Origin of the sequence: Kitasatospora sp. NPDC088779 (assembly GCF_040685395.1) — a bacterium.
Taxonomy (GTDB): domain Bacteria; phylum Actinomycetota; class Actinomycetes; order Streptomycetales; family Streptomycetaceae; genus Kitasatospora.
This window is the reverse complement of the sequence record NZ_JBFBHW010000018.1, coordinates 1-113,852: the sequence shown is the minus strand read 5'-3', so window position 1 is coordinate 113,852 and position 113,852 is coordinate 1. Positions and strand designations below refer to the sequence as shown.

The window sequence follows — 113,852 nt, the reverse complement described above, 5'->3', positions numbered from 1 at the left end:
TCCTCGCCGACGAGATCCGCCGCCGCATCCAGGACTTCCGCGCCCTGGTCGCCACCGAGGCCCGCCGCCGGGTCGCCGAACTGCGCGGCGCCGAGCGGATCGCCGAACGCGCCGTCGCACCCACCGCCGACCGGATCGACTTCCTCGCCGCCGGCCGGGACCAGCTCGCCGAACTGCGCCGCACCGTCCACCCGTTGGCCCGCAAGCTGGCCACCAGGCTGGCCGCCCGGCGCCGCGCCGCACGCGGACGGATCGACCTGCGCCGCACCCTGCGCCGCTCGCTGTCCACCGGCGGGGTGCCGCTGCGCCCTGCCTACCGGCTGCGCCGCCCGGCCCGGCCGGAACTCGTGCTGCTGTGCGACGTCTCCGGCTCGGTGGCCGGATTCGCCGACTTCACCATGCTGCTGGTGCGGGCGATGAGCGAACAGTTCAGCAAGGTGCGGGTGTTCGCCTTCGTGAGAGCCTGTTTTCATTCATCCGGGCGGCATCTGCCCAGGTCAGGAATCGAACAGGGATGATCTCAGGTGCCGTCGGCGACCCGGAGCGGGGTGGGGAGGAGGAACAACCGGCCTGTGGTGGCGGACTGGAAGTCGAGGACGCTGGTGAACGGGCCGGTGATCAGCGGCAGAGTGCGGTGCGCGCGGACCGTACGGCTCCACTCGCGGGTGGTGGCGATATCGCCGTCGAACCAGGTCAGGCGGCCACCGGGCCGGCGGATGGTCAGCCAGGGGGGCGGTCCGGGTACTGGTTGAAGTCTGTGATCGTGTGACCTGGGCCCTGGGCCCTGGACATCGAAGCTCGGCGAGGACGCGAAGTCGGCAGCAGCCGGCCCCAGCGGCGGCCCATCGACGGAGGGCTGGCGCTGGGGCCGATGGCCTGAGCACCCTAACCCGATTGCTCACCGGTCCAGGGGAGGCCAAGGCAGAACATGCCAGGGCGGGGCCGGGTCAGCTGTTGCCACCGCTGTTGCCACCGCCGTTGTTGCCACCGCCGTTGTTGCCACCGCCATTGTTGCCACCGCCACCACCAGTGGGGGGAGGCGAGAGCAGGCTGAGCAGGTTGCCCAGAACGCTGGGGGCGTAGACGTACGTGTTGCCGCAGTTGTTGGAGAATCCTGCGTCGTCGCCGACGACGCAGGCGATTCCGGAGTTTCCGCCGTGCCCGTGATCGCCGCCTGAGCTGGCGACAGCCCAACCCGCGTTCGTGAGCACGAGACCGGTGACAGCGGCCGCGACGACCGCCATTTTCTTGATCACAATTTCTCCTCAGTGTGAGACTTTGTGTCATAGTCCCGGGGAATACGCTTGCTATCGCTCAGCGCGGACGCCTCTTTGCGCGTTTTGCGATGATTTCACTCCTTAAGCCCAAAAAATCAACTGGCCTTGACCATCAGGAAAGTGAGGCGACGAATCACATCACCCGCCGGGTGTTTGCTTCAGCGCGGCGAATCCTCTGACAGGCCGCCCGGGGCCGTGGGAGAGTGAGGCGCCGGCCGGTGACTCGGGTTCTTCCCGGCCGCGTTCCCGACGGGGAACTTGAGAATGATCAGTGCCCGATCGGGGCGCGGGGATTGGGCTGGCCGGTCCGGCGGGACTGTCTTTGCGTGATGCGCCTGGTCATGAGGGTGATCGCGGCCCAAGTGATCAACGACTCGGAGTGCTGGATCAGCCGTTCGTAGTCCCTGGCGTGCCGGCGGGCGTGCGTGATCCAGGCGATCGACCGCTCCACCACCCAACGGCGCTTGATCACGACGAAGCCCTTCACGCCCTTCGGCCGGCCGACGGTCTTGAGGGTCAGGTTCAGGTACTTCTTCGCCCAGCCGCCCAGCTTCGGGCCCGCGTAGCCGGAGTCGGCCCAGACGATCGTGATCTCCGGATGCATCAGCCGCAGCCGGAACAGCACTTCCTTCGCCGCGTCGCGGTCGGTCATGTCGGCCGGGGTGACCATGACGAACAGCGGCAGGCCGTGGGTGTCCACGACCAGGTGGCGCTTGCGGCCGTTATCTTGAGCCAGCACCTCCGTGTTCTTCATGTGTGTGAAGTTCGCTGAATACCTGTTTCTGAGGGTGTGCGAAGCGTTCGGCTGGGCCGGGAATCGAACGGGTGGTGTCTCGGGCGTGGGTCCGCGCGCTCGCGCTGCTGACCGGGGAGGCTGGGCCGGGTGAGCGTCGAGAGCGAGTTCCCGGTGAGCGCCGAGCAGGTCTATGCGGCCCTGGTCGCGCTGGGGGACGAGCCCGTACTCGATCCTGAACTGTGGCCGCAGGGTCCGGAGGAGGGAAACCGCCGGCGGCTGCTCGGCGTGCTGCTGGCCAGGGTCGAACTGGAGGTCACCGCCGCGACGAGGCTGGGGGTCGACCAGGACCAGGCCGAGGTGCTGCTCGGGTGGATGGACCAGGCCGGCCCCGGCTCTGCGGTGTCGACCAACGCGCTGATCAACCGGTTGCAGCGCACTGGCGTGCAGCTCATGGGCCTTGACCAGGACGAGACGCCCCCGGGCCGGATGGCGTCGGCGATGGCGATCGCCGTCGCGGTGGACGCGCTCGGCGCCCACCTCCACTTCGAGGCCGGCGACGTGGACGGGGTCCGCCGGGGTCTCGGCCGGACGGAGGCGGCCCTCATCGAGATCCTGCGGAGCATCCACGACCTGCGGGCGGAGATCGGCGACGCGGAAGAGGAACCCGACTGAACCGAGACGGTCAGGTGCCGGCCGCGGGCCGGACCGGCGTGGTGAGGAGCAAAAGGCGGCCGGCCGCAGCGACGGGCCGGAAATCGAAGACGCTGGTGAACGGGCCGGAGATCAGCAGCAGCGCGCCGTGGACGTGGACGCGGTTTCGCCACTCCCGGGTGGCGGCGATCTCGCCGTCGAACCAGGTCAGGCCGCACGGGCGACGAACGGTCAGCCGGTAGCCGTCCAGGACGGTGGACCAGGCGCACTGCTGACCGGTGGTGAGGGCGGGGACGTCGTCGTGCGGGGCCCAGCCGTCTTCGGCGAGCAGGGGACGACCGGGGGCTGCGGGGACCACCAGGGCCGGACGGCGGTCGGGCATCAGCTCGGGCCAGGGCCGGCCTAAGCCGGTGCTGCTGATGATCTCCATGCGTGGCCCTTCCCCCAAGTCCGCCCGTTCACCCTGCTCGTCGGATGGATCACATCATCGGGCAGGAAGCGGCCCCGGTGTCGGCGAACCGGCTGACCGGCGCCGGGAGGTCGTGGGAGAGTAGGGGTCGGCCGGTTCTTCCGGCGGCTCCGGGTGGCGATCGGTTGGCCGACTCCGAGAACGATCAGTCCCGCTGGGCCTCGCGGGACGCCGGCTGGCCCGAGCGCCTGGACTGCCGCTTGGTGATGCGCCTGGTCATCAGGGTGATCGCGGCCCAGGTGATCAGCGACTCGGAGTGCTGGACGAGGCGTTCGTAGTCGCGGGCGTGCCGGCGGGCGTGCATCACCCAGGCGTGCGAGCGTTCGACCACCCAACGGCGCGGCAGGACCACGAACCCCTTCGCGTCCTTGGGCCGGCTCACCGTCTTGATGGTGAGGTTCAGGTACTTCTTCGCCCAGCCGACCAGCTGCCCGGCGTAGGCGGAGTCGGCCCAGACGATCGTGATCTCCGGGTGCATCAGCCGCAGCCGGAACAGCACCTCCTTCGCGGCGTCGCGGTCGGTCATGTCGGCGGGGGTGACCATCACGAACAGCGGCAGGCCCTTCGTGTCCACCACCAGGTGCCGCTTCCTGCCGTTGATCTTCTTCGCCGCGTCGTAGCCCCGGCTGTCCTTGCCGACCGTCTCGGCGGCCTTCACCGACTGCGAGTCGATGATCGTGGCGACCGCGCCCGGCGCCCGGCCCATGTCCCGGCGGACCCGGGCGCGGAGCTGGTCACGGATCTGGCCGATCACCCCGGCCGCCGCCCAGCGCGCCATGAAGCCGAAAACCGTGCGCCAGGGCGGGAAGTCCTTCGGCAGCGCGCGCCACTTGCAGCCCGTGTCCACGACGTACCGAATCGCGTCCACGATCTCCCGACGCGGGTGCTTCTCCGGCCGCCCGCCGGCCTTCGTCTCGCAGGCCGGAACCGGCAGAAGCGCCTCGATCAGCGCCCACTCGTCGTCGAAGGTGTCCGACGGGTAGCAGCGACGCCGGGCCAACCTCGTTCCCTCCCCTCAAGACGAAGGCCCTGGTCCGGCCGGCTCCGCCGGCCGGACCAGGGCGGTCAGGCATCGCTGTAGTCCGCGATCATTTCGAGCGTGGACTCCACCGAGCTGATCTGGGTGTTCAGGTGCTTCACCCACCGGCCCTTGGGCTGGAGGGCGAAGTGCGGGGCGACAACACCGGTGATGAACCGGCGGAACTCGGTGAGCTTCTCGCGGATCACCGCGGCCTCGTATGCCTGCAACTCGACCGGGTCGGAGCAGAACCGGTAGCCGTCCGCCCTCGTCCAGATCAGCGGCGGCCAGCCCCGTTCGGCGATGGTGTCGCGCAGGCAGGCCAGCCCCGCCCGGGCCTGACCCGCGCTGAGCGAGGAGGCCCGGCCGAGCTGGTCGAAGGTCAGCCCGGCGGGACGGGCCTCGAAGAGGACCTTGCGAACGGTGTCGGCGTGCCGCTCGGCCGCCGCCGACCTGCGCCGGGAGGCGCGGGGCATCGCCTACTCACCCTGGAGCAGGCGGGCCAGCTCACCGTCCATGTCGACCTTCCCGGTGTCGACCGCCGTCTCGATCCAGTCCAGCGTCGCCCTCACGCGCGCGCAGTTCTCCCGGATCACCGACTGCTCGTCGTCGCCGAGCTGCCGGTCGCGCAGGCCCGGGACGACCCGCCCGGCCGCGGCGACGAACGCGTGGCAGGCCGTCACCAGGTCCAGGAACTCCACCGACCGGTCGATCTTGCGGATCACCGGCGCGATCGGGCTGTTCTCCTCGAAGTGCTCGCGGGCCTGCCGCCCCCGCTCGACCTGGGCGTGGTTGACCTGGTGGCGGGCGGTGTCGTCGGCCATCGCCCGGGCCGCGACGTCCGGGCGCCGCAGCAGCCCGGTGGTCACCTCCGCCGCGACGTGGTCCTCGCGGGTCAGCTCCTCGACTACCCTCACCTTCTCCGCCGGGGCGACCCGGGCGACCACCGCCGGCCGGTGCAGGAACTTGGGGGCGACCGCCGCGGCGACCTCGTCGTCGCGGGTCAGCTCCTCCACCACCCGGACCTTGTCCTCCGGCTTGACCTGCGCGACCACGCCCGGACGCCGCAGCAGGTCGCCGGTCACCACCGCGGCGACCTCCTCGTCCTGGGCGAGGGTGTGGATCGCGCTGACCTTCTCCTGCGGGGTCACCGGAACATCGACCTGCCGGCCGACCCTGCGCTTGGCGTCGTCCGCCGTCCACCTTCCCCGGGGCTGCGGTGGGTTGAGGATCGCCTCGAACCGCTCCCGCTCGTCCGCGATCCCCGCCAGGACCTCGTGGACCGTGAAGGAGACGCCGGCCTGCCGGCGGTCCTTGGGCCACCGCGAAGAGGTCCACCTCGCCCGCCTGACCTGCGAGTAGGTCAGGCCGACGTCGTCGGCCACCCGGGCCAGCGACTTCTTGACGGAGAACATCTCGTCGCTGTGCTCCTGGCCGCCGACCTCGCGCATCGGCTCGATCTCCAGCGCGTAGTCGCCGATCGTGAACTGCGCGCGGGTGGTCGTCTCGACCAGCTTCCGCAGCTCGGCGACGATCTCCTGGTATCGGTCGGCGCTGACGCAGCCGACCTTCTCCGCTATCTCCTGAGCCATGTGGAATCTCACCACCAACTCGCGGACCAGGCATGGCAGTTGGCCGTGACGGGACCGGTCCGCTTCCGTGCAGCAGAGTCCGGCCCGGAATGTGGTGATCACAACAACTAGCCTGCGGATGAACGAAGTTGAGCGAATCGTGACCGTTTCGGCGTTCGCTCAACGGTCACTGTGACCGTTCGCCGAACGGTTCGTTCCGAGACCGCCAGGCCCTCATCACGCACCGCCGCGAGCAGTACCGGGCGTTCGAACGCCGATCCACCCCGGCCACCCACCACGCGTCGCACTCCGGGCACTCCACCCGGCCGGCCCCGCTCAGCTCGGCCGCCACCCGCTTCCGCAGCCGCTGGTCCACCCGCCACTGCCTGGCACGACACGCCGTCGAGCAGAAACGCGTACCGGGCCGCGACTCCGGCCTCAGCCGTACGTCGCAGCCTCGCACCACCGCTCACCAACCGGCCCGCTGTCCTCGGACACCAGCCCAGGCTAGGGCTCCAGGCTACCCGGATCGGGGGTTCAGACACAGGTACTGAACCGCACCGCCGAGGTCACCGCCCTGCTGGCGCGCGGCGACGCCGACCCGGCCCGGCTCGCCGCCCGGATCCTCACCGAGGCCAAGGTGATGGGCCACCACGGCAACAGCGACTACGGCTCCGCCCTGGGCGAGTTCGCCGAACGGCACCTGGACGCGGTCGGCCCGCGCACCAGCGTGTTGATCCTCGGCGACGCCCGCAACAACCACCGCGACCCGAACCTGGACGCGCTGCGCCGGATCGCCGGCCGGGCCCGGCGGGTCCACTGGCTCAACCCCGAGCAGCCCGCCCTCTGGCGGACCGGCGACTCCGCCGCAGCCGCCTACGCGGGCGTCGTGGAGATGCACTCCTGCCGCAACGCCCGCCGCCTCGGCGAACTGATCGCCCGCCTGCTGCCGGTGTAGGGAGCTTCCGAGTCCGCCGCCGTGGCGGCCTAAGCCTGGGCCTTGGCCTGGGCCTGGGCCTGGGCCCGAGCTTCCTCGGCCGCCACCTGGGCGGCCCTGGCTGCCAGCGGGTTGATGTCGGCCCGGCGCGCCCACTGCATGGCCGTCAGCCGCTGGACCACCACGATCGCCGCGACGGCCGCGACCAGGCGCAGCGCCGAGCCGGCGGTCTCCACCCGGATGGTCTCGCGCAGGTCCTCCAGGCTGTCGAGTACCGTCAGGTTCACGTGCTTCATCATCGAGCTGGCGATCCGGTTGACGACCAGCGCGCCGATCCAGGTGGACCACCACAGGACCAGGACCTTCTCCGACACCGTGCGGCGCCGTCCCTCCGCGTCCAGCGGAGCGCTCGCCCGCCAGCAGTCCACCATCAGCTGCCAGGGGAACCAGAGCAGGACGAACGGGGTGACCCAGGCCCCGATGGTCCAGCCGCGTCCGCGCCGGTGCCCGTGCGGCAGCAGCAGGTCGGCGTTCTGGCGGATGCGGTAGAACCAGATGATGAACACCACGGCGGTGGCCAGCGCCAACGGAAGGAAGACCCCGTTCAGCCCTTTCACCAGGGAGTCCACGGCATCGAAGTCGTCGAGGTCAGCCGACCCGTCCGCCAACTGGCCCAGCAGGACATCGGACCAGAGGCCGGCCACGACCGCCCCCGCCGCCAGCATCGCGTTCACCCCCAGCAGGACGTAGACCGCGATGGCAAGGCTGTTCGCCGGTCGGAGCGCCGCCGCCCAACCCGGCGCCGCCTCCGCGCAGCCGAAGCAGCGTCGGCTCTCGGTCCCCGCGGGACGCGCCCCACACGCCACACACACCATCAGATCGTCAACTCCTGGAATCGCCGCGTGCTCGGACTCGCACGCCGGTGCCGCCAACGCCCCGACCGGGGCGGGCGCGCCGACTCTAGGGGATCACCGACGTCCGCTGCCAGCGAGATTTCGCAGCTCAGCGGCGGTATCGCCAGATAAACGACAGATCACGCGGGAATCGAACCCCGGGGAGCCGACTCCGACTCACCACCCCTACCCCGCGCGCCCGTCCCGCTCGATCCGGGTGTGCGGTCGACGGACCTCGGGCGCAGGACTGGTGAAGGGGTGCGAGCGTCCCGGGGAGGTCGAACGCGGCGTCAGGCCGAGGGTACGGGCAGCAGCCGGTAGGCGTCCCCGTGCGTGAGCACGCGACCGGCGGTGGGCGGCGCGAAGTGGGTGCCGAGCAGGAGGGTGTCCGTGTCGGCGAGGGAGCCGAGGAGCTTGCGGCGCGAGGCCTCGGACTGCCGCGGGTCGATGTCGACGCAGGCGCCGATGGCGGGGTGGGCGAGCTGGACCGGGTGGTGGACGCAGTCACCGGTGATCAGCGCCGCCTCGCCCCGGCTGGTCAGTTCGACGGCGACGTGGCCGGGGGTGTGGCCGGGGGTGGGGATCAGGCGCAGGCCCGGGGCGATCTCGACGCCCTCGGCCGGGACGTCGACGAGGTCCAGCATCCCGGCCCGCTCGACCGGGATCACGGAGTCGAGGAACATCTGCCTCCGCGCCTCCTCCAGGTCGTACCCGGCCCAGAACTCCCGCTCGGCGCGGGAGGTGAGGTAGCGGGCGCGGGGGAAGGTGGGGACCCACTCGCCGTTCACCTCCCGGGTGTTCCAGCCGACGTGGTCGGCGTGCAGGTGGGTGAGGACCACCAGGTCGACGGAGTCCGGAGCGAAGCCGGCGGTGGCGAGGCGCTCCAGGTAGTCGGTCCGCAGGTGGTGCCAGGCCGGGTTGGCCCGCTCCTTGCCGTTGCCTATGCCGGTGTCGACGAGGACGCGCAGCCCGCCCACGGCGAACGCGAAGCTGTGGCTGTCGAGGTGCAGGACGCCCTCGTGGTCGGCGAAGTGGGGGTGCAGCCAGTCGTGGCCGGTCACCACCTCGGGGGTGGCCTCGGGCAGCAGCCACGGCCCGGTCGCGGGCGGCAGGAGGGTCTCGTCGATGCGATGGACGGTGACGCCTCCCACCGTCCAGGCGGGGATGGGGGCGGGGGCTTCGGACGTGGCGCCGGACATGGGGCTCCTCCCGTAAACGCAATCTGTTTGCGTTAAGCCATCGTAGGACCTACAGTCTGACTAACGCAAACGGTTAGCTTTTGGTGCGGGTGCCATCTCGCTCCAGCCCCGATCAGGAGAGAACGCCCATGTCCTCCGCCGAACCGCCCACCACCGAACACCCCTCCGCCGAACCTCCCGCCGAACCGCCCACCGGTCCGTCCGCCGCCGAACGGCCCGCCACCGACCTCACGCCACCCGAGGCCGCCCGCTGGGCCGCCCGGGCCGGGCTCCCCCTGCCCGCCGACCGCCACGACCCGGTCGCGGCTACCGCCAACCAGCTGCTCTCCGTCGTCGCGGTCCTGCGGGAGCTGGACTTCGGGGACACCCCGCCCGCGAGCGCCTACCGCGCGGAAAGCGCCCACTACACGGACGAGGAGACGCACGATGCAGCCGTATGAGCTCTCCCTCGCCGCCGCCGCGGAGGAGATCCGGGCCCGGCGACTGTCCCCCGTCGAACTGGTGGACTCGGTCCTCGACCGCATCGAGCTGGTCGAACCGCACCTCGGCGCCTACGTCGCGGTCACCGCGGAGCGGGCGCGCCGGGCGGCCCGCGAGGCCGAGCAGGAAGCGGCGCGCGGCCTGCACCGAGGGCCGCTGCACGGCGTGCCGATGGGGCTCAAGGACCTGATCGACGTCGCCGGGCTGGCCACCACGGCCAGCTCCCGGGTCCGCGCCGACCACCGCGCGCAGGCCGACAGCACGGTCGCCGCCCGCCTGGCCGCGGCCGGCGCGATCCTGGTCGGCAAGACGCACACCCACGAGTTCGCCTACGGCCTGACCACCCCGCAGACCGGCAACGCCTGGGACCGCGGCCGGGTCGCCGGCGGCTCCAGCGGCGGATCCGCCGTCGCCGTCGCCGCGGGCGCCGCGACCTTCGCGCTGGGCACCGACACCGGCGGCTCGATCCGGGTGCCCGCCGCGCTCAACGGGGTCGTCGGCCTCAAGCCGACCTACGGCCTCGTCCCCCGCCACGGCGTCGCGTCCCTGTCCTGGTCGCTGGACCACGTCGGCCCGATCGCCCGGACCGTCGAGGACACGGCCCTCGTCCTGGACGCCCTCGCCGGGCACGACCCGCGCGACCCCGCCTCGCTGGCCACCCCCGCCGTCGGCCATCAGCCGGGCGCGGACACGGACCTGACGGGGCTGCGCGTCGGCGTGCCGCGCAGCTACTACTTCGACCGCGTCGACGTGGAGGTGGAGGCCGCCGTCCGGCGCGCCATCGAGCACCTGGAGGCACTCGGCGCACGGCTCGTCGACGTCGACATCCCGATGACCCGCTACCTCCAGGCGACTCTGTGGGGGCTGGTGGCACCGGAGGCCACCGCCTACCACGAGCGCTCCCTGCGGGCGGTGCCCGAGCTGTACCAGGCGGATGTCCGCGCCCTCCTGGAGGCCGGCGAGCTGATGACCGCCGGAGACTACCTGCGCGCCCAGCGCTCCCGGACGCTCATGCGGCAGGAGTGGGCCCGGATGCTGGAGGAGGTCGACGTGATCGCCGCCCCGACCGTCCCGGTCACCGCGGTACGGACCGACCAGGAGGCCGTCACCTGGCCAGACGGCACGGTCGAGAGCGTCCCCGACGCCTATGTGCGCCTGTCCGCCCCCGCCAACATCACCGGGGTGCCCGCCCTGTCCGTCCCGGTCGGCCGGGACGCGGCGGGCCTGCCGATCGGCATGCAGTTGCTCGGCCGGCCGCTCGGAGAGCGCACGCTGCTGCGGGTCGGCCACGCCTTCGAGCGGACGCAGCCCGCCCGGGCGCTCGCGCCGGCGGTCTGAGAACAGCAGGCGGGCCGGGCCGGACGGCGCCGGCCCGCCGTCCGGCTCCGAGGCGGGCACCCCGGCACCCCGGCACCCGTAAACGCAAGGATTGTGCTTTAAGGTGTTTATCATGAGTCGCAAACAGATGGTGCGCCCCGGCGGGCGCAGCGCCCGGGTCCAGGCATCGGTGCACACCGCTGTGCGTGAACTCCTCGCCGAGGTGGGCCGCGACGCGCTGACGGTGCCGCTGGTCGCGCAGCGCGCGGGCGTCACCCCGTCGACGGTCTACCGCCGCTGGGGTGATCTCCAGGAGCTGCTGTCCGACGTCGCGGTGGAGCGCCTGCGGCCCGACACGGCGCCGGAGGACCTGGGCGACCTGCGGTCCGACCTGACGGCCTGGGCCGAACAGTTCCTCGACGAGATGGCCTCCCCCTCGGGCCGCGCCTACATCCGCGACGCCCTGCTCGGCGACCCGGACGGCGGCAACGCCGGTCAGTGCTCGGACTACGCGGCCGAACAGGTCGGCGCCGTGCTGAGCCGGGCGGGCGGCCGCGGGGAGGACACGCCCGGCGTCGAGGCGGTCATGGACGGCGTCGTCGCCCCCCTGATGTACCGCATCCTCTTCCGCCCGGCCGGCCTCGACCCCGCGTACGCGCGCCGGCTCGTGGCCGAACTCCTCGACCCGTACGGGGCCGGTCCTTCGGGCGGATGATCGTTCACCGGGCGAGGACGGGCAGCTCACGTTATCGACGGGCAGCTCAAGTTATAAGCTTCTGCGGGACGTTCACGAGCCCGGCCGCTGGTCGGGACCTCGCCTGGGAGGAAGCGTCGTGGGGAAGAAGATCCCGGTGCGGACCGGATGCCAGAACTGCTCGCGGTGCACCGGCTCGATCGGCGGCAACGCGGCCCGCAAGACGGTGCGGGGCACCGGGGTGGCGCTCGGCGCGGTGGTCACCGTCGGCCTGAGCCTCCTCTTCATCCGGAGGTGCCGCGCCTGCGACCACCCCATGGGCAGCCACCACCACCACTGATCGCGCCGCCGGACCTCCGCAACCCGGATCCGACCCGGCATCCGGGCCGGAGCCGGGCGGGCGTCAGGCGTCCAGGTGCTTGAGGAAGTCGAGCAGCGCCTCGTTGACCTCCGCCGGGCGCTCCTGCTGCGTCCAGTGCCCGGTGTCCGGCAGCCGGACGTGGCGGTGCAGCTTGGGCACCCGGCTCAGCAGGTGGGCCAGCACCTCCGGTGGGACGAGCGCGTTCACCATGTCCTGTTCGCCGGCCACGTACAGCGCCGGCACGTCGATCGTCACGCCGTCGAAGGCGGCCATCAGTTCGGCGTTGCGGTCGATGTTCCGGTACCAGTTGAGCCCGCCCGTGAAGGCGTGCTCGCCGTGCAGGGCGTAGTCGGCCGCGAGGGCGTCGATGTCCGCCTCGGTGAGCCAGGCCGGCAGCTGCGCCGGCTCCGGGATGGTGTCCAGCAGGACCTTGCCCTCGGGGACGACCCATGGCTGCGGCTTCCCCCCACCGCGCGGGCCACCGCCCAGGATGCGGCGGAAGCTGGACTTCACGTCGGCCGCCAGTTCGGCGTCGGCGCGGCCCGGCTCCTGGAAGTAGTTCTGGTAGAAGCCCTCGCCGAAGTTCTCCCGGGACTCCCGCAGCGGCCGCGGCCCGCTGGGCAGCGGCGGCACGCTCAGCCCGGCGACCCCGCGCACCAGGTCCGGCCGCAGCGCGGCGGTGGCCCAGGCGACCGGCGCGCCCCAGTCGTGCCCGACCACGACGGCCCGCTCCTCGCCGAGCGCGCGGATCAGCGCCGTGACGTCGCCGACCAGGTGCAGCAGGGAGTACGCGTCCACCCGCTCGGGCTGCTCGCTGCGGGCGTAGCCGCGCTGGTCGGGGGCGACGACCCGGTAGCCGGCCGCGGCGAGCGGGGCGAACTGGTGGCGCCAGGAGTACCAGCTCTCCGGGAAGCCGTGCAGCAGCAGGACCAGCGGGCCCTCGCCCTGTTCCGCGACGTGCAGACGGACACCGTTCACCTCGACGTGGCTGTGCTTGATCGCGTCGTTCAAGTCCCGCTCCCGGTCCGGTGGAAGGGCCGGGGCATCCGTTTCGCCCCGGTCCTTCCCGGCGCAACACCGCCGGGGCGCGGGGCATTCCCGCCGCCCCCCGGGGAAAACGGCCGAGGCCGCCCCGGAACTCCGGGACGGCCTCGGCGTGGTGATGGAAGGTCAGTTCACCGTGTAGCTGTAGGGGATCGCCGCGAGCACCGAACCGGTGGTGCCCAGGGTGTTGTTGGCGGTCGCCACCGAGCTGGGGGCGGACACCAGGTACAGCACACCGTGGACGGTGCTGCCCTTCGCACCGGTCGGGGTCACGGTGACCTGGAGCGAGCCGCTGGCGCCCGGCTGGACGGTCACCGGGTTGGCGGCCGGGGCCGAGGCGTTGACCGCCAGGGCGTACGGGTCACCGGTGCTGGAGGTCAGCGCCGGGTCGAACGCCTGGGTGTGCGCGGTCGCGGTGATGGTGGCGGTGCCGGCCGGGGCACCGGCGGTGCCGAACGGGCCGACCTGCTGCAGGAAGGTGCCCCACACGCCGGGGAGGACCGGCTGCGACGCGCTGCCGTTGTCGGTCACGACCGAGATGGTCGAACCGTCCTGGGCCTTCTTCAGGTCGCCGAAGAGGTCCGGCGAGCCGGTGGTGCCGGACAGCTCCAGGTGGGCCGGCGTCGAGGAGGCCGCCACCGCCTTCAGCTGGTCGGTGCCCGGCGGGACGAGGAAGGACGGCACCGCGGAGGTGAGGCTCAGCGGCAGGGTGACCGTCGCGGAGGCGCCCTGCGGCACCAGCGGGATGTCGGTGCGGCGGTCCAGGCGGCCGTCGGCCGAGATCTTCTGGGTGGCGACGGTGTTGTTGGTGTAGTTCACCTGGACGGTGACCGGCTTGCCGGCCGCCAGCTTGGCGTGCGGGTCGTTCGGCAGGCCGGCGGTGGCGACGTTCTGGTTGAACGCGACGGTGCCGGCGAAGTCCTGGGCGAGCTCCTGGCCGCTGACCGGGCCGAGCACGTTCAGGACGAACCGCCAGCGGCCGGCGGCCGGGTTGACGGTGGTGGCCGAGACGCCGGCGGTGGTGCCGGTCAGGTTGCCCTGCGCGTCGAGCAGGCCGTTGCCCTCGATGTCGATCGGGGTGCCGTTCGGGCTGATCAGCGCGCCCTGCATGAGCAGCTTCGGGTCCTTGGCGACGGTGACGCCGACCCGCAGGTCCTTCTGGCCCTTCGGGACGTCGAAGGCGTACGCGAAGCTCTGCGTCGGCGAGGCGTTGCGGCCGTTGCCACCGGTGATGGTGCCGGTGAAGGTGCCCTTGCCCTGGTTGACCGGGACGAGGCTGCGCAGCACGACCGGAACGCTGGTGGCGGTGCCGTTGGAGCTGGCGACGGTGATCGCCTGGCTGGAGTCGCCGCTGGTGCCCGGGGTGGTGAGCTGGACCTTGAGGGTCTTGGTCTCACCCGGCTTCAGGTCCGCGACGCTCGGGCTGACGGCGCCGGCCGGCACCGCGCGCTGGGTGGCGGTGCCCAGCTGGACCGGACCGTTGTAGCCGGCCTTGCCCGCCGGGGTGTACAGGACGGCGGTCCACTCGCCGGCCACCGGGTGCGGGACGTCCACCAGGCCGAAGTCGGCCGGGGTGGCGCCGCCCTGCGGACGGGTGTTGGTCTCGAAGCGGCCCGACGGGTCGAGCAGCGTCATGCGGACCACGGAGCCGTTGGTGACCGGGCTGGCCGCACCCTGCCAGGCGATCGACGCCGCGAGGCGGTCGGCGCCGGCCGGGACGGTGAACTTGACCTGCTTCTGCACCCAGGTGGCGCCGTTGGTGGCGTACTTGAAGGTGTCGGTGGAGGCCGTGTCCAGCTGGACGGTCTGCTGGTTGCTCGACTGCGGCACGAAGGTGCGGGTCGCGCCGCTGACCGTCTGCGGGGCGGAGCTGGTGTTGGTGACGGTCACGTCGGCGGTGTGGGTCGAGCCGGGGTTGCCGGCGATGTCGACCTGACCGGTGGTGACGACGACGGTCTTGCTGTCCGACGCGCCGGAGCCGGCGTGGTAGCCGCGGGCGGCCTCGACGGCGGCGCGGACGTTCAGCAGGCCGGCGCCCTGCTCCTCGGCCGGGACGCCGAGGTCCTGGGCGGTGCCGGTGATGAACTTCTTCACCAGCGCCGGGGCGGGCGACTGACCGTTGTGGGTGTCGCGGTAGGCCTGGATGACCAGGGCCGCGGCGCCGGTGACGAACGGCGCGGCCTGGCTGGTGCCGCCGAACGACTGGATCGGCGAACCCTGGCCGCTGTAGCCGGTGCAGTCGGTGTACTTGCTGGTGTCGGGCGAGCAGAGCGCCCAGTCCGACTCGCCCGGCGCGACCAGGTCGACCGTGCGGCCGGCCTGGGTGAAGCCGCCCGAGGAGAGCGCGGAGATGCGGTTGTTGCTCCAGGTCTTGTTGGAGAACTGGGCGGCCGCGTAGCCGGTCTGCTGGTAGTTCTGGTTGTCCGTCGAGGCGCCGACCGCGATCACGTTCGGGTCGGTGGCCGGGGTGCCGATGGTGCCGCTGATGCCCGCGTCGCCGGTGGAGACGGAGACGGTGACACCGGCCTTGACGGCCTGGTCGTTGAAGAGCGAGATGGTGTCGTGCGCGCCGCTGTCCGGGGTGACGTTGCCGCCGAAGGACTCGTTCAGCACGTCGACCTTGGCGACCGAGACCGCGTAGTCGATGGACTGCAGGATCGACGAGTTCGACATGATCTCGCCGCCGGCCCGCAGGGCGACCAGCGAGGCGTCCGGGGCGAGGCCGCGGATGCGGATGTTGCAGCCGGCCGGCAGACCGCGGGAGGCGTTCACGAACTTCGAGACGTCGTAGACCTGGCGGCCCTGGGCGATGACCGCCGAGGCGTCGCCGAAGGCCTCCGCGCCACCGGTCGGCGCGTCCACGCCGTCGCCCGCGAAGTCCTGGTAGTCGACGACCGCGTGCGAGCCGTCGGCCCGGATGAAGTCCGGGTTGTTCGGGTCGAGGCCGTCCGCGATGTAGGCGACCTTGACGCCCTTGCCGGTGGCCAGGTCGGCCGCGCCGGGCTTGCCGTCGGCGCCGACGGCGTGCGTCGAGTAGAGGCCCTCCGGCTCCAGCAGCGGCTGGGACGGGTCGGACGGGCAGATCGTGTTGGTCGCGTTCTGCTCGGCGCCCTGGCCGTTGCTGCCCGAAACGGCCTGCGGGGCGGCGGCCTTGGCCGACTTGGCACCGGACTTGGTGTCCGCGGCGTCCTTCGCGGCCGCGGCCTTGCCGGCGGCCGGCGGCGTGACGGTGACCTGCTCGTCCGCGACGACCGAGGCGACGGCCGGGTCGGCCAGCAGCGCGGCACGCAGCGCGGGGCTCACCGTGGCCGAGAACGCGTTCCCGACCACGAAGCTCTTGATGTTGGTGCCACCGTTGGCCTTGACCTTGTCCAGCAGCGGCGCCTGGGCGTTCGCGGCCTTCTGCTTACGGGCGCCGAGGTGGCCGTTGTCGGCCGGGGCGTCCGCTATCTGGTCCTTGAGAATCACGATCACCGGCACCGGGGTCCCGTCCGCGGACGCCACGGGGGCGTTCTGCGGGTCCGGGAGCGGAGCTGCGTTGGCGCTGGACCCGAAGGTCAGGACCATGGACGCGGCGGTGACCGTGACGGCAGCTGCTAGCTGGGATTTCCGCCAGCCGATCAATGGACATCCTTTCGTCTGATGAGACGTCAGGTTGCGCGGCCCAGCGTACGCGGATCCAGGTCGGACGCGTGGTTGCTCCGGACCGCGCGTCCCGACAGCGGTCGCATTCCAGCGCATCCGACACGACCACGACAAGGGGGGAAATCCCCATTAGAAAGTAAAAAAGACCATCAGAAAGTAAAATTCACGGCAGAAATCGGGCCATGTCCGCCCCTTTTCGCTGACCAGACCCGGTCGGAACTGTCCGATCCCGGTCGGAAAAAATCGGTGGCGAACTCTGGACAGTGGCGGACCACCGCCACCTGGGACACACCGTCAGCACCGCCACACACCCTTCCCCCCGGACCCACTCTGAAACCGGACATGACAGAACGGGCGCGCGGTCACACCGACGCCCGGTGGCCGGAACCCCCCGACCGCCGAGCGATCAGCACCCGATCAGCCGGCGGCCAATCGCTCCTGGGCGTCCGCCAGATCCTCGGCGGTGGGCGCGTCGTCCTGGGTCAGCCGGTGGCGCCAGTACCCGGTGAAGTCGATCGACCGCTTCGGCACGCCGCGCTCCGCCACCAGGTGGCGGCGCAGCGCCCGCACCGCGCCCGCCTCCCCCGCGAGCCAGGCGAACGGCGCGCCGGCCGGCAGCGCGGCGGCCCGCACGGCCCCGGCCAGCACGACCCCGGGGGCCGCCCCGCCCCGGACCGACCAGTGCACGGCCAGCTCGGCACGGCTCTCCAGCGGCTGCCGCTCGGCCTCGTCCGCGACCTCGACGAACGCGAGGGCCCGCACCCCGGCGGGCAGCGCCTCGACCAGCGTCGCGATCGCCGGCAGCGCCGTCTCGTCCCCCGCCAGCAGCACCCAGTCGGCAGCGGCGGCGGCCTCGGCGAGCGGGACCGGCGGGGCGTACAGCGCCGAGGGGCCGACCATCCCGAGCCGCTGCCCCGGCTCCGCGCGCTCCGCCCAGGCGGCGGCCGGACCGGTGTCGCCGTGCAGCACGAAGTCGATCTCGACCAGGCGGGTGCCGGGCCGCCGGCGCCGGAGGGTGAAGCTGCGCAGCAGCGGGCGCCCCGCCTCGGGGATCGCCAGGTACGCCTGGTACCAGCTCATCGGGTCGTCGCTCTGCGCGGGCAGCTCGGGCACCGCCTGGCCGGGACGGGGGAAGCACAGCTTCACCTGCTGGTCGGGCGCCGTGCCCACGGAGTCCGCCAGGGCCTCGGCCTCGAAGGTGACCCGGGCGGTGCGCGGCGTGATCCGGCGGACCTCGACGACCTCGGCGAAGGTGACGGGCAGTGTCATCGCAAAACCCCTTCGGTTGATAACCTTACGACATAAAGAGTTGTCGCGGGCGAGGATACTTTACGCCATAAGGAGTTGCTGCATGGTCGTCTACGCCGGACAGGGCGACGCCCACCGGTCCCTGTCCCTGCTCTGGGGCGCACCACCGCAACCGCGCACCGGGCGCAGCGGCCCCAAACCGGGCCTCAGCGTCGACGCGATCGTCTCCGCCGGCATCGCGGTCGCCGACGCGGACGGCATGGCCGCGCTCTCGATGCGCGCCGTCGGCGAACGGCTCGGCCGCACCGCCATGGCCCTCTACACCTACGTCCCGGGCAAGGCCGAACTCCTCGACCTGATGCACGACCGGGCACTCGGCGAACTGCGGCCTTCCGTCGCGGACTTGGAGGGCTGGCGCCCCGCCGTCACCGCCTGGGCCGAGGAACTGTACGCCTGCTACCTGCGCCACCCCTGGATCCTCCAGGTATCGCAGGCCCGCCCGGTGCTCGGACCGGCCGAACTCGCCGCCATGGAAAGCCTGTTACGTGCCCTGCAATCGGCCGCCCTCGCACCCCCGCGGCTGCACGGCGTCGTCGCGGCGCTCTGGCAGTTCGTCCGCGGCACGGCCGCCGTGGCCGCCGAATCACGCGGCGCCGCCGCCGCGACCGGCATCGCCGACGAGGACTGGTGGACCGCCCGGTCCGCCCGACTCGCCGAACTGGCACCGGACTTCACCGAGCGCTTCCCCCTGCTGACCGCCCTCCAGGGCGCCTCCGACGGCACGCCGCAGGACCGCGACCGGGCGGCCTTCCGCACCGGGCTCGCCGTCCTGCTCGACGGCGTGGCGGCCTCGGGGGCGGGGGCTGATCAGAGTGCCGGTCGGGGTGCCGGTCGGGGCTCGGGTTGAGCCGCTGATCAGCCTCGGCGGGCCGCCGGGATCGCCAGCAGGATGCCGAGCACCAGCAGGGTGGCGTACCCGGCGGTCTCATGGCCGTCCGGGACCAGGAAACGGACGAAGCCGAACAGCCGGAAGCCCCCCAGCCAGTCCGCCGCCAGGCCGGACCCGCCGCCGAGGATCAGCACGAAACCGAGATAGCCGAGCAGCGTCTTCATGCCCCGAGCCTAGGCAGCTCCCGGCGCCCGGGAATCCGACTTTCGGCGCGACCCGGGGATGACCAAAGTCGTCCCGGCGGCTTCCGCCGGCCGTCCCGGAGCCGCCGGTCGCCGCCCGCCCGCCGCCCGGCCGTCCCGGTGCCGTACCGCCCGGGGTGCGGACCGCCGTACCCGCCCGGGATCCGGACGGAGCAGCAGGCGCGGCGGCCCGGCGGCGCCCCGGGTACGTTCGCCGTGTGCAGCAGATGCCACAGCATGTCAGCAGAGTGGCGGCGGCCGCCGCGGTGTCCGCCCTGATGCTCGCCGCCGGCGCCCCGACCGCCCCCGGGCAGGACGCCGCCGGTGCGATCGGCGGCGAACGGCTCGGCCGGTCCGCCGTCCAGGTCGCTCCGCTGGCCGGGGCGCCCGCGCTGCCGCCCACGTTGACCGGGCGGTCCTGGCTGGTCGCCGACGCCGGCACCGGCGAGGTCCTCGCGGCCCACAACGCCCACCTCCAGCTCCCCCCGGCCAGCACCCTGAAGATGCTCTTCGCGGACACCGTGCTGCCCAAGTTCGACCGCACGACGGAGCACAAGGTCACCACGGCCGAACTGGCCAACGTCGGCGCCGGCAGCAGCCTCGTCGGCGTCAAGGAGGACCTGCCGTACCGCGTCGAGGACCTCTGGCGGGGCGTCTTCCTCAGCTCCGGCAACGACGCCGTCCACGTCCTCGCGCACATGAACGGCGGCCTCCAGCAGACCGTCGCCGAGATGCAGGCCCGCGCCCAGGCCCTGCAAGCCCGCGACACCAAGGTGGTCTCCCCCGACGGCTACGACATGGACGGCCAGGTCTCCTCCGCCTACGACCTCACCCTGTTCGCCCGCGCCGGGCTGCGCAACGCCGACTTCCGCTCCTACTGTTCCACCCGCACCGCGCACTTCCCCGGCGGACTCGACAAGCTCACCGGGCAGCGCACCAGCTTCGACATCGCCAACACCGACCGGCTGCTCGGCAAGTACCAGGGCCTGATCGGCGTCAAGAACGGCTACACCACCAACGCGGGCGCCACTTTCACCGGCGCCGCCCAGCGCGGCGGCCGAACCCTGCTGGTGACGGTGATGCACCCGGACACCCAGACCCGGGTCTACGACGAGGCGGCCGAGCTGCTCGACTGGGGCTTCGCGGCGGCCGACAAGGTCCAGCCGGTCGGGCAACTGGTGGAGGACACCGCCGCCGCCCGCCCGGCCACCATCACCGGCCGGGCCGGCGCTGCCTCCTCCGCCGCCCCCGCCGCCATCGCCGGTCAGGCGCACCCGCAGGCCGTCCGGGGCAACGACCCCGGCCTCGCCCCGGCCGCCTGGACGGCCATCGCACTCGGCGCCGTCCTCGCCCTGTGGGCCGCCGGGCGCACCGCCGCCCGCCGCCGCGCCGCACTCGCCGCCGACCCGGCCGCGCTCCCCGACCCGGGCGCCACCGCCCTCGGCGGGCACGGCCACCGCGGGCTGGCCCGCCGGGCCCGGGCCCTGGTCAGGCACGCCCTAGACTTCCGGCCATGACCACGCCCGACCCCGTTTCCTCCGACCGGCTCGCCCGGATCGTCAGCCTCTCCTCCGGGAGCTACCTGCTCGTCACCACCTACAAGAAGGACGGCACCACCGTGCCGACCCCGGTGTGGGTGGTGCGCGACGGCGAGGCGCTCGGCGTCTGGACCGTCGCCGACTCCTGGAAGGTCAAGCGGATCCGCAACCGCGCGGACGTCCTGGTGGGCCCCTGCGACGTCAAGGGCCGGCCGACCGGCGAGCAGTACCCCGCCACCGCCGAGATCCTCAGCCCCGAACGCACCGCCGCCTACCGCACCCTGCTGCGCCAGAAGTACGGCCTGCTCGGCGTGCTCACCCTGCTCGGCAGCCGCCTGCGCCGCGGCGAGCGCGGCACCGTCGGCATCCGGATCACCCTCACCTGACGCACCACCCGGCTGGCAGGGCCCCCGGTCACTCGCCGGGCCGGCCCGGGGAAAGGCGTGACGAGGAAGGGCGTGGGAGAGGCCATGGAGGACAGGGACGCGGACGGGGCCCGGGGCGGGCTGCCGCTGCTGGTGGTGGACGCGGCCAACGTGGTCGGGTCGGTGCCCGACGGGTGGTGGCGGGATCGACGGGGCGCCGCCGAGCGGCTGCGGGACGCGCTGGTCGCCGTCGCCGGGCAGGGCCTGCCGGAGCGGCCCGGGCCGCTGGAGGTGGTGCTGGTCGTGGAGGGCGCGGCCCGAGGTGTGGACGGACTGCCCGAGGTACGGGTGGTCGCGGCGGCCGGCAGCGGTGACGACCGGATCGTCGAGCTGGTCCGGGCGGCCAGAGCCGAACAGCCGGACCGGGACTGCCTGGTCGTCACCGCCGACCGCGAACTGCGGGCCCGGGTCGGCGCGCTGGGCGCGGCGGTCACCGGGCCGCGCAGCGTGCGGCGTTAGGGCCGGTCCCGTTCAGTCCCGTTCAGTCCCGTTCGGTCCCGTTCGGTCCTGTCGCGCGCGGCAGGACCGAACGGGACCCGTTCCGGGACGCGCGGCGGGGTCAGTCCGCCTGGGTGGCGTACATGCCCCAGTGGATCGCCTGGTCGGAGGCGGTCACCGTGAACAGGAGGTCCCGGCCGGGCCGGGCGGGGATCTCCACCGAGCCGATGCCGGTCGCGCCGACCGGGCACTGGACCGTGAAGTCGGCCGGCGCCAGGCCGGCGACGTGGACCTGGACCGAGCCGCCGCCCTGGCAGCCCACCGTCACGGTGAAGGGCTGAGAGGGGTTGACGGAGGCCGTCACCGCGCCACCGTCGCCGATCCAGTCCGGGATCCAGATCAGGCCCGTCTCCCCCGGGTGCGGCAGGATCTCCCCCGTCCCCATACCGCTCTGGACCGCAGCCGGGCCCGGCTGCGCCGAGGCCGTCCCGGCGACCGCCAGTACCGCCGCCAGCGCGGCCGCGCTGGCGGCCAGCATCCGCTTCCCCGTACGTGTCATCGCTACTCCCCGCTGCGTTGACCATCCGTCCGGCCGCACGAGCGCGCGCGGCCGGGCCGGGTGCCGACCCTCGGCACACGAAGGGATCTTATGACGATCAGATTTCGCCGAGGGCGGATTCGCCCGAACCCCGGCCCTCGAACCACGCCCCCGCGCGGCGGGCTGAAGCGACCCCGGGGCTGAACGCGTATGGGCGCCTCCCGGAACCCGACCACGGGCACCGGCATCTAGTTGACGGGTAGTAGCCGGGGCCCAGCGCATCGGGAGGCGCCGTCCCGGACGCTACCTGGTCACACCGGGTGCGTCATCCGAATTAATCCGGGCCCGAGGCCCGCCGTACGGGTCTCGCCGGGCCCGCGACGCCAGGGCGCTCCCACCGGTCCCCACCGGTTCGGACCGTACGGGAACCAACCGTGCCCGTCGTCCGACTGCTGGGGGGTGAGTGCGAAGTCGCCGGGTGTCCGGCCCTTGAGTGTGCTGGCGGGGTTCGCCCTGCTGCTGGTGGTGGTGTTCGTGGTGGCGTACGCGGTGGGACGGCAGGCGGGCCCGGTGTCCCCGGGGCTGACGCCCGGGGGCGGCGCGTCGCCCGGGGCGCCCGGGATGGGCGGGCACGACATGGGCGGGATGCGATGAGCCCGGTCGCGGGGGCCGACGCCGGGGCCCTGGTGAGCACCGATCTGGCGGTCGGCGGGATGACCTGCGCGGCCTGCGTGGGCCGGGTGGAGAAGCGGCTGGCCCGGATCGACGGAGTGACGGCCGGGGTGAACCTGGCGACCGGTCGGGCCCGGGTGCTGCACCCGGCCGGGGTGCCGGTCGCAGAGCTGGTGGCGGCCGTCGAACGAGCGGGATACACCGCCGAGTTGGCGCCCGCCGGGGCGAGCGTCGGGCTGCCGGACGAGGAGCCGGCGGAGCGCTGGCGGCTGCTGGTGACGACGCTGCTGGCCGTCCCGGTGGTGGTGCTGTCGATGGTGCCGTCACTGCAGTTCCCCGCCTGGCAGTGGGTCTGCTTCGCGCTGGCCGTCCCGGTGGTGACCTGGGGGTCGGTCGGGTTCCACCGCCGGGCCTGGCAGGGGCTGCGGCACGCGGCGGCCACCATGGACACCCTGGTCAGCCTGGGGGTGGTGGCGTCCTTCGGCTGGTCCGCGTACGCGCTGGTGTTCGGCGGCGCCGGGGAGGTCGGCATGCGGATGCCGTTCTCGCTGACCGCGGACGGCAGCGGCACGGCGCACGTCTACCTGGAGGCGGCGGTCGGGGTGCCGCTGTTCGTGCTGGCCGGGCGGCTGCTGGAGGGCCGGGTGCGGCGGCGCAGCGGTTCCGCGCTGCGGGCGCTGGCCGAACTGGGCGCGAAGCAGGTGTGCGTCCGGGACGGCGGGACCGGCGAGGAGCGCCTGGTACCGATCGAACTGCTGCTGCCCGGGCAGGAGTTCGTGGTGCGGCCGGGTGAACGGGTGGCCACCGACGGGGTGGTGGTCGAAGGCGGTTCGGCGCTCGACCTGAGCCTGCTGACCGGGGAGAGCGTGCCGGTGGAGGTCGGCCCCGGGGACGCGGTGGCCGGCGCGACCGTCAACGTCGGCGGCGCGCTGGTGGTTCGGGCGACGGCCGTCGGCGCCGACACCCAACTCGCCCGGATCACCGCGCTGGTGGCGGACGCCCAGGCCGGCAAGGCCCGGGCGCAGCGCCTCGCCGACGCGGTGGCCGGGGTGTTCGTGCCGTGCGTGCTGGCGGGCGCGGTGTGCGTGCTGGGCTTCTGGCTCGGCGCGGGCGCGGCCCCGCAGGCGGCGGTGACGGCGGCGGTCGCCGTGCTGGTGGTCGCCTGCCCGTGCGCCCTGGGCCTGGCCACCCCGACGGCGCTGCTGGCGGCGACCGGGCGGGGCGCGGAACTGGGCGTGCTGGTGCGCGGCCCGGAGGTACTGGAGAGCCTGCGCCGGGTCGACACCGTGGTGCTGGACAAGACCGGGACGCTGACCACCGGGCGGATGGAACTGGCGGCGGTGACGGTCGCCCAGGGCTTCGACTCGGGGCTCGGCGAAGGTCTCGGCGAAGGTCTCGACGAGGGTGCGGTGCTGCGGCTGGCCGGCGCGGTGGAACACCGCTCGGAGCACCCGATCGGGCGGGCCGTGGCGGCGGCCGCGCGGGAGCGCTGCGGTCCGCTCCCCGCGGTGGACGGCTTCGCGGCCGCCACCGGGGTCGGGGTGTCCGGGGTGGTCGAGGGCCGGAGGATACGGGTGGTCCGCCCGGACGGCACGGCGCAGCCGCTGCCCGCCGACCTCGCGGACGCGGTCACCGCCGCCTCGGACACCGGCCGCACGGCCGTGGTGGTCGAACTGGACGGGCGGGCCGCGGCCGTGCTCGCCGTCGGCGACACGCTGCGCTCGGGCAGCTGGCGGGCGCTCCACCGGCTGCGCGGGATGGGACTGGAGACCGTCCTGCTGACCGGCGACGGCCCGGGCGCGGCCCGGGCCGTGGCGCGCGAGCTGGGCATCGAACGGGTGCACGCCGCGGCCTCGCCGGAGGGCAAGGCCGCGGTGGTGGCCGAGCTGCGGGGCGCCGGGCGGACGGTCGCGGTGGTCGGCGACGGCGTCAACGACGCGGTGGCACTGGCCTCGGCGGACCTCGGGGTGGCGCTGGCCTCGGGCAGCGACGCCGCGATCGGCGCGGCCGGACTCACCCTGGTGCGCGGCGACATCGAGGCGGTGGTGGACGCCGTCCGGCTGGCCCGGCGCACCCTCGGCACGATCCGGGCCAATCTGCTGTGGGCCTTCGGCTACAACGTGGTGCTGATCCCGCTGGCGGCCGTCGGCCTGCTCAACCCGATGCTGGCGGCGGTGGCGATGTCGCTCAGCTCGCTGCTGGTGGTCGGCAACAGCCTGCGGCTGCGCACCTGGCAGCCCGGGCGCGGCGCCTCGGCGGCCCGGAAGGGGGCGCGGCGATGAGCACGGCGACGAGCGCGATCGGACGGCTGCGGGTGGTCGGCCCGCCGGTGGGCGCGGCGGCGCTGACGCTGGTGCTGCTGACCGGGTGGACGGCGGTCGGCGGGGCCGGGCGGCCCCGGCCGGTGGAGGCCGGCCCGGGCTGGCTGCTACTGCCGACGGCGGGCGCGGCCCCGGCCACGGCGGCGTTCTTCACGATCCGCAACCCGGGCGACGTACCGGACGAACTGACCTCCGCCAGCTGGGAGTTCGGCGGCAGGATCACGATCAAGCGGCACCTCCACCAGGGCGCCGCAGGCCGCTGGGAGCCGGTGGCCGCCCTCCCGATCCCGGGCCGCGGCGAGCTGGCGATGGCCCCGGAGGACGCCGACCTGATGATCGCCGACCCGCCACCCCTACGGGCCGGCCAGTGGGTGGACTTCACCCTCGGCTTCCGCCACAGCCCGGACCTCCATCTCAAGGCCCAAGTCCTCCCCCCGGGCACCCGCCCCCGCCCGACCGAACCCCCGGCAACCTGACACTCCCCGGCCGGATCACGCCCCGCCCCCGTCGAGGCGTGATCCGGCCCGGCCGATGGCCTGTCGGGCGGAGGCAGAGAACACGAGATTGCGGTTCGAACAGGATCAGGCCCCTTTCCCGGCTCCCAGTCCTGGACCGGAACGGACCGGATTCATTTGCCGGCCTCCGGCCCGTACCACTGGAGGGCCTGTCCGGTGACGCTCGCGATGCACTCGAAGTCGCGGTCCCGGTGCAGAAGGGTCAGGCCTTGCAGTTCCGCTGTGGCCGCGACGACCAGGTCCACGGCTCCGGCGCTGCGGTGCTGACCTCGTTTGGTCAGCATGCCCTGGACGTACCAGGCGCGGTCGTAGGCGCGGTCATCGACCGGCACCCAGCCGAACAGCAGCCGCATGTCCTCGATCCCCTGAGCGCGGTCGGCCGCTGTCCGCGCGCTGTAGAAGAACTCAAGTTCGGTGATGGGGCAGGTTGCGACCAAGCCCGCCGCTGCGGCTTGGTCCCAGCCGTACTGCTCGGCGTCGCCGCGCATGAAGCGCGCGAGCGCGCTGGTGTCGATCAGGAATTGCGCCGCGTTCACCGGCGGTAGTTCCTCTTGTCCTCGAAGATCTCCAGGTCGAAGGCCCCCGCGTCCGCCGCGGCACGCAGCCGTGTGAGGGCGAGCGCTCGCCGTCTGTTCTCCAGCACCTCACGCAGAGCGGTGTTGACCGTCTCCCTCTTGGTGCTGGTGCCGAGAGCCTGAGCCACGTCGGCGAGCAGCTCGTCGTCCAGGTCGATCACGGTCCGGCTCATGTGATGCACCTCCTGATATCAACTCGCATCTGAAGTATATCTCGACATGCTCCAGGCGGAAGGGATGCGTGGACGGCGATGCCCAGCACTGCCGGAACGCCTGCGACGCCGCGCACGTTGGCGCCCCCCTGGGTTCCTCGGACGGGATACGCCGATGGCCCGGACCGCTGTGCGGTCCGGGCCATCGGCCGGCGGAGGAGGTGAGATTCGAACTCGTGAGGGGTTGCCTTGGCCCGCTTTCCGGGCGGGCGCTGCCGGTGTCGGTCAGGGGTGGGGGATGACGGCGACCGGGGACTGGGCGTGGTGCAGGGCGGCGTGGGCGACGCGGCCGAGGCGGGGGCCGAAGTCGAGGGAACGGTGGCGGCGGCCGACGACCAGGAGGGCGGCACCGGCGGAGGCTTCGACCAGGCCGCGGGCGGAGCCGAGCCGGACGTCCTCGATCACCACGGTGTCCGGGTGCCGCTCGCGCTGGCCGGCCAGGGCGAGGGTGAGCAGCTTGGCCTCCAGCGCCTCCAGTTGGGCGATCTCGGTGGGCGGCACGGCCCCGCCGGCGTAGCCGAAGACCGGCGGGAGGTCCCAGCCGTGCACGGCCCGCAGCCGGGCGCCGCGCAGGGCGGCCTCCTGGAAGGCGAAGGCGAGCACCTCCTCCTCCGGGGCGTGCGCGTCGACGCCGACCAGCACCTCGGGCCCGTCATCGCCGGCCCCGTCGGGCGCGCCCGGCTCGCGCACCACGACCACCGGCACCGTGCTGCGGGCGGCCGCGGCCATGCCGACCGAGCCGAGCAGCAGCCCGGTGAAGCCGCCGAGGCCGCGCGAGCCGAGCACCAGGAGGGCGGCGTCCGCGGCAGCGGCGACCAGGCCGTCCACCGGCGCGTCCAGGACGGCGTCGGTGTGCACCACCAGGTCGGGGTGGCGCTCGCGGATCGCGTCGGCGGCCGAGGCCAGCACCCGCTGTGCGGCGGCCGGCAGGTCGTCGGGCTCGGCGAAGGTGGCCACACCGTCGGTCAGCCACGGCCAGGCGTGCACCAGGCGCAGCGGGGCGCCCCGGAGCACCGCCTCGTCGGCGGCCCAGAGGGCGGCGGTGGTGCTCTCCGGCGAGCCGTCGACCCCGGCCAGGACGGATGGCGTCATGAGGGTTCCTCCACTGTGTCGGCGCTTGGTGGGGCGGCGCGGGGACGGTGTGCGCACTGACGGCCCGTCCGCTCCTCCCCCACCCTGGCGGTCCGCCAGGGCCTCGCGACAGAGGCCGCAGGCCCCTCGGTGACGGGACGAAAGGCCCGCCCGTGGGAGCGTACGGCGCACCCCGGCGTGCGGGGTGCCGACACCCGGGCACTACCGTGAATCCGGCAATCGCCCTGATCGGGCGGCACCTGGCGCCCTCCGGCGGCGGGTGGAGGACGGGCCGGGGCGAGTACGAGGAGGACAGCGGTGGGCGGAGCGGACGGCAGCGCGGCGGTCGGCGGCGCGCGGATGCCCCGGCTGCGCCTGGACGAGCTGCTGGAGGAGCTCCAGTGGCGGATCGACGCGGCGCGCGGCACCCAGAACCGGGTGCACAGCCTGCTGGAGGCGGTGCTCGCGGTCGGCCGGGAGCTGGACCTCGCCCAGGCTCTGCACCGGATCGTCGAGGCCGCCGCCGACCTGGTGGACGCCCGCTACGCCGCGCTCGGAGTGATCGGCCCGGACGGGCACTCGCTGTCGCAGTTCCTGACGGTGGGACTGTCCGAGGAGGAGATCGCCGAGATCGGCCCGCCGCCGTCCGGCCGGGGCATCCTCGGGGAGTTGATCCGCGACCCGCAGCCGCTGCGCTGCCCGGTGCTGTCCGAGCACCCGGCCTCGGCGGGTTTCCCGCCGAACCATCCGCCGATGCACACCTTCCTCGGGGTGCCGGTGCGGGTGCACGGCGAGGTGTTCGGGAACCTGTACCTCACCGACAAGCGCGGCGGGCTGGACTTCGACACCGACGACGAGGCGGTGATCTCCACCCTGGCGGTCGCGGCCGGGGTGGCGATCGACAACGCCCGGCTGTACGAGGAGGCGCAGCTGCGCCAGCGCTGGCTGCGGGCCAGCGCGGAGATCAGCCGCAGCCTGCTGTCGGGCGCGCCCCGGCTGGAGGTGGTGGAGCTGATCGCCCGCCGGGCCGGGGAGATCGCCGGCGCCGAGCTGGCCGACGTCTCGGTGGCGCTGGACGGTCCGCAGGAGCGGGCGGAGGAGCTGACGGTGGAGGTCGCGCTGGGCGGGGCGCCCGCCGCGCGGCTGGGGGTGACGGTGCCGGTGGACGGCACGCTGTCGGGCGCCGCGTACGCCTCCGGTTCACCGGTGACCAGCGACGACCTGGCCTGCGACGCCCGCTACCCGGCGGGCCCGGCGGGGCGCTTCGACGGGCTGGGCCCGGCGGTTGCGGTGCCGCTGGGCACCGGGGCGGGGTACGGGCGGGGCGTGCTGCTGCTGGCCCGCGCCGCCGGACAGCCGGCCTTCGGGCCGGACGAGACCGGGCCGCTGCTGGGCTTCGCGGACCAGGCGGCGCTGGCCCTGGAGCTGGCCGAGCGGCGGCGCGACGCCGAGCAGCTGACGCTGCTGGAGGACCGTGACCGGATCGCCCGGGACCTGCACGACCTGGCGATCCAGCGGCTGTTCGCGACCGGGATGACGTTGCAGAGCGCGGGCCGGCTGATCGACAGCCCGGCCGCCGCCGACCGGGTCGCCCGCGCGGTGGCGGACCTGGACGAGACCATCAAGATCATCCGGTCGACGATCTTCGGGCTGCGCGCCCACAGCGAGCCCGACCGGGGCCTGCGCGCCCGCGCCACCCGCGTCGTCGCCGAGGCGCAGGGGACGCTCGGCTTCGCGCCCCGGCTGAGCATGGAGGGCCTGCTGGACACCGACGTGCCGCAGGAACTGGCCGACCACGTGGTGGCCGTCCTCGGCGAGGCGCTCAGCAACGCCGCCCGGCACGCGCGGGCGGGCCGGGTGGAGGTGACGCTGCGAGCGCTCGCCGGGCGGGTGTCCCTGGTGGTGGCCGACGACGGGGTGGGCGTTCCCGAGGGCGGCCGGCGCAGCGGGCTGCGCAACCTCGCCGAGCGGGCCGAGCGGGTGGGCGGCGCCTTCACGGTCGGGCCCGCCGAGGGCGGCGGCACCCGGCTCTCCTGGGAGGCCCCGCTCAGCTCCTGACGTGCCGTCACCGGGCCTTCGCCCACGTCGCTCCGCCCCCTTGCGCACGCCGTCCCTACTCGAACGACCGAACGTCCTCGGGCGGGTTCACACGTCAAGCACGCCCCCTTCGAAGAACGCTCTCAACATCCATTGTCGCCACGCATGTTCGACGGTAGAGTCGCCGTTCGCCGAGCACGGATGAGCATTCGACGGCATCATTTGGGGCGGCCATGTCAATTAATCAGGACACCCTCCAGGTCGTTCCCGACCTGATCCACGCGTTCACGGAAATGGCACGCCGCAATCCCCGGCACCCCGCGATCGTCCAGCGGGGGCGCACCCTCGACTACGGCCGGCTCGCAGAGCTGGCGAACACCCTGGCCAGGCGCCTGGGACCGGACCCCGGCACGGTCTCCGTGCCGGCCGTCCACACGGCCGAAACGGTGGTCGCACTTCTCGGCGTGCTGACCGCCGGGGGCGTGTACTGCCCGATCGATCCGGCATTCCCGGCGGCCCGTCGACACGCCATGGCGACGGCCGCGAACTGCCGCACGGCGATACTCGGCGAAGCCGGCGCGGACCACCAACTCGACGCTCGATTAGTAGAGTTACCCGCCCTCTCGGAATTCCCCGGAGAACCGCCCGGAACCCCTCCGGCGGACCGTGCCGCAAGCGGCCCGGAACATCCGGCCTACATTCTCTTCACGTCGGGTTCGACCGGGCAGCCGAAACCCGTCGCCACTCCCCGCCGGGCCGTCGCGGCCACGGCCCACGCACTGCGCGACCTCTTCCACCTCACCCCCCAGGACCGGGTGCTCCAGTTCGCCTCGCTCAACTGGGACACCTGCTTCGAGGAGATCCTCCCGGCACTCACCGCGGGCGCCACCCTCGTCCTCGACCCCGACGCGCACTGCGGGTCGTTCCCGCGCTTCCTGCGGATGGTCGAGCGCGAGCGGATCACCGTCCTGGACCTGCCGACCGCCTTCTGGCACGAACTCGTCCACCACCTGGTCGACGACCGGGCCGAACTGCCGCCCTGCGTCAGGCTCCTGGTGATCGGCGGGGAGGCCGTCCAACCGGCCCGGCTGGACGACTGGGCCCGGCTGGACACCGGGCGGATCCGGCTGCTGAACACCTACGGCTGCACCGAGACCACCCAGATCACCCACGCCGTCGACCTGTCCGGACCGCTCGCCCGCGAACCGGCCCGGCCCGGCGCCGACCGCGCACCGGCCGCCCGCGCACCGATCGGCCACGCCCTGCCGCACGTCATCGAACGCCTCGGCGATCAGGGCGAGTTGCTGATCGGCGGGCCCGGCCTCGCGCTCGGCTACCCCGGCCTGCCCGAGGCGACGGCGGCCCGGTTCACCACCGTCGACGGCGAGCGGTACTTCCGCACCGGCGACCGGGTGAGCCGCAGCCCGGACGGCCTGCTCACCCACCAGGGCCGCCTGGACGGCGAATTGAAGGTGCGCGGCGTCCGGGTGGACCCGGCGGAGGTCGAGGCGCACCTCACCGGCCACCCCGAGGTGAGCGCCGCCGCCGTCACCGGCGCCGCCCTGGCAGGCCGCACCACGCTGCTCGCGTACGTCGTGGCGCGGCGGCACACCTCCCCGCCGGACCTGGCCGGCGAGTTGCTGTCCTACCTGCGGGCCCGGGTACCCGGCCACCTCGTGCCCGGGCGGATCACCGTCGTCCCCCGGCTCGTGCACACCCCCAGCGGCAAGGTCGACCGGGCCGGCTGCCACCTGCGCTACGGCGCCCACGACAGGTCGAAGGAGACCTCCGTTGAGCACTGACCTCACCACCCCCGCCACCCCGCAGGACCTGGTGGCCGTCTTCCGGCGCGTGCTGGAACGCGACGACGTGGCGCCCGACTCCGACTTCTTCGACCTCGGCGGCGACTCGCTGATCGCCACCCGGGTGCTGAGCGCCGTCGCGCGCGGCTACGCCGTCGAGCTCACCTTCGACGAGTTCCTGCTCGCGCCCACCCCCACCGCGCTCGCGCGCAGAATCACGGCCGCGAGATGAACGACCACCCGTTCAACGACCGCCCGTTCAACGGCCGGCAGTTCGACGCGCATCGGCCAGGAGGAACCGCCGTCGTGGTCGGCGCCGGACTGGCCGGGCTCACCGCCGCGACCGGGCTGGCGGCCCACGGCTTCGAGGTGACCGTCCTGGAGGCCCGGGACCGGGTCGGCGGGCGCACCCACGGCATCGAGGCCGCCCCCGGTGTCCTGGTCGACGCCGGAGCCGCCTACCTGGGCGACCGGCACACCGAACTCCTCGCCATGATGGACGAGTTGGGGCTCAAGACCACCCCCACCACGATGTCCGGTGCCAGCCGGTTCGCGCTCGGCAGCGGCAACGACAACCACAACGGCAGCAGCGCCGACGCCACGACCCGCGACGGCCGGTTCCCGCCGCTCGACGGCGTCGCGCTCGGCGACCTGTTCGACCGGCTGTCCGAACTCACCGCCGCCGTAAGGCCGGAGGCGCCCTGGCTCACCCCGGACGCCGAACGCCTGGACGCCCTGACCGCCGCCGAGTGGGCCGAGCAGCACCTCACCCACCCCGACGCCCGGCTGTTCTTCCCGTTGTTCCTGGGTGAGATGACGGCCGCCGACCCGGCCGACATCTCCGTCCTCCACCTCGCCTTCTACCTGCGCTCCGGCGGCGGCCTGCGCTACCTCAACGCCTTCGCCGGCGGCGCCCAGCAGGACCGGATCTCCGGCGGCGCCCACCAGGTGTGCGAGCGGCTGGCCGAGCGCCTGGGCCGCCGGGTACGGCTGGGCGAGCCGGTCCGGGCCGTCCACCAGGACGCCGACGCCGTCACCGTGCACACCGACCGCGGCGAACACCGCGCGGACGTCGCCGTCATGGCGCTGCCGCCGCTGCTCGCCGACGCGATCGACTACCGGCCCGGCCTGCCGGTGCGCCGGGCCGGCGAGCGCACCGCGCGCGGCTGCGCGGTCAAGATCCACCTGGTCTACCCGGCGCCGCTGTGGCGCGATCACGGCCTGTCCGGCTGGTCGGTCAACGCCCGGGGGCCACTGCTCTCCACCGTGGACGACTCCCCCGCCGAGAGCGGCATCGGCGTCCTGACCGGCTTCGTCACCGGCGCCGAGGCGCACCGCTTCGCCGCCCTCACTCCGCGGCAGCAACGCGCCGCGGCCGTCGGGCAGGCCGCACAGCTCTTCCCGATGCTCCCCGAGCCGACCGCCTGCCACGTCACCGACTGGCTCAACGACCCGTACAGCCAGGGCTGTTACGCCGCCCTGCTGGGGCCCGGCGACTGGCCGCGGCTCGGCCCGGCGCTGACCGCGCCGCACCACCGGGTGCACTGGGCCGGCACCGAGACCAGCACCGCGTACTTCGGGCTGATGGAGGGCGCGATCCGCTCCGGCCACCGGGTCGTCGCCGACATCCTCGCCCGCACCTGAGACCCGCGCCGGACGTCCGGGTCCGACGCCCGCACCTGAGACCCGCGCCCGACGTCCGGGTCCGACGCCCACTCCGGACGCCCGCGCCCCGAACCCACGCCTGACGCCCCACCCCCGTCCTTCCCCGGCCCTTCCCCCTCCCCGGCGCCGATTCCACGAGAACCCGCGCCCGGCCCCCCTTCGGGAGACCCCCATGAGCGACCGCAGTTCCATCGCACCCCTCGCCGCCAGACAGCGGCTGATGACCGAACCCGCCCTGGGCGCGGGCAACTTCCTCGACCACGCCCTCGCGGCCAACCCGCACCGCGCCGTCCCGTCCGTCTTCACCCACCGCACCGACCACCGCGGCGAGGTGGTGCTGCGCGGCCACAGCCTGCTCGACCTGGCCGCGCTGCGCGACCGCTACGCCGCCTGGTACCACGCCAACGGGGTGCGCCCCGGCGAGCCGGTGGGCGTCGTGGTCGGCGAGGGGCTGGAACCGCTACTGCACTTCCTCGCGCTGACCTCGCTGGGCGCCGTCCCCGCGCTGGTCAACGACGCGATGCGGCACGACGTGCTGGTCCGCTACCTGGACCACGTCGGCGTGGTCGGCGTGGTCGCCGACGACCCCACCCGGCTGGCCGCCGCCTACCGCGAGGACCCGGGCCGCCGCCCGCGCTTCCTCGCCCTGGCCGCCGAGGTGCAGGCCTTCGACGCCGACACCGTCGAGCTGCCCGCCGGCCACCCGTACCGGCACGCCCCGGACGACGTGGTGGCGCTGATCCACTCCTCCGGCACCACCGGCACCCCCAAGTCCACGATGCTGGCGCACCGCCAGTTCTGGGACGGCAAGCAGCCGCGGATGGAGCGCTTCCCCGCCGAGCCGTACGACCGGCTGATGTCGCTGATGCCGCACACCCACGCCGGCGGGCTCAGCTACTTCCTCACCGCGACCCTGCTCGGCCTGCCCACCGTGGTGATGTCCGACTGGCGGCGCGCCGTCGTCGAGCCGGTGATGGAGGCCTTCCAGCCGACCATGGTCGCCTCCTTCCCCCGGACCTTCGTCGAGCTGGCCACCGGCGAACTCCCGGTCCGCGGCGCGGCCCGGGTGCACTCCTGGTTCAACACCGGTGACAGCGCGCACCACGGGCACATCCGCCGCCTGGTGACGCTCGGCGAGCGGCCGGCCGGGCTGATCCGCCCCTGGCTGCTGCCGCAGGACCGGGCCGACCAACCCGCTCTTCCCGGTTCGCAGTTCGTCGACGGCCTGGGCTCCTCCGAGATGGGCATGGCGCTCTTCGGCCAGGTGACCACCCCGGAGAGCGCCCGCGACGACCGCTGCGTCGGCAGGCCGCTGGAGGTGGTCCTGAAGGCCGCCGTGCTCGACCAGGACGGCACCGAACTCCCTGACGGCACGGTCGGGTTGCTCGGCGTGGTCAGCCCCTCCCGGACCCCGGGCTACTGGCACGACCGGCGGCTGACCGAGAGCTTCGAGCTGGCCGGCTACTGGCTCACCGGCGACGTCGCCCACCGCTCGCCGGACGGCCGGTTCTACCACCTCGACCGCACGGTGGACGTCATCGACACCGCCGACGGCCCGGTCTACAGCCTGCCGATCGAGGAGGTGCTGCTCGCCGACTGCGCCGACCTGGTGCAGGACTGCTCGGTGGTCGGCGTGCCCGGGGCGCCCGGTGAGGGACAACGCCCGGTCGCCGTCGTCCGGTTGCAGGCAGGGGCCGGAGGGGCCGCCGGGGCCGGCGCCGAGGAGGTACAGGACGCGGCGAACAAGGCGCTGGCCGCGGCCGGGCTGGCCGCACTCGCCGCCGTCCGGATCGCCCGCACACCTCAGGACTTCCCGCTCGGACCGACCGGCAAGGTGCTCAAGCGCGAGCTGCGCACCCGCTTCGCGGGCCTCTTCACCGACGTCCGAGCCGACCCCCAGGCAAGCCCTCGAACAGGCCCCCTGGTCGGCCCCTCCACCGCCCCCTCCACCGGCCAGTAGCCGGCCGTGGACCACCCCGTGATCCGCCAGCCGTACACGTACGCGCGGACGGCGCTGGTCGAGCCGGACTGGCGGCGGCTGCCGGGCTGGCGCCGCGTCACCGAGGCGCAGTGGCGCGACGCCCAGTGGCAGCGGGCCCACTCGGTGAAGACCGCCCGGCAGCTGCGGGCCGTCGTCGGCGACCGGCTCACCGACCACTTCTACCGCGAACTCGCCGCCGACCAGGCCGGGTTCGCCACCATGCCGATGCTGCTGCCGCCGCAGCTGCTGAACACCATGGCCCCGGACGCCCCGGCCGACCCGCAGGCCTTCACCGAGGCGTTCCTGGCCGACCCGGTGCGCCGCTACATGCTGCCGGTGCGCACCGACCGGCACCCGCACTGGCCCAGCCATCCCCGGGCCGAGCGGGACTCGCTGCACGAGGCGGACATGTGGGCCGTCGAGGGCCTGACGCACCGTTACCCCACCAAGGTGCTGGCCGAGTTGACCGCCACCTGCCCGCAGTACTGCGGCCAGTGCACCCGGATGGACCTGGTCGGCACCTCGACGCCCCAGGTGGCCAAGACCCGGTTGCTGCTGCGCCCCGCCGACCGGCAGGAGCAGATGCTCGACTACCTCAAGCGCACCCCCGCCGTACGCGACGTGGTGCTGTCCGGCGGCGACCTCGCGAACGTCCCCTGGCCCCGGCTGGAGTCCTTCCTGCTGAGGCTGCTGGACCTCGGCACCGTCCGGGACATCCGGCTGGCCAGCAAGGCCGTGGTCGGCCTGCCCCAGCACTGGCTGCAACCGCAGTTGCTGGACGGCCTGGCCCGGGTCGCCGAACTGGCCGCCCGCCGCGCGGTCAACCTGGCCGTGCACACCCACGCCAACCACGTGCGCTCGATCACCCCGCTGGTCGCCGAGGCGGCCCGGGCCCTGCTGGACGCGGGCGTGCGGGACGTCCGCAACCAGGGCGTGCTGATGCGGGGCGTCAACGACACCGCCGAGGACCTGCTCGACCTCTGCTTCGCCCTCCAGGGCGAGGCGAACATCCTGCCGTACTACTTCTACCTCTGCGACGTGATCCCGGGCGCCGAGCACTGGCGGACGCCGCTGCACCAGGCGCAACGCCTCCAGGAGGCGATCATGGGCTACCTGCCCGGCTACGCGACCCCGCGCCTGGTCTGCGACGTCCCGCACGTCGGCAAGCGCTGGGTGCACCAGGCGGTGGCCTACGACCGCGAGCTCGGCATCTCGTACTGGACCAAGAACTACCGCACCGGCCTGGAGAGCGGCGGCGGCCAGGACGCCCCGCTCGACCGGCGCCACCCCTACTACGACCCGGTGGACACCCTCCCGGAGACCGGCCGCCGCTGGTGGTCCGAGCCGTCCACCGCACGAGGAGCGCGATGAGCACCCCCGGCCCGAGCCCCGACCCAAGCCCCGACCCGAGCCCCGACCCTCCCCGGGACGGCGAACTGCGCCGCCTGTGCTGGATCTTCCCCGACCGGGAGTCCTCCCGGATGGCCGCGATGTGGCACGGCTTCTTCTGGGACCTCTACGCCGAGAGCGCCGCCGGCCTCGGCCTGCGCTGGACCAGGCACGCGCCGGAGGCCGTCACGGTGGACGCCACCGGGCCCGGCCGCCCCCGGGTCTACGTGGACGACGAGCCGGTCACCCCCGAGGACACCCTGTTCATCACCGCGCTCTACTCGCTGCCGTACCAGTCGATGGACGTCTTCAACCAGTACGCGCTGTACGCGGTGCTCGAACAGGCCGGGTTCTACCTGCCGTTCCCGCCGCAGGTCTCGCTGATCGGCAACGACAAGCTGGCCACCCTGCTGTTCCTGGGCGGCTCCCCGGTGCCGACCATCCCGACGGTGCGGATCGGCACCGGCCGGGACATCAGCAAGCACGGCTACGAGGTGGGCCTGCGGAACATGACCTACCCCGCGATCGTCAAACCCGCCGGCTGGTGCGGCGGCGGCGGGATCAACCTGGCCCGCGGCCCCGAGGACGTCCGGGGCCTGGCCAGCCTCGCCCAGGGCGGCGACACCACGCTGGTGGTCCAGCCCTACCTGGGCGACGGCACGATCGACTACCGGGTGTACGTCGTCGACGGCGAGCCGTACGCGGTGATGAAGCGGACCCCGGAGCCCGGCTCCCCGGTCGCCAACGCCAGCCGGGGTGGCGCCATGGAGTTCCCGCCGGTGCCGCCCGAACTCGCCGCCGCCACGGCCTGGTTCGCCGAGCGGCTGCCGATCCCGTTCTTCTGCGTCGACTTCCTGTACGACGGCGAGCGGTACTGGTTCTCCGAACTGGAACCGGACGGCGTGATCGCCCCCGACCTCACCGACCCGGACCGCACCCTCCAACGGGACGTCACCCGCGCCCGCTTCGCCGCCTACCGCGACGGCCACGCCAGGTGGCTCGCGGACGGCGCCCGCCCGCTCACCCTCGACCCCGCCCGAAGCCCCGCCCTCACACCCGCCCTCACACCCACACCCACACCCACCTCCAACCGCGACCTCGACCTCGCCCCCCGGACGGACTCCCGATGACCGCCTCCTTCTCCCTGCCCCCCGAGGCCGCCGAGCCCCGCCTGCACGTGGCCCGGCGCACCCTGGAGCGGCTGCGCAGCGTCCCCGACCTGGCCCCGCGCTACGCCAGCCACGTCAACGTCCACACCCTCGACCGGCTCGCCACGCTCCCGCCCCTGGCGAAGGACGACCTCAACACCGCCCTCGCCCACCTGGAGCCCGCCGCCGACCAGGCCGCCACCTGGCTGTTCCAGAGCGGCGGCAGCACCGGCGCCCCCCAGGTCGGCTACGCCCCCACCGGCTTCTACATGGGCGGCGTGCACGCCCACTGGCAGCCGCTCGACCGGACGGACGTCTTCGTCAACGCCTGGGGCGCCGGCCGGATGTGGGGCGCGCACTTCCTCGCCGCCGCGCTCGCCGACCTCTCCGGCTGCCGGATCATCGCGCTCGGCTCGGTCGCCGCCGAGGAGTACGGCGACTGGCTGGCCTTCCTGGCCGCGCGCCGGGTGACGGCCATCGGCGGGACGCCCAGCGTGCTGCGGCTCTGGTTCGCGCACGCCCGCGCCGCCGGCATCCGACTCCCCTCCCTGCGCAAGGTGTTGTGGCTCGGTGAGGCCTGGCAGCCCCAACTCGACGAGGACCTCGCCGTGGTGGCGCCCGAGGCGCGGCGCTGGGGCATGTTCGGCAGCACCGAGACCTGGGTGGTGGCCACCAACACACCCGACTGCCCGGCCGACACCTTCCACCCGCTGCCCGACCAGCTGGTCCACGCCGACGCCGGCGGCCTGCTCGACTTCACCACCCTCAACCCCGAGATGCTCAACCCCGTGCTGCGCTACCGCACCGGCGACGCGGGCGAGTTGACCGACTGCCCGTGCGGGCGCCCGGGCCCGGCGATGCGGGTGCTGGGCCGACGCGACAACGTCGTCCAGGTCCGCGGCCTCGGACTGGACGTGGCCGAACTGATCGCCCGGGCCGAGCGCGAACCGGGCGTGGCCCGGGCCCAGGTGGTGCTGACCGAACAGCGCGGCCGGGCCACCGGGGTGGAGGTCCTGCTGCTCACCGGCGGGACGGGCGCCACGCCCGACGCCGAGCGGCTGCGCAAGGAGCTGTTCAGCGCCACCTTCACGCTCAGCACCGCCTTCCAGCACGACCCGGAGTCCTTCCGGGTACGGCCGGTCGAGGAGCTGATCAGCAACGGCCGCACCGGCAAGACCGCCGGGCTGGTCCTGCGGGAGGGTGCGTGAAGTCCGACCGGACGGGCGAGGGCGTGACGTCCGACCCGGTGGGAGGCGGGACGGCGCCCGAGCGGCCGGCGCCGCTGGGCCGGGGCTTCGACCTGTTCTGGGCCGGGCAGACCGTCAGCCTGGTCGGCGACAAGGTCACCGTGTTCGTCGTCCCGACTCTGATGATCTTCGTTCTGCACGCCTCCGCCCTCCAGGTCGGCGTGGTGGCGATGGCCCAGTACCTCGGCATCCCGCTGCTCGGGCCGGTCGCCGGGGTGCTGGTCGACCGCTGGGACAAGCGCCGCACCATGCTCGGCTGCGACCTGGTCCGGCTGGCGGCGGTGGCGGCGATCCCGCTCGCGTACTGGCTCGACGTGCTGTCCACCCCGCTGCTGTTCGGCTGCGTGGCGGTGATCAGCGGCGCGACGATCTTCTTCAATGTCGGCTACCTGGTCGCCGTCCCCGCCGTGGTGCCCGAGGACGGCATGGTCCGCGCGTACTCCCGGCTGGAGGGCAGCGGCTCGGTCGCCGAGGTCGCCGGCCCCTCCATCGCCGCCGCCCTGTACAGCGCGCTCGGGGTGGCCGCCCTGCTGGTGGACGCGGCCAGCTACCTGGTCTCGGCCGTCTGCTTCCGGTACATGAGCCCGTGGGGCGAGCGGACGGTCGAACCCGGCTCGATCCGGGACCGGCTGACCCTCGGCTTCCGGCTCAACTGGGCGGACCCGGTGCTGCGCCGGGTGGTGCTGGCGGCCGTCACGCTCAACTGCGGCGGGCCGGTCTTCGTCACCGTCCTGCCCGTCCTCGCCTACCGGGGCCTGGGCGTGACGGTCGGCGCCTTCGGCGCGGCCATGTCGGTGGCCGCGCTCGGAGCGCTGATCGGCGCCCTGGTCGCCCCGCGGCTCAGCCGGCGGTTCGGCCTGGGGCGGACGATGGCCTGGTCGCTGCTGCTGCACTGCCTGGCCGGCCTCGGCCTGCTCGCCGCGCCCGCACTGCCGCCCGGGCCGGTGATCGCGGTGACCATGGGCTGCTACGGGTTCTTCATGTCCTGCATCAACGTGTGCAGCGCGCCCACCCGGCAGGCCCGGATGACCGCCCGCAACCAGGGCGTCATGCACGCCGCCTTCCGGACCGTCACCTGGGGCGTGATCCCGCTCGCCGCGCTGGTCGGCGGCCTGGCCGTCACCCTGCTCACCGGCCCGCTGGGCATCCTGGACGCGGCCCGGGCGGTGATGGCGGGCGGCACCCTGCTGGCCGCCTGTTCCTTCCTCCCCGCCCTCGGCCTCCAGCCGCTGCTGGACGCCGCCGGGCGCGAGGCCGCCGCCCCCGGGGAGCTCGCGGAGAGCGCGTCATGAACGCCGGGAGCGCCGGGAGCGCCGGGAGCGCTGGGGGCGCCGGGAGCGCTGGGAGCGCTGGGAGCGCCGGGAGCGCCGGGAGCGGCGCGAAGGCCGGAAGCGCCGACGGGAAGGTCCTGCTGATCACCGGGACGTCCTCCGGCATCGGCCTGGCCACCGCCGTCGCGGCGGCCCGGGCCGGGTACCGCACGGTGGCCACCCTGCGCGAACCCGGCCGCGCCGGGGAGCTCCGGCGGGCCGCCGAGGCCGCCGGCGTCACCGTGGACGTCCGCCGCCTCGACGTCACCGACCCCGGCTCGATCGCCGCCTGCCTGGACGGCGTGGCCCGGACGTACGGGCGGCTGGACGCCGTGGTCAACAACGCGGGCGTCTCCAACTCCGACCCGACCCTGGAGATGTCCACCGACGCGGCGCTGCGGGCCAACCTGGAGGTCAACTTCTTCGGGGTGGCCGCGGTCAGCCGGGCCGCGCTGCCGCTGCTGCGGGCCGCCGCAGGCCGCCTGGTCGCCGTCGGCAGCGTGCACGGCGTGGTCGGCCAGCCGTTCAACGAGGCCTACTGCGCCGCCAAGTTCGCCGTCGAGGGGTTCCTGGAGGCGCTCGCCCCGGTCGCGGCGGCGCACGGCGTCCAGGTCTCGGTGGTCGTCCCCGGCTACGTCCCGGACACCCGGTTCGGGGTCTTCCCGGACATCGACCGCGGCACCGTCCAGGCCGCCTCCGGCCCGTACGCGCCCACCTTCGCCGGCTACCTGGACTGGATCGGCGGCCAGGGCTGGGAGTCGGCCGGCCAGCCCGCCCGGGAGGTCGCCGAGGTCGTCGTGCGGACCCTGCTCTCCGACCGGCCGCCCTTCCGGGTGCCCGCCAACCAGTGGGCCGCCGACTACCTGGCCGCCAAACTCGCCGACCCGGACGGCTCCACCGTCCAGTCCCTCGCCCGGACCTGGCTCGGGCAGCCCGAAGCACGCCTCCAAGCGCGAGTCGAAGCACCCCCCGCAGCACCCGCCGAAGCACCCCCCGCCGCACCCTCCTCCTGAGCAAGGGACCCGACCACCATGCCCGCCAAGCCCCTGGCCGAGCTGATCGCCTTCGCCCGCGCCAACTCGCCGTTCTACGCCGAGCTGTACCGCGACCTGCCCCCCGCCGCCGAGCGCCTCGACCAGCTCCCCGTCATCGACCAGGCCGCCTTCTGGGCCGCCAACACCTGGCCCGACAACCGCGTCCTGACCGGCCCGCTCAGCGACGCCGGCATCTACAAGACCGGCGGCACCACCGGCGTCCCCAAGTTCTCGCCCTGGACCCGCACCGAGCACGCCGACTCGGTCACCGCCTTCGGCGCCGGACTCGTCCGGGCCGGCCTGCGGCCCGGGCACCGGGTCGCCAACCTGTTCACGGCCGGCGAACTCTACGGCGGCTTCCTCTACATCGAGGGCGCCCTGCACCACGCCCCCGTGGACAACGTCCGCCTGGGCGTCGGCGGCGCCGCCCCCGACCCGTACATCGCCGACCTCATCACCGGCTTCGGCGTCCACGTGCTGGCCGGCGAGCCGATGAAGCTCAGCGCCGTCGCCGAGTGCCTGGTCCAGCGCGGGGAGACGGCCGACGGGGTCGAACTGCTGCTGTTCGGCGGCGACCTGCTCTTCGCCGACCTGCGGCCGATCCTCGCCCGGGCCTTCCCCCACGCCGCCGTCGCCTCCGTCGGCTACGCCTCCAACGACGCCGGGCTGGTCGGCTCGCCCGTCCCCGGCGACGACGTCCGGGTGCACGAGGCCTTCGCGCACCGCACGGTGGTGGAGCTCGTCGACGACGTCACCGGCAAGACGATCACCACGCCCAGGACTCCCGGCCGGGTCGTCGTCACCAACCTGTTCCGCACCCTGATGCCGATCCTGCGCTACCCGACCGGTGACCGCGCCGAGTGGACCGACGCCCGCTGCCGCCGCTTCCGCCTGCTCGGCCGCTCCACCGAGGGCGCCCGGGTCGGCACCGTCGCCATGCCCACCGAGGAGATCCGGGCCGTCCTGCTCGCCGCCGACCCGGAGCGCCACATCACCGGCATGCAGCTCGTGCAGCGCCGCTGGGCCGGGCGCGACGGCCTGATCCTGCGCCTCGGCTACACCGGGCAGCGGCCGGCCCCCGAGCTCGCCGACCGGCTCGTCGAGGCCGTGTACACGGCCCGGCCGCTCTACCCCGACGAGGTCGCGCTGGGCAGCATCCACGACCTCGCGGTCGAGTGGGTGCCGCGCTCCGAACTGGTCACCAACCCGCGCACCGGCAAGCTCCAGCAGGTGCTGGACGAGCGTCCACGGTCCTGACCGGGAGGTGACGACGGGGGCCGGGCAGCGGTGAGGGGCCGGGCGCTCAGTCGGTCTGCGGCCGGCCCCCGATCACCACGCTCTGCCCGCGGAACTCGGCGATGGCCTTCCCGTCCGCCCGCCGGACCGTCACGTCGTAGACCCCGCCGCGCCCGGCCCGCGACCGCTCCACCGCCTCCGCCACCAGTTCGTCGCCGACCGCCGCCGGGGCCAGGAAGACGACCTGCGCCGCCTGCGCGACCGTCACCGGGCCGTGGCTGTTGCAGGCGAACGCGAACGCGGCGTCGGCGAGCAGGAACAGGAAGCCGCCGTGCGCCGTCCCGTGGCCGTTCACCATCGTCGCGGCCACCGTCATCCGCGTCACCGCGCGACCGGCGGACACCTCGTCCAGCGCGATGCCCAGCAGCCGGCAGGTCTCGTCCCGCGCGTAGAGGGCGGCGGTCCCGGGGTCGAGCATGGCGTCCTGTTTCCCTCCGTCGACGGCGTCCCGGGCCAGCCTAGGGCACGGCGCCCGCCCGCCGTCCGGGGGAACTCGGCCACGCCGCCCCGCCGTTCGGCCCGCCCCGCCGCCCGCCGACCCTAAGGTCTGTCCGGCAAGATCCGCCGGACAGGCCCTGGCCTGCTCAGGTTCCCCGAGCGCAAGGACGGCTGATGGCCCAGAAGTCACCCGCGACCGCCACCCCACCGGGCCCCGCCGAGATCCCGTCGGCGCAGCCGCCCAGCGGATCCGTGACGGCCCTGCGGATCGGGGCCGCCGTGGCCGGCGCGCTGCCCTCCGTGGTGCTGCGGCTGGCCGGGGTGCACCCGGCGCCCGTGCCGGGCATGGTGGTCTTCGGCCTCGGCGTCCTGGCGGCGGCGCTCCTGCTGATGTGGGCCGCGGAGACCGCCCGGGCCGACATCTCCGGCCCGCTCGCCCTGGCCCTGCTGGCGTTCATCGCCGTCCTGCCCGAGTACGCCGTCGACCTCTACTTCGCGTACGCGGCCGGCACCCGGCCCGAGTACGCCGCCTACGCGGCCGCCAACATGACCGGCGCCAACCGGCTGCTGGTCGGCGTCGGCTGGCCACTGGTCGCCCTCGCCTCCTCCTTCGCCGCCCGGCGCCGCGGCGCCGCCCCCGGGATCACCCTGCGGGAGCACCGCCGGATCGACACCGCCTTCCTCGGCGCCGCCGCCCTGGTGGCCTTCGTGATGCCGCTGACCCGGCAGATCTCCTGGGTGCTCGCGGTCGTCCTGATCGCCTGGTACGGCTACTACCTCTTCCGGGTCAGCCGCTGTAGCGAGGACGACGAGGAGGAACTCATCGGCGTTCCGGCCCGGTTGGCCGCCCTCCCGCGGCAGCGCCGCCGGGCGACCACCGTCCTGGTGTTCGCGGTCGCGGCCGGGGTGATCTTCGCCTGCGCCGAGCCCTTCGCCACCTCGCTGGTCGACGCCGGCGCCTCGCTCGGCATCGACCGCTTCCTGCTGGTGCAGTGGCTGGCCCCGCTCGCCTCCGAGGCGCCCGAGCTGATCGTCGCGGTCGTCTTCGCCTGGCGGCTGCGCGGGGACGACGGCCTCGGCGCGCTGCTCTCCAGCAAGGTCAACCAGTGGACCCTGCTGATCGGCTGCCTCCCGCTCGCCTACCTGGCCGGCGGCGGCGCGGCCTCCCTCCCGCTGGTCGAACGCCAGGTGGACGAGGTGCTGCTGACCGCCGCGCAGACCGTCCTGGCCGTGGTGCTCCTGCTCGACCTTCGGTTCCTGCCCTGGAAGGCCGGGCTGCTGTTCGCCCTGTTCGCCGTCCAGTTCGCCCTCCCCGGCGAGTCCGCCCGGGTCGCCCTCAGCTGGGTCTACCTCGCCCTGGCCGTCCCGCTCCTCGCCGTACACCTGCGCCAACTCCCGCCGACCGTCCGCGCCTTGGCGGGCCGCATCGAGGGCGATCCGCACTAGTCGGTGCGCGGGGGCAGCCGCCGGCCGACGACGAGTTCCGGGCGGATGCGGATCCGGACGGCCCCGGGGGCGCGGCCGGCGGCGGGGCCGACCTGGGCGCGGCCGAGGACGGTCACGTACCAGCCGGAGCCGTCCACGCCGTCCACCTCGTCGGCCTCGAAGGCGATCACGGCGTCGTCCACGGCCCGGGCGAGTTCGGAGCCGGCCGGGGCCGAGAGCAGCACTCCGCCGCCGTCCGACAGGTCGAGCCGGAAGGACACCGGCAGCACCGCCGGGAGGGCGCGGATGGTGTAGACCACCCGGCCGACCGCAGCCCTGGCCAGCAGTTCCAGCGCCCGCTCCCGGTCCAGTTCGAGCAGGTCGTGATCACCGTTCATGCTCTCGATGCTCGCCCCGGCGGTGGCGGCGCCGCGAGGGCCGATGGTCCCGCCGGGGGTCCCGGGCCCGGACGTCGCGTCAGCCCCGCAGGGAGCGCAGGTGCGCCGGCTGCGCGGCGGTGGCCGCCTGGCGCAGTTCGGTGGAGATCAGCGCGGCCTGCACCCGCCGCTCCACACCCAGCTTGGCGAGCAACCGCGACACGTGGTTCTTCACCGTCTTCTCGGCGAGGTAGAGCCGTTCGCCGATCTGCCGGTTGGTCAGGCCCTCCCCGATCAGCGCCAGCACCTCCTGCTCGCGCACGGTCAGCGCGGGCCCGGTGGTGACGGGCTGCGCGGGCTCGGCGTCGCTGCGCAGGCGGTTGAGCAGCCGGGTGGCGGCGCCCGGGTCCAGCATCGAGCGGCCGGAGGCGACGGTCCGCACGGCGGCCACCAGGTCGGTGCCGCTGATCTGCTTGAGCACGTACCCGGCGGCGCCCGCCATGACGGCGTCCAGCAGCGCCTCCTCGTCGTCGAAGGAGGTCAGCATCAGGCAGGCCAGGCCGGGCATCCGGGAGCGCAGTTCACGGCAGACCGACACCCCGTCGCCGTCGCCCAGCCGGACGTCCAGCACCGCCACGTCGGGCCGCAGCGCGGGCACCCGGACGAGCGCCTGCTCGGCGGTGGCGGCCTCGCCGACCACCTCCAGATCGGGCTCGCCGTCCAGCAGGTCGTGCACCCCGCGGCGCACCACCTCGTGGTCGTCCAGCAGGAACACCCGCACCGGCGCCGGTGCCCCGGCGCCCGCCGTCTTGGTCGCCATCACGCGGCTCCACCTTCGTCACCCCCGCACACTCCCGGCAGGGCCCAGGGCATCATCGCCCACCGACCGCCGCAGGACCCAGGGCCCAACGACCCCATTCGGGCGAGCACACGGGCGGCGCGGCCCCCGGAGGAGCCGCGCCGCCCGTACCGGAGGGGCCGTCAGCGCCGCCGCGCGCTGCCGAGCCCCGCCAGCAGGAAGGCCAGCGCCACCCCGGCCCCGCTGACCGCCGCGAGCACCACCCGGGAGCCGACGGCGCCCTCGCCCGACAGCAGGATCGCCACCGCCCCCAGCGAGGCGACGGCGGCGCCGACGACCAGCCACCCCGCGAGGGTGACGGCGGCGGGGCGGCCGGAGCGCGGCGCCGGCCGGGCGCCCAGGGCCGCCCAGCGGGCGGCGGCCTCGTGCTGCTCCCCGCGCCGGTCCCACCGGGCGCGGACCCGCAGCGCCACGCCGCCGACCAGCCCGGCGAGGGCGATCTGCGCGGCGGGCCGCCAGTCGGGCACGGCGAGCAGCAGCCCGCCGGCCATGGCGAGGGCGGCCCACCACAGGACGCAGGCCGCCGCGGCCGTGCGGGTGGAGCGGGGCCGGTCGGCGCCGGCCTGGAGGTCGGCGATGGCGGGCAGGTACCAGACGCAGCCGCTCGCGGTGAGCGCGGCGGTGCCGATGGCGAGGACGGTGTGGGTCATGGGGCCGGCCTTCCAGGTCGCGAGGGGAGGGAGCCGTCCCCGCCCGTGACGGGGGCGCGGGCGGAGACGGCGGTCGGAGGGTTCGGAGCGGGTGGCCGGGGCGCGCCCGGCCTCGGGTCAGCTGTCCACGGCGGACCGCGCCCGCTCCGCCCTGGTCTGTGGCAGGTCGTACTTGGCCGGGCTCACGTCGCCCAGGTGGGTGGCGGGCTTGCCGGTGTTCTCCAGGACGTCCAGGGCCGCGATGTCGGGGTGGTGCAGGTCGAAGGCCGGGGATTCGGAGCGGATCCTCGGCAGCCGGACGAAGTTGTGCCGGGGCGGCGGGCAGGAGGTGGCCCACTCCAGCGAGCGGCCGTAGCCCCACGGGTCGTCGGCTTCGACCTTCTCGCCGTACTTGGCCGTCTTCCAGATGTTGTAGAGGAACGGCAGGATCGACAGTCCGAGCAGGAAGGAGAAGATGGTGGACAGGGTGTTGAGCGTGGTGAAGCCGTCCGAGGCCAGGTAGTCGGCGTAGCGGCGGGGCATGCCCTCGGCGCCGAGCCAGTGCTGGACCAGGAAGGTGCCATGGAAGCCGACGGTGAGCGTCCAGAAGGTGATCCGGCCGAGCCGTTCGTCGAGCTTCTTGCCGGTCATCTTGGGCCACCAGAAGTGGAAGCCGGCGAACATCGCGTAGACCACGGTGCCGAACAGCGTGTAGTGGAAGTGGGCGACGACGAAGTACGAGTCGGAGACGTGGAAGTCGATCGGCGGGGCGGCGAGCAGCACGCCGGTGAGGCCGCCGAAGAGGAAGGTGACCAGGAAGCCGACCGTCCACAGCATCGGTGTCTCGAAGCTGAGCGAGCCCTTCCACATGGTGCCGACCCAGTTGAAGAACTTGACCCCGGTCGGGACGGCGATGAGGAAGGTCATGAAGGAGAAGAACGGCAGCAGCACCTGCCCGGTGACGTACATGTGGTGCGCCCACACCGTCACCGACAGGCCGGCGATGGCGACGGTGGCGGCGATCAGCCCCGCGTAGCCGAACATCGGCTTGCGGCTGAAGACCGGGATGATCTCGGAGATGATCCCGAAGAACGGCAGCGCCAGGATGTACACCTCGGGGTGGCCGAAGAACCAGAACAGGTGTTGCCAGAGCATCGCCCCGCCGTTGGCCGGGTCGAAGACGTGCGAGCCGAACTTGCGGTCGCATTCGAGGGCGAGCAGGGCGGCGGCGAGGACGGGGAAGACCAGCAGCACCAGCACCGAGGTGAGCAGCACGTTCCAGCAGAAGATGGACATCCGGAACATGGTCAGCCCGGGTGCGCGCATGCAGATGATCGTGGTGATGAAGTTGACGGCGCCGAGGATGCTGCCGAAGCCGGAGAGCGTCACGCCCATGATCCACATGTCGGCGCCGACGCTGGGCGAGTGGACGGCGTCGGACAGCGGCGCGTAGAGGAACCAGCCGAAGTCGGCGGCGCCCTGCGGGGTCGCGAAGCCGGCGGCGGCGATCAGCGAGCCGAACATGAACAGCCAGAAGGACAGCATGTTCAGGCGCGGGAAGGCGACGTCCGGGGCGCCGATCTGCAGCGGCATGATCCAGTTGGCGAAGCCGGTGAACAGCGGCATCGCGAAGAGCAGCAGCATCACCGAGCCGTGCATGGTGAAGGCCTGGTTGAACTGTTCGTTGGAGAGGATCTGCGTTCCGGGCCGGGCGAGTTCGGCGCGCATGACCAGCGCCAGGACACCGCCGATCAGGAAGAACCCGAACGCCGACACCAGGTACATGGAGCCGATCGTCTTGTGGTCGGTGGTGGTCAGCAGTCTGACCACGGCCGAACCGGGCCGTTTCGGCCGAACCGACGGCTGCGGTACGGAGGTTGGCGGTGGCGTGGGGTCGCCCTGTGCCGGGGTGGCGCTCAAGGACGCACTCCTTAGGAACGTCGTGCGAATGGCTGGCGATCCATGATCCGAACGCACCGCCCCCGCCCCCTAGGGCCGTTCGGCCCGCGCCCCCGGGGCCGCACGGCCCGCGTTCCGGCACCCGGACCGGGACCTCCGGTGGCCGTCGGTCCCTCCCCGGCCCCTCGGGCGGCGCTCACCGCGCCGACGAGCACCGCTGGAGGAACGCCGGAACCGCCCCGGCGCCCGCGCCCCGGACCTCGCCCGCCCGTCCCCGTCCGCCCCGGGGCCCGCACCCCCGGCCCCGGCCCTCCGCCGCACCCCGCCGGCCTCTCCCACCCCACCCCACCGGCCACGACACCGCGCCCGCCGGCCGCCACCGCCCCCGGCCGCCCCCTCCCCCGGATGCCCCCTCCCCCAGGTGCCCGAAGTGTGAGGGTCGCGTGACCGAAACAGGCCGATTCCGTGCCCTACAGATCGGATCGGCCGTCAAGTAGCCTGCGCTCACGCCCGCACCGCACCGGTCACGCACCCCCGCTCGGACACGCCCTGGCCCCCACCCACGCCCCGGAGGTACGCCGATGCCCCTGGCCCAGCCCGCCGCCCCCACCCGGCCGCGCTTCTCCGTCCTCGGCCCGCTGACCGGCGAAGCGGACGGCCGCCCGCTCGCCCTCGGTCCGCTGAAGCAGCGGCTGGTGCTGGGCGTCCTGCTGAGCCGCGCCAACACGGCCGTCCCGGTCGACCTGCTCACCGACGCGGTCTGGCCCGAGGAGCCGCCGCGCACCGCCCGCAAGAACCTCCAGGTCTACATCTGCACCCTGCGCACCCTGCTCGGCCGCGACCCCGGGCCCGAACGGCTGGTCCACACCGCCGGCGGCTACCTGCTGCGGGTCGCCGAACCCGAGCTCGACGTCCTGCAGTTCCGCGCCCTCGCCCGGGCCGGCCGGGCCGCCGCCGACAGCGGCGCGCTCGCCCCCGCCGCCCGGCTGCTGCGCCAGGCCCTCGACCTGTGGCAGGGCCCGCCGCTCGCCGACCTGCGCTGCTCGCCCGCCGTCCAGGCCGAGGCCGATCGGCTGGAGGCCCACTGCCTGGGCGTCCACGAGGACTGGGCGGAGACCGAGTTGGAGCTCGGCAACGCCACCGCCGTCGCCGAGGAACTCGCCGACCCGGCCGAGCGCCACCCGCTGCGCGAACGCCTCCAGGCCGCCCGGATGAACGCCCTGCACCTGTCCGGCCGGCAGGCCGAGGCGCTCGCCGTCTACGACACCCACCGCCAGCTGCTCGCCCGCGAGTTGGGCCTCGAACCCAGCCCCGCCCTGACCGCCCGCTACCGGCAGCTGCTCGCCCACGGCCCGGCCCGCCCCGCCACCGCCCGGCCGGCGCAGCACCCCGGCCCGAGCGGCGCGCTGCTGCCCGCCGACACCACCGACTTCACCGGCCGAAGCCACGAACTGCGGGAGCTGATCGACGCGTTGGCGGAGGGCGGCGAGCGCGTCGCGGTCCTCTCCGGCCCGGCCGGCGTCGGCAAGACCGCCCTCGCCGTGCACGCCGGACACCTGCTCGCCGACCGCTTCCCCGACGGCCGGCTGCTGCTCCGGCTGCGCACCGAGGACGGCGCCCCGCGCCCGCTCGCCGACATCCTCGCCGAACTCGCCGCCCTCACCGGCCGATCCGGCCCGAGACCGGCCGACCCGGCCCAGGCCGCCGCCCTCTGGCGCGCCTCCCTGGCCGGACGCCGGATGCTGCTGATCCTCGACGACGCCCCCGGCGAGGCCGTGGTCCGCGAACTGCTGCCGGGCTTCGGCCCGAGCGCCACCCTCGTCACCTCGCGCAGCCAGCTCGCCGGACTGGCCTCGGTGCACCGGGTCACCGTGCCGCCCTTCGCCCCCGCCGAGGCGCTCGACCTGCTCGGCCGGATCGTCGGCACCGGCCGGACCGGCACCGACCGCGCGGCCGCCGCCCGGATCGTCGAGGCCTGCGGGCTGCTGCCGCTCGCCGTCCGGGTCGCCGGCACCCGGCTCGCCGTCCTGCGCCACCTGCCGCTCGCCGAGTACGCGGCCCGCCTCGCCGATCCGGCCGGCGCCCTGGACGAACTCGTCGCCGGGGACGTCACCGTCCGCGCCCGCCTCGACTCCGGCTGGCGCGACCTCACCGACCAGGGTCGCCTCGCCCTCGGCCGGCTCGCCGCCCTGCCGCTCTCCCTGCTGTTCACCCTCCCCGAGGCCGCCGCCGCCCTCGGCCGCCCCGAACGCCTCGCCCTGCGCACCCTGGAGGCCCTCACCGACACCGGCGCCGTCACCTCCCCCACCGGCGAGGTCACCGCCCACGCCGCCCTCTACGCCCTCCCCCGCCTCACCCACCTGCACGCCCGCGAGCACGCCACTGCTTTGGCCGACAACCTCAGCTGAGCCCGCCGCGCCGGCCGGCACCCCTTGGGCCGAGCGTCAGCACATCCAGCAACTCCCCGCCCTCCGAGCCCTGTTCGACGGCCCGCAGGGCCAGCAGGACGCCCGCCGCCCCGGTGTGCAGGTCCGCCGAGAACCGCCGCAGCCGCATCCCGGGGACGAGCAGGCCCTCCGGCCGCGCGACCAGGTGCCACTGGAGCTTGCGGACCTGCTCGCGGACGACGTCCCGGACCGCCGCCCCGCCCAGCCGGTCCAGCGCCAGCAGCAGCCCGGCGCGACCCCGGAACAGCCCGGGCTCGCGCACGAATCCGGGTGCGCACACCCTCCGCACGTCGGCGAGGAACTCCCCGAACCCGCCGAACTCCCCGGGCCCGTCGAATCCCCCGAACCCGCCGAACTCCCCGAACCCGCTGCCGCCGAGCGCCTGGTACTCCTGGGCGACGAGCGCGATCCCGCTGCTGCCGCGGTCGAGGTAGGCGAGCCGCCGCCCCCGGTCGAGGACCTGGACCGACCCGTCGGGCACCCGCACGCACTGCGCCACGGCCCGCCCCAGCGCCTCGCGCCCGGAGGCCAGCAGCCAGGGCTCACCGGTCCGCTGGTACAGCCGCAGCTGGACGAGGGCGATCCCGGCCAGGCCGTACAGCAGTCCGGCCGCCGTCGGCGCGCCGAGCCCCGGGACGGTCTGCCCGCGCAGCACCGCGTCGAGCGCCCGCGCGTCGGCGAGGGCGTCCGCGAGTTCGCGCCGGCTGCCGAGGGCGTCGGCGAGCCGCAGCCGGGCGAGCGCGGCGCCGGCCCGGCCGCCGTGGAGGGCGACGGTGGGCGCGGGCCGGGCCTGCCGGGCCTGGGCGGCCAGTTCGGCGGCCTCGTCGCCGCGGCCGACCCGGGCGAGCACGGCCGCCACGCCGAGCGGCCCGTCGAAGAGCCCTCCGGCGCCCGGTCTCGGGCCGCGCCGCCGCATCGCCGCGATCAGCCAGTCCGCGTACTCGTCGGGGCAGGGCGCCCCGGCGCGGTGCAGCGCGTACAGCACGCCGGCGGCGCCGTGGGCGACGCCGGTGCCGCCGTCGGCGAATCCGGCCGGGTCGCCGGGGAAGAGCCGGTCCGGCCGGTCGGGGGTGGCCCCGGCGTGGATGCCGGCGACGAGTTCGTTCCTGGCGGCGTCGAGGGTGGGCCCGGCGAGGAGTTCACGGACCCGCCGTTCGCCGACCGGTTCCACCCGCGCCACCGGTGCCACGGCGCCCGGCCGCACCGGCCCCTCCTCCGGCCCGAGGCCGAACCACTGCCGTGCCCGCCGTTCCAGCGCGGGCAGTTTGCCGGGATCGCGTTCGGCCAGCTCCATCACGGGCATCAGCAGCATCAGCCAGGTGGCCCAGAGCATGTGGCGGTCGGCGTCGGCCCCGTCGAGCCCGGGCGGGGGCTGCAGCGCGCCCGCGCCGGCGAGCGGGACACGGCGGCCGGTGAGTTCCTCCGCGTACTCGAAGTCGACGAGCACCACCGAACCGTCCGGACGGACGATCACATTGGCCGGGTGCAGGTCGCCGAACCGGACGCCCCGCTCGTGCAGGGCACCGAGCGCCTTCTCCAGTCCGGCCACGACCCCGGCCACCCAGTGCGCGTACTCGGCGCGCTGTCCGGCGGTGCAGTTCTGGTGCACCAGCGGGTAACGGCGGATCGCCTCGGCGAACAGCTGGACGCCCTCGATGTGCTCCTGGACCAGGAAGGTGTGCTCCCAGACCGTCCGGACCTCGTGCAGCCGGGGCACGCAGTCCAGGCCGGCGAGCCGTTCCAGCGCCCACTGCTCGCGCCGCAGCCGGGTGACGGCGTCGTCCCCGGCGGCGTCCAGCCCGGCGTGCGGGCGGGCCTCGCGCAGCACCACCCGCTCCCCGGTGGTCCGGTGCTCGGCGAGGTAGATCCCGCCGGCGTTGGAGAACTGCAGCACCTCGACGATCCGGTACGGCAGGTCGCCGCCGGCCACCTCCCGGGCGGCCAGGTGCGGGCGCAGCTCCTCGGGCGGTTCGACCCAGGCGGGCAGCTGGAACACCGGGTCGCGCCGGTCGGGGACCAGCTCGCCGGACGGGTCGCGCAGCGCGGGCACGGGCCGCCCGTCCTCGTCCTGGCACCACAGCTCGACGAACGCGCCGTAGCGCACGTACACGGGGGCCGTCCCGATCCGCAGGTCGGTGAGCACGTACGGCCCCCGGCGGCCCGCCAGCACCTCGGCCAACTCCGCCGCCACGGCCAGGAACTCCTCCTCCGACCCCGGGTAGACGGTGACGAACTTGCCGCTGCTGCCGCGCCCCATGTACTTGCCGTTCGCGACCCGCAGCGCCTCGTCGCTGCGCAGGAACTTGAACGTCGTGCGGCGCGCCATGCAGACCCGCGCGACGGCCCGCAGAGTCGCCTCGGCCTCCTCCGGCACGGTCGAGACGTGGATCTTCCAGCCCTGCTCCGGCAGCCGGGCGCCGTCCGGCCGCAGCGCCGTCCACAGCCCGCGCCGCTCGCGCCGCCACCCGGCGGGCGGTGCGCCGAGCCCCAGCTGGTACCGGCCGGCCCGGTCGCGGAGCCGGCCGGGGGTGTCGTAGTACGTCGGATCGGCGAGGCAGTACAGCTGGGTCTCCTGGGCGCCGGCCATGGCGCGCCTCCTCTTCCGGGTCGTCTTCCGGGTCGTCTTCCGGGCTCTTCCGGGTCGCTCGTCTCCCGGGCCGCCGAACGGTTCAGCCTGCGGGTGCGGGTAGCGGTGCGGGGGCCGGGGCAGGCGCCGGACCGCGCCGGACCGGCGGCGCCCAGGTGACGACGGCCGCGCAGAGCGAGATGGCGAGCGCCAGCAGGGCGAAGGTCCGGGTGCCGCCGAGAGCGCCGAGCAGCGCGCCGCCCACCAGCGGGCCGAACGGCTGGACCAGGGTGGACAGGAAACCGGCGGCGCTCTGCACCCGGCCGATCCGGTCGGGCGGCGCGGCGAGCAGCATGCCGGAGACGAAGCCGATGCTGGCGACCGTGGACAGGCACATGCACACCGCGCACAGCAGCCCGATCAGCAGCGGGATCCGAGTGAGCACCAGCACCCCGGCAGTGGCCGCGGCCGCCCAGCAGCTGAGCGCCACCAGCCTGCCGTCGCGCACCCCGGGGCGCGCCTCAGGGCGTGTCTGACAATTCCCGTCGGGCGCGTGAATTGTCAGACGCGCCCTGGTCTCCAGCCTCGGGGCCAGCAGCGCGCCGGCCAGGGCGCCGGCCGCGGTGCAGGAGACCACGGTGCCGCCTCCGATCCCGGAGTGGCCGCCGTCGGAGGCCACGGCCAGGGTGGTGAACATCAGCGCGCTGAACGCGAAGTTCATCCCGAGCCCGAAGATCAGCAGCAGGGTGCGCAGGTAGGGCTGGCGCCAGATGAAGCTGAGCCCGGCGGTCAGTTCGCCGCGGCTGAACGCCGCGCCGCTCCTGGCGGCGGGCACCGAGCGGGTCCGCATCAGCGCGACGCAGACGGTGGAGAGCAGCAGCCCGACGCCCTCCGCGAGGAACGGCAGCACCGGGTGCCAGGCGAACAGCGCGCCGCCGGCGATCGGCCCGACCAGCCGGGCGGCGGCGCCGCGCGCCTGCATCCGGGACGAGGCCGCGCGGACCTGCTCGCGCGGCACCACCGCGCGCAGCAGGCCGCCGGCGGCGGGCCCGTAGGCGCTGGTGATGAGCGCCCCGGCGGCGGCCACCAGCAGCACCAGCGGCAGCGGGGTGTGGCCGCGCAGGACGGCGATCACCAGCGCGGTGACGGCGAGCAGGCTGCCGACGTCGCACACCCGCATCAGCCGGCGCCGCTCGATCCGGTCGGCGATGACGCCGCCGGGCAGCATGGTGAGCAGCAGCGCGCCGATCGAGACGGTGCCGATGGCGCCCGCCTGGGCGGCCGATCCGGTCTCCCGCAGGACGAGCAACGGCAGGGCGATCGAGGCGAGTTGGGAGCCGAGCGAGGCCATCAGGCCGCCGACCCAGAGCAGCCGGAAGTCCCGGTTGCGGGAGAGCGAGGTGGGCTCCATGGCCGTCCTCCGGGGTGGGGGGTGGAATCGGGCCGGGGCGGTCCCGCACCGGCGGGACCGCCCCGGAAGCCAATCACTGCCCGGCGGCCGGGGGCGGTGGTGCGCCCGCCCCCGCGCCGGACACCGCTGACCTGCCGCCGGTCAGGCGGAGGTCTCGGCGGAGCTGACGTAGCTGATCAGGCTGAAGCAGCTGCCGTCGGAGGCCTCCTGAAGGACCTTCATCGCCTGGAGGTCCAGGACGTTGGCGGCGTGCGCCTCGACCTCGGGGGCCTCCTCGCTGTCCTCGCCGACGATCGGGTCGATGTTCTCGGCCATGGCTGAACTCCCTTCACTGGGTTGATCGGTGGGGGTTCGACGGGTGGTGGCCCGCCGTGGTGAAGACGGTAGGCAGGCGGGGCTTCGCACGGCCTGCGAACCGGTACGGCACCGGTATGGCCGCAGGTCGGGGCGCCGCCGGCGGCGTCTCCCGGCCCGCCGAGCCCGCCCGGCGGCCCTGCGCACCCGCTCCGGGCTGCGGCCATACCGCCGGCAAGGCGGCTGCGAACCGGGCCCGAAGCCGGGCCGGGGAGCCTGGCCCGGCACGCCCGCACGCCCGGCTCCGACCACGCCCACCCCGGCTCCATGCGCACCCCGGCCCCGCGCACTCTCCAGCCTCATGCACCCCCCGCCCCCACGCACTCCCCCGACTCCACGCACACCCCGATGCACTCCCCGCACCGCGAAGGACTAGCGAAGGACTGCCACCATGCCCTGCCCGCTCTGCGCCCAACTCGCCAGCACGAACGACCAGTTCTGCCCCGCCTGCGGCACCCCCCGGGCCGCCGCCCTCGACCTGGCCGCCGAGGAGCGCAAGCTGGTGACGGTGGTCTTCTGCGACCTGGTCGACTCCACCGCCCTGTCCGGCGCGCTCGACCCGGAGACGCTGCGCGAGGTGATCCTGCGCTACTTCGAACGGATGCACCGTCAGATCGAGGCTCACGGCGGCACCTTGGAGAAGTTCATCGGGGACGCGGTGATGGCGGTGTTCGGCGTCCCGGTGATCCGCGAGGACGACGCCCACCGGGCGCTGGCCGCCGCGCTCGCCATGCTGGAGGACCTGGAGGACCTCAACACCGAGCTGGACGCCACCCTCGGGGTCCGCCTGGACGTCCGGATCGGTGTCAACACCGGCCAGGTGGTGGCGGGTTCGGACGCCTCCGCGCGCCAGGCCCTGATCTCCGGCGAGACCGTGAACATCGCCGCCCGGCTCCAGACCCAGGCCGCCCCCGGCCAGGTGCTGATCGGCCCGCAGACCCTGCGCGCGGCGGGGCCGGCCGCCCAGGTGCACGAGGTCGGCCCGCTGCGGCTCAAGGGCAAGGCCGAGCCCGTCACCGCGTACCGCCTGGTCGGGCTGGACGAGGACGACCCCGAGCTGCTGCGCCGCTTCGACGTCCCGCTGGTCGGGCGGGAGCGCGAACTCGCCCAGCTGGACGCCGCGCTGGCCCGGGTGGCCGGCGGCCAGGGCGCCGAACTACTGCTGGTCGTCGGCGAGGCCGGGATCGGCAAGACCCGGCTGGTGCGCGAGTGGCAGGAGCGGACGGGCCGGCACACCGCGCGCTGCGGCACCGGCCGCTGCCGCAGCTACGGCGAGCAGGGCGTCCTGACCCCGCTCGCGGAGGCCGTCGGGGCCCTGCTCGGTGGCCCGGGGACGCCCGCGCCCGCCGAGGCGCTGGACCGGCTGGCGCAGGCCACCGCGCCCGGGGTGAGCGCCGAACAGTCCCTGGACCGGCTGGCCGCGATCCTGCGCGGGCGGACCGTCGAGCGCCCGGCCGTGCTGGTCCTGGACGACTGCCAGTGGGCCGGCCCGGTGCTGCTGGACGCCGTCGAGCGACTGGTCGCCGCCCTCGGCCAGGCCCCGGTGCTGCTGCTGTGCCTGGCCCGGCCGGAGCTGCCGGCCTCCCGCCCGGAGCTGCCGGGGCTGCCGGTCGGCGGCCTGTCCTGGGACGAATCGGCGCTGCTGGCCGCTCAGTTGACGGAGCTGAGTGCCCACCAGGACGCGGTGCCGACCCGGCTGCTGGAGCGGGCCGAGGGCAACCCGCTGCACCTGGAGGAGCTGCTGGCCGCCCTCACCGAGGCGGACGGCCCCGCGCTCGCCGACGAACTCCCGCCCACCGGCCGGGCGCTGCTCAGCGCGCGGATCGACGACCTGGAGCGCGACGAGCGCACCACCCTGGACCTGGCCGCCGTGCTCGGCCGCGCCTTCACTGCCGCCGAACTCGCCCAGCTCGCCCACGGCGGCGCCGACCAGGACGCCTTCGCCGACCCGGAGGACGACGTCTTCACCGGCCCGTTCGACGGCCTCCCCGGCCTGCCCGCGGGCGACGACACCCCGCCTCGGCTGCACGCCGCGCTGGCCCGGTTGACCGAGCGCCGCCTGGTCGAACCGGCCGGCACCAGCTTCCGGTTCAGCAGCGGCCTGGTCCAGGAGTCGGTCTACCAGTCGATGTCCAAGCGGGCCCGCGCCGAGCGCCACGAACGCGCCGCCGACCTGCCGGCCGTCCGCGCCGCCGGGGACGCCGCCGTCGGCGGCCACCTGGAGCGCGCCCACCGCTACCGGCTCGAACTCGGCCTGCTGGACGCCCGGACGGACGCCCTGCGCACCCGCGCGGCCGCCGCCCTCGGCGTGGCCGGCGCCCAGGCGCTCGCCCACGCCGACCTGCCCGCCGCCACCGACCTGCTGGAGCGCGCCGTCCGGCTGCACTACCCGAACGAGCGCACCGCCGGCCCGGCCCTGCGCCGCCTCGGCGAGGCCCGGCTGGCGCTCGGCCGGGCCGACGAGGCCCTGCCCGTCCTGGCGCAGGTCCGCGACTCGGCCGCCGATCCGCTGGACGCCGCGCACGCCCGGCTCGCGCTGGCCGCGCGCGGTCTGCCGCCCGGCCCGGAGCAGCCCGCCGCCACCGCCCGCGCCGTCCTCCCGCTCTTCATCGACCTGCGGGACGACCTCGGCCAGGCCCGGGCCGGGCTGCGCCTGGCCGAGGAGCACCTGCTGGCGGGCCGGCACACCGAGGCGGAACGGCTGCTGGACGACGCCCTCGACCACGCCGCCCGCACCGACGCCGAGCTGGACCGGGCAGCCGTGCTGGCCGCGCTGGCCGCCTCCCTGCTGGCGGGCCCCGAGCCCGTCCCGAACGCCGTCTTCCGGCTGCGGGCCCTGCTGGCCGGGCACGGCGCCGGCCACCGGACGGTGCGGGTCGCGCTCAACGGCCCGCTGGCCGTCCTGCTCGCCCTGCGCGACCGGCCCGACGAGGCCGAACTGCTGCTGGCCGAGGCCAACGGCCTGGCGGGCGAGCTGTCGCTGGCCGACGCGATGATCTCGCTGCCGGCCCTGACCGCCCAGGCCGCGGCGGCCACCGGCCAGACCGCGCAGGCGCTGGACCTGCTCGCCGACGCCGCCGAGGTCGCCCGCCGGCTGGGCAACTCCGCCCCGCTGCCCCGGCTCGCCCTCACCACCGCCCGCGCCCTGCTGGACACCGACCGCCCGGGCCCGGCCGCCCGCCACCTGGACGGCGTCGACGCCACGGCCGCGCTGCCGCCGGTGCTGGCGATCGAGCTGGACGCGCTGCGCGGCCGGCTCGCCGCCTCCCGGGGCGAGGCCGACCCGGCGCTGGAGCTGACCGCGGCCGCCGCACAGGCCGCCGAGGCCACCGAGTCGCTGCTGCTCCAGGCGCTCACCGCGCTGGACCGCGCCCACGCGCTGCTGCTGCTCGACCGGCGGGCCGAGGCCGCCGTGGCGGCCGCCACCGCCCGGGACCGGTTCGCCGCCAAGGGCCACCTGCCGGGCGTGCGCCGGGCCGAGCGGCTCGGGGGCGCCCGGTGAGCGGCCCGGCCGGCCTCACCTGGAGCCTGCGCGGCCGGACCGCCGCGGACCTGCCGGTGCTCGCCGACACCACCGCCCACGGCAGCGCCGGCCCCGACGGCGCCCTCGACGGCGGGGGCACCGGCGGCGGGGGCACCGGCAAGGGCGTGCGGGTGTGCGTCGTGGACTCCGGCATCGAGCCGGACCACCCGCTGGTCGGCCCGCTGAACGGCTCCTGGGTGGTCGTCAAGGACCCGACGACCCGGGAGCTGGTGGTCCGCCCCGACCGCACCGGCGACACCTGCGGCCACGGCACCGCCTGCGCGGGCATCATCCGCCGCACCGCCCCGGACTGCGAGCTGTACAGCGTCCGGGTGCTCGGCGAACGCTTCACCGGCACCGGCGACATGCTGATCACCGGGCTGCGCTGGGCCGTCGAGCAGGGCTTCGACGTCGTCAACCTCAGCCTCTCCACCACCCGGACCCGCTTCCTGGAGGAGCTGCACGCGATCGCCGACGACGCCTTCTTCGCCCGCACCGCGATCGTCGCCTCCGCCCACAACACCCCGGTGGAGAGCTACCCCTGGCGGTTCTCCTCGGTCATCTCGGTCGGCAGCCACCAGGAGGACGACCCGGCCCTGCACCTGTACAACCCGGCGCCGCCGGTCGAGTTCTTCGCCCCCGGCCAGAACGTCCGGGTCCCCTGGCTCGGCGGCTCCACCATCCGCACCACCGGCAACAGCTTCGCCACCCCGTACGTCGCCGGGCTGTGCGCCCGCATCCTGTCCGGCCACCCGAGGCTGACGACCTTCCAGCTGAAGAGCGCGCTCTACCTCACCGCAGCCAACGTCCAGGTCGGCCCCGGTGCCGGTCCTCACCGGCCCCCAGGCGGGAGTTCGACGACCGAGCCCACCCCGTCCACCCCCATCACGGAGGCGCCCGATGACCCTCAGCACTGATCCCGCCGTCGACCCGCTGGCCCGCGAGCTGCTGCAGTCCGTGGTGGACGTGGCCCGAGCGATCTTCGGCGCCGAGGCCGGCTCGGTCTGCCTGCTCGACGAGGCGGCCGGGGAACTGGTGTTCCAGGCCGTCTCGGGGCGCGGCGAGGAGTCCCTGGTGGGCCGCCGCTTCCCGGCGGGCAGCGGCATCGCGGGCTGGGTCGCCGCCTCGGGCGAGCCGATGGTGGTCGACGACCTGGGTGCGAACCGCACTTTCGACCGGGCCTTCGCCGAGTCCACCGCGTACGTCCCGAACGCGCTGATGGCGGCGCCGCTGACGCACGGCAGCCGGGTGCTGGGCGTCCTGGAGGTACTGGACCCGGCCCCGCAGGCCCGGTCCAGCCTGCCCGAGCTGGACCTGCTCGCCCTGTTCGCCCGCCAGGCCGCCGCCGCCCTGCGGGTCATCGCCGAGCGTTCCCCGGCCCCGGCGGCGGTACCCGACCGCGCCGCCGCCCTCGACCTGCTGGCCGACCTGGAGGAGCTGCTGCGCCGTCAGCCCTGACGCGGCGCCAACCTCGCGATCGATCCGCGCTCCAGCGCCGCGTACACCGCGCCGTCCAGGCCGACGGCGATGCCGTGCGGCTCGGCGGCCGGGCCGGGCAGCTGGTGGCCGTCGAGCAGCCCGTCCGGGCCGAGCACCCCGATCCGGCCGGCGCCCCACTCGGTGAACCAGAGCCGGCCGTCCGGGCCGCAGGTGATCGCGTGCGGCCGGGCCGCCCGGTCGGCCAGCGGGTACTCGGTGACCTCGCCGTCCACGGTGATCCGGCCGACCAGCCCGCCGCCGATGCCGACGTACCAGAGCGCGCCGTCCGCCCCGGCGGTGATCCCGACCGGGGCGGTGCCGCCGGTCGGCAGCGGGTGGACGGCCACCTCGCCCCCGACGGTGATCCGGGCGACGGCGTCCGCCTGGTTGAGCGTGCACCAGAGCGCGCCGTCCGGGCCGGCCGTGATGAGCGACGGGAAGGCCCCGGCCCGCGGCAGCGGGTACTCCGTCACCTCGCCCTCGACGGTGATCCGCCCGATCCGGTCGGCGTTCAGCTCGGTGAACCAGAGCGCCCCGTCGGGCCCCGCCGCGATCCCGTACGGCCCGGCGCCCGCCGTCGGGACGGCGAAGGAGCACGCCTTCCCGTCGGTGTCGATCCGCCCGATCCGGTGGTCGCGCATCCGGGTGAACCAGAGCGCGCCGTCCGGGCCGACGGTGAGCACCGCGGGCCCGCACTCCGGCGCCCCGAGGCCGTACCGCTCGACCGTGCCGTCCGCCGCCAGCCGTCCGATCTCCCCGGCGTGCACCAGCGTGAACCACACGCCCCCGTCCGGCCCCACGGCGACCCCGTACGGTCCGGCCCCCTCCTCGGCGACCTCGATCAGCTCCGCGATCCGTGCCATGCAAACCCCCGCCCTCGCTATTGCGACTTCCGTCGCATTAGCGATCCTCGCACGCCCTCCCCTCCCCCGGCAACCGGGTTACACCCCGTTCCCCGCGCGGCGGGCGGCCCGCGGGGCGGGGACGCCGCGCAGGACGGAGACGATGCCCACGCCGGCGGCGCACACCGGGACGGCGAGCAGGGCCCCGAGGATGCCGGCGATCCCGGAGCCGGCCACCACCGCGACCATGATGGTGGCCGGGTGCAGCTCCACCGTCCGGCTCTGGATGAGGGGTTGGAGGACGTTGCCCTCGAACAGCTGGACCGCCATCACCACGCCGAGCGCCCACAGCGCCGTCCCGATCCCGCCGTCGGCGAGCGCGACCAGCACGGACACCGCCCCGGACAGGAAGGCCCCGACGAACGGGATGTAGGCGCCCATGAACACCAGCGCGCCCAGCCCCGGCGCGCCGGGCACGCCGAGCGCCACCAGGCCGATGGTGATGAAGGTCGCGTCGATCAGCGCGATCAGCGAGGTGCCGCGCATGAAGCCGGCCATCGCGTCGAAGGCCCGCTCGGCACAGGCGATCACGGTCTCGGCGCTGCGCTCGGGCAGGTAGGAGCGGATCGTGTCGCCGGTGCGGTGGCCGTCGCGGAGGAAGAAGAACACCAGGGCGAGCGCCAGCACGCCGCCGGCGATTAGCTGGGTGGCCAGGCCCAGCCCGGACAGCACGCCGTTGGTGACGGTCGAGACCAGCGAGTTGGTCTCCCCCTTGGCGTTGTCCAGCGCGTGCCGGATCTTCTCCCCGGTCGGGCCGAGCCACGCGGCGAGCTGGTTGCCCGCCTGCTGGAGGGACTCGGCGATCTGCGGGGCGCTGTGCACCAGCGCGTTGACCAGCAGCGCGATCACCCCGCAGACGGCCGCGACCAGCAGCACGCAGGTGAGCCCGGCGGCCAGCCCCCGACTCACGCCCCGCCGGACCATCCACGGCACCGCCGGGTAGAGCAGCGAGGCCCCCAGCAGCGCCAGCACCACCGGCACGGTCGCGGCCCGCAGCTCGACCAGCGCGAAGACCAGCAGCGAGGCGAGGGCGAGCAGCAGGATCACCGCCGCCGACCAGGCGGCCGCCTGCCGGACCACCGGCGGCAGCATCAGGTACGGCCTGCGGGGGTCCGGCGCGGCCCCGCCCACGAACCGGGGTTCCACCGCCGGGCCCTCCCCGGCCGGGTGCTCCTCGGGCACGGCCACCTCCGCCTGGCTCGTCGACGAGTCCGAATCGCCCCGTCCCGGCGGACGATCCGTCAGCGTGCCCGTGCCGCCGGGCTGCCCGGCGAACCCGCCACGCCGCCGTCCGGCCGATCAAGGGTGGAGCCGATTCAATCCGCCCCCGTCCGTCGCGTACAGAGCAGCCGGTGGAGCTCACCTCATCGGACGAAGCGCCCTGGCGGACACATTCGAGTGCCGGACCTCAGTTCGCCTCGAAGCGGCCGCCCCGTCCACCCGGAGCGGTCGCCCCCGTCCAGCCGGTCGGCACGCTCAGCGGCGGCCGTCCAGGACGGCGCGCAGCACGCCGATCCGGTTGCTGGTGATGGAGGCGACCCCGCTGTCGCGCAGCCGGCGCATGGTGCGGCGCAGGTCGGCGGTCCAGGTGGAGACGGCGAGCCCGGCGTCCGCGGCGGCGGCGGTGAACTCGGGGGTGACCAGGCCGAACGGCGGGTTGAGGTAGCGCGGGCGCAGGTCGTCGAGCAGGGCGCGGACGGGCAGCCGGGGCTCCTTCCAGGTGAGGGCGATCTCGGCGCCGGGCGCCAGCGCGCGGACGGCGAGCATGGCGGTGGCGGGGCCGCAGAAGGAGACCAGCCCCTCGGCGTCGAGGTCGCTGACGACGGACCAGGTGGCGGCGACGGGGCCGGGGTCGTCGAGGTCGATGAGCAGCCGGGGGCCTCCGGCGGCAGCGACGACCTTGATCGTCTCGGCGAGGGTCGGGACGGCGAGCGGCCCCCGGCGCAGTTCGTCGAGCTGCGCGGTGGTGACCCGGCCGATCGACCGCGGGTCGCCCCAGAGGCGCTCCAGGGTGCGGTCGTGCAGCAGGACGGGCACCCGGTCGCGGGTGAGCTGGACGTCCACCTCGACGGCGTCGGCACCGGCGGCGAGCGCTGACTCGACGGAGGGCAGGGTGTTCTCGCGGTGGCGGTACGGGTCGCCGCGGTGCGCGACGGCGAGCACCCGGCGGCGGTCGGTGGCCGGTTCCCCGACCGCGCGGACGGCGCTCTGGGTGGTCGGCAGATGCGGGTGGGACATCCCGGGCGGGGCCTCTCGTTCGGAACCGGTTCGGGCGGGGCTCGACGCGCCGTCGGCGCGCGGCACCCGGTGGAGCGTGCCGTGGGGCGTGCCGTGCGGGTCAGGCCGGACCTAACGCCGCTCGATCATCACATTGGTGGACTTGATGACCGCGGTGGCGGGGGCGCCGGGGACGAGGTTCAGCTCCTCCGCCGACTCCCGGCTGATCAGCGACACCACCCGGAAGGGCCCTGCCTGGACCTCCACCTGGGCCGCGACGTCGCCGAGCACCACGTGGGTGACGATCCCGGGGAAGCGGTTGCGGGCCGAGGACGGACGGCCCTCGGCCTCGGCGTTCTCCGGGCGGGCCAGCTCACGGGCGAAGGCGGCGAGGTCGACGCCGGGGATGATCCGGTGGCCGTGCTCGTCCCGCTCGGCCGCGACCCGCCCCGCGTCCACCCAGCGCCGCATGGTGTCGGCACTGACCCCGAGCAGCGCCGCGGCTTCGCCGATGCGGTACGGGTTGACCGGCGCCTCGGACTGGCCCATGTGCGACTCCTGACACTGACTCGGGGACTGCCCCGGGGACTGACTCGGGGAACGTGGGACGGGAACGGGGACGCCGCACGCGCGGCGGGCCGTCGCCGTCATCCTGCCGTACCGGCGGCCGGGGCCGCCAAGCGAGGCGGGTCAGGACTCGCCGAAGAGGTCGCGGCGCACCGCGTCCCCGGCGGTGAGGACGGCCCCGGCCAGCACCGCGCCGCCGCCCGCCGTGCCGGGCCGGACCTCGGTGCGCAGCGGGGACAGCTCGGCCAGCCGCCGTTCGACCCGGCCGGCCAGTTCGGCGCCGCCGGCCCGGCCGAGCTCGCCGCCGAGCACCACGCAGCCCGGGTCGAGGACCACGCAGATGCTGGCGGCGCCGACCGCGATCCGCGCGGCCAGCTCGTCCAGGAACGGCCCGCCGGGCCCGTCCGGGCCGAGTGCGTCCAGCGCGGCGCGGACGGCCGCCTCGGCGGCGGGGGCGTCCCCGGCCGCGCCGGCGGGCAGTCCGTGGGCGCGGGCGAGCTCGCAGACGGCGGCGCTGCCGGCCAGGCTGTGGAAGCCGCCGTCGCAGCCGGTGGCGCTGGGCAGGCCGCCGGTGCCGGGGACGGGCAGGAAGCCGATCTCGCCGGTGCCGCCGGAGAAGCCCCGGCGCAGCCGGCCGTCCAGGACGACGGCGGCGCCGACGCCGTGGCCGAGCCAGAGCAGCACGAAGGTGTCGCGGTCGCGGGCGGCGCCGATCCGGTACTCGGCCCGGCCGGCCAGGTTGACCTCGTTCTCCAGGATCACCTCGGTGCCGGGCAGCCCGCGCAGTTCGGCGAGCAGTTCGGCGTGCCAGGCGGGGAGCTTCCCGGTGCTGTTGAGGCGCCCGGTGGCGGGGTCGACCAGCCCGGGGGCGCCGACGGCGACGGTGTGCAGCCGTTCGACGCCGACGCCGCGCGCAGTGTCCAGCAGGGTGCGCACCAGGTGCCCGGCGGTGTCGGGCGTCCCGTCGCCGTGCACCGGGACCTCGGCGCTGGCGAGGGTGCGCCCGGCGAGGTCGGCGACGACCAGGCTGACGCCGCCGGAGCGCACGTCGAAGGCGGCGAGGTGGGCGCGGGAGGCGACCAGTGCGTAGAGCCGGGCGTTGGGGCCGCGCCGCTGTTCGCCCCGTTCGCCGACGACGGCGACCAGGCCGGTGCGCTGGAGGCGGTCGAGCAGGTCGGCGACGGTCGGCCGGGAGAGGCCGGTGAGGTCGCGCAGCTCGGTCGCGGTCAGGGGGCCCTGTTCGAGGAGCAGGTTGAGGGCCAGCCGGTCGTTGATCGCCCGGGCGGTGCTCGGCGTGGCCGTGCGCGCGGTGGTCATGGCGGCTCATCCTTCCAGAGTGTTTCTATCAGGGTCCCTTCCTGATAATTTTATCGAACCATCCGCCGGACGGCCGTCGCCGCCGCGCGGACCGAACGGCCTGCACGTAGACCACCCTCAGGCACGTCAGACCACCCACCAGCACGTCAACCACCCACACAGGGCACCGTCGCGCCGCCCCACCTGCGCGACCCGGGAGGGAACGCCGGATGAGCACGACCGCACACTCACTGGAGCCGCTGGCCTCCCCACGCCGGGCCAGGGCCGGCATCGCCCTGGTCTTCGGCGTGCACGGCGCCGTCAGCGGCAGTTTCGTCACCCGCATCCCGTGGATCCAGGACCGCCTCGACCTCTCCCCCGGCCAGCTCGGCCTGGCCCTGGTGATGCCCGCCATCGGCTCCTCCCTCGCGATGCCGCTGGCCGGCCGGTTCGTCCACCGCTACGGCGGGCGGGCGGCGGTCCGCGGACTGATCTCGCTCTGGTGCCTGGCCCTCGCCCTGCCCGCGCTCGCCCCCTCGCTGCCGGTGCTGTGCGTGGCGCTGCTCGCGTACGGCGCCTCGGCCGGGATGGCGGACGTCGCGATGAACGCGCAGGGCGTGGAGATCGAACAGCGGCTCGGCCGCTCGATCATGTCCGGACTGCACGGGATGTGGAGCGCGGGCGGGCTGCTGGCCTCCGGCTTCGGCATCCTGGCCGCCCACCTCGACCTCGACGCCCGGCTCCAGCTGGCCGTCACCGCGCTCGTGCTGCTCGTCCTCGCGCAGCCCGTCTGCCGGAACCTGCCCGACCTGCGGGCGCCGGAGGGGGCGGAGGAGCCGCCGCGGTTCGCACTGCCGCCGCGCAGCTCGCTGGTGATCGGACTGGTCGGCTTCTGCGCCGTCTTCGCCGAAGGCGCCTCGATGGACTGGAGCGGCGTCTACCTGCGGGACGTCACCGGCGCCTCTGCCACCGTCGCGGCCGCCTCCTACACCGCCTTCTCGCTCACCATGGCCGTCAGCCGCCTGTGCGGGGACGCGGTGGTCCGCCGGCTCGGCGCCGTGCGCACCACCCGTCTCGGCGGCGCCGTCGCCACCGTCGGCGGCCTGCTGGTGGTGGCCGCCGACAGTCCGGCGCTCGCCATCCCGGGCTTCGCCCTGATCGGCATCGGCATCGCGGTCACCGTCCCGCTGGCCTTCGCGGCGGCCGGGCGGATCGGCAGCAACCCCAGCCAGGCCATCGCGGGCGTCGCCACCGTCACCTACACCTCCGGCCTGGTCGCGCCCGCGATCATCGGCGCCCTCGCCCAGGCGACCTCGCTGACCGTCTCCTTCGGCCTGGTCACCGCGCTCGCCTTCGCTCTGCTGCTGAGCGCCGGGGCGCTGCGCCGGGCCGAACGGAATTCCCCCGGATCCGGCGCCGAAAATGTGACCGCAACGTCACCGGAAAGCACTTCGAAAAAAGATCTCTCTGCGATATGATCTAGAGAATTCCGGGGAATTCCTCGCTAATATCGCCGACCGCCGGGCGCATTCCGCGCCCGGCGGTTTCGCGATCCGTGAGGTGAACCCCGTGTGCTACGACCCCGACGCCGCCCCGCCCGCCGTCACCCCCGCGCTCTGGCCCCTGGCCGAGGCTGCGGCGCTCACCCTGACCTCGGCGGACGGCACCGAGTTCGCCGCCTTCCTGGCCCGCCCCGAGGTGGCCACCGGCGTCGGCGTCCTCGTCCTGCCGGACAACAAGGGCCTTTCCGGCTTCTACCGGCAGACCGCCGCCCGGCTCGCCGAACAGGGCCACCCCGCGCTCGTCGTCGACTATTACGGCCGCACCGCCGGAGCCGATCCGGAAAGCCGCCCGAAGGAATTCGGCGACCTGCCCGGCCTGCTCCGCCACCTGCTCGCCCTCACCCCCGAAGGCCTGGACGCCGACCTCGCCGCCGGCCTCGCCCGGCTGCGCGCAAGCGGGCCGGCCGAGGTGGTCGCGCTCGGCTTCTGCTTCGGCGGCCGGCAGGCCTTCCGCGCCGCCGCGCCCTGGTTCGGGCTGGCCGGCGCGGTCGGCTTCTACGGATACCCCGACGCGATCAACGGCTCCCCGGGGCCCACTCAGCTCGCGGCCGACCTCAGCGCGCCGATCCTCGCCTTCTGGGGCGGCGCGGACGAGCACATCCCGCCCACCGCCGTCGACGCCTTCGACGCGGCCCTGACCGCCGCCGGCAACCCGCACGAGTTCGTCACCTACCCGGGCGCGCCGCACAACTTCTTCGAGCTCTCCGCCGTCGAATATTCGGACGCGGCCCGGGACTCCTGGCGACGTCTGCTGGGATTCCTCGCCGACCGCTCCGCATCCGCGACCCCCCGGAGGACGCTCTGATGTCCCGCCTGTCCCACCCGTCCCGCATTTCCCGGCTGGCCCGCCTGTCCCGTCGTGCGCGGCTCGCCGCCGCCACGGCCGCCCTCGCCGCCGCCGCGGTGGCGCTCACCGCCCCGCCGGCCCCCGCGGCCACCCCCACGACCACCCCCGCCGCCGACTTCGGGCCCGCCGAGATCCGCACCGGCATGTACGCGGGCCCGAACGACCTGTGCCTGGAGGTCGCCGACTGGCGCACCGACGACGGCGCCCCGGTCCGGATCTGGACCTGTACCGGCGGCGCCAACCAGCAGTGGACCCAGAGCGCCCGCGGCTGGGTGAACCTGAACAGCGGCAAGTGCCTGGACATCCCGGCCTTCAGCACCACCTGGGGCACCCAGGCCGACCAGTGGACCTGCGACGGCGGCGCCAACCAGAGCTGGAGCGACCCCCCGGCCAGCCACCCCGGAACGCCCCGCCGGATCGTGAACGGCTACAGCGGCCTCGTCCTGGACGTCTCGGGCGGCGCGCTGACCGACGGCACCCCGGTGATCCAGTGGGAGTTCCACAGCGGCGACAACCAGTTCTGGCACTACAACCCGGAAAAGCCCCCGTACAGCTGACCGCGACCGCCCTCGACGGTCGCGACCGGGCACCGGTTAGGCTCGGCCGGTGCCCGCACCCGTCTCGCCCCTGCCCGCACCCGCAACGCCCCCGCCCGCCGTCGAGCTGCCGCCGTCCGGCCCCGTGCCGCGTTCGCCGTGGTGGCGGTTCGCGCTGCTGGTGGTGCTGCTCGGCGCCGCGGCCGGGTCGCTGCTGCTGTGGAGCCCGACGGCGCTGCTGAACGGCGGCCTCGCCGACCGGATGCCCGGGTACTGGTTCGCGCCGCTGTTCGCCACCGTGTACGCGGTCGGCACGCTCGCCTTCGTCCCCCGGCCGGCACTGAACGCCGCCGCCGGGCTGCTGCTGGGCATCCAGCAGGGCGTGCTGCTGTCGGTGCTCGGCACCACGCTGGGCGCGGCCATGGCCTTCGGGCTCGGCCGGGGCCTCGGGCGCGAGGCGCTGCGGCCGTACCTGCGCGGGCGGGTGCTCGGCACGCTGGACCGGCGCTTCACCGAGCAGGGCTTCCGCAGCGTGCTGGTGCTGCGGCTGCTGCCGGGCATGCCGTTCCAGGCGGCCAACTACGGCGCGGCCTTCTCTGGGGTCCGCTTCGCGCCCTTCCTGTTCGCCACCGCGATCGGCGTGGTGCCGACCACCGCGGTGTACGTGACGGCGGCGGCCAGCGCGGGCGAGCCGGGCTCGGCGGCCTTCCTGGTGTCGGCCGGGATGATCGTGCTGCTCGTGCTGGGCAGTGTGGTCGGGCTGTGGCGGGCCGCGGTCGCCCGGCGCCGCACACCGGCCGCCTGAGCGCCTGACCGCCTGACCGCCTGACCGCCTGACCGGCCGAGATTCCGAGGCACTCGGGGGGCGCTCGACAATTCGCTCGCGCCCACCCGCCGTCGGGCGTCAGGATGACCGGCATGACCGAACCCTCCCCGCGGGTCGACCCGCCGATGGCGGCCGACGAGACCGCCATGCTCACCGCCTGGCTCGACTACCACCGCAGCACCCTCGCGCTCAAGTGCGAGGGCCTGACCGACGACCAGCTGCGGCTGCGCTCCGCCCCGCCGTCCACCCTCTCGCTGCTCGGCCTCGTCCGGCACATGGCCGAGGTGGAGCAGTACTGGTTCCAGAGCATCCTGCGCGGCGACGAGTACACCGAGAACCACTACTGGACCGAGGCCGACGAGGACGGCGACTTCAACGGCGTGGACACCGCCGACGTCGCGGCGGACTTCGCCACCTGGCGCGCCGAGGTCGAGACCGCCCGCCGCGCGAGCGCCGGCCTGTCGCTGGACACCGTCGGCAAGCGGCTGCGCCGCGGCGAGGAGGTGACGCTGCGCTGGATCCTGGTCCACATGGTCGAGGAGTACGCGCGGCACAACGGCCACGCCGATCTTCTGCGCGAACTGGTGGACGGCACTACCGGCGAGTGAAATCGTTTCCGCATTGTTGACAGAAGGTCAATTGCTCGGTGACCACGACCGATATGGTCTACGCGCGCAACCGTACGGCTCACCGCCGCGTCGCTGATGTTGCCCGGGTTCGCCCGGGTTTCCGTCGCGGCGCGACTCGTACGGGGGCCGCGAGCGGGCACGGGACCGGTGAACAGTGCGATACTCGGACAGTTCCGACGAGTGGATGACGTGTCAAAAAGGACACGCGACCCCGGGGGACCAGGACGGGACGAGGCAGGGAGGCGCGGCATGGGAGCACTTCGCGACGAGCACCACAACGGGTGGCTGATGCCCTCGGGAAACTACCCGGCCGCGGTGTACGAGGACGAGTGGGTCGATCAGGAGACGATGCCGGCCGCCCCCGCGCCCGCGAAGATCGTCTCCTTGCGGCCGACCGGTTTCGAGGCGGCCCGCACGGTGGGCGAGCACATCCGGGCGAGCATCCCGGTGGTCATGGACCTCACCGAGATGAACGAAGCCGAGGCCAAGCGGATGGTGGACTTCGCCTCCGGGCTGATCTTCGGCACCCAGGGCGGCATCGAGCGGATCGCCCGCCGGGTGTTCCTGCTCACCCCGGCCGACGTCGAGGTCATGGTGATCGACCGCCCGCTCGACGAGACCGGGTTCTACAACCAGAGCTGATCCGGGCGGCGCACGGCCCGACCGGGCTGAACCGACCGAGTTGAACCGGCCGCACGACAGCGGCACCCCGACCGGGGACGGCACCCGCCGTTCCCGGTTTTTGCTGTCCCGGCTGTGACGATCAACGCCTCATTCGAGACCCCCACCATAATTTTGAGACATCCATGTCTCACATGACCTACACTCGATTCATGGCCACCGATCGCGACACCGTCCTGGAAGCCGCCGTCGGCGTGCTCTCCCGCCGCCCGACCGCCCACCTGGACGAGATCGCGCGCGCCGCCGGGATCAGCCGCGCCACCCTGCACCGGCTCTTCCCCGGGCGCGAGGCCCTGATCCGCGAGGTCGGCCTGCTCGGCCTGCGCCGGTTCGCCGCCGCCCTGGACACCGCCGCCGTCGAGGACGGCGACGCCGAGGCCGCGCTGCGCCGCCTGGTCGACGCCGCCGTCCCGGACGCCACGCTCTGCGCCTTCCTGGCCGGCGAGAACCAGCTCTACGACGACGACAGCGTCAACGACCTCTGGGAACTCCAGATCGTTCGACTGCACGCGCTCTTCCTGCGCGGCCAGCAGCAGGGCACGTTCCGCATCGAGCTGAGCGCCGCCTGGCTGAGCGAGGCCTTCTTCGACCTGGTGGCCGGCGTCGGCTGGGCCATCCAGGACGGCCGCCTCGCCCCGCGCGACGCCGCCTTCTCGCTCGCCGAGCTGTTCCTCGGCGGCGCGCTGCGCCGACCGGACGCCGCCACTCCCCCGCCCACAGCACCTTCGGCCCGCACACCGGAAACCGATATCCCATGAGCAAGCGAAGCGAACGAATCATCAGCGGGTGCGCATTGCGCGAAGCGCCTGCCGAGCGAAGCGAGGCGGGCGCATGAGCAGTACCGTTTCTGCCAGCCCCCGTCAGCGCTGGACCGGCCTCGCCGTCCTCGTCCTGGCCGTCACCGTGGTCGCCCTCGACGCGACCGTCCTCTCCCTCGCCATCCCCTCCATCAGCGAGACGCTGGAGCCCAGCGGCACCCAGCTGCTCTGGATCGGCGACTCCTACTCGTTCGTCCTGGCCGGCCTGCTGGTCAGCATGGGCTCGCTCAGCGACCGGATCGGCCGCAAGAAGCTGCTGCTGATCGGCGCGGCCGCCTTCGGCGCGGCCTCGCTGCTCGCCGCCTACGCGCCCAGCGCCGGCTGGCTGATCCTGGCCCGCGCGCTGCTCGGCGTCGCCGGCGCGACGATCATGCCCTCGACCCTGTCGCTGATCCGCGGCCTCTTCCCGGACGACCGGGAGCGGGCCACCGCGATCGGCATCTGGGGCGCGGCCGCCACCGCCGGCGCCGCGCTCGGGCCGGTGGTCGGCGGGGTGCTGCTGGAGCACTTCTGGTGGGGTTCGGTGTTCCTGCTGAACATCCCGATCCTGCTCCTGCTGCTGGTGCTCGGCGCCTGGCTGCTGCCGGAGTCCAAGGACCCGAACCCGGGCCGCTGGGACGTGCTGAGCGTCGCCCTGTCGATGGCCGGGGTGATCGGCACGGTCTACGCGATCAAGGAGGCCGCCGCGCACGGCGTGGCGCGCTGGGACGTCCCGGTCGCCTTCGTGCTGGGCGTCACCGCGCTGACCGTCTTCGTCCGCCGCCAGCTGCGGCTGGAGACCCCGCTGCTGGACGTGCGGCTGTTCCGCGACCGGCGGTTCACCGCCGCCGTGCTGGCCTCGCTGATCGCCCTGATCGGCCTGTCCGGGGTGGTCTTCGTGACCTCGCAGTACCTCCAGCTGGTCCGCGGCTACGAGCCGCTGCGGGCCGGCCTGGCCGAGCTGCCGGCCTTCGTCGGCGCCGTCGTCGGCGGTCTGCTGACGGCCCGGCTGGTGCGGCGCACCGGCGCCCGGGCGGCGCTGACCGGCTGCCTGCTCGCCATGGGCCTCGGCGTGGGCGTGCTCGGCTGGCTCCAGCAGGACACCACCTACCTGTTGCTGGCCACCTCCTTCCTGCTGGTCGGGACGGCGGAGGGCGTGGTCTACACGCTCGGCGCCGACCTGGTGCTGAGCGCCTCACCCGCCGACAAGGCCGGCGCGGCCTCGGCGGTCTCGGAGACCGCGTACGAGCTGGGCACCGCACTCGGCATCGCGCTGGTCGGCTCGGTGGTCGGCTCGATCTACGCCGGCGGGCTCGTCGTCCCGGCCGGGACGGACCCGGCGGCCGCGGCGCGGGCCGGCGAGTCGCTGGGCGCGGCTGTCGAGACGGCGCACGGACTGCCGCAGGGCGTCGCGGAGCCGCTGCTGGCGAGCGCCCGGGAGTCCTTCACGCACGGCATGAACAGTGCCGGCCTGCTGGCCGCCGTCCTGCTGATCGGCGCGGCCGCGATGGCCTGGCGGCTGCTGCGGGGCCTGGACGCCCCGACCAGCGCGGCCACCCCGGTCACTGCGGTCGAGGCGCCCGCTCCGGAGAAGCCGGAGAAGCCGGAGAAGGTCGACGCGTAAGCACGCCCGACTCCCCTGCCACCGGCGGGAACGGCCACGGCCGTTCCCGCCGGTGGCGTATCGCGGGCCGGGCGGCTGGAACCGGGGCGGCCAGGCCCAGAAACATGCGATGTTCAAATGTCTGATGTTTGTATAGGCTGCCTCCATGAACCGCATCAGTACACCGCGCAGGACGGCAAGCCTGTCCGCGCAGCTCGTGGACAGCCTCCGCTCGCACATCGAGGCGGGCGGCTGGCCGGTGGGGACGCGGATCCCGCCGGAGCAGGTCCTCGTCGAGGAGCTCGGGGTCGGACGCAGCACGCTGCGCGAGGCGATCGGCGCGCTCGTGCACCTCGGCCTGCTGGAACCCCGGGCCGGGGACGGCACCTACGTCCGCGCGTCGAGCGAGCTCCAGTCGGTCATGGTGCGGCGGGCGAGTTCCGCCCGGCGGGACAACGTCCTCGAACTGCGCACCGTCCTCGAGGAGTACGCCTCGGGGGCCGCCGCCCTGCGGCGCAGCGAGGACCAGCTGCACCAGCTCAGGGAGCTGCTGACCGACGCCGACGCGGCCTGCGCCGGCGAGGACAGGTCCGCGGCCATGAGTGTCGACGCGCTGTTCCACCGGGCCGTCGTCCGGGCGAGCGGGAACGACCTCCTGATCGAGGTCTACGACTACCTCGGCACGGCCCTCACCTCCGCCCTGGGAGGCCTGCCCTGGGACGCCACCGCCGCCGAGGAGCACGCCGACCTGCACCGGCGACTCGTCGACGCGATCGAGGCCCAGGACGAGAACGGCGCCCGCACCGCGGCGGCGGCGATCGTCCGGCTCACCCACGACCACGGGGTCCAGGCACCAGCCGCGACGGAGGAGCGATGAGCCGTAGCTGTCCTCGGCACCGCCATGGCGGGCGCCGGATACGGTGCGGGGCAGGACCGCCACGTACGGAGTCCCCGCACGCCGACGAGCGCTCAACTCACTTCCACCGAACGGGCCTTCGGCGAAAAATGAAGACCGCCAACCCCTTGCACAGGCCTTCGAGGCCGTAGAGGAGAACACCGATGTCCGTCTTACCGCCCCCGGCCGACGACCTCGACGCACGCACCGCCCAGCGCACCGCCCACCTGTACGCGACGGATCCGCAGTTCCGTGCCGCCGCACCCCTGGACGCCGTCAGCGAGGCGATCCGGCGGCCGGGCCTCCCGCTCGCCGACCTCGTGGCCACGGTGATGGAAGGGTACGCGGACCGCCCCGCCCTGGGCGAGCGCGCCGCCGAGCCGGTGACCGACCCGGACACCGGCCGCACCACCCTGCGCCTCCTGGACCGGTTCGACACCGTCACCTACGGCGAACTGTGGGAACGCGTCGGCGCGGTGGCCTCCGAGTGGCGCCACCACCCCGACCACGCCGTGGGCCCGGGCGACTTCGTCGCCGTCCTCGGCTCCACCAGCCCCGAGTACGCCGTGCTGGATCTGGCCTGCGTCCGCTCCGGCGCGGTGAGCGTCCCCCTCCAGGCCGGCGCCTCGGCGGAACACCTGGCCCCCGTCGTCGCGCAGACCGGACCACGCCTGCTGGCGGTGGACGTGGCGCACCTGGACGTCGCGCTCCAGATCGCGGCGGACGCCCCGTCACTGGGCAGGATCGTCGTGCTCGGCCACCGCCCGGAGGTCACCGACCACCAGGAGGCGCTGGACGCCGCGCGCGGACGGCTGGCGACCCAGGGCCGGGGCGTCACCCTGGACACGCTGGCCTCGGTCATCGAGCGGGGCAGGAGCCTGCCACCGCTCCCCCGGGTCCCCGAGGGCTCGACGGCCGACACGCTCAGCGCGCTGATCTACACCTCGGGGAGCACTGGCACCCCCAAGGGCGCCGTGTACACCGAGCGTCTCGTCAAGAACTTCTGGATCGACTTCGTGCCCGGCCAGGGGACGCAGCCGTCCATCGTGCTCAACTACCTGCCCCTGAGCCACATGATGGGACGGGGCGTGCTGTTCGGCACGCTCGCCAAGGGGGGCACCGCCCACTTCGTGGCGTCGAGCGACCTGTCGACCCTCTTCGTGGACCTCTCCCTGGTCCGGCCCACCGAGTTCATCCTGGTGCCCCGCATCTGCGACATGCTCTTCCAGCGCTACCGGAGCGAGTCGGCCCGCCGGAACGAGCCGGACGAGGTCGGGGGCGACACCGCCGGGCAGGCGGACCGCGCGAAGGAGGAGCTGCGGGAGAAGACCCTGGGCGGCCGCCTCCTGTGGGCCACCTACGGCTCGGCCCCGATGAGCGCGGAGCTGGCGGCGTTCCTGGAGAGCTGCCTGCAGATCAGGGTGTTCAACGGCTACGGGTCGACGGAAGCCGGGCTGGTCTCGCTCGACGGCCGGGTGCTGCGCCCGCCGGTGACCGACCACCGGCTGGCGGACGTGCCCGAGCTGGGGTACTTCCGCACCGATTCCCCGCACCCCAGGGGCGAACTCCTGGTCAAGTCGGAACGCCTCGTTCCCGGCTACTTCCAGCAGCCGGACGCCACCGCCCAGGTCTTCGACGAGGACGGCTTCTACCGCACGGGCGACATCGTGGCCCTCACCGGCCCCGACGAGTTCGTCTACGTCGACCGCCGCTCCAACGTCCTCAAACTGTCGCAGGGCGAGTTCGTGGCCACCTCCCGGCTGGAAGCCCTCTTCACCGACAGTCCGCTCGTCCGGCAGGTCTTCGTGTACGGCAACAGCGCTCGCGCCTACCTGCTCGCGGTCATCGTGCCCACCCAGGAGGCGCTCGACCTCGCCGCCGAGGACGGTCCGCGTCTCAGGTCGCTCCTGCGCGAGTCCCTACACCGCCTCGCCACCGAGGCGGGCCTCAACTCGTACGAGATCCCACGGGACTTCCTCATCGAGACCGAGCCGTTCAGCCAGCAGAACGGGTTGCTCTCCGGCGTGCGCAAGCTGCTGCGCCCCGCGCTGGCGAAGCGCTACGGCGAGCGCCTCGAAGCCCTGTACGCCGAGCTGACCGAGCGCGAGAGCGACGAACTCCGGGCACTGCGCCAGGTCGGCCCGTCCCGGCCCGTACCGGAGACCGTGTGCCAGGCCGCCCGCGCGCTGCTCGGACACCGGCAGGACGACGTCCACCCCGGGACGCGCTTCCTCGAACTCGGCGGCGACAGCCTCTCCGCGCTGTCGTTCTCCCAACTGCTCAAGGAGGTCTATCGCGTCGACGTCCCCGTCGACGTCGTCATCAACCCGGTCAACACGCTCCAGCGGGTGGCCGACCACATCGAGAACGCCCTCGCGTCGGGCGACCGGCGCCCGACCGCCGACCAGGTCCACGGACCGGGCGCGACGCGGCTCGTGGCGGGCGACCTGACACTGGACGCGTTCCTCGACACGGGGACCCCGACGCGGACCGGCAGGCCGAGGGGCCCGCTGCCCGAGACGCGGACCGTCCTGCTGACCGGCGCCAACGGCTACCTGGGCCGCTTCCTGTGCCTCGAATGGCTGGAGCGCGTCGCGCAGCGCGGCGGCACACTGGTCTGCGTGGTCCGCGGCGCCACCGACGAGTCGGCCCGGGCGCGGCTCGACGCGGCCTTCGACAGCGGCGACCCGGAGCTCCTCCGGCGCTACCACGGCCTGGCCGCCGAGCACCTGGAGGTGGTCGCCGGCGACGTCGGGGAGAGCGACCTCGGGCTCGACCGGGAGACCTGGCAGCGGCTGGCCGACACCGTGGACCTGATCGTCCACCCGGCGGCACTCGTCAACCACGTCCTGCCCTACGACCAGTTGTTCGGCCCCAACGTGCTGGGCACGGCCGAACTGATCAGGCTCGCGGTCACCTCCAGGGCCAAACAGTTCACCTACCTGTCGACGGTCGCCGTCGTCTTCGATTCCGAGGCCGCGGCCGACGAGGACGCGGACATCCGCACGGCCTGCGGGACGCGCGACCTCGGCAGCGGCTACGCGAACGGCTACGCGGCCAGCAAGTGGGCGGGCGAGGTGCTGCTGCGCGAGGCGCACGACACGTTCGGCCTCCCGGTCGCCGTGTTCCGCTCGAACCTGATCCTCGCCCACCCGCGCTACCGGGGGCAGCTGAACGTCCCGGACGTGTTCACCCGCCTCCTGCTGAGCCTGCTGGCGACCGGCATCGCCCCCGGCAGCTTCTACGCCCGGGGCACCGGTGACGTCGACGGGCACTACGACGCGCTGCCCGTGGACTTCACCGCGCAGGCCGTCGCCGCGCTGGGCGACGACACCCGGGAGGGGTACCGGACCTTCAACATCGTGAACCCGCACGAGGACGGAATCTCCCTCGACACCTTCGTCGACTGGCTGGTGGCGGCCGGACACCCCCTGACGCGCATCGACGACTACGACGAGTGGCTCGACCGCTTCGAGAGCTCCATGCGCGCTCTGCCCGACCGCCAGCGGCAGCACTCGCTGCTCCCCCTGCTGCACGCCTTCTCCACGCCGTCGGAGCCGCTGCCCGGATCCGCCCTGCCGGCGGACCGGTTCCGCGCGGCGGTCCGGGCCGCCGCCCTCAACGAGGAGAACGACATCCCGCACCTGTCGCAGGACCTGATCACCAAGTACGTGGCAGACCTCCGGGCGCAGCACCTGCTGTAGCCGGTCCGCCCTCCTCCTCCGCACCCACCTCCGCACCCGCTGGCGGGAACGGCCACGGCCGTTCCCGCCGGTGGCTTCACCGTGCTGGTGTCCGCCCCCGCGCTGTCCGTCGTGGCGTGCACCCTGCTCGGGCTGGGCGGCGGCGCGTGCCTCGTCCTCGCGCTGACCTTCCGGAGCGAACGCGCCGGCAGCTCCGGCGAAGCCGCCGCGTCGGCCGGCAAGACGCAGTCCATCGGCTACCTCGTGGCGGCGGCCGGGCCCCTCCTCCTCGGGATCCTGCACGACACCACGGGCAACTGGACGCTTCCGCTCACGGTCCCGGCCGTCCTCGGCATCGCCATGGCGGCTGCCGGATACGGCGCGGGGCAGGACCGTCACGGGTGCCTTCCTCGGCCTCGCTGACGTCACCGTCACCGTCACCGTCACCGCACGCAGCCCCGTCCGTCACGCCTCTCGCACGTTCACCGCTCTCGCGTGTTCACCGCCCGAGGAGTTCAGCGAAGCGGTCCAGCGCACGGTCGGTGCGCCGGCGGTCGCCGGTGGTCGTGAGGTCGAACAGCAGACCCCGGATGACGGCCATGACCAACGTGGGCGTGACGGTGTCGTCAGGGCCGGTGGAGACGTCCCGGAAGGTGGCGCCGAGAGTGTCGAACCAGTCCGTGATCGCCTCGGCCTGGCCGGGGTAGTTCTCGGGGTGGACCAGGCCATCGGCGTGCACCTCGAAGAACAGCCGGACGAACGGCGCGCGTTCGTCCGCGCTCATCCACACCCAGATGCCCCGCAGCCGCTCCTGCACGGAGCCCTTCATCGGCGCGGGGTGCCCGGCCAGACGTACCGCGCCCCGGCGACGGGCCTCGGCGAGGACCGCCGCGACCAACTCCTGCTTGCTGCCGAAGTCGTAGAGCAGCATCCGTGGACTGGTGTCGAGGGCTGCGGCCAGTGGTCGCAGGCTCAGTCCGGCCAGGCCGTGCGCCAGCACGTAGTCGGTCGCCCGAGCCAGCGTGCGCTCGCGACGGGCGGGGTCGGCGGGTCGCCCCACGGTGGATCTCCCTTCGGCGCATCGGAGTTGAAACGGCATTGGCGATTATATGGTACGACTGTTTCAATAACGAGGGGAGACCACATGCACACCGTCGACCGAGCGCTCGTCCTGGGCCCCGGAAGTCACGTCGGCACGGCCTGGACAGCCGGACTGGCCTACGGATTGCGCCGCAACGGCGTGGATCTGGGCGAGGCCGACCTGATCGTCGGCACGTCAGCCGGCTCGATCGTCGGAACGCTGCTCGCCACCGGACAGGACCCGGGGCGGCTCGCTTCCTCCGCTCGCCAGGCCGCTCACCGGGTCAAGCCTGACCCCGAGCGGATGGGCGCGGTGTTCGCCGTACTCGGCGACCGCGGCTTGGAACCCGGCGAGGCGAGGCGTCGCGTCGGCCGCCTCGCGCTCGACGGCACCGACCCCCGAGCCGAGGAGGCGCTGATCGCGGGGCGCGCCGCCCTGATCGGTGCGGACGCGTGGCCGGAGCGACGACTGCTGATCGCCGCCGTCTGTGCCACCACCGGTGAGCCCGTGGTGTGGGACCGCGACAGCGGCGTGCCGCTGGTGCACGCGGTGGCGGCGAGCAGCGCCTTCCCCGGAGCCGCACCGCCCGTCGCCATCGACGGCCGGCGGTACATGGACGGTGCGCTGCGCGCAGGCCCCAACGCCGATCTCGCCGCTGGAGCCCGCACGCTGGTCGTGGTCGAGCCGATGGCCCACCTGTTCCCCCGGGAACCGCTCAACCAGCAGCTGGCGGCAGTGGGGGCGGACGCCGTGGTGACCATCGGCCCCGATCCGGCCTCGGTGCGCGCTTTCGGCTCGGACACGGGCGACCTGGCGGCCTGGGAACCGGCCTACCAGGCGGGCCTCCGCCAGGCCGGCGACGTCGAGGCGCAACTCCGCACCATGTGGAGGGCGGAAGTCGACGCGGGCTGAGCGCCGATCAGGTCGGCGCGATCACCAGCATCTGCCTGCCTGACTTCCGGGGTAGCCCTATGACACCTGACAGTTCATCATCGGGCCCGAAGGGAATTCCAGTCATGACCGACCGCGTAGACCTGTCCGGCGCTTCCTGGATCACATCCTCGTACTCCAACAACGGTGGCAACTGCGTGGAGGTCGCCACCGACGTCCCCAACCTCGCTCCCGTCCGCGACTCCAAGGACCCCGAGGGTCCTGCCCTCGTCTTCCCCGCCGACACCTGGTCATCGTTCATCGCCACGATCCGGACCGGCGAGTTCGGCGAGGTCTGACGCGCACCTTGTCCGAGCCCCACTGCCCACGGCGGGCAGTGGCGATCGCGCATCGCCGCCGATGACACCGTTCCAGGCAGGGCCCCGCCCTGGAGAAGCCGGACGGGGCCGTCCGGTTACGGTCAGCCGATGGTGGCCGACCACCGGCCCCGGGACAGGTGGATCGCGCCGTCCGGGGTGACGACGGCGCGGCAGCCGTAGAGCGGCAGGCCGCCTTCGACCTCCCGCCAGTTCCGGATGGATTCGAGTTCCGACCACAGGCGACGGGGGCCGCTCTGGTGGACGGTCGGCGGCTCGAACTTCGTTGCCTCGGCCCGTGCCCACGACCCGTCCGGATGGGCGAGCCAGGCCGTACGGCCCTCGGGGGTCTCCTCGAAGTCGACTTCGATGCCCGGGATGCTGATCGTGAGCATCGACCAGACTTCCCAGTTGTTGCGGATGTCGGTGACCGGGTACCGGAAGAGCTTGACGTTCTCCCCGTCGGCTTCGCGGGCGGTCTCGAACAGCTCGTCCAGGCCGGGCGGGTAGGCGGAGCCGTGGCGCGTGGTCATGAAGCCCGCCCAGTCGCGCTCGATCACTCCGGTCGCTCCGCCGTCCGGGGTCTTCCAGGCCGTCAGGATCAGCGCCGTGTCCGCGATGGTGGTGACGAGCCGTCCTCCGCGCCGAAGCGCCTGGAGCCACGAGACCGGAACGGGGCGGGCGGACACGGTGGCCACGATCCGGTCGTAGTCACCCGGGAGGGCGTCGGTGGCGTCCTGAGTGACGAAGTGGGGGCTCAGCCCCATGCCTGCGAGGCGGTCCCGCGCGGCGTCGACCAGGTACCCGTCGATGTCCACGCTCGTCACGCGGTCCGAACCGAGCCGCGTGGCGGCAATGGCGGTCAACCCGCCCGCGCCGGTGCCGATGTCCAGCAGGTCGTGCTCGGCGGCGATCCGGCCGTGCCGCAGCATCTTGACCACGAGCGGCGTGAGCGTGGCCGACGACGTGGGCAGCCCGGTCGGGCGGTCATCCGGCTTCGCATGGTCCGCGTGCAACCCGCCCACGCTGGTCACCAGGGACTCGTTCCCGTAGGCCTGCTGGAGCCACAAGTCCGGGTTCGCTTCCCCTACCTGAAGCTGCCAAGTGCCGTCCTCGACAGGCTCCCACCACCTGGGGACCAGTTCGTGCCGGGGGATGCCAGCCACCGGGTTCCGCCATCGGGAGTCCGGATCGGTCGCCCGAGCGGCCAGATCGGCGGCCCGTCCTTGCCATGGGATGTTTGTCATGCCTCGGGAGCCTTTCAGAACTTCGGCGCGCACGCCTCGGTGTTGGCGGGGTTGCAGTCGTTGCTGTCGTTCGGCGGACAGCCACCGAGCGACACGGGGACGAGCTCGTACTTCGGCGCGCACGCCTCCGTGTTGGCCGGGTTGCAGTCGTTGGAGTCATTCGGCGGACAACCCATGGCGGCCTTGCGCGGGATGCTCGCGGTGATCTCCGCCCACCGGGGGCCGGTGAGGACGCTCCGGAGCCCGCCCGGATCCTGCACGTTGCCGGTCGGCAGAAACCTTCCGAGCACACACGGGACAACGGCGCCGTCGGGGAGAACGGCCAGCCGCCCCAGCGCGCACCTACCGCACAGGGCATCCATGGTCGGCGCAGTACCGCCGCTGCCTCGTCCAACCGCGCGTGCGTTGTCCAGGGTGACGGTTTCGACGCCCAGCGCCCGCAGCTCGTCCACGGCCAGCTTCTCCAGCTGCCCGTCGTGACAGCGGACGACGCCGGCCCGGATCGGAATACCGAGGCGGACGGCCTTGACGATGTTGGTCCGAGTCTTCTCGTGGGAGCCCGGCTTGTTCGTCACCTTGTCGTGCTCCCCGGAGTTGACGGAGTAGTACGAGGTGGCCAGCCGGACGCCCGGCTTCGAGAAGACCGCCCAACCCTTGTCCGTGACGTGAAAGAGGTTGGAGAAGACCTCGACGCCGAGTCCGTGACTCAGCGCGTGGTCGACGAGGTCCGCCCAGCCCGGAAAGGTCGTGGGCTCTCCGCCGATCAGCTGGACGACCTTGACGCCAAGTTCGGCGCACTCACCGATCACCGCCTTCCAGTCGTCCAGGGTCATCGCGCCGTGCGGCACGGTCGGGCCGGAGTCACTGAGACAGTGCCCGCACGACATCTGACACTTGTCGGTCAGCTCCAGCTCTACGGTGCCGGGCACGTCCAGCGCCAACGTCATGATGGTGTTCACGTTGTGCTCCCTTCCAGTTCGGTGGTGCGGATGGGCTGGTTCAAACTGGCTGCCCGCCCCGGGCAGCCGGCTGACTGGGCAACGGTTCACTGTCCCTGGGGCAGGGGTTCCGACCAGGGGAGATCTGGGCTCCACTGACCGGTGATTGAGGCGGCCGCTCCCCGTCGGCGGAGTGGCCGACGGGGAGCGGTGTGGCTCGGCGAGGGTCTGGCGCCAACGTGCCCTCGGAGCCGGCCGGCAGGGGAGGTAGGCCTGCCGGCGCCCGTCCGTGATTGCCTGTCACGGACGGGCGTTGAACCCCGCCACCGCGCGGGATGAGCACTCGCGGCGCGGTGGCGGGAGCTTGTCGGTCCGGTTCGCGGTTCGGCCGACAGCGGCGCGGCAGCCGTTGACCACAGCGGTGAAGCCGCCGGCCGCCAACGAGCTGACGTGCAGCCCGGCGAGCAGCATCTCCCCCGAGGTCACGCCGGCTCCGGGAACATCGGCCGACGCTGCGGGCTGCTCCCCGTACCCGGCGCGATCTCCCTGGGGTCGCACCGTCGCAGCTGATCGGGCCTGGTCGTCCACTCGCACCCCCCGCCGAGCGGCCTCAGGAAGGCCGCCCCGCAGAGGATCTCCATGAAGACCCCCTCCTTCGGCTTGCCGTCGTCGTCTCGGTGCTTCAGGTCCCGCACCACCTCGTTGCGGACGAAGTCGGGCAGCGCGGATTTCGGGTTTTCGGGCATGGGGTCTCCGTAGCGCTTCGCTCTTGGCGTGTCACTTGGTGTAGCCATGGTGGCGCGACAGCCTCTACGATCGGAAGGGTTCTCCACTTGACGAAATCCCCTGTGGGATAAGGAATGCAACGGAGGTCTGATCATGCGCGAGACCGAGCTGGACCCGTCCGCATCACCCCTCAAGGCCTTCGGCGCACAACTCCGCAGGCTGCGCAAGGCGGCGGGGCTCACACAGACCGACCTCGGGGCGATGACGAACTTGAGTGACAGTCAGATCTCCAACCTCGAACGAGGGACACGCAGTCCCACACTCGACTGGGTCGTACAAGCCGACCGGGCCCTTGGTGCCGGTGGAACACTAGAACTGACGTACTGGAGTCTCAGCGGCTCATCGTTGCTGGAAGGGTTTCCCGAGTACGCCCAGCAAGAAGCGAAGGCCCTGAGCATCAACCACTTCGAACTGGGCATCGTGCCTGGCCTGGCGCAGACAATGGAGTACGCCGCAGCCTTCGCCTCGGCCGCCGTGCGGCGCGGCAGCGTCACCGAGGAGCAGGCTGCGGATCGGCTCGACTTCCTTGCCACGCGCCAGAAGCTACTTGCCCGGCAGCCTGCGCCCCGGCTCCACTTCGTCCTGGACGAGGGCGCCCTTCTACGACCGGTGGGCGGGCGCAAGGTCATGGCTCGGCAGCTTGCGCACCTTGAAGACCTCGCCACTCGTCCGAACATCACGATCCAAGTGGCGCCGCTTTCTCTTGCAGAAGAGCTGCCGTTCACCATGATGGTCACGCTGCTGACCCTGGCGGATCGAAAACTCCTGGCATACTCGGAGTGCCAGTTGCGCGGCTTCCTCTCGCGGGACGCCGAGACTGCTCAAGCCTGGGAGCGGGACTGCCACCAGCTCCAGGTTGAAGCGCTCTCGAAGGCTGCGTCACTGGAGCTGATCCGAAAGTGCAAGGCGTGAGAGGAACGTCATGATCACTCCTGTAGACCTATCCGACGCCGCGTGGGTCAAGGCCAGTTACAGCAACAATGGCGGGTCTTGCGTTGAGGTGGCCCCCGGCTTCCCGGGTGTACTGCCCGTCCGTGACTCCAAGGACCCCGAGGGTCCTGCCCTCGTCTTCCCCGCCGAGGCCTGGTCGTCGTTCGTCGCCGCCGTCCAAGCCGGCGAGTTCGGCGAGGTCTGACGCGCACAACTCTCGCGAGCCCCACCACCCTCAGCGGGTGGTGGGGTTCGCGCGTTCTTGGCGGTGACAGTGTTTCAACTGCGTTCACCGAATGCTCTTGCGCGGTCTTGTGCACCGTGCGGGCGGCGACGTTGGATGTACACCATCCGCTGACCGTCGCGTTCACGTCATACCCTCACGGAGCCCCAATGCCGCTGTCGTCCCTCCGCAAGGCCGCCGCCGCCTGCGCTGCCGCCGCCTGCGCTGCCGCCGCCGTGCTCGGCGCGCTCGCCACCGCCCCCGCCACGGCCGCCACCGGCGCCACGACCGAGAGCGCCCCGGTCACCGCGCCCGCGCTGGACGTCCTCACGTACAACACGTTCCTGATGAGCACGACCCTCTACCCCAACTGGGGCCAGGAGCACCGGGCGCAGGCGATCGCCTCGGCGGACTTCTTCCAGGGCCACGACGTGGTCGTCCTGGAGGAGGCCTTCGACAACGCGGCCTCCGACGCCCTGACCGCCAAGGCCTCGGCCGCCTACCCGTACCACACCCCGGTCGTCGGCCGCTCCACCAGCGGCTGGGACGCGACCTCCGGCAGCTACAGCTCCACCACCCCCGAGGACGGCGGCGTGACGCTGCTCAGCAAGTGGCCGATCCTGCGCAAGGAGCAGTACGTCTACAAGGACGCCTGCGGCTCGGACTACTTCTCGAACAAGGGCTTCGTCTACGCCGTCCTGAACGTGAACGGCCAGCGCACCCACGTGGTCGGCACCCACCTGCAGTCCACCGACTCGGGCTGCTCCAACGGCCAGCCGGCCGCCATCCGGGCCAAGCAGCTCACGGCCATGCGCGGCTTCCTGGACGCCAAGCAGATCCCGGCGAACGAGCCGATCCTGCTCGCCGGTGACCTCAACATCGACTCGCACGGCTCCGAGTACCAGTCCCTGCTGGACAACGCCAACCTGGCGCCGGCCTCCGCCCGCACGGGCTGGCCGTACTCCTTCGACACCGCCGACAACTCCATCGCCGCCTACCGCTACCCGGGCGAGCCCAAGGAGGACCTGGACTACGTGCTCTACCGGGCCGACCACGCCCGCCCGCAGCAGTACACCAACCAGGTCCTGCGCACGCACAGCGCGCCGTGGACGGTGAGCAGTTGGGGCAAGAGCTACACCTACACCGACCTCTCCGACCACTACCCGCTCGCCGCGCACTGACCGGGGAAGCGCACTGACCAGGGACTGACCCGCGGGGAACTAAGCAGCCCCGAACGGCAGTTCCAGCTCGGCCCAGACCACCTTGCCGTCCCTGGTCAGCCGGCTGCCCCAGCGCTGGGCCAGCTCGCTGACCAGGAACATGCCGCGCCCGCCCTCGTCCTGCTCGGCGAAGGGGCGCAGCTGCGGGGCCGCCCCGCCGGCGTCGGAGACCTCCAGGGTGAGCACCCGGTCGCGGAACAGCCGCAGCCGCCGCGGGGCGTCGGCGTGCAGCAGGGCGTTCGTGACCAGCTCGCTGACCAGCAGCTCGGCGTAGTCGGAGAGGGCGGTCAGGCCCCAGGCGTCCAGGGTGGCGCGGGTGAAGCGGCGGGCCTTGCCGGGCAGCCGGCCGCCGCCGGTGAGCGGGAGGGTGGCGATCCGGTCGGCGGGCAGCGGCAGCACCCGCGCCATGATCATCGCGATGTCGTCCTCGGTGCCGTCGGTGACCAGTGCGCCGAGGACGGCGTCGCAGTTCTCCTCCAGGGTCCGGCCGGGCCCGGCGAGGGTGTCGGCCAGCAGGTCGATGCCGTCGTCGAGGTCCTGGCCGCGCCGCTCGACCAGGCCGTCGGTGTAGAGGGTGACCATGCCGCCCTCGGGCAGGGTGAACTCGATCGACTCGAAGGCCACCCCGCCGACGCCCAGCGGCACGCCGGGCGGCACCTCGACCCTGCTGGCGGTGCCGTCGGGGGCGACCCAGATCGGCGGCAGGTGGCCGGCCGAGGCGACCTGGACGGTGCGCTCCAGCGGGTCGTATACCGCGCAGATGCAGGTGGCGAACTGGCCCTCGCCGATGCCCGAGGCGGTCTCGTCCAGGCGTGTGAGGACCTGCTCGGGCGGCATGTCGAGGGTGGCGAGCGTGCGGGCGACGGTGCGCAGCTGGCCCATGGTGGCGGCGGCCCGGATGCCGTGGCCCATCACGTCGCCGACCACCAGGGCGACCCGGCCGCAGGACAGCGGCACGACGTCGAACCAGTCGCCGCCGACCTCGCTGACCACACTGCTGGGCAGGTAGCGGTAGGCGATCTCCAGGCCCAGGGTGCGGTGGATCTCCTGTGGCAGCAGGCTGCGCTGGAGGGTGAGCGCCGTCTCCCGCTCGCGCCGGTAGAGCCGGGCGTTGTCGATGGCCAGCGCGGTGCGGGCGACCAGTTCCTCGGCGAGCGCCACGTCGGCGTCGCTGAACGGCTCGGAGTTGCGCATCCGGATGAACTCGGAGCCGCCGAGCACCATGCCCCGGGCGGTGAGCGGCACCATCAGGTACGAGTGGATGCCCGCCGCGATGCCGGGCTCGACCCGGTCCTCGCTGGCGACCAGGCCGCGCAGCACCTCGGCGTCCACGTGGGCGCGCAGCAGGGGGCGTCCGCTGCGCAGGCACTGGGTGTAGCTGCGGTCGGGGGCGTACTCGGAGGTCTCGCCGACGGTGTCCACGGCGTGCGCGAGGCCCGACTCGTAGGACTCGCCGACGGCGACGGCACGCAGGGTGACCGTCCGGTCGGAGGGGATGGGGGTGGGTTCGGCGCCGCGCAGCACCGGTTCCAGCAGGTCGACGGTGGCGAAGTCGGCGAACCGGGGGACGACGGCCTCGATCAGCTCCTCCGCGGTGCGCTGGAGGTCGAGGGTGGTGCCGATCCGGGCCGTCGCCTCCGCGATGGTGGCGAGCCGCTCCTGGGCGCGGGCGGCGCGGGCCTCGGCCTGGAAGCGCTCGGTGACGTCGATGATCGAGGAACAGACGCCGAAGACCCGGCCGGTGGAGTCCTCCAGCCGGAAGTAGGAGGCGGACCAGGCGCGGTCGCGCTTGGGGTCCCCGGGCACCCGGCCGTGGGAGCGGGCGTCCACCACGGGCTTGCCGCTCCTGAGCACCTGCCTCATGGTCTGCTCGATCTCGACGCTGTTGATGCCGGGCAGCACCGCGGGTATCCGGCGGCCGAGGTGGGCGGCGACGGGGACGCCGTTCATCCGGGCGAGCGCCTCGTTGAGCCGGACGTAGCGCAGCTCGGTGTCGTACACGGCCATGCCGATCGGTGAGCGGTCGAAGACGCCGTCGAGGACGGCGAGGTCGGCCTCGACCGCCTGGAGGGCGCGGATGTCGGAGGCGGTGGCGAGCAGCAGCAGGGTGCCGGCCGGGCCGGCGATCGGGTAGGTGCGGAACTCCAGGTCGACCTTGTGGCCGTCGCGGTGGCGGACGGGGAAGACGCCGGACCAGCCGGTGGAGCCGCCCATGATGTGGGAGAACAGGGACAGCACCTCGGGGCGGTCGGTGCCGTCGGTGAGCAGCTGGGCGGCGTAGCTGCCGACGGCCTCCTCGGCGGAGTAGCCGAGCAGCGCCTCGGCGTCCTCGCTCCAGTGCAGGATCAGGCCGTCGCCCTGGAGCAGGGCCGTCGCGAGCGGGACGAGTCGGTGGCCTTCGGGGCGTACGGGGGTGCCGCCCGGTGCGGGGCCGGCGGCGGAGGTCACGTCCCACTCGTTTCCGTGCATGATCAGGCAGCACCCCGGTTCGGCTCGTGCCCGGCCGGGGGCCTCACGGTCCGTGTCGGCCGGGATTCTTCTCCAGACTGCACGGACATCGGCCGCCCGGCGACCCCTTGGTCAGGGGTCGTCCGGTCGCTCCGGTAGTACGGGAGTCATGGGCGTACCGGCCGCAGCGTACTCTCCAGAACGCCGGTCCACTGCCGGATCACCCCGGATCGTCGGACGCTGTCGTCGGTGAGCAGGTTGGCCAGGCCCAGCCCGCGGGCGAGGTCGAGGGTGGCCTGCACGGACTCGCGCACGCCGGGGCGGGTCTCGTCGGCGTCCAGGAACTCGACGGCGGCCCGGTGGGCCTCCCGGCCGACGTGCCCCTCCAGGGCGATGATCCGCTCGCGCAGCGGCTCCTCGGTGGCGGCGGCCGTCCACAGGTGCAGGGCGGCGCGGAACAGGGGACCGGTGTAGAGGCGCACGATCATGTCGACGACGGCCCGGGTGCGGTCGGGGCCGGCGGCCGGCAGCTCGTCCGTGTGGGCGCGGACGGCGGCCAGCCGCTCGGCGGTGACGTGTTCGACGGCCGCGGTGAACAGGTCCTCGCGGGTCGGGAAGTGGTGCTGGGCGGCACCCCGGGACACTCCGGCGCGCTCGGCGACCACCGTGACGGTGGAGCCGTGCCAGCCGAGCTCGGCCAGGCAGTTCACGGCCGCCGCGAGCAGCCGGGCCCGGGTGGCGCGGCTGCGGTCCTGCTGGGGGGTGCGGACGGCGGGGTGGCTGGTCATGGCTGGCGGCGGTTCCTGTTCCGGTGGGGGCTCGGCGGGCCGGTCGTGCCCGACGGGCCCGTCGCGGTCGGCGGGCCCGCCGTGCTCGGCGGGTCGATCCTCACAGACGGGCGCCGGTCTTCGGCCGCCGGGGGCCCGGCCGTTCAGCGGGAGGCCTCGGGGGCGGTGGGCGCGGCGGCTGCGGTCGCGGACGCCGCACGGCGCTCGGCCTCGCGGGCCCGCAGCTCGCGGCGGAGGATCTTGCCGGCCGCGGACTTGGGGACGGCCTCGACGAACTCCACCGCGCGGACCTTCTTGTACGGGGCCACCAGCCCGGCCACGAAGCCGGTGACGTCCTCCGCGCTCAGGCCGCTGCCCGGAGCACGGACCACGAAGGCCTTGGGGCACTCGGTGCCGTCGGCGTCCGGGACGCCGATCACGGCGGCGTCGACGATCTGCGGGTGGCCGAGCAGCACGGCCTCCAGTTCGGCCGGGGCCACCTGGTGGCCCTTGTACTTGATCAGCTCCTTCACCCGGTCGACGATGTACAGGTACCCCCGGTCGTCGACGAAGCCGACGTCGCCGGTGTGCAGCCAGCCCTCGGAGTCGACCACCGCGGCGGTGTCGGAGGGCCGGCCGAAGTACCCCTTCATCACCTGCGGGCCCCGGATCAGCAGCTCGCCCGGCTCGCCGGGCCCGAGGTCCTCGCCGGCCCCGTCCAGGGCGGCGACCCGCAGCTCGGTGGAGGGAATCAGCCGCCCCACCGAGCCGGGCGAGGGGTCGCGCTCCAGCGGGGAGACCACATGGGTGACCGGGGACAGCTCGGTCATGCCGTAGCCCTGGAGCAGGTGCGGCAGGCCCAGGCGGCGGGCGCAGGCGGCGGCGAGCTCCGGATCCAGCGGAGCGGCCGCGCACAGCAGGTACTCGACGGAGGAGAGGTCGAAGCGGTCCACGACCGGGTGCCTGGCCAGGGCGAGCGCGATCGGCGGGGCGACCACCAGCGCCTGCACCCGCTGCTCCTCGATGGTGCGGCAGAACTGCTCCAGGTCGAAGCGGGGCAGCACCACCACGGTGGCGCCGCAGCGCAGCGGCTGGTTGAGCAGCGCGGTCAGGCCGTAGATGTGGAAGAAGGGCAGCACGGCTAGCACCCGCTCGCCCACGGCGGGCCGGTAGAGGGCGTCGCACTGGGCGAGGTTGGTGGCGATCGAGCGGTGGGTGAGCATCACCCCCTTGGGCAGTCCGGTGGTGCCGCTGGAGTAGGGCAGTACGGCGACGTCCCGGCCCGGGTCGATGGCGATCCCGGGGGCGGGGCCGGTGGTGGTCAGCAGGTCGGCGAGCGAGCGGTGGCCCTCCGCGCCGTCCAGGACGAGGATCTCGGCCAGTGGGCCGCCCTGCTCGGCGAGCAGGGCGGCGGCCTTGCTGGCGGTCGGCAGGAGCGGGGAGACGGTCACCAGCCAGCGGGCGCCGCTGTCGCCGAGCTGCCCGGCCAGGTCGGCGGGCGTGGCCATCGAGGACACCGTGGTCACGGTGGCGCCGGCCCGGGTGGCACCGTAGAAGGCCGTCGGGTAGCCAAGCGTGTTGGGGCTGAACAGGGCCACCACGTCGCCCTGGCGCACCCCGGCCGCGGCCAGTCCGGCGGCCACCCGCTCGACGCCGGCGGCGAGCCGCGCGTAGCTCACGCGCTCCCCGGTGACGCCGTCGATCAGGGCCGGCCGGTCACCGTACGCCGCCGCGCCGCCGAGCACCGCCTCATGGATCGGCAGGTCCACCGTCGGCACGTCCGGGAATTCGCTGCGGAACACCAAAGTAAGCCTCCAGAAAGGTAGTTGACGCATCGGCTGGCGCGGCGAAAGGTCGACCGAGGGTACGAACAGGAGCATACGGACCATGACGTCCGCCACTGCAAAGTTCGCCGAGATGTCCCTCTGGTGACCCACCGGGGGCACGCCGGGCGGGTGCGTCCGGTGGGTGCGTCCGGTGGGTCCGGTAGGTGCTTCCGGTGCGCCCTGGAAGGAGGCGGACTAATAGGACTTCGGGAGGCCGAGGGTGTGCTGGGCGACGTAGTTGAGCACCATCTCGCGGCTGACCGGGGCGACCCGGCCGACCCGGGTGGCGGCCAGCAGCGCGCCCAGCCCGTACTCCTGGGTGAGGCCGTTGCCGCCCAGCGTCTGCACCGCCTGATCGACGGTACGGGCGGCGGCCTCGCCGGCCGCGTACTTGGCCATGTTGGCGGCCTCCCCGGCGGCCAGGTCCTCCCCCGCGTCGTAGAGCAGCCCGGCCTTCTGGGTCATCAGCCGGGCCAGCTCGATCTCCACCGCGCACTGGGCCAGCGGGTGAGCCAGGCCCTGGTGGGCGCCGATCGGGGTGGACCAGACGGTGCGGGTCTTCGCGTACTCGACGGCCTTGCCGAGGGCCTGGCGGGCCAGGCCGAGGGAGAACGCGGCGGTCAGCACGCGCTCGGGGTTGAGGCCCGCGAACAGTTGCAACAGGCCGGCGTCCTCGTCGCCGACCAGGGCGTCGGCGGGCAGCCGGACGTCGTCCAGGAAGACCTGGAACTGCTTCTCGGGGGCGACGAGTTCCATCGGTATCGCCCGGTACTCGAAGCCGGCGGCGTCGCGCGGGACGATGAACAGACAGGGCTTGAGCCTGCGGCCCCCGCCGGTGTCCGCGGTCTCGGTGCGGGCGACGAACAGCACGGCGTCGCAGTGGTCGATGCCGGAGACGAACACCTTGCGGCCGGTCAGCAGCCAGTCCCCGCCGTCCCGGCGGGCGACGGTGGAGATCCGGTGCGCGTTGGAGCCGGCGTCCGGCTCGGTGATGCCGAAGGCCATCTTGCGGCTGCCGTCGGCGAGTCCGGGCAGCCAGCGCTGCTTCTGCTCCTCGGTGCCGAAGCGGGCGATCACGGTGCCGCAGATCGCCGGGGAGACGATGAGCAGCAGCAGCGGGCAGCCGGCCGAGCCCAACTCCTCCAGCACGATGGCCAGATCGGTGATGCCGCCGCCCCCGCCGCCGTACTCGGCAGGCAGGTTCACGCCGAGGTAGCCGGCCTTGCCCGCGTCCGCCCACAGCTCGTCGGCGGGCTCGCCGGCCCGGGCCTTGGCCATGTAGTAGGCGGAGCCGTAGCGGCGGCCGAGGTCGCCGACGGCCTGGCGCAGGGCCCGGCGTTCTGTGGTCTCGATGAGCTGACTGCCGATGGTGGACATGCGGGGTCCTTCCTCAGGCTTCTGCGGCGGGCTGGACGGCGGCTGGTGCGGTCGGCTCGGCGGCGGGCTGGACGGCGGCTGTTGCAGTGGGCTCGGCGGCGGGACCGGCCTCGGGCTGCACGACGGCGAGCAGGGTGCCGAGTTCGACCTGCCGGCCGGGGGCGGCGTGGAGTTCGACCAGGACGCCGTCGGCGGGGGCGGTGACGCGGTGCTCCATCTTCATCGCCTCCAGGACGAGCAGCGGCTGACCGGCGGTGACGGTGTCGCCGACGGCGGCGGTGGTGCGCACGACGGTGCCGGGCATCGGGGCGAGCAGCGCGCCCGGGTCCGCCCGGGCGGCGGGGTCGGGGAAGCGCGGCAGGGCGGTGAGCGCGATGCCGCCGTTCGGGGTGTCGACGTACACCCGGTCGCCGTAGCGCGCGACGCGGTGGCCGCGCCGGACGGCGCCCTCGCGCAGCGTGACCTGCTCGGGCGAGGCGTCCAGGAGCTCCGTCCGCGGGTGGTCGTCGGCCCGCAGGCCGTCCCGGGTGAGGCGGTATCGGACCTCCAACTCTGCGCCGTCGTCGGTGCGGTAGCGCTTGGACTGCGACTGCGAGGGCAGGTTGCGCCAGCCCGACGGCAGTGCGCCGTGCGGCCCGGTGCGCCGGGCGGCGGCGTCGGCGAGGGCGGCGGCCAGGGCGGCGCGCGCGGTCTCCCTGCCGTCCGGGGCGGTGAGTTCGGCCGCGTGCTCGGCCAGGAAGCCGGTGTGCAGGCGTGCGGCCAGGAAGGCCGGGTGCCGCAGCGCGCGGACCAGCAACTCCCGGTTGGTTGCGGGCCCGTGGACCTCTGCGCGGGCGAGCGCGTCGGCCAGCCGGCGGGCGGCGGCGGCGCGGGTCGGCGCCCAGGCGATCACCTTGGCGAGCATCGCGTCGTAGTGCGGGGTGATCTCGTCGCCGGCCGCCACGCCGGAGTCCAGCCGGACACCCCGGCCGCCGAACTCCTGGTGCGGCACGGTGAGTTCGAGGCGGTGCAGGGTGCCGGTGGCGGGCTGCCAGTCCTTCGCCGGGTCCTCCGCGTACAGCCGGGCCTCGATCGCGCAGCCGGTGGCGGGCGGCGGGACCGGCCCTGGCAGCCGCTCCCCCTCGGCGACGGCGAGTTGGAGCGCCACCAGGTCCAGTCCGGTGACCGCCTCGGTGACCGGGTGCTCGACCTGGAGGCGGGTGTTCATCTCCAGGAAGTGGAACCGGCCGTCCTCGCCGAGCATGAACTCGGCCGTACCGGCACCGGTGTAGCCGATCGCCCGGGCGGCGCTGACGGCCGCCGCGTGCAGCCCGGCGCGCACCGCCTCGGGCAGGCCGGGGGCCGGGGCCTCCTCGATCACCTTCTGGTGCCGCCGCTGGAGCGAGCAGTCGCGGTCGCCGACCGCCCAGACCGTGCCGTGCGCGTCGGCCAGCAGCTGGACCTCGACGTGCCGCCCGGCGGGCAGGTAGCGCTCGCAGAACACCTCGTCCGAGCCGAAGGCCTTCGCCGCCTCGGCGCGGGCGGCGGCCAGTTCGCCGGGGAGCTCCGCGAGCGTGCGCACCACCCGCATGCCGCGTCCGCCGCCACCCGCCGCCGCCTTGACCAGGAGCGGCAGGTCGGCCTCGGTGGGGTCGGTCAGGGCGTCCAGCACGGGCACCCCGGCCTCGGCCATCAGCCGCTTGGCGGCCGTCTTGGAGCCCATCGCGGCGATCGCGGCCGGCGGCGGGCCGACCCAGACCAGCCCGGCGTCCAGCACGGCCTGCGCGAACCCGGCGTCCTCCGACAGGAATCCGTACCCGGGGTGGACGGCGTCCGCGCCCGCCGCCAGCGCGGCGCGGACGATCAGGTCGGCGCGCAGGTAGGTGTCGGCGGGCGCGGCGCCGGGCAGCCGCACGGCCGCGTCGGCCTCACGGACGTGCGCGGCCCCGGCGTCCGGGTCGGAGTGGACGGCGGTGGTCGCGACGCCCAGGGCCCGGCAGGTGCGGAAGACCCGGCGGGCGATCTCGCCACGGTTGGCGACCAGCAGGTTGGTGATCATGTCTCGGGTGCCCCTCACAGCTCCGTCTCGCAGCTCGGTCTCGCAGCTCGGTCGAACAGTTCGGTCTCACATCCGGAAGACGCCGTAGCCGCGCGCGCCCTCGACCGGCGCGTTGTGGATCGCGGACAGGCACAGGCCGAGCACCGTACGGGTGTCGCGCGGGTCGATCACGCCGTCGTCGTACAGCCGCCCGGACAGGAAGACCGGCAGCGACTCGGCCTCGATCTGCTGCTCGACCATGGCGCGGATCGCCGCGTCCGCGTCCTCGTCGTACGGCTGCCCCTTCGCGGCGGCCGACTGCCGGGCGACGATCGACAGCACCCCGGCGAGCTGCTGCGGGCCCATCACCGCGGACTTGGCGCTCGGCCAGGCGAACAGGAAGCGCGGCTCGTACGCCCGCCCGCACATGCCGTAGTGGCCGGCGCCGTAGGACGCGCCGATCAGCACCGACAGGTGCGGCACCCGGGAGTTGGCGACGGCGTTGATCATCATCGCGCCGTGCTTGATGATGCCGCCCTGCTCGTACGCCCGGCCGACCATGTAGCCGGTGGTGTTGTGCAGGAACAGCAGCGGGATGTCCCGCTGGTTCGCCAACTGGATGAACTGGGCGGCCTTCTGGGACTCCGGGCTGAACAGCACGCCCTGCGCGTTGGCCAGCACGCCGACCGGGTAGCCGTGCAGCCGGGCCCAGCCGGTGGCCAGGCTGGTGCCGTAGAGCGGCTTGAACTCGTCGAAGTCGGAGCCGTCGACGATCCGGGCGATCACCTCGCGCGGGTCGAAGGGCACCTTGAGGTCGCCCGGGACGATGCCCAGCAGCTCCTCCTCGTCGTACTTCGGCGGCTCGGCGAGCCGGTCCGGCGACGGGCCCGGCTTGCGGTGGTCCAGCCGGGCGACGATCCGGCGGGCCAGCCGCAGCGCGTCCGCCTCGTCCGCCGCGAAGTGGTCGGCCAGGCCGGAGGTGCGGGCGTGCATCTCGGCGCCGCCGAGCGACTCGTCGTCGGCCTCCTCACCGGTGGCCATCCTGACCAGCGGCGGGCCGCCGAGGAACACCTTGGCGCGCTCCCTGACCAGCACGGTGTGGTCCGACATGCCGGGGACGTAGGCGCCGCCGGCCGTCGAATTGCCGAACACCACGGCCACGGTGGGGATTCCGGCGGCGGAGAGCCGGGTGAGGTCGCGGAACAACGCGCCGCCGGGGATGAAGATCTCCTTCTGGCTGGGCAGGTCGGCCCCGCCGGACTCGACCAGGTTCACCACCGGGAGGCGGTTGTCGAACGCGATCTCGTTGGCGCGCAGGGCCTTGCGCAGGGTCCACGGGTTGCTGGCGCCGCCGCGCACGGTCGGGTCGTTGGCGGTGATCAGGCACTCCACGCCCTCGATCACGCCGATGCCGGTGACCAGCGCCGCGCCCACCGGGTAGTCGCTGCCCCAGGCGGCCAGCGGCGAGAGCTCCAGGAACGGCGAGTCCGGGTCGACCAGCAGCTCGATCCGCTCGCGCGGCAGCAGCTTGCCGCGGGCGCGGTGGCGGTCCACGTACTTGGGGCCGCCGCAGGCCAGCGCCTTGGCGTGCTCGGCGTCCAGCCCGGCGAGCTTGGCGAGCATCGCGGCGCGGTACTCGGCGTACTCGGGCCCGGCCGGGTCGACGCGGGTGGGCAGCACGGTCACAGCAGGGCCTCCGGGATGTCGAGGTGGCGGGAGCGCAGCCACTCCCCGAGGGCCTTGGCCTGCGGGTCGAAGCGGTGCTGGGCGGCGACGCCTTCGCCGAGCAGGCCGGTGAGGGTGAAGTTGACCGCGCGCAGGTTCGGGAGCAGGTGCCGGGTGACGGGCAAGTCGGCGGTCTCGGGCAGGAGTTCGCGCAGCTTGTCGACGGTGAGGGTGTGGGCGAGCCAGCGCCATCCCGCCTCGGAGCGGGCCCAGACGCCGAGGTTGGCGTCGCCGCCCTTGTCGCCGCTGCGGGCGCCGGCCACCAGGCCGAGCGGGGCGCGGCGACGCGGGCCGGCGGGGGGTTCTGCGGGGAGTGCAGTTGGGAGTACTGCTGGGAGTACTGCTGGGAGTGCTGCGGGGAGCGTCGGCTCTTCGGAGGTCTCAGCAGGTCGGCTCGTCACCGGGGCCGGCGGGACGGCGAGCCGGCGGCCGTCCGGTAGCACGGCGGTGTGCTCGACGGCCTCGGCGTCGACGTACGCGGCGGCGAACACCCCGTACGGCGCGCCGGGGCCTGGCGGCGCGGTGAGGTGGAAGCCCGGGTAACCGGCCAACCCCAACTCCACGGCGGCCTTGCCCAGTTCGCGCCCGACCTTGGCCTGGTCCGGGTCGCGGGCGGTGAGCCGGAGCAGGGCGGAGGCGGCCTCCTCGGTGCCGGCGTCCGGGTGGTCGGTCCGGGCGAGCGTCCAGCGCAGTTCGGCGGGCCGGGCGGCGGGCGGCAGGGCGTCCAGGAACTGCCGCCGCACCAGGTCGGCCTTGGCTTCGATGTCGAGGCCGGTGAGGACGAACACCACCTCGTTGCGGTGGCCGCCGAGCCGGTTCAGGCCCACCTTCAGCGTGGGCGGCGGCGCCTCGCCGCGTACCCCGTCGATCCGGACCCGGTCCGGCCCCTCCTCGGCGAGCCGCACGGTGTCCAGCCGGGCGGTGACGTCCGGGCCCAGGTAGCGCGCACCGCCCGTCTCGTACAGGAGTTGGGCGGTGACGGTGCCCGCGGTGACGGCGCCGCCGGTGCCCGGGTGCTTGGTGATCACGCTGGAGCCGTCGGCGTGCAGTTCGGCGATCGGGAAGCCCGGGCGGGTGACGTCGTGCTCGCGGAAGAACGCGTAGTTCCCGCCCGTCGCCTGGGCGCCGCACTCCAGCACGTGCCCGGCGACCACCGCCCCGGCGAGGGCGTCGAAGTCCGCCGCCGTCCAGCCGAAGTGGGCGATCGCGGGCCCGGCGACCAGCGCCGCGTCGGTGACCCGCCCGGTGACCACCACCTCGGCGCCCGCGGCCAGGCAGGCCGCCACCCCGAAGCCGCCGAGGTAGGCGTTCGCGGCCAACAGGCCGTCAGGCAAGCCGAGTTCGCTCCTGCGCGGCATCAGGTCGTCCCCCTCGACGTGGGCGACGGCCACCGCGAGGCCCTGGCGCTGTGCCAGGTTCCGCAGTTCGGCGGCGAGCCGGGCCGGATTCAGCCCACCCGCGTTCACCACGATCCTCACCCCGCGCTCCTGCGCCAGGCCGAGGCACTCCTCCATCTGCCGCAGGAACGTCCGGGCGTAGCCGAGGGACGGGTCCTTCAGGCGGTCCCGGGCCAGGATGAGCATGGTCAGCTCCGCCAGGTAGTCCCCGGTGAGCACGTCCAGCGGCCCGCCGGTGAGCATCTCCCGCACCGCCGCGAAGCGGTCCCCGTAGAACCCCGAGGCGTTGCCGACCCGCAGTACCGAGCGTTCGCGCGCCAAAGCGCCTCCCCTGCCGACGGGTTGGCGACGCCCCCACACGAGCGCCGCCGGGCAGCAGCGTGGCACCGGGCGCGAAAAAAAGCAATCACGCCTGCTTGTTTCGAGCCGGTGGCCGCACTCGACAGGGCCGCGTACGGCCCGATTCTCCGAAACCCGACTGACACCGGCCCGTCGGTGCGACACGATGTCCGTCCGTCGTACTGGCGAGTGAAAGGCAGTCCGCATGCCGCATCCCGCACCGCGACCGACTCCCGACTCGACCCGCCTGCTCACCGCGGAACTGGTGGTGGACATGGCCGCCCCCGTGGCGCCGGCCATCTCGCCGGACGGTCGCCTGGTCGCCTACGGCGTGGTCGCGAACAGTGGAAGGGACGGACGCCCGCACAGCTCGGTCTGGGTCGCCGCCGCCGATGGCAGCGCCGCCCCGCGCGGGCTGACCGACGGCACGGCCTGCGCCGCCGCCCCGAAGTGGGCGCCGGACTCGGCTTCTCTGTTTCTCACCTCCGACCGCGAGGAGCGGGGCACCGCTCAACTCCGGCGGATCCTTCTGGACGGCAGCGGGGACATCGCCCGGGCGGAGCCCCTGACCAGGTGGCGCGGGGGCATCTGCGACCACTACCCGCTCGCCGACGGCCGCACCGTGGCGCTGCTCGCCGAGGACGAGCCCACCCCGGAGGACGAACGCCGGGAGGCCGAGGGTGACGACGCGAAGGTCTGGGGCCGGCACCTCCCCGCCACCCGGCTGCGCCTGCTCGACCTGGCGACCGGCGTGGTCCGCACCGTGGACGGCCTCGGAGACCGCCATGTCGTGGAGGTGGCCCAGCGTCCGGACGGCGGCCCGCTGGCCGTGCTGAGCTGGGCCACCCCCGAGCTCGACCCCGGCGTCACGACGGCAGGACTGCACCTGGTCGCCCCGGAGACGGGAGCCGTCCAGGACCTGGGCCCGGTCGGATTCGAGGCCCGGTCCCCGGTCTGGTGGCACCACGACGGTGAATGGCATCTGGCCCACCTGGCGGTGACCCCCGGGCACTTGGTCGGCGCGCTCGCCGTGATCGACACCGTGCCGCCGACGACCGGCCCGACCGTCGAACAGCGCGATCTCACGGTCGGCATGCCCGCCTGCCCCACCGAGCTGGTGCAGGTCGCCGACGGGCCGCCGCTGGCGCTGTTCGCCGACGGGCTGGACACCGCGCTATACCGGCTCGATCCGCAGTCGCTGCGGTTCCACCGGTTGTCCTGCGCGCCCGGCACGCCAGGCACGTTCGGCACGCCCGGCACGCTCGCCGGGCTCACTGCGAGTCGCTCCGGAGCGACCCTCGCCGTGCTGCTGAGCACCGCGCGCGAACCCAGGAACGTCCACGCGGGCCCCACGGGCGGGCCACTGCTCCGGCTCAGCGACACCAGCCCCGAACTGCGCGGGATCCGCTGGGGTGCCCAGGAACGGCTCGGCTACCAGGCGTCCGACGGACTCCAGTTGGACGGCCTGCTGATCCTGCCGGCCGGCCGGACTCGGGGCCAGGGCCCGTTCCCGCTCGTCACCATGGTCCACGGCGGCCCCTACTTCCGCCATGCCGACGAGTTCACGCTCACCGCGGTCGACTGCGGCCAGTGGCTGGCGACCGCCGGATACGCGGTCTTCCTGCCCAATCCCCGGGGCGGGTCGGGCCACGGCCATGAATTCGCCGCCGTGGTGGCGGGAGCGGTGGGCGGCGACGAGTGGACCGACATCCTCGCCGGGATCGACCTGCTGGTCGCCGAGGGAGTCGCCGATCCCGAACGCCTGGGCATCTCCGGCTGGAGCCACGGCGGTTTCATGGCGGCCTGGGCCATCGGCCAGACCGGGCGGTTCAAGGCCGCCATGATGGGCGCGGGCATCACCGACTGGGGCATGCAGGCCGGGACCGGCGAGTGGGGAGCCATGGACGCGGCGCTCGGCGGCAGCACCGGCTGGAGCGGGCCGGGACCGCACCTCCACGACCGGAACAGCCCGATCTCCTACGCGTCCCGGATCCGCACCCCGGTCCTGATCCTGCACGGCGAGCAGGACACCAACGTCCCCCTCGGCCAGGCCGTCCACTTCCATCGCGCACTGCGCCACTTCGGCGTCGAGCACGAGTTCGTCGTCTACCCCCGAGAGGGCCACGGGCTCCACGAGCGCGCCCATCAACTCGACGCCCTCCGGCGCATCCGCGCCTGGTACGACCGCTGGCTGTGAGCCCGTACCCGGGAGGGCATCGAGTCGCGATCGACGAGTGGCGGAACCCGGGCAGGATCAGCGGTGCTTGAACTCCTCGATGGCCTCCCGGACGGTGTTCTTCATCTCCTCGCTGCCGATGTGCCCCGAGTCCTCGGAGATGTGCAGCCGCGCGCCCGGCCACGCCTTCGCCAGCTCCCAGGCCGTCTGCACCGGGCAGCCCATGTCGTGCCGGCCGTGCACCAGCACCGCCGGGATCCCGGCCAGCCTGTGGGCGTTGCGCAGCAGTTGGTCCTCCTCCAGCCAGGCGCCGTTGCTGAAGAAGTGGGCGCAGATCCGGACGAACGCGATCTGCTCGTCGACCTCCCGGGCGCTGTACATGCCGGGCGAGCCGTTGGGCTCGTTCGAGATGACCGCGTCCTCCCAGGCGAGCCAGCCGGCGGCGGCCTTCGCCCGGACCGCCCGGTCGGGGTTCTCCATCAGCCGCGCGTAGGCGGCGAGCAGGTCGCCGTCCCGCTCGTCCTCGGGCACGCCCTCGCGGAACCGGTCCCACGCCTCGGGGTAGAAGGACCCGGCGCCCCGGTAGAGCCAGTCGGTCTCGGCCCGGCGGGTCGTCGTCACCGCCTGGATGATGATCTCGCTGACCCGCTCGGGGTGCTGCTGCGCGTAGGCCAGCAGGAGGGTCGAACCCCAGGAGGCACCGTTCAGCAACCACCGCTCGATGCCGAGGTGTTCGCGCAGCCGCTCCATGTCGTCGATCAGGTGCTGCGTGGTGTTCAGGCTCATGTCCGCCGCCGGGTCGCCGGCGTGCGGGGTGCTGCGGCCGCAGTTGCGCTGGTCGTAGCGGATCACGCGGTAGCACTCCGGATCCCACGCCCGGGTGGGCCGGTCCGGCGTCCCCGCGCCGGGGCCGCCGTGGACGTAGAGGACGGGCTTGCCCTCGGGGTTGCCGAGCTGCTCGTAGTAGACCCGGTTGCCGTCTCCGGTGTCGAGGAAACCGTGGCCGTAGGGACTCGTCGGAGGATAGAGATCAACCATGACCGTCGATCCTAGGGCGCGGGCGCGCTCGGGGCCCGCGCTTTTCCGCCCAACCCGCTTCGTGGGAACGGCCGTTCGGCCGGCCTCAGGGCGTTTCAGTCCAGCGGGAGGGCCATCTCCAGGATGCGGGCCCGCGGGTCGAGCCCGTACGGGGTCTCCCCGCCGGTGTAGGTGAAGCCCCGGCGCAGGTAGAAGGCGGCGGCGCGGGCGTTCGCCTCGTGCACGCCGAGCAGCATCCGCTTGGCGCCGCCCTCGGTGCGGGCCCAGTCGGTGGCGGCGTCCAACAGGGCGTCCGTCACGCCGCGTTCGCGGCCGCGGTGTTCCGGGGCCACCCAGACGCCGATCAGGACGGCGGTCGCGGCCTGGTCCCGGTCGGGGACGGAGAGCATCGTGCCGACCCATTCGCCGTCCGGGTCGACGGCCACCAGGCCGACGCTGCCCGGCTCGTTCACCCGCGCCGTCCGGGCCCGCCAGTCGGCCTCGCCCAGGGCCTGCGCCGCGGCGTGGGTCTCGCCGAAGGCCATCGGGAAGTCGAGGAGCTGGGCCAGCCGCACCTTCCGCAGGCGCTGCCAGTCCTCGGCCCCCATCCGCTCGATCCGGTACCGCATGCTCTCCGACCCCCACTGCCGCAGCCGCCTTCGCCGGCGGTGGTCACCTCCGGCGAAGGCAGCATAGCCGCAGGTCAGGGCCTGATGCAGACCGGTCACGGCTTGACGCTCAGGGCTTGATGCGGACCACCTGCGGGTCGTGGTCGCTGGCCTGCTGGGCGAACTCGGCGTTGATGTGCACCACGTCGTACTTGGCGTAGCCGACCTCGGGGCTGACCAGGATGTGGTCCAGCACCTGCGAGTTGCCCTGGTAGACGTACGAGTACTGCTCGGTCTCCGGCAGTTCATTCACCAGGTCGCGCAGCACCCCGTCCTTGGTGAGCGCGGCCAGCGCGGGCGAGAACTGGTAGTCGTTGAAGTCGCCGAGCGAGACGACGCGCGCCTCCTTGTCGGCGGCCAGCAGCTTGGCGACGAAGGCCTGCTCGATGGTGGCCTGCTTGACCCGCTGCACCTCGGAGCTGCGGGTGGGGGCCTGGAAGCGGCTGTCGATGCCCTGGTCGCCGCCCTTGCTGTTGAAGTGGTTGGCGATGACGAAGACCTTCTTGCCGCGGAAGGAGAACTGTCCGACCAGCGGCTTGCGGCTGTTGGTCCACGCGTCGTCGGTCGGGGCGATCCGGCCGGGCGAGGCGGTCAGCGCGGTGGTGGCGCCGCTGCCGGCGACGTCCACGGCACTGGCGGCGCCGCCGGGGATGTCGGTGAAGGAGACCCGCTGCGGGTTGAACAGGAACACCTGCCGGATGTTGCCGCCCGGCTCGCCGCCGTCCTTGCCGTCCTGCGGGTCGATCGAGCGCCAGTCGTACGCCGGGCCGCCGGCCGCCTTGATCGCGGCGATGAACTTGGCGACGGTCTGGCTCGCGTCGACCGTGCCGTCGTTCTTGGCGCCATTGTTGTCCTGGATCTCCTCCAGGGCGACGATGTCGGGCGAGCGCAGGTTGGTGACGATGCCCTGGGCCAGCTCGGCGAACTTGGCGTCCGGGTTGCCGGGGGCCAGGTTCTCCACGTTGTACGTGGCGATGGCGAGTTCACGGTCGGCCGCCTTGGCGGTGACCTCGCGCTGGAGGTGGTTGTCCTGGAGCGTGCCCAGGGTGCCGGCGACGAGGGTGTAGCCGCCGAACTGGTTGTAGTCCAGCGGGCCGGTGGTGGTGCCGGTCAGCACGTCGCCCACGTTGGCCACCGGGAACGGCTGCTGCGGGGTGACCGCCGCCTGCTGCTGCACCATCAGGCGGCCCACGTTGGGCTCCGCGTACGACTCGTACAGCACGCCGCCGCGCTTGCTGCGCTGGTCCTGCCGGTCGGCGGCGACCCACAGCTCGTTGTACTTGTCCGTCGCCTGTATCACCCGGACGTCCTTGACCTGGACGAGCATGCCCTCCAGCGACTCGTAGAAGTCCAGGGCGTACTTCTCCGGGTCGAGCGGCAGCGCGTCGATGCTGCCGCCCTCGGGCGCCGGCGGGACGTAGGTGCCGGGGATGTTGCGGGTGTCGACGACCACCGGGGCCGGCAGCGGGTTGCCGGAGGACAGCACGGTGACGGCGGGGCCGGTGAGCTCGGTGACGGACTGCGAGCCGCCCGCGAAGTTCGGGTAGTACTCGGTGACCTTGCCGCTGACCAGGACCGAGTCGCCGGCCTTCACGGTCGGGTTGCCGCCGGTGTAGACGAAGATGCCCTCGCTGGTGGCCGGGTCGGCGTCGGGGTTCGGGTCCTGCATCCAGAAGCCCTTGGCGCTGCCGTAGGCGCGCACGCCGGTGACGACGCCGGGCACGCCGGTGACGGGCTTCCCGGCCTGCGGGGAGATCCGGGTGGTGCCCTGGATGTCGTGGATGCGCAGCGGTCCGGCCTCGGTCGGCCCGGCCGGGGCGGCGGCGTTCGCCGCGTTCGTGGCGGCGTTCGCGGCGGTGGGCGCGGCGTTCGCGGCCGGCAGCGGGACGAGCACCAGCGAGGCGGCCAGTCCGGCCGGGAGGATCGCGGCGCGCAGCAGGGCCCGGCGGGGGCGGGGAGCGGGGGCGGTGGTCACCGGGGCATGACTCCTAGCTCCGTCGTGCGGCACGGTCGTGGCACGGCGGTCGAGGGTGGAGCGGGGCACAGGGCGCGTCGTCCACCCGGCGGGTCTGCGGCCGCCGGGCCGTGACGCATGGTCAGGCGGCGTGCCCATGGCACGCGCTACCCGCGTAGATGAAGCGGAAGCCGGTCACCCGTCCCCCGCGGCGACCCCAAGATACGCGCGTAGAAAATGACGCGACAAGACCCCGTCAGTGAACTTCTGGTTCCGCTTCGGCGTCCGCCCCTGCCCCTGCTCCTACCCCCGCCCCTATCCCCATCCCTTCAGCCCGGCCCTTCAGCCCGCTCCTTCAACCTGCCTCGACGTCCCCTCAGCCCGCCTCGATCCGCTCCACGATCAGCTCGCACAGCTCGTGGCTGCGCAGCGCGTCGTGCGCGTCCAGGGTCTTGCCGGCCCGGACGGCGTCCAGGAAGGACAGCACGCACTGCTCGATGCCGCGCTGGCGGGCGACGGACACCCAGTCACCACGCCGGCGGACGGTGGGCTGGCCGCGGTGGTCGATCACCTCGGCGAGGTTGTGCACCGCCCGCTTGGAGTCGGCGCCGGAGACCTCCAGGATCTCCTCCGTCGAGCCGGAGAGCCGGTTCATGATGCCGAGCGCCGTGAAGCCGTCCCCGCCGAGGGTCAGGACGACGTGCTCGACCAGCCCGTCCCGGACGCGGGCGCGGACGTCGACGTGCTCGATCTCGCCGGGGGCCAGGAAGCGCAGGGTGTCGACGACGTGGATGAAGTCGTCGAACACCAGGGAGCGGGCGGCCTCGGCGAGGCCCTCGCGGTTCTTCTGCAGGACGATCAGGTCGCGGGGGCGCTCCTTGGCCTGGGCGTAGCCGGGCGCGTGCCGGCGGTTGAAGCCGACCATCAGCGAGCGGCCCGTCCGGTCGGCGAGGTCGACGAGCCGGCGGGCACCGTCGACGGTGTAGTCGAGCGGCTTGTCGACGTAGACGTCGACACCGGCCGTCAGCAGCTGCTCCACGATCGGAACGTGCTGGCTGGTCGCGGCGTGCACGAACGCCGCCCGGATCCCGCTCCCGATCAACTCCCCGAGATCGGTGAAGCGATTCTCCGGCGCAATCCGGTGCGCGTCACCGATCCGGTCCAGCTTCGCCCCGTCCCTGGTCATCAACCGCAGGTCCAGCGCCGGCAACCCGCCCAGGACCGGCAGATACGCCTTCTGCGCAATGTCACCGAGACCGATCACCCCGACCGGGAGCAGGCCGTCAGGAACAGAGGTCGAGCTCATACGAATCTCCATACTCATGCGCCGAAAACCATCCGCCCCACCCTATTCGCCCGCTCCCGCGCAACGGCGCCGGGCCGGCGAGCGACCGGCCCGGCGGCTCAGGGGATGAGGGCGGCGACCCCTTCGACCACCAGCATCCAGGTGGGCTGCCCGCCCGTGCCGAAGGCGGAGGCGAGGACGTACCCGATCGCGGCGTCGGCGGGGCGGGCGGGGGCGCCGTCCCGCCACTCCACGATGACGATCTGGTCGCCGTCGCAGGAGAAGTCGCCGAGGCGCTTGCCGTCGCGCATGAGCCGACTGCTGGGGATGGAGTCCGGGACGAGGACGTGGACGGCGCCGTCGTACGTGGTCTCGACCCGGTAGGACTTCCGGCGGAGCTTGCCCCGGCCCGGCCGCAGCGGCACCGGCGAGCCGTCGACGGTCAGCGTCAGGTGGGCGGTGTCGCGGGTGCCGATGGCGATCTGCGGGTCCGGCTCGCTGCCCGGGTCGCGCTCCAGGACGGCGGTGGGGATCCGATCCCCGGAGACGGTCACCCGGTGCTGGCCTTCGATGCGGACGGTGATCTCGCCGAACAGGGTGTCCTCGGTGGTGAAGGGAGCGGGCGCCGGCAGGTCGGTCATCTGCGATTCCTTTGGTGGGTCGTAACTCCGGCCGCATGGAATGGAATTCGCGGGCCGGAATTCGCGGGCCGGGGTGATTCTCTCATTCGACGGAGACGGACTCACCCGGTGGTGGGCGCCAGTTGACCTCCCGCCGGCTCGCGGTGGAAGCACGGCGGTCGAACGGTTTCCGGTGGGCACGACGGTCCCGGCAGGCCGGCGCCGCACACCCCACCAGCCACTGCCGGATCTTCCAACCCTCCTTCACCACTTAATAGTTGTCCCATTCGATGGCAATGGAATCACCTAGGCTTCGATCCATCCGGTGCCCGGCGCGGCGCACCGGCCGACAAGGGGAGGACATGATGAGGACTCCGGCAAGCGCGCTACGGCGCGGATCCCGCTGGGCCGTCTCGGCGGCGACGGCGGTGGCGCTGCTGCTCGGTGGGGCGGGCGTCTCGGGGGCCTCGGGGGCGGCCCCCTCCGGCGTTCCCGACGGCCCCGTCGCCGGCGTGCCGTGGGCCGTCCGGATCGCGGAATTCACCTGGGAGAAGGTCACCGAGGCGGTCAGTCCGGACGGCCGAACGGTCTACCTCGTGCTGACGGACGTGGTCGGCGGGCGCCAGGGCGTGTACCTGTCCACCGTCGACACGCAGACCGGCACGGTGACGGCCCGCCTCCCGCTCGGCGACCCGGCACCCTACGGGCGGCCTGCCCTCAGCCCGGACGGCCACCGGCTGTACGTCGGAGTCGGCTCCGCCGTCTACGTCATCGACACCGCGACCAACACGGTCAAGGCCCGCGTCGCCGCGCCGGAGCAGCAGCTCCCGGCGGGCTGGACCCCGGGCGCGGCGACCAGTCTGGCCACCGACCCGGACGGCGAGACCCTCTACGTCGGGCAGTCCGGTCCCTCAGGCCCCGCCGGGCAGGAGGAGCCGGGCCGGATCCTGGAATTCTCCACCGGCGACCAGGAGTTCATCGACCAGACGGCGGTCACCGGCCACACGGTCAACGATCTCGCCGTCCTGCCCGACGGCAACTACCTCTACGCGGGCACCAACCTCGACCTGCTGCGCCTCGACATCGGGACCGGACTCGGCACCACCACGGTCGTCGACCCCGGGGCCAAGGACGAGCTGGCGCTCTCCCCGGACGGCTCCTTCCTGCTCGCGCTCGGGTCGGTCCGCACCTACTCCGTGGGCATCGGGCTCGACACGGGCACGGACACGGTGCGCTACCTCATGAAGTACGGCTCCGGCTACTTCGAGTACCACCACCCGGCGATGAACGCCGAGGGCAGTCGCGTCTACCTGCTCGGCGGCCCCGAGTACAGGCTCCCCACCCCGCTGTACACGTTCGTGCCGGGCGAGAACCGGTTCGACCAGAGCGTGTCCCTCTCCGTCCCCGAGTGGCGCGTGCACGCCCTCTCCGTCGGGCCGGACGGCCACTCGCTCTACGTCACCGGCTGCGACTCGGCCACGGGCTGCTTCCTGCGGACCCTGCGCATCTGACGCCGCGCGCCGGGGCGCCGGTCGCCGAGTGTTCGGCGGCCGGCATTGACAGCCCCGCGCGCGACGCGCTGGGATGAGGCGAGGGTTCGTCACGGGGGGTCCGGTCGACGGGACCGGCTGCTGCGCGGTGGCCCACCGGGGGTGTCGTGGAGGCGTTACGAGCCACTGACCCGACGACGGTCGGCGGCCGGTACCGGCTGCTCGGGCGCCTGGGCAGCGGCGGGATGGGCGTGGTGTACCTCGGGCGTTCGCCGGGCGGTCGGCTGGTCGCCGTCAAGTGCGTGCACCGGGAGCTCGCCGCCGACCCGGAGTTCCGGCGACGCTTCGCCCACGAGCTGGAGGCCGTACGGCGGGTCGGCGGGTTCCACACCGCCCAGGTCGTCGACGCCGACCCGGGCGGTGACCCGCCGTGGCTGGTCACCGCCTACGTTCCGGGGCCGTCCCTGGCCGAGGCGGTCGCCGCCCACGGCCCGCTGCCGGAAGCGTCGTTGCGCGTCCTCGGGGCGGGGCTGGCCGAGGCGCTGGACGCCATCCACGCCGTCGGCCTGATCCACCGGGACCTCAAGCCGTCGAACGTGCTGCTCGCCGACGACGGGCCGCGCGTCATCGACTTCGGGATCGCCCGCGCGCTGGACGGGACCGCGATCACCCGGACCCAGGTCGTCGTCGGCACGCCCGGCTACATGGCGCCTGAGCAGATCGCGGGCGGCGCGATCGGGCCGGCCTGTGACGTGTTCAGCCTCGGCCACGTGCTCTGCCACGCTGCCGGGTGCGCGCCGTTCGGGCACGGTGCAGCGCAGGTGATGCTCTACCGGGTCCTGCACACCGAGCCGGATCTCGGCGGCGTCCCGCAGGCCCTGCGCCCGGCGATCGCCGCCTGTCTGGCGCGCGATCCCGCCGACCGGCCCACCCCCGCCGAGTTGCTGGACCTGTTCGGGCCGGCCGCGCACGACGCACCCGCCGGGGCGTGGCTTCCGGCGCAGCGGCGGGCGGCTCCGGCCCACCCCGGACCCCCGCCGATCGGGCCACCGAACGGCCCGAACGACCGCACCCGTACGGCGGTCACCGAGCTCCGGCAGGCTCCCGACGCCCCGCCGCCCGGTGGCGGGAAGCACCGGCTCCGCTGGCTGCCGGTGCCGCTCGCCCTCGTGCTCGTCGCCGCCGCCGTCTGCGTCCGCCTCTTCGTGATGACCGGCGGCTCCGGGCCGCCGGACTGCTTCCCGTCCGGCGGCGCCCCGGCCGACTCCGCGCCCCCGGCCAGGGTGACCAGCGTGCCCGCGGGAACTCCGCACCCGCCCGAGCCCACCGGGCCCGCCGACCGGACGGTCATCGAGCTCGGCCAGTCGGTCACGCTCAGCTGGGACCACGCCGCCGCGATGTCGCGCGTCTTCACCGGGCTGGGCGACGACGCCCCCCGCTACACCGCCTGGCTGAGCTCCGCCGCCTGCACGTTCACTCCCACCGCCGCCGGGCTGTACCGGTGGGAGGCGAGCACCGCGAACGCCGCCGAAGGACAGACCGGCAGCGCGTGGTCCGAGGACCGGTTCCTGTTCGTCAGGGCGAAGGGCTCCTCGACGCCCGACCCCGGGCACGACACCCCGGCCGTCCCCCGCCTGCTGGCCCCGGCGGACCAGACCGTGGCCAAGGCCGGCCGGCCGGTCTCGCTGAGCTGGACGGCGAGCGGCTTCTCCTCCCACGCCTCGGTGCTGTCGCCCGACGGGACCTGGCAGAACATGCCCTGGCAGGACGCGTCGACCTACCTGTACACCCCGCCCTCGCCCGGGATCTACGTCTGGAGCGCGTTCACCGAGGCCAAGGGCGGCTGCGACGGCGGGACCTGCGCCAGCGGGGCGAGCGCGCAGCGGTACCTGATCGTGGAGTGAGGTCCCCACGGCCTTCGGCCACTACTTGAGGAACGCCGCCCCGGCGAAGAGCCGGGCGGAGTTGGTGCGGTCGATGGCGGCGCGGGTGGTGTCGGGGAGCGGGTGGTCGGCGACGTACGCGGGCACGCCGGGCACGCCGGGGACGCCGGGGCCGGGCAGTTGCGAGGGGTGGACCAGGGCGACGGCCTCCCGTCAGCTGGTTCTCCGGCACCGAGGCTGCCCGCCTCGTCTCGCGGCGCGCCAGTGATCCCGCCACGTCCGGATCGTGAAGTTCTCACGCTCCCGTCCGGGGGGATCCCGGTTGTCCGGTAGGCCGCTCCAGGAGACGAACTTGTTCGTTACGAACATGTTCGTTACCGTGGAGGAACGGGAGGCGAACCCACGCCGACCGACACGGACCGACACCGACCCAAGGAGTGGCCATGACCGTCCAGCACGTTCCCGTCGCCGTCATCGGAGCCGGGCTCGGGGGCCTCGTGCTCGCCCGGGTCCTGCACGTCCACGGCATCCGGGCCGCCGTCTTCGACCTGGAGCCCTCACCCGAGGCCCGCACCCAGGGCGGCCTGCTCGACATCCACGACGACTCCGGCCAGCAGGCCCTGCACGACGCCGGGCTGCACGACCGGTTCCTGGCCCTGGTCCACGCGGGCGGCGAGGCCCTGCGGGTGGTGGGACCGGACGGCGCCGTCCGGTTGGAGCAGGAGGACGACGGCACCGGCGGCCGCCCCGAGGTCGACCGGGGCCGCCTGCGCGACCTGCTGCTGGACTCCCTGCCCGCCGGCACCGTCCGCTGGGGCCGGAAGGTGGTCCGCGCCCACGCGCTGGGCGACGGCCGCCACCAGGTCGCCTTCGCCGACGGCACGGCCGTCACCACGGACCTGCTGGTCGGGGCGGACGGCGCGTGGTCCCGGATCCGGCCACTGCTGTCCGACGCCCGGCCCACCTACACCGGGATCTCCTTCGTCGAGGCCGACCTGCACGACGCGGACACCCGGCACCCCGAGGCGGCCGCCCTGGTCGGCGGCGGGTTCTTCCTCTCCGTGGCCGAGGGTCGCGGCTTCCTCGCCCACCGCGAGGGCGACGGCAGCATCCACGTCTACACCGCCGTCCGGGCCGGCGAGGACTGGCTGGACGGCATCGACACCACCGCCCCCGACACCGCCAAGGCGGCCGTGCTGGCCGGCTTCGACGGCTGGGCCGACGGCCTGCGGGCCCTGCTCGCCGATGCCGACGGCGACCTGGTCCCGCGCCGGATCCACGCCCTGCCCGTCGGCCACCGCTGGGACCGCACCCCCGGCGTCACCCTGCTCGGCGACGCCGCCCACCTGATGTCCCCGTTCGCCGGCGAGGGCGCCAACCTCGCCATGCTCGACGGCGCCGAACTCGGCAAGGCCCTCGCCCACCACCCCGGCGACCCCGAGGCCGCCCTGACCACCTACGAGCACGCCCTCTTCCCGCGCAGCGAGGCCTCGGCCGCCGCCTCCGCCGCCAGCCTGGAGCTGATGTTCGGCCCCGACGGCCTCCAGGGCCTGCTCGACCAGTTCGCCGCCCCGAACCAGCCCGCCCCGCCGGCCGGCCGGCCGGTAGCAGCGGCGCCGTTTCGGCGAACTAGTTCGTCACGAACACGGTCGCTAGGCTGGCCGGTATGACGAGCTCCCCCTCCCGACCCCGCAGCCGCCGCGAGCGACCGGCGAAGCCCGCGCTGAGCCACGAGGCGATCGTCGCCGCCGCCGTACGGGTGCTGGAGGCGGAGGGCCTGCCACGGGTGACCATGCGGCGGCTGGCCCAGGAGCTGGACACCGGGCCGGCCTCGCTGTACGTGTACGTGGCCAACGCCGCGGAACTGCACGCCGCGATCCTGGAGGAGTACCTCGGGGAGGTGGACCTGAGCCCGGTGACGGCGGCCGGGGACTGGCGCGAGCGGTTGGCCGCCGTCCTCGACTCCTGCACCGGGGTGCTGCTCCGGCACCCGGCGCTCGCCCACGCCGCACTGGTGGCGAGGCCGTCCGGGCCGCACTACCTGGCCCTGGTGGAGGCGGTCCTGGTACTGCTGCACGAGGGCGGGGTGCCGGACGGGCAGGCGGCCTGGGGCGTGGACGTGCTGCTCCAGGTGGCCACCGCCACCGCCGCCGAGCAGTCCGCCCGGCAGGGCGAGCAGGCGGAGCGGGAACAGGCCGCGCTCACCGACGCGCTCCGCGCGGCGCCCGCCGCCACCTACCCGAGGATCGCCGCGCTCGGGGACGACCTGGTCTCCGGGGCGCCGGAGGACCGGCTGTCCTGGATGTTCCGGGCGGTCGTCAACGGCACGCGCACGACGCCCCGACCCGCCTGACCCCAGCCGCCCACCGCGCCCCGCCCGAGCTCGGACCCACCCGACCTCGGACCCTCAGGCGCCCGCCGCGGCCGCCTCGGCGAGGGCGTCCAGCACCGGGCGGATCAGCGGGTGCCCGTCGGCGCCGGCCCGGACGGCGGCGAAGACCCGGCGGGTGGCGAGTTCGCTGTCCACCGGCCGGACGGCGATCCGGCCGAGGTCGACGCCGCGCAGCGCCGAGCGCGGCACGAGGGCGACGCCGGCGCCCGCCGAGGCGAGGGCGACGACGGCCCGGAAGTCGTCGGAGGAGTGCACCAGGCGCGGCTGGAAGCCGGCGTGCTCGCAGGCGAGCAGGACGACGTCGTGGCAGGGGTTGCCCGGGTAGGGGCCGATCCACCGTTCGTCGGCCAGGGCCGCGACGGCGAGCGGAGCGCCGTCGGCGGCCAGCGGGTGGCCGAGCGGCAGCACCGCCTCGAACGGCTCGGCGTACAGCGGGACGCGGGTGAGCCGGGCGTCGTCGGCGCGCGGGGCGCCCCGGTACTCGACGGCCACCGCGAGGTCGGCCCGGCCGTCGAGGACCATCGGCAGGCTGGCGTCGCCCTCCGCGTCCAGCACCTTGAGCCGCACCCCGGGCGCCTGCGCGGCCAGCAGCCCGATCGCCGGGGCGAGGACGAGCGCGATGCCGGTGGCGAAGGAGGCGACGGTCACCTCGCCGGAGACGCCCGCGCTGTAGGCGGCGAGGTCGGCCTCGGCGCGTTCCAGCTGGGCGAGCACGGCGTCGGCGTGGCCGAGCAGGATCTCCCCGGCGGCGGTCAGCCGCACCCCCCGGCCCTCGCGGGCGAGCAGGTGGTGGCCGGTCTCCTGTTCCAGGGCGGCCAGCTGCTGGGAGACGGCGGAAGGGGTCAGGTAGAGGGCAGCCGCCGCGGCGGTCACGGTGCGGTGGTCCGCCACGGCCCGCAGGGTCCGCAGCCGTCGGGCGTCGATCACAGGCCAATTCTGCCAGCGTGCCGGAGTCAGCCGGACCGGGCCCGGAGCCGGGGCGGGGTCCGGGCCCGGTTCCGCGTAAGGGGCGATACGACCGGTGGCGTATTTCCGGACGAGATCGCTTCGCCCGGTTGACCACCCGGCCCGGGCGACGATTGGCTCTTCCCGAGCCGGGCCGCGGGGGTGACGAGGGCCCGGTGCCGTCATCAGGGGAGGATGTCCATGACCACTGCACGAACCCGCCGTTGGCTGGCCCGCACCGCCGGCGTCCTGGTGGCCGCCGCCGTGGCCGGGGCCGCGATGCCCGCCGCCGAGGCCCGGCCGCTCAAGGGCGACACCTCCCGGGTGAGCGAGGGGCCCAAGGGCGAGCAGCTCGACGGCACCTCGTCCGCGCTCGGGCTGAGCGCCGACGGCCGCTCCGCGCTGTTCACCTCGACCGCGACCAACCTGCTGCCCGGGGCCGGCACCCCAAACTCGGACGAGGTCTACGTGCGGGACCTGCGCAACGGGCACGTCGAGCGGGTCAGCGTCGCCGCCGACGGCTCCAAGCTGGACGCCGCCACCAACCAGGCCTCGATCAGCGGCGACGGCCGGTACGTGGCGTTCAGCACCGCCGCCACCAACGTGCTGCCCGGCCAGCCGAAGCACGGCAACGACGTCTTCGTCCGCGACCGCTGGACCGGCCGCACCGAGCTGATCACCGCCCCCGGCTCGGCGAGCACCGACGACCAGAGCATCCGCACCGCCGACAGCCCCACCCTCAGCTGGGACGGCCGCTTCGTCGCCTACGCCTCCAGCCGCACCGACCTCGCCCCGGGCGTGAAGCGCGGCAAGAACAACATCTACGTCACCGACCGCTGGACGCACACCACCCGGCTGGTCACCTCCGGCACGGAGGGCGAGGGCGCCGACAACAACTCCTTCAGCCCGACGATCAGTGCGGACGGCTCGACCGTCGGTTTCGGCTCCCGGGCCGGAAACCTGCTCCCGGGCACCCCGGCCCCGGCCGCCGACCCGACGCCGGGCGCCGGGTCACCCCAGCTGGCCGGGCCCAAGTTCTACCCGTACTACGTCTGGAAGGCCGGCACCGGCAAGATCGCCGGCGCCAGCCTGGACGACACCGGGGCGCTGAGCGACGGCGGACGCGACGGCCGGGTCAGCCCGGACGGCCGCTACGCGATCTACAGCCTCCCGGTCTTCATCGGCGGGGCGCCCGCCCCGGCCCACGGCATCCGGATGGACGTGTACGTCCACGAGCTGGCCACCGGCAAGATCACCAAGGTCAACACCGACCTGCCGGGCACCACCGCCAAGTGGTCCTCCTCCGGTGGCGTCATGACGCTCGACGACCGCTGGGTCTACTTCGACTCCGCCGCCGAGAACCTCGTCCCCGACGACACCAACTCCGCCAGCGACATCTTCCGCCGCGACCTGTGGACCGGGCGGATCGAGCGGATCAGCCTCACCCGGAGCGGCGGGCAGAGCACCGCCTCCTCCTACGGCCCGTACGTGGACGCCACCGGCGACACGGTGATCTTCGACGCCTCGGACGGCGACCTGGTGCCGGGTGACTCCAACACCTTCCTGGACGTCTTCCTGCGCCGCCTGTGACGTCCTGACTCCCCTGCCGCATACGTCCGTTGACGTATTTTCGGCCGAGATCACCCGTGGGCGTTGACCACCGGCCCTCCCGACGATTGGCTCTCCCGAAAGCCCGTCGCCGGGAGGGAGCCCGGCCGGGCGACCCCCGGGGAGGCAGACGTCATGACACGCAGCACCCGTACCACCCGCAACCGGTGGCTGGCCGGCGGCGGCAGCATTCTCGCGGCCACCGCCGTACTCGCCGTGACCGCCGCACCCGCCCAGGCCGACCGGGCCCACCGGGCGCCGCGCGGCACCGTCCAGGTCAGCGTGGGGGTGAACGGCGCCGCGCCGGACAACCAGTCGTGGAGCCAGGCGATCAGCGCCGACGGCCGCTACGCCCTGTTCACCTCCTGGGCCACGAACCTGGTGTCCCAGCCCGCGAAGAGCGCCCGCGACGCCTACGTCCGCGACCTGAGGACCGGCCGCACCGAGCGGATCAACCTGGCCGCCGACGGCAGCGCGCTGAACGGCTTCACCGACAACGTCGCGATCAACGCCGACGGCCGCTACGTCGCCTTCGACAGCGACGCCGAGAACGTGGTGCCCGGCATGCAGGTCCAGGGGCGCGACGAGGTGTACGTCCGCGACCGGAGGACCGGCCGCACCGAGCTGATCAGCGGCGGGCTCACCGGCACCGACACCGACAAGTTCCACGCCTCCTACGCGCCCTCGATCAGCGCGAACGGCCGCTACGTGGTCTTCGGCTCCAGCCGGAAGGACCTCGTCCCCGACCTCCAGGGCGACGCCCCCTCGCTGGCCAGGCCCTACACCTGGGACTACAACATCTACGTCACCGACCGCTGGACGGGGAAGACCAAGCTGGTGACCCGCGGCGTGGACGGCAAGCCGGGCGACGGCATGTCCCTCCACCCGACGATCAGCGCGGACGGCCGCACCATCGGCTTCACCTCCATGGCCGGCAACCTGCTGCCCGCCGACCAGACCCCCGCCCCGGCCGCCGGGGGCGCCGCCGCCCCCGCCGACGTGGAGCTGGCCCCGGGCATCGCCCCGGCCCTGCCCCACAGCGCGCAGAAGGGCCTGGCCCAGCCGAACCTGGCCCGGCCGGTGACCGCCCCCTACTACACCTACGACGTGGAGTCCGGCCGGATCTCCGCCGCCAGCCTCGACCTCGACGGCAAGCTCGGCGCCCCGAGCTTCGACGCGACGATCAGCCCCGACGGGCGGCGCGCGATCTACGCCCTGCCCGAGCCCGGCGGGTCGACCGGCGGCCACCGGTTCCACACCGTGCTGTACGTCCGGGACCTCAGGAAGGGCACCGTGACGAAGATCAGCGGCGGCCTGCCCGGCACCACCTCGGTCGGCTCCTCCGACCACGCCCGGATCACCGCCGACAACCGCTGGGTCTACTTCGCCTCCGCCGCCGACAACCTGGTGGCGGGCCCGCAGCACCCGGGCTGGGACGTCTACCGCCACGACCTGCGCACCGGCCGCACCGAGCGGGTCGCCACCGCCGCGGACGGCTCGCTCGGCAACGGCTCCTCGACCGACCCGGTCGTGGACGCCCGCGGCCGCACGGTGGTGTTCAGCTCGACCAGCGGCAACCTGCTCGCCGGCCCCGGCGGCCCGGCTAGCACCGACTCCCAGGTCTTCGCCCGCGCCACCGCGCACCACGGCCACGGCGACGACCAGGGCGACGACCAGGACCAGGACCAAGGCCAGGACCAGGACAGCGACGACTGACCGTCAACCGCCGCCCGCACCGTGAACCGCGTACGGGGGCAGGACGTCGGCCGGGCCGGCGTCCCGCCCCCGAAGCGGGAGGGTGGGGCAGATGGTTGGTGGGCCGTGCGGTGGGGGCGGATCGCGGAGCGCACCTGCCGGCCATCACCGCCACCACCCTGTTCACCGAGCGCCTCGGCCTCGTCGTCGCCTCCGAC

96 protein-coding genes and 4 pseudogenes (1 of these 100 running past the window's edge) are annotated in these 113,852 nt (G+C 73.9%); 53 read left to right on the top strand and 47 right to left on the bottom strand.

What is annotated here, in order from left to right:
* Positions 1-458 (top strand): annotated as a pseudogene (locus AB0P03_RS19360) (VWA domain-containing protein); its annotated part reaches 565 nt to the left of the window's first position; the annotation flags it as partial.
* A gap of 489 nt (positions 459-947) precedes the next feature.
* On the opposite strand, the gene AB0P03_RS19355 reads toward AB0P03_RS19360, so the two are convergent.
* Together AB0P03_RS19355 and AB0P03_RS19350 are read right to left on the bottom strand one after the other, a co-directional pair.
* A complete protein-coding gene (locus AB0P03_RS19355) occupies positions 948-1,256 on the bottom strand; it encodes a hypothetical protein (protein WP_363584779.1) in 309 nt (102 codons plus the stop codon).
* Positions 1,257-1,599: 343 nt separating this feature from the next.
* Positions 1,600-2,001, bottom strand: a pseudogene (locus AB0P03_RS19350) (transposase); the annotation flags it as partial.
* 159 nt (positions 2,002-2,160) lie between these two features.
* Here AB0P03_RS19350 and AB0P03_RS19345 point away from each other — a divergent pair.
* On the top strand, positions 2,161-2,685 hold the full coding sequence (locus tag AB0P03_RS19345) for a hypothetical protein (RefSeq protein WP_363629853.1): 525 nt from the start codon (positions 2,161-2,163) through the stop codon (positions 2,683-2,685).
* A gap of 10 nt (positions 2,686-2,695) precedes the next feature.
* On the opposite strand, the gene AB0P03_RS19340 is transcribed toward AB0P03_RS19345, so the two are convergent.
* From AB0P03_RS19340 to AB0P03_RS19325, 4 genes are all read right to left on the bottom strand, one after another.
* On the bottom strand, positions 2,696-3,094 hold the full coding sequence (locus AB0P03_RS19340; protein ID WP_363584775.1) for a hypothetical protein: 399 nt from the start codon (positions 3,092-3,094) through the stop codon (positions 2,696-2,698).
* A gap of 184 nt (positions 3,095-3,278) precedes the next feature.
* Positions 3,279-4,133 (bottom strand): IS5 family transposase, encoded by an 855-nt coding sequence (locus tag AB0P03_RS19335; protein ID WP_363629851.1) that lies wholly within the window; start codon positions 4,131-4,133, stop codon positions 3,279-3,281.
* Positions 4,134-4,198: 65 nt separating this feature from the next.
* A complete protein-coding gene (locus AB0P03_RS19330) occupies positions 4,199-4,627 on the bottom strand; it encodes a RacP protein (protein ID WP_363629849.1) in 429 nt (142 codons plus the stop codon).
* A 3-nt stretch (positions 4,628-4,630) separates the two neighbouring features.
* Positions 4,631-5,743 carry a DUF6192 family protein gene (locus AB0P03_RS19325; RefSeq protein WP_363584769.1) on the bottom strand — a complete coding sequence of 371 codons (1,113 nt, stop codon included), beginning with the start codon at positions 5,741-5,743 and terminating at the stop codon, positions 4,631-4,633.
* Between the two features lie 532 nt (positions 5,744-6,275).
* Between AB0P03_RS19325 and AB0P03_RS19320 the strand changes: the two are divergent.
* Positions 6,276-6,680: pseudogene (locus AB0P03_RS19320) on the top strand (VWA domain-containing protein); the annotation flags it as partial.
* Between the two features lie 29 nt (positions 6,681-6,709).
* On the opposite strand, the gene AB0P03_RS19315 reads toward AB0P03_RS19320, so the two are convergent.
* Complete coding sequence (locus AB0P03_RS19315) at positions 6,710-7,384, bottom strand: DUF4328 domain-containing protein (protein WP_363629901.1); 675 nt, start codon at positions 7,382-7,384, stop codon at positions 6,710-6,712.
* A gap of 458 nt (positions 7,385-7,842) precedes the next feature.
* Positions 7,843-8,751, bottom strand: coding sequence for an MBL fold metallo-hydrolase (locus tag AB0P03_RS19310; RefSeq protein WP_363629847.1), 909 nt, complete (start codon positions 8,749-8,751; stop codon positions 7,843-7,845).
* Between the two features lie 218 nt (positions 8,752-8,969).
* On the opposite strand from AB0P03_RS19310, the pseudogene AB0P03_RS19305 reads away from it, so the two are divergent.
* The 4 genes and pseudogenes from AB0P03_RS19305 to AB0P03_RS19290 all read left to right on the top strand — a co-directional run.
* A pseudogene (locus tag AB0P03_RS19305) lies at positions 8,970-9,191 on the top strand (hypothetical protein); the annotation flags it as partial.
* Positions 9,178-10,569, top strand: a complete 1,392-nt coding sequence (locus AB0P03_RS19300) for an amidase (protein WP_363629845.1) — start codon at positions 9,178-9,180, stop codon at positions 10,567-10,569. The pseudogene AB0P03_RS19305 and the gene AB0P03_RS19300, both read left to right, overlap by 14 nt.
* 112 nt (positions 10,570-10,681) lie before the next feature.
* Positions 10,682-11,263: a TetR/AcrR family transcriptional regulator gene (locus AB0P03_RS19295; protein WP_363625455.1), complete on the top strand. Its 582-nt coding sequence runs from the start codon at positions 10,682-10,684 to the stop codon at positions 11,261-11,263.
* A 118-nt stretch (positions 11,264-11,381) separates the two neighbouring features.
* On the top strand, positions 11,382-11,582 hold the full coding sequence (locus tag AB0P03_RS19290) for a hypothetical protein (protein ID WP_063346158.1): 201 nt from the start codon (positions 11,382-11,384) through the stop codon (positions 11,580-11,582).
* A 63-nt stretch (positions 11,583-11,645) separates the two neighbouring features.
* Here AB0P03_RS19290 and AB0P03_RS19285 read toward each other — a convergent pair whose 3' ends face one another.
* From AB0P03_RS19285 to AB0P03_RS19275, 3 genes are all read right to left on the bottom strand, one after another.
* Entirely contained in the window at positions 11,646-12,614 is a 969-nt protein-coding gene (locus AB0P03_RS19285) for an alpha/beta hydrolase (protein ID WP_363584761.1), read from the bottom strand.
* Between the two features lie 159 nt (positions 12,615-12,773).
* Positions 12,774-16,214: a S8 family serine peptidase gene (locus tag AB0P03_RS19280; RefSeq protein WP_363629843.1), complete on the bottom strand. Its 3,441-nt coding sequence runs from the start codon at positions 16,212-16,214 to the stop codon at positions 12,774-12,776.
* A gap of 495 nt (positions 16,215-16,709) precedes the next feature.
* Entirely contained in the window at positions 16,710-17,561 is an 852-nt protein-coding gene (locus AB0P03_RS19275; RefSeq protein WP_363629841.1) for a siderophore-interacting protein, read from the bottom strand.
* 82 nt (positions 17,562-17,643) lie between these two features.
* Between AB0P03_RS19275 and AB0P03_RS19270 the strand changes: the two genes are divergently transcribed.
* Positions 17,644-18,447 carry a TetR/AcrR family transcriptional regulator C-terminal domain-containing protein gene (locus AB0P03_RS19270; protein ID WP_363629839.1) on the top strand — a complete coding sequence of 268 codons (804 nt, stop codon included), beginning with the start codon at positions 17,644-17,646 and terminating at the stop codon, positions 18,445-18,447.
* An 8-nt stretch (positions 18,448-18,455) separates the two neighbouring features.
* On the opposite strand, the gene AB0P03_RS19265 is transcribed toward AB0P03_RS19270, so the two are convergent.
* Positions 18,456-18,653 (bottom strand): hypothetical protein, encoded by a 198-nt coding sequence (locus AB0P03_RS19265; protein ID WP_363373336.1) that lies wholly within the window; start codon positions 18,651-18,653, stop codon positions 18,456-18,458.
* Positions 18,654-18,949: 296 nt separating this feature from the next.
* Here AB0P03_RS19265 and AB0P03_RS19260 point away from each other — a divergent pair, with 296 nt between their 5' ends.
* From AB0P03_RS19260 to AB0P03_RS19250, 3 genes are all read left to right on the top strand, one after another.
* Entirely contained in the window at positions 18,950-20,188 is a 1,239-nt protein-coding gene (locus AB0P03_RS19260; RefSeq protein WP_363629899.1) for a serine hydrolase, read from the top strand.
* Positions 20,185-20,595: a PPOX class F420-dependent oxidoreductase gene (locus tag AB0P03_RS19255; RefSeq protein ID WP_363625447.1), complete on the top strand. Its 411-nt coding sequence runs from the start codon at positions 20,185-20,187 to the stop codon at positions 20,593-20,595. Before AB0P03_RS19260 ends, AB0P03_RS19255 begins: the two co-directional genes overlap by 4 nt.
* Positions 20,596-20,679: 84 nt before the next feature.
* Positions 20,680-21,093, top strand: a complete 414-nt coding sequence (locus AB0P03_RS19250) for an NTP pyrophosphohydrolase (RefSeq protein WP_363584751.1) — start codon at positions 20,680-20,682, stop codon at positions 21,091-21,093.
* A 100-nt stretch (positions 21,094-21,193) separates the two neighbouring features.
* Here the strand turns inward: AB0P03_RS19250 and AB0P03_RS19245 are convergent, their stop codons facing one another.
* Entirely contained in the window at positions 21,194-21,631 is a 438-nt protein-coding gene (locus AB0P03_RS19245) for a hypothetical protein (protein WP_363584749.1), read from the bottom strand.
* Positions 21,632-22,099: 468 nt separating this feature from the next.
* On the opposite strand from AB0P03_RS19245, the gene AB0P03_RS19240 reads away from it, so the two are divergent.
* Genes AB0P03_RS19240 through AB0P03_RS19230 form a run of 3 tightly spaced genes read left to right on the top strand, consistent with a single transcriptional unit; the run spans position 22,100 to position 25,079 of the window.
* A complete protein-coding gene (locus AB0P03_RS19240) occupies positions 22,100-22,264 on the top strand; it encodes a hypothetical protein (protein ID WP_350879799.1) in 165 nt (54 codons plus the stop codon).
* Positions 22,261-24,564, top strand: coding sequence for a heavy metal translocating P-type ATPase (locus AB0P03_RS19235; protein WP_363629837.1), 2,304 nt, complete (start codon positions 22,261-22,263; stop codon positions 24,562-24,564). Before AB0P03_RS19240 ends, AB0P03_RS19235 begins: the two co-directional genes overlap by 4 nt.
* Entirely contained in the window at positions 24,561-25,079 is a 519-nt protein-coding gene (locus AB0P03_RS19230) for a copper chaperone PCu(A)C (protein WP_363629835.1), read from the top strand. Before AB0P03_RS19235 ends, AB0P03_RS19230 begins: the two co-directional genes overlap by 4 nt.
* Positions 25,080-25,231: 152 nt before the next feature.
* Here the strand turns inward: AB0P03_RS19230 and AB0P03_RS19225 are convergent, their stop codons facing one another.
* From AB0P03_RS19225 to AB0P03_RS19215, 3 genes are all read right to left on the bottom strand, one after another.
* On the bottom strand, positions 25,232-25,654 hold the full coding sequence (locus tag AB0P03_RS19225; protein WP_363629833.1) for a PIN domain nuclease: 423 nt from the start codon (positions 25,652-25,654) through the stop codon (positions 25,232-25,234).
* A complete protein-coding gene (locus AB0P03_RS19220; RefSeq protein ID WP_363584741.1) occupies positions 25,651-25,866 on the bottom strand; it encodes a type II toxin-antitoxin system VapB family antitoxin in 216 nt (71 codons plus the stop codon). The genes AB0P03_RS19225 and AB0P03_RS19220 overlap by 4 nt, the downstream gene beginning before the upstream one ends.
* Positions 25,867-26,130: 264 nt before the next feature.
* On the bottom strand, positions 26,131-26,997 hold the full coding sequence (locus AB0P03_RS19215) for a universal stress protein (RefSeq protein WP_363584739.1): 867 nt from the start codon (positions 26,995-26,997) through the stop codon (positions 26,131-26,133).
* A gap of 339 nt (positions 26,998-27,336) precedes the next feature.
* On the opposite strand from AB0P03_RS19215, the gene AB0P03_RS19210 reads away from it, so the two are divergent.
* The 11 genes from AB0P03_RS19210 (at position 27,337) to AB0P03_RS19160 (ending at position 41,846) form a co-directional block, all read left to right on the top strand.
* On the top strand, positions 27,337-29,034 hold the full coding sequence (locus AB0P03_RS19210; RefSeq protein ID WP_363629897.1) for a GAF domain-containing sensor histidine kinase: 1,698 nt from the start codon (positions 27,337-27,339) through the stop codon (positions 29,032-29,034).
* A gap of 212 nt (positions 29,035-29,246) precedes the next feature.
* Positions 29,247-30,815: an AMP-binding protein gene (locus AB0P03_RS19205; RefSeq protein WP_363629831.1), complete on the top strand. Its 1,569-nt coding sequence runs from the start codon at positions 29,247-29,249 to the stop codon at positions 30,813-30,815.
* The gene (locus AB0P03_RS19200; RefSeq protein WP_063346173.1) at positions 30,805-31,047 is read left to right on the top strand and encodes a phosphopantetheine-binding protein; all 243 of its coding nucleotides are present in this window, start codon (positions 30,805-30,807) and stop codon (positions 31,045-31,047) included. Before AB0P03_RS19205 ends, AB0P03_RS19200 begins: the two co-directional genes overlap by 11 nt.
* On the top strand, positions 31,044-32,459 hold the full coding sequence (locus AB0P03_RS19195) for an FAD-dependent oxidoreductase (protein WP_363629829.1): 1,416 nt from the start codon (positions 31,044-31,046) through the stop codon (positions 32,457-32,459). Before AB0P03_RS19200 ends, AB0P03_RS19195 begins: the two co-directional genes overlap by 4 nt.
* A 193-nt stretch (positions 32,460-32,652) precedes the next feature.
* Complete coding sequence (locus AB0P03_RS19190) at positions 32,653-34,440, top strand: class I adenylate-forming enzyme family protein (protein WP_363629827.1); 1,788 nt, start codon at positions 32,653-32,655, stop codon at positions 34,438-34,440.
* Positions 34,441-34,446: 6 nt separating this feature from the next.
* A complete protein-coding gene (locus tag AB0P03_RS19185; protein ID WP_363629825.1) occupies positions 34,447-35,832 on the top strand; it encodes a lysine 2,3-aminomutase in 1,386 nt (461 codons plus the stop codon).
* Positions 35,829-36,980, top strand: coding sequence for a hypothetical protein (locus AB0P03_RS19180; RefSeq protein WP_363629823.1), 1,152 nt, complete (start codon positions 35,829-35,831; stop codon positions 36,978-36,980). Before AB0P03_RS19185 ends, AB0P03_RS19180 begins: the two co-directional genes overlap by 4 nt.
* Complete coding sequence (locus AB0P03_RS19175) at positions 36,977-38,206, top strand: AMP-binding protein (protein WP_363629821.1); 1,230 nt, start codon at positions 36,977-36,979, stop codon at positions 38,204-38,206. Before AB0P03_RS19180 ends, AB0P03_RS19175 begins: the two co-directional genes overlap by 4 nt.
* Positions 38,203-39,537, top strand: coding sequence for an MFS transporter (locus AB0P03_RS19170; RefSeq protein WP_363629819.1), 1,335 nt, complete (start codon positions 38,203-38,205; stop codon positions 39,535-39,537). Before AB0P03_RS19175 ends, AB0P03_RS19170 begins: the two co-directional genes overlap by 4 nt.
* Positions 39,534-40,568 carry an SDR family NAD(P)-dependent oxidoreductase gene (locus AB0P03_RS19165; RefSeq protein ID WP_363629817.1) on the top strand — a complete coding sequence of 345 codons (1,035 nt, stop codon included), beginning with the start codon at positions 39,534-39,536 and terminating at the stop codon, positions 40,566-40,568. The genes AB0P03_RS19170 and AB0P03_RS19165 overlap by 4 nt, the downstream gene beginning before the upstream one ends.
* Positions 40,569-40,586: 18 nt before the next feature.
* Positions 40,587-41,846, top strand: a complete 1,260-nt coding sequence (locus tag AB0P03_RS19160; RefSeq protein ID WP_363584719.1) for a phenylacetate--CoA ligase family protein — start codon at positions 40,587-40,589, stop codon at positions 41,844-41,846.
* A 46-nt stretch (positions 41,847-41,892) separates the two neighbouring features.
* On the opposite strand, the gene paaI is transcribed toward AB0P03_RS19160, so the two are convergent.
* Positions 41,893-42,303, bottom strand: a complete 411-nt coding sequence (paaI, locus tag AB0P03_RS19155) for a hydroxyphenylacetyl-CoA thioesterase PaaI (RefSeq protein WP_363584717.1) — start codon at positions 42,301-42,303, stop codon at positions 41,893-41,895.
* A gap of 194 nt (positions 42,304-42,497) precedes the next feature.
* Between paaI and AB0P03_RS19150 the strand changes: the two genes are divergently transcribed.
* Positions 42,498-43,769, top strand: a complete 1,272-nt coding sequence (locus AB0P03_RS19150) for a hypothetical protein (RefSeq protein ID WP_363629815.1) — start codon at positions 42,498-42,500, stop codon at positions 43,767-43,769.
* Here the strand turns inward: AB0P03_RS19150 and AB0P03_RS19145 are convergent.
* From AB0P03_RS19145 to ctaD, 4 genes are all read right to left on the bottom strand, one after another.
* A complete protein-coding gene (locus tag AB0P03_RS19145) occupies positions 43,766-44,146 on the bottom strand; it encodes a pyridoxamine 5'-phosphate oxidase family protein (RefSeq protein ID WP_363584713.1) in 381 nt (126 codons plus the stop codon). The two genes, AB0P03_RS19150 and AB0P03_RS19145, sit on opposite strands and share 4 nt — an antisense overlap.
* A gap of 79 nt (positions 44,147-44,225) precedes the next feature.
* Entirely contained in the window at positions 44,226-44,945 is a 720-nt protein-coding gene (locus AB0P03_RS19140) for a response regulator transcription factor (RefSeq protein ID WP_363629813.1), read from the bottom strand.
* Between the two features lie 161 nt (positions 44,946-45,106).
* On the bottom strand, positions 45,107-45,634 hold the full coding sequence (locus tag AB0P03_RS19135) for a hypothetical protein (RefSeq protein WP_363629811.1): 528 nt from the start codon (positions 45,632-45,634) through the stop codon (positions 45,107-45,109).
* 117 nt (positions 45,635-45,751) lie between these two features.
* Positions 45,752-47,443: a cytochrome c oxidase subunit I gene (gene ctaD / locus AB0P03_RS19130; protein ID WP_363584707.1), complete on the bottom strand. Its 1,692-nt coding sequence runs from the start codon at positions 47,441-47,443 to the stop codon at positions 45,752-45,754.
* Between the two features lie 650 nt (positions 47,444-48,093).
* Here ctaD and AB0P03_RS19125 point away from each other — a divergent pair.
* On the top strand, positions 48,094-49,920 hold the full coding sequence (locus tag AB0P03_RS19125) for a BTAD domain-containing putative transcriptional regulator (RefSeq protein ID WP_363629809.1): 1,827 nt from the start codon (positions 48,094-48,096) through the stop codon (positions 49,918-49,920).
* On the opposite strand, the gene lanKC is transcribed toward AB0P03_RS19125, so the two are convergent.
* From lanKC to AB0P03_RS19110, 3 genes are all read right to left on the bottom strand, one after another.
* The gene (gene lanKC, locus AB0P03_RS19120) at positions 49,913-52,546 is read right to left on the bottom strand and encodes a class III lanthionine synthetase LanKC (RefSeq protein WP_363629807.1); all 2,634 of its coding nucleotides are present in this window, start codon (positions 52,544-52,546) and stop codon (positions 49,913-49,915) included. The genes AB0P03_RS19125 and lanKC overlap by 8 nt on opposite strands.
* 82 nt (positions 52,547-52,628) lie before the next feature.
* The gene (locus AB0P03_RS19115; RefSeq protein ID WP_363629805.1) at positions 52,629-53,936 is read right to left on the bottom strand and encodes an MFS transporter; all 1,308 of its coding nucleotides are present in this window, start codon (positions 53,934-53,936) and stop codon (positions 52,629-52,631) included.
* A gap of 141 nt (positions 53,937-54,077) precedes the next feature.
* A complete protein-coding gene (locus tag AB0P03_RS19110; RefSeq protein ID WP_363584699.1) occupies positions 54,078-54,251 on the bottom strand; it encodes a hypothetical protein in 174 nt (57 codons plus the stop codon).
* A 430-nt stretch (positions 54,252-54,681) separates the two neighbouring features.
* On the opposite strand from AB0P03_RS19110, the gene AB0P03_RS19105 reads away from it, so the two are divergent.
* The 3 genes from AB0P03_RS19105 to AB0P03_RS19095 are packed head-to-tail and all read left to right on the top strand — an operon-like array spanning position 54,682 to position 59,271.
* Positions 54,682-57,792, top strand: a complete 3,111-nt coding sequence (locus AB0P03_RS19105; protein ID WP_363629803.1) for an adenylate/guanylate cyclase domain-containing protein — start codon at positions 54,682-54,684, stop codon at positions 57,790-57,792.
* Complete coding sequence (locus AB0P03_RS19100) at positions 57,789-58,730, top strand: S8 family serine peptidase (RefSeq protein ID WP_363629801.1); 942 nt, start codon at positions 57,789-57,791, stop codon at positions 58,728-58,730. The genes AB0P03_RS19105 and AB0P03_RS19100 overlap by 4 nt, the downstream gene beginning before the upstream one ends.
* The gene (locus AB0P03_RS19095) at positions 58,714-59,271 is read left to right on the top strand and encodes a GAF domain-containing protein (protein ID WP_350879761.1); all 558 of its coding nucleotides are present in this window, start codon (positions 58,714-58,716) and stop codon (positions 59,269-59,271) included. The genes AB0P03_RS19100 and AB0P03_RS19095 overlap by 17 nt, the downstream gene beginning before the upstream one ends.
* Here AB0P03_RS19095 and AB0P03_RS19090 read toward each other — a convergent pair.
* The 5 genes from AB0P03_RS19090 to AB0P03_RS19070 form a co-directional block, all read right to left on the bottom strand.
* Complete coding sequence (locus AB0P03_RS19090; RefSeq protein ID WP_363629799.1) at positions 59,262-60,155, bottom strand: virginiamycin B lyase; 894 nt, start codon at positions 60,153-60,155, stop codon at positions 59,262-59,264. The genes AB0P03_RS19095 and AB0P03_RS19090 overlap by 10 nt on opposite strands.
* 78 nt (positions 60,156-60,233) lie before the next feature.
* On the bottom strand, positions 60,234-61,376 hold the full coding sequence (locus tag AB0P03_RS19085; RefSeq protein ID WP_363621687.1) for an AI-2E family transporter: 1,143 nt from the start codon (positions 61,374-61,376) through the stop codon (positions 60,234-60,236).
* Between the two features lie 294 nt (positions 61,377-61,670).
* Entirely contained in the window at positions 61,671-62,432 is a 762-nt protein-coding gene (locus AB0P03_RS19080; protein ID WP_363629797.1) for a glycerophosphodiester phosphodiesterase, read from the bottom strand.
* Between the two features lie 111 nt (positions 62,433-62,543).
* Complete coding sequence (locus tag AB0P03_RS19075; RefSeq protein WP_208869038.1) at positions 62,544-62,960, bottom strand: TOBE domain-containing protein; 417 nt, start codon at positions 62,958-62,960, stop codon at positions 62,544-62,546.
* 141 nt (positions 62,961-63,101) lie between these two features.
* Complete coding sequence (locus tag AB0P03_RS19070; protein ID WP_363629795.1) at positions 63,102-64,295, bottom strand: ROK family transcriptional regulator; 1,194 nt, start codon at positions 64,293-64,295, stop codon at positions 63,102-63,104.
* A 209-nt stretch (positions 64,296-64,504) separates the two neighbouring features.
* Here AB0P03_RS19070 and AB0P03_RS19065 point away from each other — a divergent pair, with 209 nt between their 5' ends.
* From AB0P03_RS19065 to AB0P03_RS19015, 11 genes are all read left to right on the top strand, one after another.
* The gene (locus AB0P03_RS19065) at positions 64,505-65,752 is read left to right on the top strand and encodes an MFS transporter (protein WP_363584685.1); all 1,248 of its coding nucleotides are present in this window, start codon (positions 64,505-64,507) and stop codon (positions 65,750-65,752) included.
* 91 nt (positions 65,753-65,843) lie between these two features.
* Entirely contained in the window at positions 65,844-66,641 is a 798-nt protein-coding gene (locus AB0P03_RS19060; protein WP_363629793.1) for a dienelactone hydrolase family protein, read from the top strand.
* Positions 66,641-67,240 (top strand): RICIN domain-containing protein, encoded by a 600-nt coding sequence (locus AB0P03_RS19055; RefSeq protein ID WP_363629791.1) that lies wholly within the window; start codon positions 66,641-66,643, stop codon positions 67,238-67,240. Before AB0P03_RS19060 ends, AB0P03_RS19055 begins: the two co-directional genes overlap by 1 nt.
* A gap of 49 nt (positions 67,241-67,289) precedes the next feature.
* Entirely contained in the window at positions 67,290-68,024 is a 735-nt protein-coding gene (locus AB0P03_RS19050; protein WP_363629789.1) for a VTT domain-containing protein, read from the top strand.
* Positions 68,025-68,137: 113 nt separating this feature from the next.
* On the top strand, positions 68,138-68,653 hold the full coding sequence (locus AB0P03_RS19045; RefSeq protein ID WP_363584677.1) for a DinB family protein: 516 nt from the start codon (positions 68,138-68,140) through the stop codon (positions 68,651-68,653).
* A 270-nt stretch (positions 68,654-68,923) separates the two neighbouring features.
* Entirely contained in the window at positions 68,924-69,316 is a 393-nt protein-coding gene (locus tag AB0P03_RS19040) for a cell division protein SepF (protein ID WP_363584675.1), read from the top strand.
* Between the two features lie 191 nt (positions 69,317-69,507).
* Positions 69,508-70,113 carry a helix-turn-helix domain-containing protein gene (locus AB0P03_RS19035; protein ID WP_363584673.1) on the top strand — a complete coding sequence of 202 codons (606 nt, stop codon included), beginning with the start codon at positions 69,508-69,510 and terminating at the stop codon, positions 70,111-70,113.
* Between the two features lie 73 nt (positions 70,114-70,186).
* Positions 70,187-71,776: an MFS transporter gene (locus AB0P03_RS19030; protein WP_363584671.1), complete on the top strand. Its 1,590-nt coding sequence runs from the start codon at positions 70,187-70,189 to the stop codon at positions 71,774-71,776.
* Positions 71,777-71,921: 145 nt separating this feature from the next.
* The gene (locus AB0P03_RS19025) at positions 71,922-72,632 is read left to right on the top strand and encodes an FCD domain-containing protein (RefSeq protein ID WP_363584669.1); all 711 of its coding nucleotides are present in this window, start codon (positions 71,922-71,924) and stop codon (positions 72,630-72,632) included.
* 182 nt (positions 72,633-72,814) lie between these two features.
* Positions 72,815-76,354, top strand: a complete 3,540-nt coding sequence (gene car, locus AB0P03_RS19020; protein WP_363629787.1) for a carboxylic acid reductase — start codon at positions 72,815-72,817, stop codon at positions 76,352-76,354.
* 81 nt (positions 76,355-76,435) lie between these two features.
* Positions 76,436-76,756, top strand: coding sequence for a hypothetical protein (locus tag AB0P03_RS19015; protein ID WP_363629786.1), 321 nt, complete (start codon positions 76,436-76,438; stop codon positions 76,754-76,756).
* A gap of 76 nt (positions 76,757-76,832) precedes the next feature.
* Here AB0P03_RS19015 and AB0P03_RS19010 read toward each other — a convergent pair whose 3' ends face one another.
* Positions 76,833-77,393, bottom strand: coding sequence for a TetR/AcrR family transcriptional regulator (locus AB0P03_RS19010; protein ID WP_363629784.1), 561 nt, complete (start codon positions 77,391-77,393; stop codon positions 76,833-76,835).
* Positions 77,394-77,477: 84 nt separating this feature from the next.
* Here AB0P03_RS19010 and AB0P03_RS19005 point away from each other — a divergent pair, with 84 nt between their 5' ends.
* Together AB0P03_RS19005 and AB0P03_RS19000 are read left to right on the top strand one after the other, a co-directional pair.
* Complete coding sequence (locus tag AB0P03_RS19005) at positions 77,478-78,326, top strand: patatin-like phospholipase family protein (protein WP_363629782.1); 849 nt, start codon at positions 77,478-77,480, stop codon at positions 78,324-78,326.
* Between the two features lie 104 nt (positions 78,327-78,430).
* The gene (locus tag AB0P03_RS19000; protein WP_363584659.1) at positions 78,431-78,643 is read left to right on the top strand and encodes a DUF397 domain-containing protein; all 213 of its coding nucleotides are present in this window, start codon (positions 78,431-78,433) and stop codon (positions 78,641-78,643) included.
* Positions 78,644-78,765: 122 nt separating this feature from the next.
* Here the strand turns inward: AB0P03_RS19000 and AB0P03_RS18995 are convergent, their stop codons facing one another.
* From AB0P03_RS18995 to AB0P03_RS18980, 4 genes are all read right to left on the bottom strand, one after another.
* On the bottom strand, positions 78,766-79,731 hold the full coding sequence (locus AB0P03_RS18995) for a methyltransferase domain-containing protein (protein ID WP_363629780.1): 966 nt from the start codon (positions 79,729-79,731) through the stop codon (positions 78,766-78,768).
* A gap of 191 nt (positions 79,732-79,922) precedes the next feature.
* The gene (locus AB0P03_RS18990) at positions 79,923-80,867 is read right to left on the bottom strand and encodes a radical SAM protein (protein WP_363629778.1); all 945 of its coding nucleotides are present in this window, start codon (positions 80,865-80,867) and stop codon (positions 79,923-79,925) included.
* Positions 80,868-81,146: 279 nt separating this feature from the next.
* Complete coding sequence (locus tag AB0P03_RS18985; protein ID WP_363629777.1) at positions 81,147-81,332, bottom strand: hypothetical protein; 186 nt, start codon at positions 81,330-81,332, stop codon at positions 81,147-81,149.
* Positions 81,329-81,592 carry a hypothetical protein gene (locus AB0P03_RS18980; protein WP_363584647.1) on the bottom strand — a complete coding sequence of 88 codons (264 nt, stop codon included), beginning with the start codon at positions 81,590-81,592 and terminating at the stop codon, positions 81,329-81,331. Before AB0P03_RS18980 ends, AB0P03_RS18985 begins: the two co-directional genes overlap by 4 nt.
* Before the next feature lie 133 nt (positions 81,593-81,725).
* On the opposite strand from AB0P03_RS18980, the gene AB0P03_RS18975 reads away from it, so the two are divergent.
* The 3 genes from AB0P03_RS18975 to sph all read left to right on the top strand — a co-directional run bounded on the left by AB0P03_RS18975 (position 81,726) and on the right by sph (position 83,966).
* Complete coding sequence (locus tag AB0P03_RS18975; protein ID WP_363629775.1) at positions 81,726-82,544, top strand: helix-turn-helix transcriptional regulator; 819 nt, start codon at positions 81,726-81,728, stop codon at positions 82,542-82,544.
* Positions 82,545-82,554: 10 nt separating this feature from the next.
* On the top strand, positions 82,555-82,767 hold the full coding sequence (locus AB0P03_RS18970) for a DUF397 domain-containing protein (RefSeq protein ID WP_363584643.1): 213 nt from the start codon (positions 82,555-82,557) through the stop codon (positions 82,765-82,767).
* Positions 82,768-82,955: 188 nt separating this feature from the next.
* Positions 82,956-83,966, top strand: a complete 1,011-nt coding sequence (gene sph, locus AB0P03_RS18965) for a sphingomyelin phosphodiesterase (protein ID WP_363629773.1) — start codon at positions 82,956-82,958, stop codon at positions 83,964-83,966.
* A 39-nt stretch (positions 83,967-84,005) separates the two neighbouring features.
* Here the strand turns inward: sph and AB0P03_RS18960 are convergent, their stop codons facing one another.
* The 7 genes from AB0P03_RS18960 to AB0P03_RS18930 form a co-directional block, all read right to left on the bottom strand.
* Positions 84,006-86,474 carry a SpoIIE family protein phosphatase gene (locus tag AB0P03_RS18960; RefSeq protein WP_363584639.1) on the bottom strand — a complete coding sequence of 823 codons (2,469 nt, stop codon included), beginning with the start codon at positions 86,472-86,474 and terminating at the stop codon, positions 84,006-84,008.
* Positions 86,475-86,620: 146 nt separating this feature from the next.
* Entirely contained in the window at positions 86,621-87,241 is a 621-nt protein-coding gene (locus AB0P03_RS18955; RefSeq protein WP_363584637.1) for a TetR/AcrR family transcriptional regulator, read from the bottom strand.
* A 143-nt stretch (positions 87,242-87,384) separates the two neighbouring features.
* Positions 87,385-89,025: an AMP-binding protein gene (locus AB0P03_RS18950; RefSeq protein ID WP_363584635.1), complete on the bottom strand. Its 1,641-nt coding sequence runs from the start codon at positions 89,023-89,025 to the stop codon at positions 87,385-87,387.
* 216 nt (positions 89,026-89,241) lie between these two features.
* Entirely contained in the window at positions 89,242-90,423 is a 1,182-nt protein-coding gene (locus AB0P03_RS18945; protein WP_363621641.1) for an acyl-CoA dehydrogenase family protein, read from the bottom strand.
* Positions 90,424-90,436: 13 nt separating this feature from the next.
* Entirely contained in the window at positions 90,437-92,461 is a 2,025-nt protein-coding gene (locus AB0P03_RS18940; protein WP_363629771.1) for a biotin carboxylase N-terminal domain-containing protein, read from the bottom strand.
* A 66-nt stretch (positions 92,462-92,527) separates the two neighbouring features.
* On the bottom strand, positions 92,528-94,126 hold the full coding sequence (locus AB0P03_RS18935; protein ID WP_363629770.1) for a carboxyl transferase domain-containing protein: 1,599 nt from the start codon (positions 94,124-94,126) through the stop codon (positions 92,528-92,530).
* Positions 94,123-95,883: an acyclic terpene utilization AtuA family protein gene (locus AB0P03_RS18930; RefSeq protein ID WP_363629768.1), complete on the bottom strand. Its 1,761-nt coding sequence runs from the start codon at positions 95,881-95,883 to the stop codon at positions 94,123-94,125. Before AB0P03_RS18930 ends, AB0P03_RS18935 begins: the two co-directional genes overlap by 4 nt.
* Before the next feature lie 223 nt (positions 95,884-96,106).
* On the opposite strand from AB0P03_RS18930, the gene AB0P03_RS18925 reads away from it, so the two are divergent.
* A complete protein-coding gene (locus AB0P03_RS18925; protein WP_363629767.1) occupies positions 96,107-98,098 on the top strand; it encodes a S9 family peptidase in 1,992 nt (663 codons plus the stop codon).
* Between the two features lie 57 nt (positions 98,099-98,155).
* On the opposite strand, the gene pip is transcribed toward AB0P03_RS18925, so the two are convergent.
* The 5 genes from pip to AB0P03_RS18900 all read right to left on the bottom strand — a co-directional run bounded on the left by pip (position 98,156) and on the right by AB0P03_RS18900 (position 103,642).
* Complete coding sequence (gene pip / locus AB0P03_RS18920; protein ID WP_363588881.1) at positions 98,156-99,115, bottom strand: prolyl aminopeptidase; 960 nt, start codon at positions 99,113-99,115, stop codon at positions 98,156-98,158.
* Between the two features lie 95 nt (positions 99,116-99,210).
* The gene (locus AB0P03_RS18915; RefSeq protein WP_363629766.1) at positions 99,211-99,822 is read right to left on the bottom strand and encodes a GNAT family N-acetyltransferase; all 612 of its coding nucleotides are present in this window, start codon (positions 99,820-99,822) and stop codon (positions 99,211-99,213) included.
* 10 nt (positions 99,823-99,832) lie between these two features.
* Entirely contained in the window at positions 99,833-101,737 is a 1,905-nt protein-coding gene (locus tag AB0P03_RS18910) for an endonuclease/exonuclease/phosphatase family protein (protein ID WP_363629764.1), read from the bottom strand.
* Positions 101,738-102,092: 355 nt separating this feature from the next.
* Positions 102,093-103,022, bottom strand: a complete 930-nt coding sequence (locus AB0P03_RS18905; RefSeq protein WP_363629762.1) for a Gfo/Idh/MocA family oxidoreductase — start codon at positions 103,020-103,022, stop codon at positions 102,093-102,095.
* Positions 103,023-103,120: 98 nt separating this feature from the next.
* The gene (locus AB0P03_RS18900; protein ID WP_363588875.1) at positions 103,121-103,642 is read right to left on the bottom strand and encodes a hypothetical protein; all 522 of its coding nucleotides are present in this window, start codon (positions 103,640-103,642) and stop codon (positions 103,121-103,123) included.
* 344 nt (positions 103,643-103,986) lie between these two features.
* Between AB0P03_RS18900 and AB0P03_RS18895 the strand changes: the two genes are divergently transcribed.
* The 4 genes from AB0P03_RS18895 to AB0P03_RS18880 all read left to right on the top strand — a co-directional run bounded on the left by AB0P03_RS18895 (position 103,987) and on the right by AB0P03_RS18880 (position 109,347).
* The gene (locus AB0P03_RS18895) at positions 103,987-105,132 is read left to right on the top strand and encodes a hypothetical protein (RefSeq protein ID WP_363629760.1); all 1,146 of its coding nucleotides are present in this window, start codon (positions 103,987-103,989) and stop codon (positions 105,130-105,132) included.
* Positions 105,133-105,278: 146 nt separating this feature from the next.
* On the top strand, positions 105,279-107,015 hold the full coding sequence (locus AB0P03_RS18890; RefSeq protein WP_363588871.1) for a serine/threonine-protein kinase: 1,737 nt from the start codon (positions 105,279-105,281) through the stop codon (positions 107,013-107,015).
* Between the two features lie 422 nt (positions 107,016-107,437).
* Entirely contained in the window at positions 107,438-108,664 is a 1,227-nt protein-coding gene (locus AB0P03_RS18885) for an NAD(P)/FAD-dependent oxidoreductase (protein ID WP_363629759.1), read from the top strand.
* Positions 108,661-109,347: a TetR/AcrR family transcriptional regulator C-terminal domain-containing protein gene (locus AB0P03_RS18880; protein ID WP_363629757.1), complete on the top strand. Its 687-nt coding sequence runs from the start codon at positions 108,661-108,663 to the stop codon at positions 109,345-109,347. Before AB0P03_RS18885 ends, AB0P03_RS18880 begins: the two co-directional genes overlap by 4 nt.
* A 54-nt stretch (positions 109,348-109,401) precedes the next feature.
* Here the strand turns inward: AB0P03_RS18880 and AB0P03_RS18875 are convergent, their stop codons facing one another.
* Positions 109,402-110,313 carry a LysR family transcriptional regulator gene (locus AB0P03_RS18875; protein ID WP_363629755.1) on the bottom strand — a complete coding sequence of 304 codons (912 nt, stop codon included), beginning with the start codon at positions 110,311-110,313 and terminating at the stop codon, positions 109,402-109,404.
* A 219-nt stretch (positions 110,314-110,532) separates the two neighbouring features.
* Between AB0P03_RS18875 and AB0P03_RS18870 the strand changes: the two genes are divergently transcribed.
* Together AB0P03_RS18870 and AB0P03_RS18865 are read left to right on the top strand one after the other, a co-directional pair.
* A complete protein-coding gene (locus tag AB0P03_RS18870; protein ID WP_363629753.1) occupies positions 110,533-111,921 on the top strand; it encodes a hypothetical protein in 1,389 nt (462 codons plus the stop codon).
* Between the two features lie 153 nt (positions 111,922-112,074).
* Entirely contained in the window at positions 112,075-113,655 is a 1,581-nt protein-coding gene (locus AB0P03_RS18865) for a hypothetical protein (protein ID WP_363588861.1), read from the top strand.
* Positions 113,656-113,852 lie beyond the last annotated feature (197 nt).

What these genes read in the sequence shown, in the direction of transcription:
- AB0P03_RS19095 (WP_350879761.1), top strand. Translation starts at nt 58,714, where the DNA reads ATGACCCTCAGCACTGATCCCGCCGTCGACCCGCTGGCCCGCGAGCTG.
- AB0P03_RS19190 (WP_363629827.1), top strand. Translation starts at nt 32,653, where the DNA reads ATGAGCGACCGCAGTTCCATCGCACCCCTCGCCGCCAGACAGCGGCTG.
- AB0P03_RS18880 (WP_363629757.1), top strand. Translation starts at nt 108,661, where the DNA reads ATGACGAGCTCCCCCTCCCGACCCCGCAGCCGCCGCGAGCGACCGGCG.
- AB0P03_RS19205 (WP_363629831.1), top strand. Translation starts at nt 29,247, where the DNA reads ATGTCAATTAATCAGGACACCCTCCAGGTCGTTCCCGACCTGATCCAC.
- AB0P03_RS18905 (WP_363629762.1), bottom strand. Translation starts at nt 103,022, where the DNA reads ATGAGCTCGACCTCTGTTCCTGACGGCCTGCTCCCGGTCGGGGTGATC.
- AB0P03_RS18895 (WP_363629760.1), top strand. Translation starts at nt 103,987, where the DNA reads ATGAGGACTCCGGCAAGCGCGCTACGGCGCGGATCCCGCTGGGCCGTC.
- AB0P03_RS19265 (WP_363373336.1), bottom strand. Translation starts at nt 18,653, where the DNA reads ATGAAGACGCTGCTCGGCTATCTCGGTTTCGTGCTGATCCTCGGCGGC.
- AB0P03_RS18925 (WP_363629767.1), top strand. Translation starts at nt 96,107, where the DNA reads ATGCCGCATCCCGCACCGCGACCGACTCCCGACTCGACCCGCCTGCTC.
- AB0P03_RS19195 (WP_363629829.1), top strand. Translation starts at nt 31,044, where the DNA reads ATGAACGACCACCCGTTCAACGACCGCCCGTTCAACGGCCGGCAGTTC.
- AB0P03_RS19300 (WP_363629845.1), top strand. Translation starts at nt 9,178, where the DNA reads ATGCAGCCGTATGAGCTCTCCCTCGCCGCCGCCGCGGAGGAGATCCGG.
- paaI (WP_363584717.1), bottom strand. Translation starts at nt 42,303, where the DNA reads ATGCTCGACCCCGGGACCGCCGCCCTCTACGCGCGGGACGAGACCTGC.
- AB0P03_RS18945 (WP_363621641.1), bottom strand. Translation starts at nt 90,423, where the DNA reads ATGTCCACCATCGGCAGTCAGCTCATCGAGACCACAGAACGCCGGGCC.
- AB0P03_RS19045 (WP_363584677.1), top strand. Translation starts at nt 68,138, where the DNA reads ATGACCGAACCCTCCCCGCGGGTCGACCCGCCGATGGCGGCCGACGAG.
- AB0P03_RS19160 (WP_363584719.1), top strand. Translation starts at nt 40,587, where the DNA reads ATGCCCGCCAAGCCCCTGGCCGAGCTGATCGCCTTCGCCCGCGCCAAC.
- AB0P03_RS18955 (WP_363584637.1), bottom strand. Translation starts at nt 87,241, where the DNA reads ATGACCAGCCACCCCGCCGTCCGCACCCCCCAGCAGGACCGCAGCCGC.
- AB0P03_RS18900 (WP_363588875.1), bottom strand. Translation starts at nt 103,642, where the DNA reads ATGACCGACCTGCCGGCGCCCGCTCCCTTCACCACCGAGGACACCCTG.
- AB0P03_RS19070 (WP_363629795.1), bottom strand. Translation starts at nt 64,295, where the DNA reads ATGACCACCGCGCGCACGGCCACGCCGAGCACCGCCCGGGCGATCAAC.
- AB0P03_RS19065 (WP_363584685.1), top strand. Translation starts at nt 64,505, where the DNA reads ATGAGCACGACCGCACACTCACTGGAGCCGCTGGCCTCCCCACGCCGG.
- AB0P03_RS19230 (WP_363629835.1), top strand. Translation starts at nt 24,561, where the DNA reads ATGAGCACGGCGACGAGCGCGATCGGACGGCTGCGGGTGGTCGGCCCG.
- AB0P03_RS19105 (WP_363629803.1), top strand. Translation starts at nt 54,682, where the DNA reads ATGCCCTGCCCGCTCTGCGCCCAACTCGCCAGCACGAACGACCAGTTC.
- AB0P03_RS19275 (WP_363629841.1), bottom strand. Translation starts at nt 17,561, where the DNA reads ATGACACTGCCCGTCACCTTCGCCGAGGTCGTCGAGGTCCGCCGGATC.
- AB0P03_RS19165 (WP_363629817.1), top strand. Translation starts at nt 39,534, where the DNA reads ATGAACGCCGGGAGCGCCGGGAGCGCCGGGAGCGCTGGGGGCGCCGGG.
- AB0P03_RS19135 (WP_363629811.1), bottom strand. Translation starts at nt 45,634, where the DNA reads ATGACCCACACCGTCCTCGCCATCGGCACCGCCGCGCTCACCGCGAGC.
- lanKC (WP_363629807.1), bottom strand. Translation starts at nt 52,546, where the DNA reads ATGGCCGGCGCCCAGGAGACCCAGCTGTACTGCCTCGCCGATCCGACG.
- AB0P03_RS19140 (WP_363629813.1), bottom strand. Translation starts at nt 44,945, where the DNA reads ATGGCGACCAAGACGGCGGGCGCCGGGGCACCGGCGCCGGTGCGGGTG.
- AB0P03_RS19330 (WP_363629849.1), bottom strand. Translation starts at nt 4,627, where the DNA reads ATGCCCCGCGCCTCCCGGCGCAGGTCGGCGGCGGCCGAGCGGCACGCC.
- AB0P03_RS19180 (WP_363629823.1), top strand. Translation starts at nt 35,829, where the DNA reads ATGAGCACCCCCGGCCCGAGCCCCGACCCAAGCCCCGACCCGAGCCCC.
- AB0P03_RS19145 (WP_363584713.1), bottom strand. Translation starts at nt 44,146, where the DNA reads ATGAACGGTGATCACGACCTGCTCGAACTGGACCGGGAGCGGGCGCTG.
- AB0P03_RS19220 (WP_363584741.1), bottom strand. Translation starts at nt 25,866, where the DNA reads ATGAGCCGGACCGTGATCGACCTGGACGACGAGCTGCTCGCCGACGTG.
- AB0P03_RS19235 (WP_363629837.1), top strand. Translation starts at nt 22,261, where the DNA reads ATGAGCCCGGTCGCGGGGGCCGACGCCGGGGCCCTGGTGAGCACCGAT.
- AB0P03_RS19260 (WP_363629899.1), top strand. Translation starts at nt 18,950, where the DNA reads ATGCTCGCCGCCGGCGCCCCGACCGCCCCCGGGCAGGACGCCGCCGGT.
- AB0P03_RS19025 (WP_363584669.1), top strand. Translation starts at nt 71,922, where the DNA reads ATGAACCGCATCAGTACACCGCGCAGGACGGCAAGCCTGTCCGCGCAG.
- AB0P03_RS19110 (WP_363584699.1), bottom strand. Translation starts at nt 54,251, where the DNA reads ATGGCCGAGAACATCGACCCGATCGTCGGCGAGGACAGCGAGGAGGCC.
- AB0P03_RS19040 (WP_363584675.1), top strand. Translation starts at nt 68,924, where the DNA reads ATGGGAGCACTTCGCGACGAGCACCACAACGGGTGGCTGATGCCCTCG.
- AB0P03_RS19215 (WP_363584739.1), bottom strand. Translation starts at nt 26,997, where the DNA reads ATGACGCCATCCGTCCTGGCCGGGGTCGACGGCTCGCCGGAGAGCACC.
- AB0P03_RS19075 (WP_208869038.1), bottom strand. Translation starts at nt 62,960, where the DNA reads ATGGGCCAGTCCGAGGCGCCGGTCAACCCGTACCGCATCGGCGAAGCC.
- AB0P03_RS18980 (WP_363584647.1), bottom strand. Translation starts at nt 81,592, where the DNA reads ATGCCCGAAAACCCGAAATCCGCGCTGCCCGACTTCGTCCGCAACGAG.
- AB0P03_RS19080 (WP_363629797.1), bottom strand. Translation starts at nt 62,432, where the DNA reads ATGTCCCACCCGCATCTGCCGACCACCCAGAGCGCCGTCCGCGCGGTC.
- AB0P03_RS19210 (WP_363629897.1), top strand. Translation starts at nt 27,337, where the DNA reads ATGCCCCGGCTGCGCCTGGACGAGCTGCTGGAGGAGCTCCAGTGGCGG.
- AB0P03_RS19245 (WP_363584749.1), bottom strand. Translation starts at nt 21,631, where the DNA reads ATGACACGTACGGGGAAGCGGATGCTGGCCGCCAGCGCGGCCGCGCTG.
- AB0P03_RS18975 (WP_363629775.1), top strand. Translation starts at nt 81,726, where the DNA reads ATGCGCGAGACCGAGCTGGACCCGTCCGCATCACCCCTCAAGGCCTTC.
- AB0P03_RS18865 (WP_363588861.1), top strand. Translation starts at nt 112,075, where the DNA reads ATGACACGCAGCACCCGTACCACCCGCAACCGGTGGCTGGCCGGCGGC.
- AB0P03_RS19325 (WP_363584769.1), bottom strand. Translation starts at nt 5,743, where the DNA reads ATGGCTCAGGAGATAGCGGAGAAGGTCGGCTGCGTCAGCGCCGACCGA.
- AB0P03_RS19150 (WP_363629815.1), top strand. Translation starts at nt 42,498, where the DNA reads ATGGCCCAGAAGTCACCCGCGACCGCCACCCCACCGGGCCCCGCCGAG.
- AB0P03_RS19115 (WP_363629805.1), bottom strand. Translation starts at nt 53,936, where the DNA reads ATGGAGCCCACCTCGCTCTCCCGCAACCGGGACTTCCGGCTGCTCTGG.
- AB0P03_RS19280 (WP_363629843.1), bottom strand. Translation starts at nt 16,214, where the DNA reads ATGGTCCTGACCTTCGGGTCCAGCGCCAACGCAGCTCCGCTCCCGGAC.
- AB0P03_RS19295 (WP_363625455.1), top strand. Translation starts at nt 10,682, where the DNA reads ATGAGTCGCAAACAGATGGTGCGCCCCGGCGGGCGCAGCGCCCGGGTC.
- AB0P03_RS19055 (WP_363629791.1), top strand. Translation starts at nt 66,641, where the DNA reads ATGTCCCGCCTGTCCCACCCGTCCCGCATTTCCCGGCTGGCCCGCCTG.
- AB0P03_RS18960 (WP_363584639.1), bottom strand. Translation starts at nt 86,474, where the DNA reads ATGCACGGAAACGAGTGGGACGTGACCTCCGCCGCCGGCCCCGCACCG.
- AB0P03_RS19255 (WP_363625447.1), top strand. Translation starts at nt 20,185, where the DNA reads ATGACCACGCCCGACCCCGTTTCCTCCGACCGGCTCGCCCGGATCGTC.
- AB0P03_RS18940 (WP_363629771.1), bottom strand. Translation starts at nt 92,461, where the DNA reads ATGATCACCAACCTGCTGGTCGCCAACCGTGGCGAGATCGCCCGCCGG.
- AB0P03_RS19315 (WP_363629901.1), bottom strand. Translation starts at nt 7,384, where the DNA reads ATGCTGGCGGCGGGGGCGGTCGTGGCCGGCCTCTGGTCCGATGTCCTG.
- AB0P03_RS19005 (WP_363629782.1), top strand. Translation starts at nt 77,478, where the DNA reads ATGCACACCGTCGACCGAGCGCTCGTCCTGGGCCCCGGAAGTCACGTC.
- AB0P03_RS19310 (WP_363629847.1), bottom strand. Translation starts at nt 8,751, where the DNA reads ATGTCCGGCGCCACGTCCGAAGCCCCCGCCCCCATCCCCGCCTGGACG.
- AB0P03_RS18885 (WP_363629759.1), top strand. Translation starts at nt 107,438, where the DNA reads ATGACCGTCCAGCACGTTCCCGTCGCCGTCATCGGAGCCGGGCTCGGG.
- AB0P03_RS18970 (WP_363584643.1), top strand. Translation starts at nt 82,555, where the DNA reads ATGATCACTCCTGTAGACCTATCCGACGCCGCGTGGGTCAAGGCCAGT.
- car (WP_363629787.1), top strand. Translation starts at nt 72,815, where the DNA reads ATGTCCGTCTTACCGCCCCCGGCCGACGACCTCGACGCACGCACCGCC.
- AB0P03_RS19270 (WP_363629839.1), top strand. Translation starts at nt 17,644, where the DNA reads ATGGTCGTCTACGCCGGACAGGGCGACGCCCACCGGTCCCTGTCCCTG.
- AB0P03_RS19035 (WP_363584673.1), top strand. Translation starts at nt 69,508, where the DNA reads ATGGCCACCGATCGCGACACCGTCCTGGAAGCCGCCGTCGGCGTGCTC.
- sph (WP_363629773.1), top strand. Translation starts at nt 82,956, where the DNA reads ATGCCGCTGTCGTCCCTCCGCAAGGCCGCCGCCGCCTGCGCTGCCGCC.
- AB0P03_RS19030 (WP_363584671.1), top strand. Translation starts at nt 70,187, where the DNA reads ATGAGCAGTACCGTTTCTGCCAGCCCCCGTCAGCGCTGGACCGGCCTC.
- AB0P03_RS19090 (WP_363629799.1), bottom strand. Translation starts at nt 60,155, where the DNA reads ATGGCACGGATCGCGGAGCTGATCGAGGTCGCCGAGGAGGGGGCCGGA.
- AB0P03_RS19340 (WP_363584775.1), bottom strand. Translation starts at nt 3,094, where the DNA reads ATGGAGATCATCAGCAGCACCGGCTTAGGCCGGCCCTGGCCCGAGCTG.
- AB0P03_RS19125 (WP_363629809.1), top strand. Translation starts at nt 48,094, where the DNA reads ATGCCCCTGGCCCAGCCCGCCGCCCCCACCCGGCCGCGCTTCTCCGTC.
- AB0P03_RS19175 (WP_363629821.1), top strand. Translation starts at nt 36,977, where the DNA reads ATGACCGCCTCCTTCTCCCTGCCCCCCGAGGCCGCCGAGCCCCGCCTG.
- AB0P03_RS19250 (WP_363584751.1), top strand. Translation starts at nt 20,680, where the DNA reads ATGGAGGACAGGGACGCGGACGGGGCCCGGGGCGGGCTGCCGCTGCTG.
- pip (WP_363588881.1), bottom strand. Translation starts at nt 99,115, where the DNA reads ATGGTTGATCTCTATCCTCCGACGAGTCCCTACGGCCACGGTTTCCTC.
- AB0P03_RS19000 (WP_363584659.1), top strand. Translation starts at nt 78,431, where the DNA reads ATGACCGACCGCGTAGACCTGTCCGGCGCTTCCTGGATCACATCCTCG.
- AB0P03_RS18870 (WP_363629753.1), top strand. Translation starts at nt 110,533, where the DNA reads ATGACCACTGCACGAACCCGCCGTTGGCTGGCCCGCACCGCCGGCGTC.